Raw genomic sequence first — 110,868 nt, 5'->3', positions numbered from 1 at the left:
CCGGCGCGGATCACTACTGCGGGGACATCGCGAAGGCCGACATCGCGGGTTTCCCCCGCGCGGATCTGTTCTGGGCCTCGCCCGCGTGCCCGCCGTGGTCGGATGCCCGCGGCCAGAAGCGGGACTTCGACCAGGCCACGCAGAACACGCTGTTCGACCCGGTGGCCGGGCCGGGGGCGATCGACCCGAAGATCGCGCGGGCACGGGCACTGATGGAGGAGATCCCGCGCTACCTGCAGGCGATGCGCCGCAAGGGCAAGCCGGTGCTGGGCGGGGTCGTGGAGAACGTGGTGCAGGTGCGCAAGTGGGCCGAGTTCGGCCGGTGGCGCCGGGAGATCGAGGCCGAGGGCTACCGCACCCGTCTGGTGGCGATCAACTCGATGCACGTGGCCGGGCCGGTCACCGGGCGGGTCGCGCAGTCGCGCAACCGCTTCTACATGCCCTTCTGGCTGGCCGAGATCGGCCGGAACCCGGAGTGGGACAAGTGGCTGCGCCCGCGCGCCTACTGCCCGGGCTGCGACGAGGAGGTGAGCGCGATGCAGTCCTGGAAGAAGCCCGGCGTCGACATGGGCGTCTACGGGATCCGCACCGGCCAGTACGTCTACCGCTGCCCTCGGGCGTCGTGCCGTAACACCGTGATCGAACCGCCCGTACTCGGGGCCGAGACCGTCATCGACTGGACGCTGGATCCCGGCCAGCGGATCGGCGAACGCGTGGATGCCAAGGGCCGCCCGGATCCGCTGGAACCGGCGACGATTGCGCGGATCGAGGCCGGGCTGGCCAAGCACGTGCGGCCGTTGCTCGCCCCGGCCGGGGGCACCTGGCGCTCCGAGGCGACTCCACTGGACCGGCCGTTGCCGACGCGCGCCACGCGGGAGGCCGGCGGGCTGGTGGTGCCGGCGATGGTGGTGTCGGTCGCCAAACGCGCCGGGGACAGCGCGGTGACCCCGGTGGATCGGCCGCTGCGGACGCAGACGTGCCGACGGGAGAACGCGTTGGTGATCCTGCCGTTCATCTCCCTGCTGCGCGGCGGCGGCTCCCGCGAGGCGGCCTACCCGACCTCAGGGCCAATCCCGACTGTGTCCGCCCAGGGCAACCACCACGCCCTGATTGGCCCGCCGGCCGGGGATCGGGACACGGCGATGCTGCTGGCCTACTACTCCAACGGCGCCGCCACCCCCGTCGGCCAGCCGGTCGGGACGCTGCCCACCCGCGACCGCTACGCCCTTGTCGGTGGTGCCCTGCCGGTCGAGAAGTGCACGTTCCGGATGCTCGCCCCGGCGGAGATCGGCGCCGGGATGGCGTTCCGCCGCGACTACAAGGTCAAGGGCAGCAAACGACGTCAGGTCCGCGGCTACGGCAACGCCGTCACCCCGCCTGTCGCCGAAGTCCTGATCTCGGCACTGGTCGAAACCCTGTCCGGGGCGGCACTCACTCCGGCCGGCTGAGCACTGCGCCGCACCGTGCGACACGCCCGCCGCCGTGGCAGACCAATCGAGGACTGCCATGGCGGCCGTGGGTGCAGAACTGCGCCAACCGCCCTGTTAACCGCACTAAGACAAGCGTGTGCGCCGGTCGGTGAAGGGTCACGTGCTGCGCAGCAGCACCCGGCGGGTGGTGTCGAGGTGACGATCTACCACGAAGCGGGCGTTGGCACCGACAACGGGCGGGGTGCCCGTCCACTCAAGGATTGACCAGACGCCATCGAACCTGACGCCGTATTCACGGTTGGACGTGAAGACGTCGGTGATCTCGGCGATCACTTCAGAACCAACGGGATACGTGTGCTTCACCGACTGCCACTCGGGCTCACTTCTCCAGAAGTCGGCCGTGTCCGACCGGAATGCGTCGTCGAGCGGCCAAAGGCGGACCTGTTGGTGTTTGTGCTGGAGCACCTCGAACTCGGTAACAGTGCCGATGCCTGGCCACTGGTCGACGGATCGCGGGAGGTGAATTACATCAACGAATCCGGTTGGCGGCCGGCCCAAGTCAACGAACAGCCCTATGGCCCCGGGACGCGGGATCAGTGTGACCTTCCCGGTCACGTGATCACCAACCGGATATGTCTGGCGAGCAATGTCAAGTTCCAGGTCGAGGAGGTTAGGTTCGGTCATCGTTCGACCATCTCAACGACCGGCGGGCCTGGTTGTCAACCATCGGTGATCAGAACCCGATTGCTGTGGTCCAGGACAGCCGCAGGTAGTCCACATCCACCGGCGCACCCGAAGCGGCGACGAACACTTCCAGTGGGTGCCTCGGGCTGACATCCGTCCCTCGACCGGTCCCGAAAAGTAGAGCATCGTCCGCGAGACCTGACCAGGGTTACGTCGCCACCACTCGTCTACCGCAGCTCATCTATCGCCACGCCGTCCCGGACCATTCGGGACGGCGTGGCGGCGTTCTGACTGCTTGACCTCCACGATGGGAGAACCGTCATGCCCAGCACGCCTGACAACTCGCCCCCGCCGAAGCACCTGTGGTCGGTGGGGGCGGGCGGTCGCCCGCGGCTGCGCACCGGCGCCGCCCCGGAAACCATCCGGGTGCTCACCGCCGCGCTGGACGCCCGCATCATCCCCGACACCTACGTCAGCGACGGCGCCCCCGTTGTCGTGGAAGAGGTGTCGGGGGCGGCGGACCCGACCGCGGGTGACGACGACGTGGTGCTACCGCTGTCGTCCTCGACGCTGAAACCGGCACTGCTGGCCGGGCTGCTGGCCCAACACACCGACGTGGTCCAGTCCAAAGTCAACGAGAAGGGAGACACCTTCGACGTGGAGATCTCGCCCCCGGCCGCGGTGCTCGCGGCAGTGCTGGCCCGCCAGTCCTGGCCCGGGTTGCCGGTGCTGCGCCGCATCATCTCCACCCCGGTGCTGCGCCCGGACGGCACGCTGCTGCAAACCCCCGGCTACGACCCGGCGACCGGCTTCTACCTCACCGCCAACACCCACCTCGACCTCATCCCGGACCAGCCGAGCGCGGAGCAGGTCGCCGAGGCCCGCGCGTTCCTGCTGGACCGGTTCCTGCGGGACTTCCCCTGGCGGTCGCCGGCGGACCGGGCGAACTACCTGGCGCTGCTGGTGACGCCCCTGATCCGGCCATTCACCCGGGCGCTGTCCCCGTTCGGGATGATCGAAGCCAGCATGCCCGGCTCCGGCAAGACGATCTTGTCGGGATGTGTCGGGCTGTTGGTCGGGCAGCGGGTCCTGACCTGGACCGACTCGGACGAGGAACTGCGCAAGTCCATCACCACCGTGTTCGGCGACTCTGTCGGCGTGGTGGTGTGGGACAACCTCACCGAGGGCGAGATAGTCAACTCCTCGGTGCTGGCCCGGCTGGTAACCGAACGGACCTGGACCGATCGCAAGCTGGGCACCAACTCGGCCGCGAACATCACCAACGACCGGCTCTGGCTGGCCACCGGGAACAACCTGCGCACCGGCGGGGACATGGCCTCGCGCACGGTGTGGGTGCGGCTCGACCCGAACTGCCCCCGCCCCGAAGCCCGCACCGGCTTCACCATCCCGAACCTGGACAGCTGGATTCTCGACCCCCGCAACCGGGCCACCGTGCTGCGTCACGTGCTGACCCTCGTCCTGGACTGGACCGCGAAAGGAGCTCCCACCGCCAGTGACGTCCCGCAGATGCGCCAGTTCACCCGCTGGGCCCAGTACCTCGGCGGGTTCCTTCAGCATCACGGAATCGAGGGCTTCCTCGGCAACGCCGACGCCGGCCGCGGCTTGGACGACGACCACGCCGAGTGGTACGCGTTCCTCTCCACCTGGCACCACCTGCACGGCAAGGAACCCCTGACCGCCCAGCAACTGCGCGCCGGGGCCGAACCCGAGTACGGCGCACCCGACCTGTGGAAGGGAACGTTCCCGACGACCATCACCGGCAAGCCACTCTCGGCCAAGGCGCTGGGCAAGAGGCTGGCAGGGCAGGTGGACCGGTGGCGAGGGGATCTGGTGTTACGCAGCGAAGTCGACCAGCACACCAAAATCAAGGTCTACCAAGTCGAGCACCGGACCGATTCGAGCTGACCCCCCAAAACAAACCCCGCAAACCCCGCAAACCCCGCAGTCAACCATCGAAAAAGGGTCTGAACTGGGGAAACACCGCTATGGAGTCTGCGGGGTTTGCTCACCCCGCCGAGACCACCAAACCCCGCAAACCCCGCAACTTGCGGGGTTTGCGGGGTTTAGACCTCAGCCCTACCACTCCAAACCCCGCAGACAGATCCCCAGGTCAAGACACATTTTGCGGGGTTTGCGGGGTTGCGGGGTTTGGTTTCGCCCTCCCACACTCACCAGCCCTCCGCCTCCTGCCAGTCCACACCTGCACCCAACACCGTCAGTAACCGTCGAGACCACCCCTGCCACGACTAGAAGGAGCGCGCGCACCTGTGACGTACCGCCCGCACCGCACCGAAGGGTCACCACCGACATGCTCACGCCCCAGCACGCGAAGCCGGCCAACCGCCAGTTGCTCAGCATTGCCGCCGTCTGCGAAGAGCTGGACGTCGCACAGTCCACGTTCTACGAATGGCGCGCGACGAACCGAGCGCCTCGATGCATCAAGCTCCCGAACGGTGCGGTTCGAATTCGGCGCGCCGACCTTGACGCCTGGCTCGAAGAACGAGAGGTAGCAGCTTGATCAGCTCGTCATACAAGGTCAACATTTGGAAGTTGGAGACCCGGCGCAATGCGCAGGGGGAGGTCACGAGCTACCGGGTTTCGTGGCAGGTGGAGAAGAAGGTCTTCAAGCGGAGCTTCAAGCTCTACACCCAGGCTGATCGGCACCGCGGCTCGTTGATGTCAGCACAGCGTGCCGGTGAAGCGTTCGACCTGGTTACCGGGCTCCCGCCATCTATGGCCCAGCCCGAACGCGAAATGAGCTGGTACAAGTTGACGGTCGCCTACGTCGACATGAAATGGCCCGACGCGGCAGCGACCGCGCGACAGACGATAGCTGAGGCTCTGATCAGGGTCATGCCCGTGTTCATCAAGAAGGGCAAGAACGCGCCTGATCCGAAAGTTGTTCGCTCCGCCTTACGGCAGTGGGGCTACAACACCGGGCTCCGCAAGAACGGTGACGTTCCGGAGGATGTGCAAAGGGTGTTGACGTGGCTGGAGCGAAACACCATGCCGGTCTCAGTCGTGAGCGACCCCGGAATTCTGCGGGAGTTGCAGCGGGCGGTGACGCGTCGGCTCGATGGCGAGAAGTTCGCTCCGGCAGTGGCTCGCAAGACTCGCGGCGTGCTATTCAACGCGATCGACTACGCAATTGAGCTGAAACTGACTGACGTCAACCCGATTCGCAAGGTGAAGTGGACGGCGATGCCGAAAGGAAAGCGCAAGGTCGACAAGCGGGCTGTGCCCAATCCAATCCAGGCGAGGACCCTGCTGAATGCGGTCGGTGCGCTACCGCGTAGCGGGCCTCGGCTGGAAGCGTTCTTCGGTGTCATGTACTACGCCGGTCTACGCCCCGAAGAAGCGGCTTCGCTGAACAAGCGAAATGTGTCGTCGCTGCCGGAGGCGGTGTGGAACGAGGAGACCGAGGAGTACGACTACGGGTGGGGCGAGTTTCGCCTCGACAGAGCCGAACCACACGCCGGCGGACGGTGGACCAACAGCGGCAAGCCCCGCGACACCCGATCCCTGAAGTCCAGGGACGACGACGAGGAGCGTCTGGTCTCGTTCCCGCCAGACCTCACCCGGATGTTGTTGTGGCACATCACAAGGTTCGGGTACGGGACTGATGGCCGGCTGTTCCATGCCGAGCGAGGCGGCGAGATCCCGTTGATCACCTACACCCGCGCCTGGCGCGCGGCACGCAAGGCGGTGTTCACTGAGGAGGTCCAGGCCTCGCCGCTCGCCGCACGCCCGTACGACCTCCGCCACGCTGCTGTGAGCACCCAGCTGGCAGCAGGCGTGGATCCGGCGACCGTGGCGGATTGGGCGGGGCACTCGATCGGCGTGCTGTTGGAGGACTACGCCGCGTTCCTGGACGGCGGCCAGGCAGAGAACCGGGCTCGTATCGAGAGGATTCTTGGTCACAAGCCGCGGGGTGCTGCCGAGGCCTGATCGCTTGGGAAGGCATTGGGAAGAAACACCCGTGCCTGACTGGAACTGTCTGGAATCAACCGGAGAGCGGGGGAAACCGCCTCAGTTGGCGTACGCCCTGTTCAAGGGCGGTTTTTCCCGCTCCCGATGGGTGTTCAAAAAGTGCCCTTGGCAGGATTCGAACCTGCGACACCTGCCTCCGGAGGGCAGTGCTCTATCCCCTGAGCTACAAGGGCGCATCGCTGCGCGACCACGTCAGCTTAGCGCACCCCGGTTCGCCCGGTGTTCCGCAGGGGGTCACCTTCGGGGCCGACACTGCTAGCGTTGATCTTGCCGACGGAGGGAGCAGGGGTGGCAGCGGAACCGTTCGAGGCCCACGTGACCGAGGCCGACATCGCGGACCTGCGGGAACGGTTGCGGCGCACGCGGTGGCCCGAGGCCGAGACGGTGGCCGACTGGTCCCAGGGCCTGCCGCTGGCCTACGCGCAGGAGCTGTGCCGCACCTGGGCCGAGGACTACGACTTCGGCTTCGCCGACCGGCTCAACGCGTTCCCGCAGTTCCGCGACACCGTCGACGGGCTCGGCATCCACTTCGCGCACGCCCGCTCGCCCGAGCCCGACGCGTTCCCGCTGGTGATCACGCACGGGTGGCCCGGCTCGGTGCTCGAGTTCCTCGACGTGCTGGGCCCGCTCACCGATCCGCGCGCCCACGGGGGAGACCCGGCGGACGCGTTCCACGTCGTCGCGCCGTCGTTGCCCGGGTACGGGTGGAGCGACAAGCCGGCGAAGGCCGGGTGGGGTGTGGAGCGCACGGCGCGGGCCTGGGACAGCCTGATGGTCTCGCTGGGCTACGAGCGCTACGGCGCGCAGGGCGGCGACTGGGGCTCGGCCGTGACCGGCGCGCTCGGCGAGGCCGCGCCGGAGCGGGTGGCGGGCGTCCACGTGAACATGGCGGCCGCGCCGCTGGGGCAGTTCGACGACCCGACGCCCGAGGAGCAGGCCGCGCTCGCCGCGGCGCAGGAGTTCGGCCGCACCGGCCGCGGGTACTCCGGCCAGCAGTCCACGCGCCCGCAGACGCTCGGCTACGGCCTCACCGACTCGCCCGCCGGCCAGGCCGCCTGGATCGCCGAGAAGTTCTGGGCCTGGACCGACAACAACGGCCACCCGGAAGACGCGCTGACCCGCCGCCAGATCCTCGACGCGATCTCCGTGTACTGGTTCACGGCCTCGGCCACGTCGTCGGCGCGGCTGTACTGGGAGAGCTTCGGCACCGGGTTCCGGGGCAAGATCACCGCGCCGTCCGGGATCTCGTTGTACCCCAAGGAGATCACGCGGCCCTCGCGCCGCGAGGCCGAGTTGCGGTTCACCGACCTGCGCTGGTTCGAGGAGCTGCCGCACGGCGGTCACTTCGCGGCCATGGAGGAGCCGGAGTCGCTCGTCGAGCAGGTGCGCGGGTTCTTCCGTCTCGTGCGCTGATCCCGCCGGTTTCCCACCAGGCGAGAGTGCTCATCCGGGGGATGGGTATCCGCCTGTGTGCCCGATTACAGTGAACTTAGGCTTGCCTGTATTGCACATATGCGCATGCGACTATATATTGCGAAAGGAGCCTCGAAACAGGCTCTGCACTTGCGGTGACCTGCGGAAACGAGGGGAGGCGACGTCATGGGCCACGGACACGGCCATGGGCACACCGCCGCTCCGGCGAGTGCTTCCGGCCGCTACCTGCGCGCGTTGCTGATCGCCCTCGTCATCGGCGCGGGCTTCATGGTGCTGGAGTTCGTGGTGGGCTTCACCACGGGCTCGCTGGCCCTGATCTCCGACGCCGCCCACATGTTCACCGACGTCCTGGGCGTCGGCATGGCGCTCACCGCGATCGTCCTGGCGCGCCGCAGCGGGCCGACGCTCAGCCGCACGTTCGGCATGTACCGCGCCGAGGTGCTGGCCGCGCTGGGCAACGCGGTGCTGTTGTTCGGCGTCGCCGGGTACGTGCTGGTGGAGGCCATCGGCCGCATCACCGACCCGCCCGAGGTGGCCGGCCTGCCGGTGCTGCTGGCCGCCGGCGCGGGCCTGGTCGCCAACATCGTGTCGTTCTTCGTGCTGCGCTCGGGCGCGCGCGAAAGCCTCAACGTCCGCGGCGCGTACCTCGAGGTGCTCGCCGACCTGATCGGCTCCGTCGGTGTGCTGATCAGCGGCGCGATCACCCTGACCACGGGCTGGCGCTACGCCGACCCGATCATCGGTGTCGCCATCGGCCTGTTCGTGCTGCCCCGCACGTGGACGCTGGCCCGCCGCGCGCTGCGCATCCTCTTCCAGCACGCCCCGAACACCGTCGACGTCGGCGCGATCAGCACGGAGCTCGCGGCCCTGCCGGGCGTCTCCGACGTCCATGATCTCCACGTCTGGACGCTCACCTCGGGCATGGAGGTCGCGTCGGCGCACCTCACGATGAACGAGGAGGCCGAGCAGTCCACCGTGCTCACCAAGGCTCAGGACCTGCTGGCGGCCCGGTACTCAATCAACCACGCGACGTTGCAGGTCGAAGGACCGCAGTGCGCGCGCCGGTGCCAGGAACTGTCCTGGTAGCCGGGTTTCACCCGGGACGGGCGAACGCGCCGCGTGGAGTTGAGCCGAATCCGACGGGATCTGACCCGTTCACCGGTGGCCGGTACCCGCGGTTCGGGGCAATCTTCAAGCGGCGCAAAGGATAAGCAGACGGGCATGAGCGCGCCTGCGGAACAGACCACCAAGGGGAATGCTCGTGAGTGAGCGCATCAGTTCGCAGCGGCAGGAGTTCGGGATCGGCGTGATCGGGGGGGGCGACCACCGTCGTCGACATCGCGGGCCTGCGGTTCGTGGTGGACCCGACGTTCGACGAGCCGGGCCCGCACGCCTACCTGACCAAGCTCGAGGGCCCGGCCGTCGACGAGGCCGGGCTCGGCGACGTCGACGTCGTGCTCGTGAGCCACGCCGCCCACCCCGACAACCTGGACGTCAAGGGCAAGGAATACGCCCTCGCCGCCAAAACGGTCCTGACCGGCGCCAACTCCGCGAAGCTGCTCGGCGCCAACACCCGTGGCCTCGAAGCCTGGGACGACATCACCCTCCCCCGCGGCGACGGCGGCGGCGACCTGACCGTGCAGGCCGTTCCGGCCGAACACGGCCCCGCCGACGGCGACCGCGACGACACCGGCTACATCAACTCCCAGGTGATCGGCTTCGTGCTGTCCGGCACCGACCTGCCGACGGTGTACATCAGCGGCGACAACGCGTCCGTCCGCGTGGCAGCCGAGATCGCCGACAAGGTGGGGCCCATTGACGTCGCCGTCCTCTTCGCCGGCGCCGCCCGCGTCGCCGCGAAGTTCGACGGCCGCCCCCTCACGCTCACCTCCGAACGCGCCGCCGCCGTGGCCGCGGTGCTCGGCGCCAAGACCGTCCTGCCCGCCCACATCCAGGGCTGGGCCCACTTCTCCGAAGGCATCGACACCTTCAAGCCGGCGTTCGACGACGCCGGCCTGGCCCACGTGCTCGCCCTGGCCGAACCGGGCGAGTGGAACGTCGTGGGCAAGCAGTCCTGACGCCGCCTTTTGAGCAGCAGCCGGGGCGCGGTGGCCGAGGTGCGGACCTCGGCCACCGCGGCCACCTGGTAGACCAAGAGCCATGCGCAAGGACTTCGATCCCGCCGACGTCGCCCCGTTCGCTTTCTACCGGCTGCTGACCGCCACCGTGGTGCCGCGGCCGATCGCGTGGGTGTCGAGTACGTCGGGCAGCGGGGTGGACAACCTGGCGCCGCACTCGTTTTTCACAGTGGCCTCGGCCGCGCCGCCGGTGCTGCAGTTCACGTCGGTGGGGCGGAAGGACACGTTGCGCAACGTCGAGGCCACCGGGCAGTTCGTGGTGAACCTCGCGCCGGAGCAGCTGTTCGAGAAGATCAACGACACGGGCACCGACTTCCCGCCCGACCACAGCGAGTTCGACGCCGCGGGGCTCACGCGCGAGCCGAGCACGAAGGTGAAGCCGCCGCGGGTGGCGCAGTCGCCGGTGGCGTTCGAGTGCGAGCTGCACAGCACGGTCGGGTTCGGCACGTCGACGGTGGTGTTCGGCCGGGTCGTGCACGTCGCGGTGGCCGAGGAGGTGCTCGACGGCGACCACCCCGTGATCGGGCGGCTGCGGCCCCTGGCGCGCCTCGGCGGCGACGAGTGGGGCACCGTCGGCGACGTCAAGGAGATCCCGCGCATCCGGTTCGCCGACTGGAACCGCAAATAGACTGGAACCGCAAAGAGAAGAGGGGCCGCTCCCGACACGCGAGAGCGGCCCCCGGCAAGAAACTCAGGACGCCGGAAGCGGAGCCGCCCCGCGCGCCTGCAACATCAGCTTCATCTGGTTGATCTCCGCGCCCTGCGACACGAGGATGCTGCGGCACAACGCCTTCACCGCCGGCATGCTCGTGTGGTCCTGCGCGTACTCCGCCATCGCCGTGCCGCCCTGGTGGTGGCGCAGCATGAGCTGGAGGAAGTCGACGTCCATCGCGCGGCCGGTCAGCGAGCGCAGCTTGGCGATCTCCGCGTCGGTGGCCATGCCGGGCATCGGGGCGCCGTTGACCGGCGAGCTGGTGGGCATCTGCATGCCCGCGTGGCCCATCGGCTCGGTCATCCACGTCATGTACGCGCCGGGCGCCTGCTCGGGCTGGTCCCACAGCATGAGCCAGCCCTTCATGCGCCCGACCTGCTCGGTCTGCGACGACTCGATGTCGAACGCGAGCTGCCGCACCTCCGGGTCCGTGCTGTGGTCACGGGCCCAGTTGGCCATGGTCACGGCCTGCAGGTGGTGCGTCGACATGTCCTGGGCGAAGCCGACCTCGACCGAACCCGCGCCGGGGGTCGCCGGCGCGGCGTCACTGCCGTCGGTGAGCCGCGCGGCGAACACGCCGATCGCCACGCCGATGAGCAGCACGGCGAGCATCGACCCGCCGATGACGACCCAGCGCGACCACGCGGGGCGCTCGCCGGGCTCGTCGACGTCCGGTTCGAGGTCGGCTTCGGTGCTCACCGTGAGATCACTGTCCCGCCGGGGCCGACGGCGCCGAGACGGGCGCGCTGGGCTGGCCCGGGGCGCCCTGCTGCATGCCGCCCTCGGGCACGGCGCCGGAGCTGCCGCCGTAGTTCATCGGCTTCGCGTCGGGGCCGGGCTTGCTCGGGTCGAACGGCGGCGGGTTGCTCGGGTCGAACTGACCCGGGCCGAGCGCGTCGCACGAGGCGCCGATCTCGGGGTACACGCCGTTCGGGTTCGTCCGCAGCGCGGCGATGAACTCGTCGATGCGCGGGTCGTCGGCCTTGTCCAGCTTGAGCTGGTGGCCCCACGACTGCAGCGAGATCGGCTTGTCCAGGCCGGGGTAGGGCGACATCGAGATGTAGGTCTTGCCCTTGACGCGCGCGGCCAGCAGGTCCACCTGGTCACCCTTGACGAGGTCCGGGTTGTAGGCGATCCAGATGGCGCCGTGCTCCAGCGTGTGGACCATGTTCTCGGTGCGCACCGCGGTCGGGTAGACGACGCCGTTGCAGGCCGCCCAGTTGCCGTCGTGCGGGCCGCCGAAGGGCGGGCTGTGGTCGTACGCCACTCGCTCGGTGGGCAGCACGTGCACCGAACCGGTGTAGGTCGCGGTGATCACGCCCGGGATCTTCTTGGACGGGTCGGGGTCACTGGCCGTCGGCGCGAACGACGCGGCCGCCTCCTCGCGGGACTTCTGGTCGCGCTGCGGAGCGGATTTCACCATGTAGTAGGTGACGACGCTGGCCAGGAGGGCCACCACCACGACGACACCGACGATGGTGCCCCACGGAGTGCCCTTCTTGCTGACGACGGACTTGCCGCGCGCGGCCTTCACCGCGTTCGCGGACTTGCCGCGCGAGCCGCCGGCGGACGTCCCCTTCTTACTGGTTGTCCCTTTCGCCATGGTTTGCCGCGATCTCCTCGTGAGATGATGGAGGGATCCGGACGGACCCTGCCCGTCGGCCAGTGTAGAGACCGGACGTCTGATCACCGTGAACACCTCTCACGATCACTCCCGGGTGACGTGCGACAACTGCAGGTCGGACCGGCGTAAGCGTCCGACCTGGGCACACCTAGAATTCGGCGAGTGACTCCCGCCGCTCTCGCCGACCTGGTCCGCGCCTCCGCCGTGCAGGTGCTCGACGCCCGAGGCGTCGACGCCGCCGTGCTGCCGGAGCAGGTGACCATCGAACGCCCGCGCAACCCCGACCACGGCGACTACGCGACGAACCTCGCGCTCCAGGTGGCCAAGAAGGCCGGTCTCCAGAGTCGGGAGTTCGCCGAGGCGCTGGCCGAGGTCGTGGCGGCCGCCGACGGCGTGGCCGCGGCCGAGGTCGCCGGCCCGGGGTTCCTCAACTTCCGCCTCGCCGCCGACGCGCAGGGCGAGGTCGTGCGCCAGGTGCTCGCCGCGGGGGAGGCCTACGGCCGCGGCGACGCGCTCACCGGCCGCAAGATCAACCTCGAGTTCGTCTCGGCCAACCCGACCGGCCCGATCCACCTCGGCGGCACGCGCTGGGCCGCGGTCGGCGACGCGCTGGGCCGGGTGCTGGCCGCGCAGGGCGGCGACGTCACGCGCGAGTACTACTTCAACGACGCCGGCGCCCAGATCGACCGGTTCGTGCGGTCCCTGATCGCCGCCGCCAAGGGCGAGCCCGCTCCCGAGGACGGCTACGCCGGCGGCTACATCAACGACATCGCCGCCGAGGTCCTCAAGCAGGAGCCCAGCGCGCTGTCCCAGCCCGAGGCCGAGCGGCACGAGACGTTCCGCCGCGTCGGCATCGAGCTCATGTTCACCGAGATCCGCCAGAGCCTGCACGAGTTCGGCACCGACTTCGACGTGTACTTCCACGAGAACTCGCTGCACGAGTCGGGCGCCGTCGACGCCGCCGTGCAGCAGCTCAAGGACTCCGGCAACCTCTACTTCGCCGACGGCGCCTGGTGGCTCAAGTCCAGCGAATACGGCGACGACAAGGACCGCGTCGTCATCAAGAAGGACGGCAACCCGGCCTACATCGCCGGCGACCTCGCCTACTTCAAGGACAAGCGCAACCGCGGCTTCGACCTGTGCATCTACATGCTCGGCGCCGACCACCACGGCTACATCGCGCGCCTCAAGGCCGCCGCTGCCGCGTTCGGCGACGACCCGGACACCGTCGAGGTCCTCATCGGCCAGATGGTGAACCTCGTGAGCGACGGCAAGCCGGTGCGCATGTCCAAGCGCGCGGGCACCGTGATCACGATGGAGGACCTCGTGGAGGCGGTGGGCGTCGACCCGGCGCGCTACGAGCTCATTCGCTACTCCGTCGACTCCACTTTGGACGTCGACCTCGACCTGCTGCGCAAGCACAGCAACGACAACCCGGTCTACTACGTGCAGTACGCGCACGCCCGGCTGGCTTCCTTGCAGCGCAACGCTGCGGACCTCGGGCTGAAGTCCGAAAAGGACGCGGCGGAGGTCGATTTCGGACTCCTGACCCTGCCCGCCGAGGGCGACCTGATCCGCACCATCGGCGAGTTCCCCGCCACTGTCCGCCGCGCCGCCGAGATGCGGGAACCGCACCGCATCGCCCGCTACCTCGAGGAGCTGGCCGGCGCGTACCACAAGTTCTACACGGTGGGCCGCGTGCTGCCGCAGGGCGACGAAGAGGCCACCCCTCTCACGTTCGCCCGGCTCGCCCTGTGCGAGGCCGCCCGCCAGGTGCTGGCGAACGGCCTGTCCTTGCTCGGTGTCTCAGCTCCGGAACGGATGTAAGAAATGGCGCACCCCGCGGGCCCCCGCCACGCCGACGTCTACCCCCATGCCGACGCCTCCGGGTTCCCGCCCGCGAGCGCCGAAGAGCTCGACAAGCTGCCCGCGAAAGTGTGGCCGCGCAACACTTATCGCGCCGGCGACGGCATCGTGCGCATCGCCGGCATGGACGTGCGCGACCTCGCCGAGACCTACGGCACGCCGCTGTTCGTGGTCGACGAGGCCGACTTCAAGTCCCGGTGCGCCGACTACGCCGAGGCGTTCGACGACCCGGCGCTGGTGCACTACGCGTCGAAGGCGTTCCTGTCCATCGAGATCGCCCGCTGGGTGGCCGAGCAGGGCCTGAGCCTCGACGTGTGCAGCGGCGGCGAGCTCGCCGTGGCGCAGCGCGCGAACTTCCCGGCCGAGCGGATCACCTTCCACGGCAACAACAAGTCGCTCGCGGAGCTCGACGCGGCGGTCGAGGCCGGCGTCGGCACCGTGGTCGTCGACTCGTACTACGAGATCGCCCGCCTGGCCGAGATCGCCGCGCGCCGCGAGGTCGTGCAGGCGGTGCTGGTGCGCGTGACCGTCGGCGTCGAGGCCCACACGCACGAGTTCATCGCGACCGCGCACGAGGACCAGAAGTTCGGCTTCTCGCTGGCTTCCGGCGACGCGGCCGAAGCCGTGCGCCGCGTGCTCAACGCGCCGTCGCTCAAGCTCGTGGGCCTGCACAGCCACATCGGCTCGCAGATCTTCGACGCCGACGGCTTCGAGGTCGCCGCGCGCCGCGTGGTCGGGCTGCTCGCCGACCTGGCCAAGGAGCACGGCCGCGAGCTGCTGGAGCAGCTCAACCTCGTGGACCTCGGCGGTGGCTTCGGCATCGCCTACACCGAGAAGGACAACCCGCCGCCGCCCGCGCAGATGATCACGCAGATCCGCGAAATCGTGCGCAAGGAGTGCGCGTACGCCGACCTGCCCGTGCCGCGCATCGCGGGCGAGCCGGGCCGCGCGATCGCCGGCCCGGGCACCATCACGCTGTACGAGGTCGGCACCATCAAGGACGTCGCGCTGGGTGACAACAGCACCCGCCGCTACGTGAGCGTCGACGGCGGCATGAGCGACAACATCCGCACGGCGCTCTACGACGCGGTCTACGACTGCCGGGTCGTTTCGCGCTCCGCGAGCGAAGGCGAGGAGCCCGTTCTCGCCACTCTGTCCCGAGTCGTGGGAAAACACTGTGAATCCGGCGACATCGTCGTCCGAGACTGCTGGCTACCCGACACTCTTGCTCCCGGCGACCTGCTGGCCGTCGCGGCGACCGGTGCCTACTGCTACTCGATGGCGAGCGGGTACAACCGGCAGCCGCGCCCGGCGGTGGTGGCCGTGCGCAACGGCAGCGCCCGCGTGCTGCTGCGGCGGGAGACGACGGACGACATGCTGCGCCTGGAGGTTTGAGAAGTGTCCACAGTGTCTCCGAAAGGCGTGTCTCCGAAGGGCGTGTCTCCATCGGACCGACGGGCCATCAGGGTCGCCCTCCTCGGCTGCGGCACGGTCGGCAGCGAGGTCGTCCGGCTGCTCACCGAGCAGGCGGACGAGCTGGCGGCGCGCGCCGGGGCCGCGGTGGAGCTCGCGGGCATCGCCGTGCGCCGCCCCGACAAGCACCCCGAGCTGCCGCAGGAGCTGGTGACCGACGACGCGGCCGCGCTCGTCGTGCGCGAAGACGTCGACGTGATCGTGGAGCTGGTCGGCGGCATCGAGCCGGTGCGCGGCTGGCTGCTCGCGGCGCTGGGCGCCGGCAAGGCCGTGGTCACGGCCAACAAGGCGCTGCTCGCCGAGCACTCGGCCGACCTGTTCGAGGCCGCCGACGCCGCGGGCGTCGACCTGTACTTCGAGGCCGCCGTGGCCGGCGCCATCCCGCTGCTGCGCCCGCTGCGCGAATCGCTGGCCGGCGACCGCATCACGCGTGTGATGGGCATCGTCAACGGCACCACCAACTACATCCTCTCCGCCATGGACACCACGGGCGCGGGCTACGCCGAGACGCTCGACGAGGCCGGCCGCCTCGGGTACGCCGAGGCCGACCCGACCGCCGACGTCGACGGCTACGACGCCGCGTCCAAGGCCGCGATCCTCGCCTCGCTCGCGTTCCACACGCGCGTCACGGCGAAGGACGTGCACCGCGAGGGCATCGCCGACGTCACGGCGGCCGACCTGGTCGCCGCGCGCGTGCTGGGCCGCACGGTGAAGCTGCTGGCCATCTGCGAGCGCGTGACGGCCGACGACGGCGCCGAGTCCGTCTCGGCGCGCGTGCACCCGGTGATGATCCCGCGCAGTCACCAGCTCGCGGGTGTCAGCGGAGCGTTCAACGCCGTGTACGTGGAAGCCGACGCGGCGGGCCAGCTGATGTTCTACGGCCAGGGTGCCGGCGGAGCCCCCACGGCGAGCGCGGTGCTGGGCGACCTCGTCGCCGTGGCCCGCAACCGCGTGGTCGGCGGCCGCGGCCCGCGCGAGTCCGCGCACGCCGCGCTGCCCGTGCGCCCGATGGGCCAGACGCCCACGCGCTACCACGTGAGCCTCGACGTCGCCGACCGCGCGGGCGTGCTCGCGCAGGTGGCGCAAGCGTTCGCGGGCCACGGCGTGAGCATCGCCGCCGTGCGCCAGCGCGACGCCAACGACACGGCGAGCCTCGTGGTGGTCACCCACCTGGCGCCAGACGCGGCGTTGCAGTCCACTGTGGACGAAATCGCGAAGCTCGATGTGGTGCACCAAGTCGTGAGCGTGATGCGCGTGGAAGGCGAAGACCAATGAGTGCGTGGCCCGGGATCATCGAGGCGTACCGCGACCGCGTCCCCGTGCCGGACGGCGCGCAGGTGGTGACGCTCGGCGAGGGCAACACCCCGCTGCTGCCCGCCGCGCACCTGTCGGAGCTCACGGGCTGCACGGTGTACCTCAAGGTGGAGGGCGCCAACCCCACCGGCTCGTTCAAGGACCGCGGCATGACCGTGGCCATCACCCACGCGCTGGCGAGCGGGCTCAAGGCCGTGATCTGCGCGTCGACGGGCAACACGTCGGCGTCGGCGGCGGCCTACGCCGCGCGCGCCGGTCTCACCTGCGCGGTTCTCGTGCCGCAGGGCAAGATCGCGATGGGCAAGCTCGCGCAGGCCGTGCTGCACGGCGCGCGCATCCTGCAGGTCGACGGCAACTTCGACGACTGCCTCGAGCTCGCGCGCAAGACCGCGGCCGACTACCCGGTGACGCTGGTGAACTCCGTGAACCCGGTGCGCATCGCGGGCCAGAAGACCGCCGCGTTCGAGATCTGCGACGCGCTCGGCCAGGCGCCCGACATCCACTGCCTGCCGGTGGGCAACGCGGGCAACATCACCGCCTACTGGGCCGGGTATTCGGAGTACGCCGAAGACGGTGTGGTGAAGAACACCCCGCGGATGTTCGGCTTCCAGGCGGCCGGCGCCGCGCCGCTCGTGCTGGGTGAGCCCGTGTCCGATCCCGACACCATCGCCACGGCGATCCGCATCGGCAGCCCCGCTTCGTGGGCCAGTGCGGTGAAGGCGAAGGACGAGTCGGACGGCCTGTTCGAGGCGATCACCGACGCGAAGATCCTCGAGGCCTACCGCCTGCTGGCTCAGCGTGAGGGCGTGTTCGTGGAGCCCGCGTCGGCCACGAGCGTCGCCGGCCTGCTCGCCACCGCCGCCGACGGCCGGCTGCCGAAGGGCAGCACGGTCGTGTGCACGGTCACCGGTCACGGCCTCAAGGACCCCGCGACCGCGCTCGAGGGCAACGTCGAGGTCGAGCCGCTCGCCGTCGACCCCACGGCGGTCGCCGCCGCACTGGACCTGCGATGACGGGATCCTCGGGCCTGCCGGTGGGCGCGTCGTTCCGGGCCGTGGTGCCGGGTTCGACGGCCAACCTCGGCCCGGGATTCGACGCGCTGGGACTGGCCCTGGCGTGGCACGACGTCGTCGAGCTGCAGGTCACCGAGGACGGCCTCAAGATCGAGGTGGTCGACGCTGGCGCCGGCGGCGTCGCCGACGTCCCCACCGACGAGACGCACCTCGTGGTGCGGGCGATCCGCCGCACGTGCGCGCACTTCGACGTGCGCCCGCCGGGCCTGCAACTGCGCTGCTTCAACAAGATCCCGCACGCGCGCGGGCTCGGTTCCTCGGCCGCCGCGGTGGTGTCCGGCGTGGCGCTGGGTTACGCGCTGGCGGGCGTTCCGCTCGACGACGACGCCTTGCAACTCGCGGCCGAGTTCGAGGGCCACGCGGACAACGCGGCCGCCAGCCTGCTCGGCGGGCTCGTGGTGGCGTGGAGTGAAAACGGGCGCTTCCACGCCGAACGCGTGGAGCCCAGCACCGAGATCCGCCCGGTGGTGGCGATCCCCGCGCTGAAGTCGTCCACGGACGCCACGCGCGGCCTGCTGCCGCAGCACGTTCCGCACGCCGACGCGGCGCACAGCGCAGGCCGCACCGCGCTTTCGGTGCTCGCCATGACGACCAGGCCCGAGCTGCTGCTGGCCGCCACGGAAGACCGGCTGCACCAGGAATACCGGGCCGGCGCGTACCCCGCGAGCTCCGAATTGGTGCGCACGCTCCGTGCGCACGGGGTGGCGGCGACGATCTCCGGTGCCGGTCCCACGGTGCTCGCTCTCACCACGACGGGAATATTGCCGCCGGAATGCGACGTTGAGGGATTCGACGTCGCCGAGCTGGGCGTGGACCTGACGGGTGTTCAGGTTGCGGCTCAGTAAAGCCCCGGTCACGTGGCGGGCGGAACGTGCGCCACGCGGGGGGTGGTTGTTGCACCCGCCCACAGGGCGGTCTACCCTCGGGGGCGTTCGATCACCGTGCGTTTCCGCACCCGATGCCGGTCCTGTTCGCTCCTCGCGAGCCTCCGGTCCGCATCCTTCGTCGATCCGCCAGATCCGCTCCGCCTGGCAAGCGGGACGCGGAGGGACGCAGGCGGGTTTCCGGTTTCGGCGCGGTGCCGAATTCCGTTTCCTCCGTTTGGGGGAGGCAAACACCCCTGTGCTGGCGACGCTCTCGCTGTGTTCCGCACGGCTAGGCGCGACTCGCCCGCATCGGAAGCAAATGCCGTTTCGCGATCAGACGCGATCGGCGGCAGTCCGCTGATCCACCTGGAGGCGTGGATCGGTCAGGAAGGACATGTGTGAGCAACACCGATCTGTTGAGCGGCGACGTGGAGACCCCCGCCGCGGCCGCTGAGACGAATGGGGCCGCGGCCGCTCCGAAGCGCCGCACCGGGGGCCTGTCGGGGATGGTCATCGCCGAGCTCCGCCAGCTGGCGGGCGAACTGGGTGTGGGCGAGACCACGGGGATGCGCAAGGGTGACCTGATCGCCGCGATCCGCGAGCGGCAGGGCAAGACCAAGAAGCGCACCGCCACGGCGGAGACTCTCCCGCTCGACGGCGTCGGCGACGCTCCGGCTCCCAAGGCCTCGAAGGCCGCGAAGACCGAAGAGCCGGCCCGGGCCGAGAAGAAGCGCGAGGAGACCCCGGCTGCCGAGGCGGCGCCGGCTCCCCAGGCCGAGACCAACGGTTCGGCTCCCGTGGCCGAGGCGCCGGCCGAGAAGCCCGCGCAGAATGACCATGGCGGCCAGCAGAACTCCGACGGGCAGCAGGAGGAAGGCGGCCGCAGCCGTCGCCGCCGCGGCTCGAACCGGGCCGCGGGCGCGCCCGACGGCCAGCGTGAGCCGCGCGAGCAGCGTGACGGTGGCCAGCAGCGTGACGGTGGCCAGCAGCGTGACGGTGGCCAGCGGGGCGACCGCGAGCAGCGGGGCGACCGTGCCGACCGTGCCGACCGTGGTGACCGCGCCGAGCGTCAGGGTGGCCGCGACAACAACCGTGGTGGCTCGGACAACCGGGACAACCGCGACAACCGCCAGCGCAACAACCAGCAGGACGGCGGCAACCGCGGCCAGCAGGACAACCGTTCGCAGGGCCCGGAGGACGACGAAGAGGGCGGCCGTCGCGGCCGTCGCTTCCGCGACCGCCGTCGCCGGGGCAGCGGGGGCGGGCGCGCCGAAGGCGGTTCGCCGGACACCGAGATCCGCGAGGACGACGTCCTGCTGCCGGTCGCCGGCATCCTGGACGTGCTCGACAACTACGCGTTCGTGCGCACCTCGGGCTACCTCGCCGGGCCGAACGACGTGTACGTGTCGCTCTCGCTGGTCCGCAAGTACGGCCTGCGCCGCGGTGACGCCATCACCGGTGTCGTCCGCCAGCCGCGGGACGGCGAGCAGCAGCGGCAGAAGTTCAACCCGCTGGTGCGCGTCGACTCGATCAACGGCCTGGAGCCGGACGAGGCCAAGCGCCGCCCCGACTTCACCAAGCTGACGCCGCTCTACCCGAACGAGCGCCTGCGCCTCGAGACCGAGTCGCACAAGCTCACCACCCGCGTGATCGACCTGATCATGCCGGTCGGCAAGGGGCAGCGTGCCCTGATCGTGTCGCCGCCGAAGGCCGGTAAGACCACGATCATGCAGGACATCGCCAACGCGATCACCACGAACAACCCCGAGTGCCACCTCATGGTCGTGCTGGTCGACGAGCGGCCGGAAGAGGTCACGGACATGCAGCGGTCCGTGAAGGGCGAGGTCATCGCCTCGACCTTCGACCGCCCGCCGGCCGACCACACCTCGGTCGCGGAGCTCTCGATCGAGCGCGCCAAGCGCCTGGTCGAGATGGGCCACGACGTGGTGGTGCTGCTCGACTCGATCACCCGCCTCGGCCGCGCCTACAACCTGGCCGCGCCCGCGTCGGGCCGGATCCTGTCCGGTGGTGTCGACTCGACCGCGCTGTACCCGCCGAAGCGTTTCCTGGGTGCCGCGCGCAACATCGAGAACGGCGGCTCGCTCACCATCTTCGCCACGGCGATGGTGGAGACGGGCTCCACGATGGACACGGTGATCTTCGAAGAGTTCAAGGGCACCGGCAACGCGGAGCTCAAGCTCGACCGCAAGATCTCCGAGCGCCGCGTGTTCCCGGCGGTCGACGTCAACCCGTCCGGCACCCGCAAGGAAGAGCTGCTGCTCTCGCCGGACGAGCTCGCCGTCACGCACAAGCTGCACCGGGTGCTCCACGCGCTGGACTCGCAGCAGGCCATCGACCTGCTGATCTCGCGCCTGCGCAAGACGAAGACCAACATCGAGTTCCTCATGCAGGTCTCGAAGACGGCCCTCGGCGCGAACGACGAGGACTGAGCTCCACCGCTTCACCGTCCGTGAAGGGCACCTTCCGCGAATCCGTTCCCGGAAGGTGCCCTTCACGGCGTTGGGGGCCGACGGCTCCGGAGCCGAGGAATACCAGGCCAGGAGGGTTGGTTGAACTCACCGTCAGCCTGTCTGGCACAATGACCCGCTGAAGTCCGGCACCGGTTCACCCCGATCCTGGGGACCCGGGGCCAACGAGAGAGGACACCATGAAGAGCGGTATTCACCCTGAGTACGTGACGACTCAGGTCACCTGTAACTGCGGGAACAGCTTCACCACCCGCAGCACCAAGGACTCGGGCGCGATCCACGTCGAGATCTGCTCGAACTGCCACCCGTTCTACACCGGCAAGCAGAAGATCATGGACACCGGTGGCCGGGTTGCGCGCTTCGAGAAGCGCTACGGCAAGCGGCAGAAGAACGACGCCAAGTAGCTTCGCCCACGGCGCCCACTCGCACGTGCGAGTGGGCGCCGTTTGCTGTCCGTCGGTGAAATTCTGTCGTTGGTGGTACTAGGCCGGGAAGAAGGCGCGGAAGTGGATTCGACTTCGCTCAAGGGGTTGCTCGCGGAGCACGCCCAGCTGGAAGAGCAGCTGGCGGACCCGGCCGTGCACGCCGACCAGGCCAAGGCCCGCAAGCTGGGCCGCCGCTACGCGGAGCTGAGCCCCGTCGTGCGCGCAGTGCGGGAGCTCGACCAGACGCGCGACGACCTCGCCGCGGCCAGGGAGCTGGCGGCCGAGGACGCGGCGTTCGCGGAGGAGGCCGACGAGCTGGCCGCGAAGATCCCCGACCTCGAGTCCCGCCTCACGGAGCTGCTGCTGCCGCGCGACCCGTACGACGGCTCCGACGTGGTCATGGAGGTCAAGTCCGGCGAAGGCGGCGAGGAGTCCGCCCTGTTCGCGGGCGACCTGCTGCGCATGTACCTGCGCTACGCCGAGCGCCACGGCTGGAAGGCCGAGGTCCTCGACTCCACCGACTCCGACCTGGGCGGCTTCAAGGACGTCACGCTGTCGATCAAGAGCAAGACGGCCGACGTGGACGGCGTCTGGTCGCGCCTGAAGTTCGAGGGCGGTGTGCACCGCGTGCAGCGCGTGCCGGCGACCGAGTCGCAGGGCCGCATCCACACGTCCGCCGCCGGCGTGCTGATCTACCCCGAGCCCGAAGAGGTCGAGGTCGAGATCGACCCGAACGACCTGCGCATCGACGTCTTCCGCTCGTCGGGCCCCGGCGGCCAGAGCGTGAACACCACCGACTCGGCCGTGCGCATCACGCACCTGCCGACCGGCATCGTCGTCTCGTGCCAGAACGAGAAGTCCCAGATCCAGAACCGCGCCCGCGCGCTGCAGGTGCTGCAGGCCCGCCTGCAGGCCATTGCCGAGGAAGAGGCCGCCGCGAAGGCCTCGGACGCCCGTCGCTCGCAGGTCCGCACCGTGGACCGTTCCGAGCGCGTGCGCACGTACAACTTCCCCGAGAACCGCATCTCGGACCACCGGGTGAACTACAAGGCCTACAACCTCGACCAGGTCCTCGACGGCGACCTCGACGGCGTCCTGGACGCCCTGGCGACTGCCGACCGCGAGGAGCGCCTGGCCGCGCAGTCCGGCTGAGCCCGGCCGGCCGCCTCAGACGACGGCCGCGATCTCCTCGGTCAGCGGTTCGTCGTCTTCGCGCTCCATCTGCGGCTTCGGCGGCTCTTCGGCGCGCGGCAGCAGGCTGAGGATCGCGAACGCGAGCGCCAGCACGGTCGGGAACAGCGTGAGCAGCTGGTGCTTCACACCTTCCACGCCTTCACCGAGCGCGGACAGCCCGAGCTGCCCGACGGCGAAGAACGTCAGCATCAGCACCACGAGGCCGTACTCGCGCCGCCCGCGCCGGAAAGCGCGCACCGCCGCCCAGATCATCAGCAGCCACAGGGGAATCAGCACGAACAGCCCCGCGGGCGCGGCCAGCGCGGCGAGCCCGGAGAACACCGGCACGCGGTACTCCTTCGACAGCCGCGGCTGTCCGGAGAGCTCACCGAAGCTGCCGAGGTTGTCCGGACGCGCGGTGAGCGTGTTCACGCCGCCTTGCTGCAGGATCTGCGCGACGCGCACGGGGTGCGACTCGTAGTACGCGAGCACGTTGCGGCGGCTGATCTTGTCGCGGTACTGCGGGTAGAGCGGGTCGGTCCACGCGGCGCCGGGGCTCCACCACCCGGTGCCGATGTACTTCGCGAACGACTGCGGCAGCCCGAGCGCCGCCAGGTCGGCGTTCGTGTCGTGCTTGCCGTCCACAATGGAGTCGAAGATGGCGTTGTACATGTTGGCCTCGCGGTATTCCGCGTTGGCCGGGTCGCCGTGCGACTGCACGGCGAGCGTCCCGCCGCCCACGAGCACGAGCACCGCGAGCGGCAGCGCCCAGCGAGCCTTGCCGCGCGCGTCCTTGGGCTTCACGAGCAGTACCGCGAGCACGAAGACGGGGATGAGCAGCAGCGTCTGCGACTTCGCGTTGATGCCGATTAGTCCACCGAGGACGGTGATCACCGCGCCCGCGTAGCGCCAGTTGCGCTGCCGATGCATGAGCAGCAGCCCGCCGGCGATCAGCAGCATGCCGAGGAACGCGGCGCCTTCGCTGAGGCTGGAGGCGAAGTAGCCGAAGAACGCCGAGTCGCCCATCACGAGCAGCAGGAGCACCGTGGCGACGATCCGGCCGCGGCGGCCGAGGTCGAGCCCGAGCACCGTGGCGGTGATGGCGACGGCGACGAGCACGCACGTGACCACGCCGAGCACCAGCAGGTTGAGGATCGCGTCCGTGCCGAGCACGTGGCCGATCTTGTTCGCGAGCCAGTCGAGCCAGGTCTGGCTGGAGACGTAGTCGCTCGTGCACGGCACGCCGGTGCCGTAGCTGAACCGGACGAAGCCTTCGGAGGGGCGGTCGAGCTGCTTGCCGCCGAGCTTGCAGAGCAAGCGCCAGCCGTCGCCGTTGTCCGCCATGCCGATCGGCCGAGGGACCAGGAAACGGACCAGCAGGAGGGCCAGTGACGCGAGGAAGACTGCGAGACCGAAGCGGAGTTCCCTGGAACGCACCGGCTGAGTGTAGGTTGTGTCGTTCCGTGACGGTTCGGGGCTCCGCCCCGGCCGCCCGATGGGGGCCCACCGTTCGGTTCGGCCCGGCGCGGCCCCCGGCGGCCGCACTCTCGATACCCTGGACACCAGGCTCGACGACGTGAAGGACGACTAGTGAATCGGCAGCCGCTGCGCCTGGCCATCATGGAGGCCACCCGGATCCTCACCGAGGCGGGCGTGGAGTCACCGCGGACGGACGCGGACCTGATCGCCGCGCACGTGCTCGGGGTCGATCGCGGGCGCTTGCCGATGGTGCCGCTGGTCGACCCGCCGGTGATCGAGGCGATCGGGCAGCTGGTGGCGCAGCGCGCCAAGCGGATCCCGCTGCAGTACCTCACCGGGTGGGCCGCGCTGGGCAACATCACGGTGAACGTGGGCCCCGGCGTGTTCGTGCCGCGGCCGGAGACCGAGCTGCTGCTGGACTGGGGCCTGAAGTTCCTCCACGGGCGCGAGTTCCCCGTGGTGGTCGACCTGTGCACGGGGTCCGCCGCGCTGGCCCTGGCGCTGGCGCACGAGCGGCCGGACGCCGTCGTGTACGCCGTGGACGTCGACCCGCAGGCGCTCGCGTGGGCCCGGCACAACGCCGACGTGCACTCCGACGCCGGCGACACCCCCGTGCGCCTCTACTCGGGCGACATCGCCGACCCGACGATGTTCGCCGAGCTCGACGGCCTCGTCGACCTGGTGGTCTGCAACCCGCCCTACGTCCCCGAGGGCACGCCCGTGCCCCCGGAGGTCGCCGAGCACGACCCGGCGCGCGCGGTGTTCGCCGAGGAGAGCGGCCTCGCGGTGATCCGCCACGCCATCGCGGCCGGCGCCCGCCTGCTGCGTCCCGGCGGCGGCCTGGCCATCGAGCACGACGACACCCACGGGTCGGCCGTCCCGGCGCTCGTGCGGGCGCGCCGCGTGCTCACCGCGGTCGAGGACCACCCCGACTTCACGGGCCGGGCCCGCTACGTCACCGCCCGCCGTCTGGGCTGAAACCGGGCGGAACCGGCGCGGTTCGCCGTAGTCTCTCGCGCATGGCCTGCCGGATCACCGAACTCGTCATCGACTGCGCCGACCCCCAGCGCCTGGGGGACTTCTGGTGCGAGGTCCTCGGCTACGTCGAACTCGGCTGGGAGGACGACGGCGATCTGGAGATCGGCCCGCCCGGCGGCTTTGGGGGCCCGCAGCCGACGCTCGTGTTCAGTCGCACCGATGAGCCGAAGCACGGGAAACTGCCGCTGCACCTCGACGTCAACCCGACCGACCGCGACCAGGACGCGGAACTCGAGCGGTTGCTCGCCGCGGGCGCCCGTTTCGCCGACGTCGGCCAGACGGGCGAGGAGTCGTGGCACGTGCTGGCCGACCCGGAGGGCAACGAGTTCTGCCTGCTCCGCCGCCGGGTCGACGCAGTGGAGGCCCCAGGCTGAACCGGCCGGACCACGCCCGGCTCGTCCCCGTCTGCCGTTCGAACGACACGTTCGGCCGGTACGGCACCTCTGTCCGACTTTCGTCGTGAGGCAATGGGGCGGATTTCGTTCGCAACCCTAACGATTCGCGGTCGACTGAATACCGTCGATCTTCGGGCCCGCCCGCCCCGGGGCGGCCCGATCGTGAAGGGGAGTGTGGATGAGACCCTCCTGGATCCCTGCCCGGCGCACGACGAGGCGCGTCTCCAAGGTGGCCGCGGTGGTCGCGGCCGTCGCGTTGCTGCCCGGGCTGACCGCCGGCACGGCGAACGCCGACACGTTCACCCGCGGCTGGCCCGCGCCGCTCGACTCGGCGCACTGGGTCGACCAAGCGGCCATGACGTGGAACGACTACCGCAAGGTCCCCGGTACGAACTGGGCCGACCCGTCGCTCGAACCCACCGAGCGCACGTTCAAGGGCGCCGTCGTGCTCGCGGACTACCCGGACGAGGACTTCGTGGTCACGAAGCCGCCGCACTCGACCGTGTTCGGCAACCCCGGCCCGTCGGCCGGCAACCTCGCCCGCGAGGACGTGGCGCAGTACTACCAGGACTTCCTCAACAAGCCGGAAACCCTCAACCACGGCCACACCATCAACGAGTACTGGATGGAGGACTCCGGCGGCCGGTTCGGTGTGGACCTCACCGCGTTCGGGCCCTACCGCATGCCGGGCAAGTCCTTCGAGTACGGCATGGAGTTCCAGGACAACGCGTGCCCGCAGGGCTCGACGTGCGACCGCGACCTGCGAACCGACGCGCGCGCCGCGTGGAAGGCCGACGTCGGTGCGCTGGCCGACCAGTTCGACTTCGTCTTCTTCCTCTCCGCGGGCCAGGACGAGAGCTCGACGTGGCAGGAGTTCGGCGAGATGAAGTTCGGCACCCAGGACGCGGTGCCGGACGAGTTCGGCCCGCCCGGCGACGAGACCCTGCCCAACTGGGCCGACACGCGCTACGTCCCGTGGACGTCGTGGGCCTCGGCGTCGAGCATCTGGCCCAACGCGCAGAGCGGTTCGTCCACGCAGGCCGAATCGTCCGGTCAGGGCACCTACGCCCACGAGTTCAGCCACATCCTGGGCATCGGCGACAACTACAACAACCCGTTCAGCGTGCCGCGCCAGCGTGACTACAGCGGCCCGTGGGAAATGCTGTCGCGCGGCAGCTTCAACGGCCCTGGCGGCCCGCACACGCGCTGGCAGATCCCGGCGACCGACGGCGGCTCGATGGGCGCGCACCACATGCTGCGCAACAAGGTCAAGCTCGGCATCGTCGACCCGGCCGACGTGCTGCAACTCGACCGCGACCAGCTCGCCGAGACCGGCCCTGTCACGGCTCGGATCACCGCGCGGGAGTCAGCTCCGGAACCGGGTGCGTACACGGGGCTGAACATCGCGCTGCCGGGCGGCGACAAGTCGCCCAAGTGCGACCGCAACACCGACCCGCTGTGCGACGGCGGCGGCTACGACAACTACACGCTCGAGGTCGTCGACCGGATGGGCGCGGACTCGTTCCTGCCCGACTCCGGCGTGCTGCTGACCAAGACGAAGAACCGCGACGCGGCGCCGTTCGAGTGGGTCGTCGACGCGAACCCGCAGGACATCGGTCTCACCGACTACGTGAAGCCGGACGGCACGCCGGTGAAGATCACCGTCGGCGACTACCGGCAGCTCAACGACGCGGCGTTCAAGGCCGGCACGGGCGCCTCGGGCGCGTACGAGTACACCGACGAGGCCAACCGGCTGCACTTCCTGGTCACCGACCTCGCACGGGACCGCCGCGGTGTGCTGTCGTACACGGTCACCGTCGTCTCGCTCGACGGTTCGGGCCCGCAGGCGCGCGGTGCGCACCTGTGGCCGGCGCTGCCCGGCTTCACCGAGGGCGGGCTCGCCACGTGCGACTTCCGGTTGCTCAACACCGGCTCCGCGCGCGGGGCGAAGGCGCCGTACGACAGCGACACCTACCGGCTGAGCGCGAGTACCGACGCGAAGGGCTGGGAGGTCCGGCTGCCCAACGAGCTGGCGACGGCGAAGTTCGGGCAGACCGCCCAGATCGCCGCCTACGCGAAACGGGCACCTGGCGCGCCGTACACGGCGCGGGTCAAGCTCACGGCCACGTCGGTGAGCGATCCCGCGAAGACGAGCACCACCACCTGCACGGCCATCGGGTTCTGACCCCGCGTCCCCGGCACCTGACCACCGCATTCGGGTGCCGGGGACGAGGGCTAGGCTTCGCGGCATGAGTGCGGTGTACGACTGCAGCAAGCGCGAATCCCGGGCCGAAGGGCTGGCCGCCGCGGCGTCGGCGGTGAGGTCGAGCCGGCTGGTGGTCCTGCCGACCGACACCGTCTACGGCATCGGTGCCGACGCCTTCGACGCGGGCGCCGTGCAGGCGTTGCTGCGTGCGAAGAACCGCGGCCCGGACATGCCCGTGGGCGTGCTCGTCGGTTCGTGGTCCACAGTGGACGGTCTGGTGCTCGGCCTGCCGCCGCAGGCACGGGCGCTCGTGGAGGCGTTCTGGCCGGGCGACCTGTCGATCGTGCTCCCGCACGCGCCGAGCCTGCAGTGGGACCTCGGGCAGTCGCGCGGCACGGTGATGCTGCGGATGCCGCTGCACCCCGTGGCGCTGGAGCTGCTGCGCGACGTCGGCCCGATGGCGGTGTCGAGCGCCAACGTCTCCGGCCGCCCGCCGGCGTCCACCGCGGCCGAGGCGCAGGACCAGCTGGGCGACTCGGTGTCGGTGTACCTCGACGGCGGTTCGAGCGGCGAGGCTGTGGCGTCGTCGATCGTGGACCTCACGGGTGAGAATCCGGTGGTGCTGCGCGAAGGCGCGGTCACGCGCGCGGCGATCGCCGAGGTCATGGGCGTGCCCGTCGAGTCGCTCGCCTGAGCGGTCCACAGTGGCCCCGCGGACGGGAGGCTCCGTTGAACGGCGTGACACCCGGTCGCGGTAGCGTGACGCGGTGACTCGGACCCCCCGGCAGGCGTGACGCGGTCATGCCCCCTGTGCAAGGACTTCTCCCCATCCGGGAGTACCTCCTCGTCGCGCTGACCGCGACGGCGGTGACCTATCTGCTCACCGGCGTCGTCCGCCGCGTCGCGATCCGCATCGGCGCGATCGCCAACCCGCGCGCCCGCGACGTCCACGTGACACCGATTCCGCGCATGGGCGGTGTCGGCATCTACCTGGGCGTGGCCGCGGCGATGGGCCTGGCGCACCAGCTGCCCGCGCTGAGCCACGGGTTCGACGCCTCGCTCGACTCCGTCGGCGTGCTGCTTGCGGCCGGCGTCATCTCCCTCATCGGCGCACTGGACGACCGGTTCGAGCTCGACGCGTGGACGAAGCTCGCCGGCCAGGTGATGTGCGCCGGGATCCTCGTGCTGTTCGGCGTGCAGTGGGTGTCGTTCTGGGTGCCGTGGGGCGGCACCGGCGACTCGTTCGGCTCGGTTCTCGTGCTGGACAAGAACCAGGGCGCGCTGCTGACCGTCGTGATGGTCGTGGTGATGGTCAACGCGATGAACTTCGTCGACGGCCTCGACGGCCTCGCCGGCGGCCTCGGCTTCATCGCCGCGACGGCCACCTGCGCCTTCTCCCTCGGCCTGCTCGACAGCACCGGCGGCGACTTCGGCACCTACCCACCCGCCCTGATCGCCGCGACGCTGGCCGGCGCGTGTCTGGGCTTCCTGCCGTACAACTTCCAACCTGCCAAGATCTTCATGGGCGACTCCGGCTCCATGATGATCGGCCTCATGCTCGCCGGCGCGACCACGTCCGCGAGCGGCCGCGTCAGCTATACGCGCTTCTCGGCTTCCGACGCGCTCGCCCTGCTGTCGCCGTTGGTCGTGGTCGTGGCGGTGCTCTTCGTGCCCGTCCTGGACCTCGTGATGGCCGTCATCCGCCGCACCCGCCGCGGCGAAAGCCCCTTCGCGGCCGACAAGATGCACCTCCACCACCGCCTGCTCGAGATCGGCCACTCCCAGCGCCGCGCCGTCCTGCTCATCTACTTGTGGGCCGGCATCCTGGCCTTCGGCGCCGTGTCGGTGACGTTGTTCGACGACACGGCCGTGTTCTGGGTCATCGGGGCGGGTCTCGTGGTGGCCGTACTGGTGTCCCTGGTGCCCCGGTTGAGGGCGCGGCACCGTTCCGCGGGCTGAATTTCGCGAATTGGCTTCGCTTTTCAGGAATGACTCCTCGATCGGGTGAAAGCCCGCGAAGTGTTGACCATGATCACTTTCGGCGGCTAACCTTCGATGTGAGGGGTTAGAGGGGGACTGGGGAGTCCGCAGGCGTTTATTGGCGCCTTCGGCGTGTTTTGGTTCTGCTCTTTTCGCCTCATTTCGGTTGTCGAATGGGGAGGGGAAATCGAAATGAAGACGATGTCCAAGGCTGCGCTGGGTCTGCTTGCTGCCGGCGCGATGATGACGGCTGTTCCCGGCGTCAGCTCCGCCGCCACGTCGGAGCCGGCGGGTCCGGCCAGTCCGATGAACGGGTGGATCGGTTACGTGTCCTCGGATGGGCACGGCTGTGGAGCGACCTCGGCGGACTGGAGCCGGTACTACCACCACTGCACTAACGACGGTCAGTCCATTCAGGTTCTGGCCCGATTCGTGCTCGTCGGCAACACCATTGCGTGTGTCGGCCCAGGTCAGACCGTCAAGGTCGGCATCACCACGACGTACAGCATGGACTGGAATGGGCAGACGTGCACCAATCCGGGTCACACGTGGGCTGCGTGAGCCGCTCCCGATCAACGTGCGGCGGTAGTGGTCGAGCGAATTGTCGCGCTTCGATTCTGCTGCTGATAGCGCGGTCTGCGAAGTGAATTCCGCCGCCCCGGGTTTCGCGCCTCTGTGAACCCGGGGCGGCTGCGTGTGCGGCTAAGTCGCCTACCGGGGCCTCAAGAGTCCACTCACCAGGGTCTCTACACTCGATGCCGAACCGAGTAGGGAGCCCAGCTGTGAGCGAAACCGAAACCTCGACCGACGCGACGGAGAACCCGCACGCCAAGGTGGTGCTGCAGGCTGCTCGCGCGATGACGAAGGCTTCGCTGCTGGTCACGCCGCCGGCGGTGATCGTGTGCATTGTGGTGTTCAGCATCGTCTTCGGGCTGCACGGCTTCCTCGGGTCGCTGGTCGGCGCGGTGCTCGCGATCCTGGCGGCACTGTCGACGCTCGGTCTCATGCGCTTCAGCGCGGGCCAGGACCCGATGTTCGTCATGGTGATCGCGCTCGGTGGATACGTGATCAAGGTCGTGGTCCTGTTCCTCGCGCTCAAGCTGCTCAAGGGCGTGACCGAGCTGCACCCGTTGTCGCTCGGCATCACGATGATAGTGGCGATCATGGTGTCCGCCGCGGCCGAGTTCGTGGCCTTCCGCAAGACGAACATCCCGACGATCATCCCGTCCTGACGCGAATCCGGCACGCTCGGCTACCGACAGTGAGAGTGCGCTGCGGCATCCGTGTGTGACCTGAAACACACCAGCCGACTTTCGAGTGGGTGGCGCACGTTGCCGAGGCGCTCACCTGTGGTGTTGCGGAACCGGTCGCACGCGTCCCGGACTTGGGTCCTGGATGGACTCGGGACCTAAGTCCTGAGCTGATCGGTTGGTATGAAGTACGCGTGTACGGCACCGATTGACCTGCTGGTAGGGTCCGCGTCAAGGGTGGCGGCTTCGCCCGCGCACTCCCTCAAACGAACCGCGACCAGCAGTGTGGCGACCGGTGGTTCCGCCTCCTCAGCCCGCTGGTCCGAAGTGGATTGCAGGGCAGTGCTCTTGCGAGCCAACCTCTGTGCAGGGCATGAGAATCATTCACTGCGCGGTGGGGCTGGCCGCCTCCGGCGTGCTCGTGCGTATCGGGTACGTTAAGTCCAGATCGTGACGATTCCCCCGGCGGAGTGAACGCCGGCCGGGAGAACCGGGAGGAGCGCAGTGATCGCGCTGGTACTGACCGAGGGTGCGACTTTCACGCCCCCTGGTACTGATGCCTTCGAGCTGCCGCCGTTTTTGGGGTCTGGCGAGTGGGGCTTGAACAAGCCGAAGCTACTGGTGATCATCGCTTTGGTGATCGTCGCCGCATACTTCTTGGTGGCTTCGCGCAAGCTGAAGATCGTGCCCACCAAGGGCCAGTTCATCGCCGAGTCCCTCTACGACTTCAGCCGCAACAACATCACGCGGCAGCAGATCGGCTCGAAAGAGTTCAAGCCCTTCATCCCGTTGGTTCTCGGACTGTTCACCTTCATCTTGGTGAACAACCTCTTCGGGATCATTCCGTTCTTCCAGTTCCCGACCATGGCGCGGATCGGCTTTCCGCTGGCTCTGTCACTTCTCGTGGTCTACCCGGTGTACCACTACGTGGGCATCAAGAAGTACGGCCTGGGCGGTTACCTGAAGAACCAGCTGGCACCGGCGGGCATCCCGAAGTTCGTGATGCCCCTCTACAGCCTCATCGAGTTCGCGCAGAAGTTCTTCATCACGCCGATCACGCTGGCCATCCGTGTTTTCGCCGCGATGTTCGCCGGCCACTTGATCATCATCGTGTTCACCCTGGGCGGCACCTTCCTGCTCACGGAGACTTCGGGCTGGGCCCTCAAGCCGGTGTCGATCCTCGGCTGGGTCCTCGCCATCCTGATGACTTTCCTCGAGGCCTTCATCCAGGTGCTGCAGGCCTACATCTTCGCCCTGCTGTCAGCCGGGTACATCGGCGCCGCGCTGGCGTCGGAGCACTGAGAAACACACAAGCCCCCGATCCGCGCGAGTGCGCGGACCGAAGTGAAGGGAAACGCAAGTGAGCGCCAACATCGTTCTCGCCCAGGCCGCCGACGCCGCGACCAACATCAACCCCGGTCTGGCCGCCATCGGCTACGGCCTGGGCGCGATCGGCCCGGGTATCGGCATCGGCCTGATCTTCGCCGCGGTCATCAACGGCACCGCGCGTCAGCCGGAGGCCCAGGGCAAGCTGCAGGGCATCGGCTTCTCGACCTTCGTGCTCACCGAGGTCCTCGCGCTGATCGGTATCGTCATCTTCTTCATCGCCTCCTGAGTGAACCGCTCCTCTCTCATCCAAAGGAGACGTTGTGCTGATGACTGAAACGGTGCTGGCTGCCGAAGGGCAGAGCCCGATTCTCCCGGACATCCCGGAGCTGATCCTCGGCCTCGTCGCCTTCCTGATCCTGCTGTTCATCCTCAAGAAGTACGTCGTCCCGCGTTTCGAGACTGCGTACGAGGAGCGGGCGCAGAAGATCGAAGGCGGCATCGAGAAGGCCGAGAAGGCCCAGGCCGAAGCCGAAGAAGCGCTGGCCGAGTACAAGGCGCAGCTGGCCGAGGCCCGGTCCGAGGCCGCGAAGATCCGCGACGACGCGCGGCTCGAAGCCGAGCAGATCAAGGCGGAGCTGCGGGCCGAGGCCGAGTCGGAGTCCCAGCGGATCGTCGCGCAGGGGCAGGCCCAGCTGCAGGCCCAGAAGGCGCAGATCATCGCCGAGCTGCGGGCCGACATGGGCCGCAACGCGGTGGAGCTGGCGAGCCGCATCGTCGGCGAGTCGCTCGAGGACGAGGTGCGCCGCCGCGGCACCGTCGACCGGTTCCTGTCGGAACTGGAGACCGCCACCAACGGAGCGGGGAAGTAGACCAGAGATGACGCTGCATGCTGCGAGCCGTGAAGCGCTCGACCTCGCCGAGACCCGTCTCGGCGAGGTTCTGGCCGACGCGGGTACCGACCCCGCGACGGTCGGGGACGAGCTGCTCTCGGTCGTCGACCTCCTTGACCGCGAAATCGGCCTGCGCCGGGCGGTCAGCGACGCTTCGGCCAGCCCGGAGAGCCGCCAGGGCCTCGTCCGCCGGCTGTTCGACGGGAAGCTGAGCGAGCCGGCCCTGAAGGTGCTCGACGCCGTGGCGGGCAGCCGCTGGTCAAGCCCTCGCGAGCTGGTGGACGGGATCGAGTCCCTCGGCCGCTCGGCGCTGCTCACCTCCGCCGAGAAGACCGGGAACGTCGAGACCGTCGAGTCCCAGCTGTTCCAGGTCGCGCGGATCGTCTCGGGCTCCTCGGAGCTCGAGGCCGCGCTGTCCGACCTGGCCGCTCCCGCCGACGCCAAGCGGACCCTGGTCCGCGGGCTGTTCGCGGACAAGGTCGACGTGGTCACCGAGACCCTGGTCGAGCAGGTCGTGCGCCGCGCCAAGGGGCGCGGGGTCGGCAACGGGCTCGACAAGCTGGTCGCGCTGGCCGCGGAACGGCGTGAGCGCTCGGTCGCGTACGTGACCAGCGCCAACGCTCTCACCGAAGAGCAGCGGACCCAGCTCGGGTCGAAGCTCGACGGCATCTACGGGCGGACCCTCGCGCTGCACGTCGAGGTGGACCCCCGGCTGGGCGGCGGGCTCGTCGTCCGCGTCGGCGACGAGGTCATCGACGGCAGCACGGCCGGCCAGCTGGCGGCGGTCCGCCGCAGGCTGAGCCGCGCCTGACGGGTGCGCCCGCACCACAGACTTTGCACACTGGACAGAACAGAAGCGAGAGCGGGAACGAAATGGCGGAGCTGACGATCTCCTCGGACGAGATCCGCAGTGCGATCGAGAACTACGTCTCGAGTTACGCCCCGGATGTGAACCGGGAAGAGGTCGGCGTGGTCGCCGACGCCGGTGACGGTATCGCCCACGTCGAGGGCCTCCCCTCGGCCATGGCCAACGAGCTCCTCGAGTTCCCGGGCGGCGTCCTCGGTGTGGCGCTGAACCTGGACGCCCGTTCGATCGGTGCGGCCATCCTCGGCGACTTCGAGACGATCGAAGAGGGCCAGCAGGTCAAGCGGACCGGCCAGGTCCTGTCCGTGCCGGTCGGCGACGGCTACCTCGGCCGGGTCGTCGACCCGCTGGGCGCGCCCATCGACGGGCTCGGCGAGATCGAGACCACGACCCGGCGTCCGCTGGAGCTCAAGGCCGCCTCGGTGGTCGAGCGCCAGCCGGTGTCCGAGCCGCTGCAGACCGGCATCACCGCCATCGACGCGATGACGCCGATCGGCCGCGGCCAGCGCCAGCTGATCATCGGTGACCGCAAGACGGGCAAGACCGCCGTCGCCGTGGACACGATCATCAACCAGAAGGCCAACTGGGAGACCGGCGACCCGAAGCAGCAGGTCCGCTGCATCTACGTCGCGATCGGCCAGAAGGGCTCCACGATCGCGTCGGTCAAGAAGTCGCTCGAGGACGCGGGCGCGATGGAGTACACGACCATCGTCGCCGCTCCGGCTTCCGACTCGGCCGGCTTCAAGTGGATCGCCCCCTACACCGGCTCGGCCATCGGCCAGCACTGGATGTACGAGGGCAAGCACGTCCTGATCGTGTTCGACGACCTGACCAAGCAGGCCGACGCCTACCGCGCGATCTCGCTGCTGCTGCGCCGCCCGCCGGGCCGCGAGGCGTTCCCCGGCGACGTCTTCTACTTGCACTCCCGTCTCCTCGAGCGGTGCGCCAAGCTGTCGGACGAGCTGGGTGCCGGCTCGCTGACCGGCCTGCCGATCATCGAGACGAAGGCCAACGACGTGTCGGCCTACATCCCGACGAACGTCATCTCGATCACCGACGGTCAGTGCTTCTTCCAGTCGGACCTGTTCAACGCCGGTCAGCGCCCGGCCATCGACGTGGGTATCTCGGTGTCCCGCGTGGGTGGTGCCGCGCAGGTCAAGGCGATGAAGTCGGTCTCCGGCTCGCTCCGCATCGACCTGTCGCAGTACCGCGAGCTGGAGGCGTTCGCCGCCTTCGCCTCGGACCTCGACGACGCCTCGAAGGCGCAGCTCGAGCGTGGTGCGCGCCTGTACGAGGTGCTCAAGCAGCCGCAGTACTCGCCGATCCCGGTCGAGGAGCAGGTCTGCACCGTGTGGCTGGGCACCAACGGCCACTACGACTCGGTCCCGACCGAGGACGTGCGCCGCTTCAACCAGGAGTTCCTGGACTCGGCCCGCCGCAAGCACACCGAGGTCCTCGGTGCGATCCGCGACAGCGGCAAGTTCGAGGACGACACGCGTGACGCGCTCGTGGCCGCGGTGAACGAGTTCAAGAAGGAGTTCACCACCTCCGAGGGCAAGCCCCTGGAGTCGAACGCCGACGCGATGGACGCCGACAAGGTCGGGCAGGAGACCGTCAAGGTCAACAAGCCCGCCCCGAAGAAGTGAGCTGATAGCTCATGGCCGCACAACTCCGGGAACTTCGGTCGCGCATCAAGGCGACCAAGTCGATCGGCAAGATCACGAAGGCGATGGAGCTCATCGCCACCGCGCGCATCACGAAGGCGCGCGCGAAGGTCGCCGCTTCCCGGCCGTACGCGGACGAGATCACCAAGGTGCTCTCGGCGCTGGCCGGTGCGGCGGCGAACCTCGACCACCCGCTCCTGGTCGAGCGCCCCAACCCGAAGCGGGCCGCGGTCCTCGTCGTCACCAGCGACAAGGGCCAGTGCGGTGGGTACAACACCAACGTGCTGAAGGCGACCGAGGAACTCCTCGCCCTGCTCCGTGAGGAGGGCAAGGAGCCCGAGGTCTACGTCACCGGCAACAAGGGCCTGAACTACTACCGGTTCCGGGGCCGCGAGGTCGTCGACAGCTGGACGGGCTTCTCCGACCAGCCGGCGTACACCGACGCGGTCGCGGCGGCGGAGACGCTGGTGGAGTCGTTCCTCGCCGGCACCGAAGCGGGTGCGCCGGGCGCGCTCGCCGGGGTCGACGAGATCCACGTCGTCTACACCGAGTTCGTCTCGATGCTGACGCAGCGCCCGATCGCCAAGCGGGTCGCCCCGCTCGAGGTCGAGTACACCGAGGGTGAGGAGCAGAAGCCCGCCGGCGAGCTGCTCCCCAGCTACGAGTTCGAGCCGAGCGCCGACAAGCTGCTGGGCGCGTTGCTGCCGAAGTACATCAACACGCGCCTGTACTCGGCGCTGCTGGAGTCGGCCGCGTCCGAACTGGCAGCCCGCCGCACCGCGATGAAGGCCGCGTCGGACAATGCGAACGACCTGGTGAACACGCTGACGCGGGAGGCGAACCAGGCCCGCCAGGCGCAGATCACCCAGGAGATCTCCGAAATCGTCGGTGGCGCGAACGCGCTCACCGCAGCAGGAAGTGATGACTGATGACCAGTACTGAAGCCCCGCGCGCCAAGGGGCGCATCGTCTCGGTGACCGGGCCGGTCGTCGACGTCGAGTTCCCGCGCGGTTCCGTCCCCGACCAGTTCAACGCGCTCAAGGTCGACATCGAGTTCGAGCAGCTGCGCAAGACCGTGACCCTCGAGGTCGCCAGCCACCTCGGTGACAACCTCGTCCGCACGATTTCGCTGCAGCCGCAGGACGGTCTCGTCCGCGGTGCCGAGGTCACCAACACCGGTGGTCCCATCACGGTGCCGGTGGGCGACAAGGTCAAGGGTCACGTCTACAACGCCCTCGGCGAGTGCCTCGACGAGCCCGGCTACGGCGAGGACCTCGAGCGCTGGGGCATCCACCGCAACCCGCCGCCCTTCGACCAGCTCGAGGGCAAGACGGAGATGCTGGAGACCGGCCTCAAGGTCGTCGACCTGCTGACCCCGTACGTGCAGGGTGGCAAGATCGGCCTGTTCGGCGGTGCCGGCGTGGGCAAGACGGTGCTCATCAAGGAGATGATCACCCGCGTCGCCCGGAACTTCGGTGGTACCTCGGTGTTCGCCGGTGTCGGCGAGCGCACCCGTGAGGGCAACGACCTCTTCCTGGAGATGTCCGAGGACGGCGTCATCAACGACACCGCCCTCGTCTTCGGCCAGATGGACGAGCCGCCGGGCACGCGTATGCGCGTCGCCCTGTCCGCGCTGACGATGGCGGAGTACTTCCGCGACGTGCAGAACCAGGACGTGCTGCTGTTCATCGACAACATCTTCCGGTTCACCCAGGCCGGTTCCGAGGTGTCGACCCTGCTGGGCCGCATGCCTTCGGCCGTGGGTTACCAGCCGACGCTGGCCGACGAGATGGGTCAGCTGCAGGAGCGGATCACCTCGACGCGTGGTCGCTCGATCACCTCGATGCAGGCGATCTACGTCCCCGCGGACGACTACACCGACCCGGCCCCGGCGACGACGTTCGCCCACCTGGACGCCACCACCGAGCTTTCGCGGTCGGTGTTCCAGAAGGGCATCTTCCCGGCGGTGGACCCGCTGGCGTCGACGTCGACGATCCTCGACCCGGCCATCGTCGGCGAGGACCACTACCGCGTCGCCTCCGAGGTCATCCGGATCCTACAGAAGTACAAGGAACTGCAGGACATCATCGCGATCCTCGGTATGGACGAGCTCTCGGAAGAGGACAAGCTCACCGTTCAGCGCGCGCGCCGCATCGAGCGGTTCCTGTCGCAGAACATGCTGGTCGCCGAGGCGTTCACGCAGATCCCGGGCTCGACCGTGCCGCTGTCGGAGACGATCGAGTCGTTCGACCGCATCTCGAAGGGCGACTTCGACCACTACCCGGAGCAGGCGTTCCTGGGTATCGGTGGCCTCGAGGACCTCGAGAAGAAGTACAAGGAAATCACCAAGAAGTGATCTCCTGAGCGCGGCGGGGGCTGGGTCCACTGTGGACACCCGCCCCCGCCGTTCTCGTAACCGAAGCCGGACCTATTACACTCGGTGGTGACACCCCGAGCGAAGGAGTGCTACGTGGCTGAGATGTCCGTGGAGCTGGTGGCCGTGGAGCGCCGGCTCTGGTCGGGTACCGCCACCTTCGTGGTGGCGCAGACCACCGAGGGCGAGATCGGCATCATGCCCGGCCACGAGCCGGTGCTGGGCCAGCTCGTCGAGGGTGGTGTGGTCAAGGTGAACACGACCGATGGCGAGATCCTCACCGCCGCGGTGCACGGTGGTTTCCTGTCGGTCACGGCCACCGGGGTGAGCGTGCTCGCCGAGAGCGCCGAGCTTTCCGACGAGATCGACGTCGACGCGGCCAAGGCGGCGCTGACGGCGGACGACGAGGCGGAGCGCACGAGGGCAACAGCCCAGCTCCGCGCGGCCGGTCAGTCAGTCTGATCGAGCGACGAGCAGGAGCCGGGCCGTGAAGATCGCCATCGTGGTGCTGGGGCTCCTGATCGTGCTCGCCGTGCTGGCGGCCTGGTACGGCCAGCGGTGGATCCGGATGCGCCGCGGCGGTGGCGTGAGCGTCGCGCTGCGGTGGCGTCCGGACAACCCGCGTGCCAGCTGGCACCTCGGGCTCGGGCGCTACGAGGGTGACGAGTTCGTCTGGTACCGCGTCTGGAGCCTGCGCAGCGGCCCGGACCGCGTGTTCCAGCGCGAGAGCATGCAGATCGCCGACCGGCGGGACCCGTCCGGCACAGAGGCGTACGCGGTGCCCGAGGGATCCACGGTCCTGCGGTGTGAGTCGCCCACGCAGGAGGCGATCGAGATCGCGATGGGGCCCGGCGCGCTCACCGGGTTCCTGTCCTGGCTGGAGTCGGCTCCGCCGGGACGAATGCTGCCGCACGCGTCCTGATCAGCCGCCCGGCTTCCACAGCACGTCGCCGTCCGGGTTGGCGAGCCGGCCGAGGATGAACAGCAGGTCGGACAGCCGGTTGAGGTACTTCACGGCGATCGGGTTCGTGGTGTCCGGCTCAGCCTCGACGAGCGCCCACGCCGACCGCTCCGCGCGCCGCGTGACCGTGCGCGCCTGGTGCAGGTAGGCCGCGCCCGGCGTCCCGCCCGGCAGGATGAACGACGTGAGCTTCGGCAGCCGCTCGTTGAACTCGTCGCACCAGCCCTCCACGCGCTCGAGGTAGGCCTCGGTGATGCGCAGTGGCTCGTACGGGGGATTTTCCTGGATCGGCAGGCACAGGTCCGCGCCGACGTCGAACAGGTCGTTCTGCACGCGCCGCAGCACCGTGGCGATTTCGTCGCTCAGGGAACCCATCGCGATGGCCAGCCCGATGACGGAGTTGGCCTCGTCAGTGTCGGCGTAGGCGCCCAGGCGGGGCGAGGTTTTGGGGATCCGCGAGCCGTCGCCCAGCGCTGTGGTGCCGCTGTCGCCGACCTTCGTGTAGACGCGGTTGATGCGAACGACCATGGGCCCGACTCTACCGGCCCCGCGTGTGCCGAAACTGGGCGAGAGGGCATGATTGGCGGCCATGAGCGAGCACTTCGACGTGCACGGCGGGGCACGGCTGGTCGGCGAGGTCGACGTGGTCGGAGCCAAGAACAGCGTGCTGAAGCTGATGGCCGCGGCCCTGCTGGCCGAGGGCACCACCACCATCACGAACTGCCCGCAGATCCTCGACGTGCCCCTGATGGGCGACGTCCTGCGCAGCGTCGGCTGCGAGGTGGAGATCAACGGCGACACAGCGCGCATCACCACGCCGGCCGAGCTGTCGCACCGCGCGGACTCGGCGGCGATGGGCAAGCTGCGCGCGTCCGTCTGCGTGCTGGGACCGCTGGTCGGGCGGCTCAAGAAGGCCGTCGTCGCGCTGCCCGGCGGTGACGCGATCGGCTCGCGGCCGCTGGACATGCACCAGAACGGCCTGCGCAAGCTGGGCGCCACCAGCACCATCGAGCACGGCTGCGTGGTCGCGAACGCGGAATCCCTCGTCGGCGCCCAGATCTGGCTCGACTTCCCGAGCGTCGGCGCCACCGAGAACATCCTGATGGCCGCGGTGCTGGCCGAGGGCACGACGGTGATCGACAACGCGGCGCGCGAGCCGGAGATCGCCGACATCTGCACGATGCTCACCGAGATGGGCGCGAAGATCGAGGGCGCCGGCACGTCGACGCTGACCGTGCACGGGGTGGAGCAGCTGCGCCCGACCGAGCACCGCGTGATCGGCGACCGGATCGTCGGTGCCACCTGGGCGTTCGCCGCGGCGATGACGCGGGGCGACCTGACCGTGCGCGGCGTCAACCCGCACCACCTCGACCTGGTGCTGGACAAGCTGCGGCTCGCCGGCGCGGACGTGACCACGTTCGACGAGAAGGGCTTCCGCGTCGTGCAGCCCGAGCGGCCGAAGGCGGTCGACTGGGTGACGCTGCCGTACCCCGGTTTCGCCACGGACCTGCAGCCGTTCGCGGTCGCGCTGTCGGCCGTGTCCGAGGGCACGTCGATGATCACGGAGAACGTCTACGAGGCCCGGTTCCGCTTCATCGAAGAGATGATCCGGCTTTCCGGCGACGCCCGCACCGACGGCCACCACGCCGTGGTCCGCGGGGTCGAGCAGCTCTCCAGCGCGCCGGTCTGGGCCTCCGACATCCGCGCCGGCGCCGGGCTCGTGCTCGCCGGTCTGTGCGCTGAGGGCGTCACCGAGGTCTGGGACGTCTTCCACATCGACCGCGGTTACCCGCACTTCGTCGAGAACCTCAACCGCCTCGGCGCGCGCATCGAGCGCGTGACGGGGGAGCCTGAGCGCGCCTAGTCAGCTCACCGGTCAGTCAGTTCACGGGCCGGGCGTCGATCGCACGGAGCACGTGCTCGACGACCCGGTCCAGGAAATCCGGGCCCGGGGGCTCGCGGCGCACCACCAGGCGCCAGTAGATCGGCGCCGCGAGCAGGTCCATGGCCAGCTCGACGTCGATGTCGGCCGGGAGCTCACCGCGCTTGATCGCCCGCTCGAACAGCGGCCGCGCGGCGTCGCGGCGCGGGCCGCCGATGCGAGTGCGCAGGTCGTCGGCCGGTTCGGGGTCGCGGGCGCCCTCGGCGATGAGGTCCGGCAGGATCCGCGCGAACCTCGGGTGCGTGAGCCAGTCGTACACCGCCTGCATCGATTCGCGCAGGTCACCGCGCAGAGATCCCGTGTCCGGGGTCGGCGCCCGGCTCACGCTGAACTCCGAAACCACCGCCGAGATCATCTCTTGCTTCGAGCGCCAGCGGCGGTACAGCGCGCTCTTGCCCACGCCCGCGCGCTTGGCCACGGCCTCCATCGACAGCCGGCCGTAACCCACCTCCGCGAGCTCGTCGAGCACCGCTTCCGTGATCGCCTGCGTGACGTCGGGCTGCAGCACAGCCGCCCCAGTGGGCGTACGGCGAGTTGTCATGGTCCGCATCCTAGCGGGTGGACGAGACGGTACCGTCCCGTGTAACTTCACGACGGGACGGTACCGTATCGTCCTGAAGTGAGGAGGGCCCGATGAAGCAGCTGCTGTTCGAGGACGACCCCCAGTTCTGGTTCGAGACGCTCCGTGTGTTCGGCCACGCGAGCTACGGCGGCTCGGACTTCGGCGAGGTCGTCGCCACCGCTTCGCGCATCAAGCCCGGCGACTACGACAGCTGGCACGACGAGTGGCTCGCCGCGGCCGAGCGTCTGGCGGCTGAGGCGGAAAAGGCGCACCCGATCAGCGCCCGTGACGCGTACCTGCGCGCGTCCACCTACTACCGCTCGGCGGAGTTCTTCTTGCACGGCAACCCCGCCGACCCGCGCATCGCGTACGCCTACGACCGCAGCGTCGAGTGCTTCCACCGCGCCATCGAAGGGTTCGCGGGCGTCGAACGCGTCGAGGTCCCGTACGAGGGGCACGTGCTGCGTGGCTACTTCTACCGCGCGCCCGGCACCGGCCGTCGCCCGATTCTCTTGGCGCACAACGGTTTCGACGGCAGCGCGGAGGAGGTGCACTTCTTCGGCGGCGCCGGCGGCCAGGAGCGCGGCTACCACGTGCTGGCGTTCGACGGCCCCGGCCAGCCGAGTGCGATCCACCGCGACGGGCTCGTCTTCCGGCCCGACTGGGAGCACGTGGTGGGCCCGGTGCTCGACTTCGCGCTGGCCGACCCGGGGGTCGACCCGGACAAGGTCGCGCTGCTCGGCCTCAGCCTCGGCGGCATGCTCGCGCCCCGCGCGGCGGCGTTCGACTCGCGGATCAAGGCCGTCGTCGCCGTGGACGGGGTGTTCGACGCCGGCTCGGCGGTGACGGCGTTCCTGCCGTGGGACCGCGCGGAGATCGAACGCCGGGCCAACGCGCCGGAGGACGAGGAGCTCGACCGGCTGCTGGCCGCCGGCCGCGCCGCGAGCCCCACGCTGCGCTGGGCCACCGACCACGGCCGGTACGTGATGGGCGCGGCGACCAACCGTGAGTTCCTCGCGAAGTACCTCACCTACACGCTCGACGGCGGCGTCGCCGAACGCATCCAGTGCCCGACACTCGTCTGCGAGGCCACCGACGACCTGGTCTTCAACGGACACGGCGAAACCCAGTCCGAACCCCGCCGCCTCTACGAACGGCTCACCGGCCCCAAGACGTTGCTCTCGTTCACCGCCGAGGAAGGCGCGGACGCCCACTGCCACGTCGGCGCGCAGCGGCTCGCGACGGCCCGCGTCTACGACTGGCTGGACGAGACCCTTTAGGCCTCCAGCGCCAGCCCCACGCCGAAGCCGATGAGGACCGTGCCGGTCACGCCGTCGAGGGTGCGGCGCACACGGCGGCGTTCGAGCCAGCCGCGTACGCGGTGCACGAGCAGGAGCAGCAGGACCTGCCAGACCGCGCCCACGGCGGCGACGGTGTAGGCGAGCAGGAGGGCGTCGCCGGTGGTCGTGACGCCGGGCGTGAGGAACTGCGGCAGCACCGACAGGTAGAGGACCAGGACCTTGGGGTTGGTCACGTTGGAGAGGAATCCTTCGCGCCAGCGGCGGAACGCGCTCTGGCGGGCGCGTTTCGCCTCGGCGAGCGACTGGTAGTCACCGCGCCACGCGCCGCGCAGCGCCTGGAAACCGAGGTAGCAGAGGTAGGCGACACCGAGCCACTTCACGGTTTCGAAGATCGGCCGCGAGTTGGTGATCACGGCCCCGAGCCCGAGCGCGGCGAGCGTGCCCTGCAGGAAGTTCGCCACGGCGATGCCGGCGCACGCCCACGCCCCGCCGCGGGCGCCGCCCGACAGGGCGTTCTTGAGGACCACCATGCTGTCGGGCCCGGGCGCCACGGCGAGCACCACCATCATGGCGAGGAACCCGCCGTACACACCCCACGTCATGCGGCGAACTTAGCCCGGGTCAGGACTCCAGGGCCAGGGCCGCCCCGAACCCGACCAGCGCGGTGCCGGTCACGCCGTCGAGCGCGCGCCGCACCTTCCGCTGCTTGAGCCACGCGCGCACGCGGTGCACGAAGAACAGCAGCACCAGCAGCCACACCGCGCCCAGCACCGCCACGGTGTAGGCGAGCACGAGCGCGTCCCACGTGGTGGTGCGCACGGGGTCGAGGAACTGCGGCAGCACCGACAGGTAGAGGACGAGGACCTTCGGGTTCGTCACGTTGGACAGGAACCCCTCGCGCCAGCGCCGGAAGCTGCTCGTGCGCTTGCGCTGCGTTTCCTCGACGGTGGCGTAGTCACCGCGCCACGCGCCGCGCAGCGCCTGGAACCCGAGGAACACCAGGTAGGCCGCGCCGAGCCACTTGAGCGTGACGAACACCGGCTGCGACCGCGCGATGACCACCCCGAGCCCGAGCGCCGCGGCCGTGCCCTGCAGCGCATTGCCGGCGAAGATCCCGGCCGTCGCCAGCAGCCCACCCCGGGCACCCCCGGACAACGCGTTCTTCAGCATCACCATCGTGTCCGGCCCCGGCGCCAGGACGATGAGGACCACGATGACGAGATAACTGCCGTACCCACTCCAAGTCACGTTGTTCCAGGGTAATCGGCGCTTTCGGCGGAGTCTCGCGGATTTCGGTCACAGCCCTTCGCCGCGCGGGGCAACCCCGGCGAACCGGGCAGCGTGCTCAGTGCGGGGACTGGGGGAGGCCACGATGAATCCGATCGACGACGGCGAAACGGTGTTGTGGACCGGCGGGCCGCAGCGTCGGCACCGGCGCTTGGGCGACTACCTGCCGTGGGTGCCGGTCGTGGTCCTGGTGGCGGGCTTGAGCCTGCTGGTCGCGTTCTACCCGGACCACGAACTGTGGATCAGCTGGTACTTCTCGATCGTCCCGGCGATCGGCTTCGCGGCCAACGTCGGCTCGGTGCGGTCCAAGCGGTTCGCCGCGCTCTCGTACATCGTGACCGACCGGCGGCTGATCCTCGTGCTGCACTGGTCGCACCGCGACGATTTCCGCTGGGTCCCGATCGCCCTGCTCGGCTCGCCGCGGGTGCACGAGCTGGGCGACGGGGTCGGCACCGTCGCCTTCGGCCGGTCGGTGACGCGGTGGATGCGCCGGCGGCACCCGTGGCGGTCCCCGGGTCTGGCCCCGATCCATCCGGAACTGGTGGCCATCCGCGACGCACAGCAGGTCGCCGAGCTCATCTCGCGCACCGCGGGGCAGTCCTCGATCCACGGGTGAGTTCGCCGCGCGGGGCAACCCGGGCGAACCGGGCAGCGTGCTCATTCCGGAAGAGGGAGGGCGCGATGTTTCCGATCGAAGAGGGCGAGACCGTGTTGTGGTCCGGCCGCCCGCAGCGGTACCACCGGCGGTTCCGCGACTTCTACTGGTGGGTCGTGCTCGCGGTCCTCGTGGTGGGCGGGAGCTTCGTGATCGCCTGGTTCGACGTGCTGAACGTGGCCTTCTACCCGTGGGTCATCGTGATCGCGCTCGTGGCCGGGTTCGCGGTCGAGCGGCCGAAGGAGCGCCGCGCGCTGTTGGCCGTCACGACCTACGTCGTCACCGATCGGCGGCTGGTGTTCGTCGCGCACGGCGGGGCGGGGTCGGAGTTCCGCTGGGTGCCGCTGGCGGCGCTCGGGGTGCCGCGGGTGCACGACCTCGGCGACGGTCTCGGCACGATCGACTTCAGCCCCGGCTGGTGGGACTGGGTCAAGGACCAGGAGCACCGGCCGCGGCCCGCGTGGCACCCGATGCTGCCCGAGCTGGTCGCCGTCCGTGACGCCGCGCAGCTCGCCGGCCTGATCGCGCGGAACGCGGCCCGCCCTTCGCGCGTTGGGTGAGACGTGCAGGTCATCATGTCGATCGCCTTGCCCGCCGCGACGCTGCTGCTGGTGATCGTGGGCGCGTGGGAAGTGCGGCCGGGCCGCAAGCCGTCGCGGCTCAAGCGGAGGCTGTCCTCGACGTACCTCGACGAGGTCACCTCGTTCCTCTACGGCACCAAGCGCAACGAGCTCGAGCACCGCGACTCCGTGGAGATGACCCTCGACCAGGACGCCCAGGGTGCGCCACCGCTGGGAATGATCGACCTGGACCGCGGCGTGGCGATCGTGCGTCCCGTGAACCAGGACAAACGGGCCACGGACTGAAAGCTTTCGAACACGCATTGTTCCAACCGGTCAATTTACGGTAACGGCTGGCGCGTATTGGCTGCTCTTGGCGTGCCACGTTCCCGGTGGACACCTACGTTCGACGCACGGAAATGTGATCGAAACGAGGTGCTGTGATGAAGCACGACGAATGGTCGCGAAGGCAGTTTTTCCGGGGATCCGTACTGGTGGGAGCAGCTGTACTGGGTGGTCCGATGGTGCTGTCGGCATGTACGTCGACGTCGTCCGGTGACACGTTGCAGGCGGCTCAGTCCGCGAAGAAGATCAAAATCGGAATCGCCAACGAATCCCCCTATGGATTCACCGATCAAAGCGGAAAAGTCACGGGCGAGGCCCCTGAAGTTGCGCGAGTCGTATTCCGGAACATGGGGATCGACACCGTCGAGGCGAGCGCGGTCTCCTTCGACCAGCTGATCCCGGCGCTCAACGCGAAGCAGTACGACGTGGTGGCGGCGGGCATGAACATCACGGCGAAACGCTGCGGCCAGGCCGCGTTCTCGATCCCGGACTACTCGGCGCTGACCGCGCTGCTGGTACCGGCGGGCAACCCGCAGCAGGTGCTGAAGTTCGAGGACATCGCGGCCAAGAAGGTGAAGGTCGCGGTGCTCTCCGCCGCGGTGGAGAAGGGCTACGCCACCAGCGCCGGCGTGCCCGAGAGCCAGATCGAGACCCTGGACTCCCAGGACAACATGCTGCGGGCCGTCGTCGACGGCCGCGTCTACGCCGCGGCGCTCACCGACATCTCGCTGAAGGACGTGCTGAAGAAGAACCCCGGCGCGGCCGCCGAGGTGACCCCGGGGTTCGACCCGGTCGAGAACGGCAAGCCGGTGATCTCCGCGGGCGGGTTCGTCTTCCGCACGGCCGACAAGTCGCTGCTCGACGCGTTCAACGCGGAGCTGAAGAAGCTGCACGACAGCGGGGAGTGGACGAGGATCGTCACGCCCTTCGGCTTCACGCAGGCGAACCTGCCGAAGCCGGACGTGACGACCGAGCGGCTCTGCGCCGCGTGACGGGCGGCGCGCCGTGTCGAACGTGCCGCACATCGTCTCGGCGATCCTCGCCGGCCTGACCACGACGATCGAGGCCGCGGTCGGCGGGATCATCCTCACCATCGTCCTCTCGCTCGTCGCCGGGCTCGCGCTGCTCTCACCGAGCCGGTCGGTCCGCGGGGTGGCCCGGGTGTACGTGGAGGTCTTCCGCGGGACGTCCGAGGCCGTGCAGCTGTTCTGGCTGTTCTTCGTGCTGCCGGTGCTGGTCGGGTTCCAGCTGGTGCCGTTGTTCGCCGGCATCCTGGTGCTGGGTCTGAACCACGGGGCGTACGGCGCCGAGGTCGTGCGCGGCGCCGTGCGGTCCGTGCCGAGGGCGCAGTACGAAGGGGCGGTCGCGCTCAACCTGTCACCGGCGCAGCGGATGGTGCGGGTGCTCCTGCCGCAGGCGTTCGCCGAGATGCTGCCGCCGTTCAACAACCTGTTCATCCAGCTGCTCAAGAGCACCGCGCTGCTGTCGTTCATCTCCGCGGGCGAGATCACCGAACGCGGTGAGCTGCTGCGGCCGGTGTTCGGCGCGGACATCGGCTGGATCTACGGCACCGAACTGGTGCTCTACCTCCTGCTCGCCGTCGTGATCACGACCGGAATGCGGGCGCTGGAGCGCTGGGCGGCGCGCCGGCTCGGCCGGGCGCCGGTGCGGCGCACGGAGCTGGACCTCACCGTGGGCGGCGGGGGTGCCGGGTGAACTGGGACTGGCAGGCCGCCGCCGACGCGATCCCCTTGCTGCTGGAGGGGTTGCTGGTCACGGTCGAGCTCACGCTGCTGGGGTCGGCCCTTGCGTACGCGCTCGGCCTGGTTCTGGCGTTGCTGCGCCGGGCCCGGATCCCGGTGCTGTCGCGGCTGGTGTGGCTGTTCATCGAGTTCGTCCGCAGCACCCCGTTGCTGATCCAGGTCTTCGTGCTGTACTGGCTGGTGCCGCCGTTGACCGGGTTCAAGATGTCGGCGTTCGTCACGGGGGTCGTGGCCCTCGGGGTCCACTACGCGACCTACACCGCCGAGGTGTACCGGGCCGGGATCGAAGCCGTCCCGAAAGGACAGTGGGAGGCGGCGACCGCCTTGAACCTGCCGCGGTCGCGGGTGTGGACGGCCGTCGTGCTGCCCCAGGCGATCCCGCGGGTGTTGCCCGCACTGGGCAACTACACCATCTCGATGTTCAAGGAAACGCCGCTGCTGCTGGCGATCGGCGTGCTGGACGTGCTCAACCGCGCCAAGGAGGTCGGCGCGGAGACCTTCCGCGTCGTCGAGCCCTACACCCTGGCCGGGGTGCTGTTCCTGCTGGTGAGCCTGCCGGCCTCCGTGCTGGTCCGACGATGGGAACGCCGTGCCGAACGAGTCTGACGCGATGATCCGGTTCTCGGGTGTGGTCAAGAAGTTCGGGGACCACGTGGTGCTCGACGAGCTCGATTTCACCGTGGCGCCGGGGGAGTTCGTCTCGCTGATCGGCCCGAGCGGATCCGGCAAGACGACGATCCTGCGGCTGCTGATGACCCTGGAGCGGGTGAACGGCGGCACCATCGACGTCGGCGGCGAGTGCCTGAGCCACGTGCGCCGCGGCGACCGGCTGGTGCCGGCCGACGAGAAGCACCTGCGGGTGATGCGGCGCCGGATCGGGATGGTGTTCCAGCAGTTCAACCTGTTCCCCAACATGAACGTGCTGCGCAACATCACCGAGGCGCCCGTCCGATCGCTCGGCGTGGCGCCGGCCGAAGCCGAGCAGCGGGCCCGTGAGCTGCTCGGCCTCGTCGGGCTCGAGGACAAGGCGGACGCGCACCCGACGCGGCTCTCCGGCGGGCAGCAGCAGCGGGTCGCGATCGCCCGGGCGCTCGCGATGCGACCCGACGTGCTGCTGCTCGACGAGGTCACGTCTGCGCTCGACCCGGAGCTCGTCGCCGACGTCCTGCGGGTGCTGCGGAACATCGCGTCGACCACGGACATCACCATCCTGTGCGTGACGCACGAAATGCAGTTCGCCCAGGACGTCTCGGACCGGGTGATGATGTTCGACCACGGCCGGGTGCTGGAGGAGGCGCCACCGGAGAAGCTGTTCACCGCGCCCGAACACGAACGCACGAAGGAGTTCCTCCGTGCCGTGATCGACCGGCGCTAGCCCAGGATTTCTTTGGTGGACTTCACCGTGGCGAACTGGTTGTGCAGGTTCGCCGCGGTGACGCGGGTGAGCTCGTCGGCCGTCACGGTGGTGCCGTCGAGGGCGGGCAGGTCGAACGTGAAGGTCGCGTCGAGCGCGAAGGTCACGTCGTAGCCGAGGTTGCCGCCCATGCGGGCCGTGGTCTCGCAGCAGAAGTTGGTCTGGATCCCGGCGAGGACGAAGCTCGTGATGCCGTGGGTCTTGAGCCAGGCGTCGAGGTCGACGTCGCCGAGGAAGGCCGAGTTCACCTTCTTGCCGAAGACCAGGTCGGGGCGGGCGCCGTCGAGCTCGGGCAGGAAGTCGTTGCCCGGCTGGCCGGGCCGCAGCGGCGAATCGGCGTGCACGGAGTCGTGGTGCACGAGGACCACGGGCAGGCGGCGCTCCTGCCACGCGTCGAGCAGGGCCTTGATGTTGGCCTCCGCGCGGGGGTTGTTGCGCGGGCCCCAGTACTGCTCGTCGGAGAACCCGCGCTGGACGTCGATGAGGATGAGTGCGGTCATGCCGTCGAGTCTTGCCGGGCCGCCGGCGTCGAGGGAGTGGCAGAAGGCGCGCGATCCGGTACTTTTCTGCCATGCGGACGATCGGGGCGCTGCTCCTGCCGGGGACACGCGCGTTCGACCTCGGGGTGATCGCCGAGGTCTGGGCCCAGGATCGCAGCGCGAGCGGGATCGGCCCGTTCACGGTGCGGCTGTGCGGGGCGGGCCGGCGGCGCATCCCGTTGTCCCCCTTCGGCGAGGTCACGCCGACAAACGGACTGTCCGGCCTGGACAGCTGCGACCTCGTCGTTGCGCCGGGCCGCGACGATCCGCACGCCCCGGTGGCGCCCGCCGCGTCGGCCGCGTTGCGCCGAGCCCACAGCTCGGGCGCGACGGTGGCGGGCCTGTGCTCCGGCGCGTTCACGCTCGCGGCCGCGGGCCTGCTCGACGGCCGCCCCGCGACGACGCACTGGTGGGACCTCGACGCGCTCGCCGTCGCGGCGCCGAGGGCCGAGCTGCAGCGCGATGTGCTGTACACCGATTCCGACGGCGTGCTCACCTCGGCGGGCGTGGCCGGCGGTCTCGACCTCTGCCTGTACCTCGTGCGCCGCGACCACGGCGCGGACGTGGCGGCGAAACTCGCGCGGCGCCTGGTGATGCCGCCCGCGCGGGAAGGCGGCCAGCGTCAGTACGTCGAGAATCCGTTGCCCACGGATCCGTCCCGGCCGGGTCTTTCGTCCACTATGGACTGTGCGCTGGCCCGGCTGGCCGACGAGATCGGCGTGGCCGACCTGTGCGGCCACGCCGGGATGAGCGAGTGGACGTTCCACCGCGAGTTCGCCGCGGCCACGGGCGTCACGCCGGGCCGGTGGCTGCGCGGGCAACGGGTGCGGCTGGCGCAGCGCCTGCTGGAGACCACCGAGCTGCCGGTGGAGCGCGTCGCGCAGCGGTCGGGGCTGGGCACGGCGTCCAACCTGCGCCGCCGGCTGCGCGCGGAGATCGGCGTCGGGCCCGATTCGTACCGGCGCACGTTCCGTTCCGCGCCCGGCGGCGTTACGGTCGGGGTATGGCCGAGTACGAGCACCTCCTCGTGAAGCGCGACGGCGACACGATCACCATCACGATGAACCGCGCCGCGCGGCGCAATTCGCTGTCCGCCGACCACCTGACCGAGCTGCTCGCGGCGTTCCGCGAAGCCGGCACCACCGACGCGACGGGCATCGTCCTCGCCGGGGCCGGCCCGGTCTTCTCCGCGGGCCACGACTTCGGCGACGTCGCCGCGCGCGACCTCATGGGCGTGCGCGAGCTGCTGACGCTGTGCACCGAGCTGATGCGCACGATGCAGTCGCTGCCGCAGGTGGTGGTCGCTCGCGTGCACGGCCTGGCCACCGCGGCGGGCTGCCAGCTCGTGGCCTCGTGCGACCTCGCCGTCGCCGCGTCGTCCGCGGGGTTCGCCCTGCCCGGCGGCAAGGGCGGCTGGTTCTGCCACACCCCGGCCGTCCCGGTGGCGCGCTCGATCGGCCGCAAGCGCCTGATGGAGCTGGCTTTGACCGGCGACGTCGTCGACGCCGCCACCGCGCTCGACTGGGGTCTGGTCAACTCCGTCGTCCCGGACGAGGAGCTGGACGACGCCGTCGCCGCCCTGCTTGCACGGGCCACGCGCGGCAGCCGGGCGAGCAAGGCCATGGGCAAGCAGACGCTGTACGCCCAGCTCGACCGCCCGGAAGCCGACGCCTACGCCATCGCGCTGGAGGTCATGGCCTCGGCGTCGCAGCTGCCGGGCGCGCGGGAAGGCATGGCGGCGTTCCTGGAGAAGCGCAAGGCGGAGTGGCCCGACTGAGAGGGCTCAGCGACGCTCGTGCAGCAGCAAGAGCGTGTACGCGGCGATCGACTGCGCGTCGGTGATACCGCCCGTCGAGATCATCTTCTCCACGTCGGCGCGGGTGAACCACGCCGTGGCCATGTCCTGTTCCTCGAGCTCGCGTTCCGGCTCGCCCTCGGTCAGGTCCGTGGCGAGGTAGACGTGGCCGCGCTGGCTCGACATGCCGGGCGCGACTTCCAGCAGGCCGATCTCCGTCACGGTCTCGGCGCGCAGGCCCGTTTCCTCGCGCAGCTCACGGCGGGCGAGTTCGGCGGGCGGTGTCTCGGCGAGGTCGGGGGCCGTGCCCTGGCAGAACTCCCAGCGGCGCTCACCGACGGGGTAGCGGAACTGGTCGACGAGCAGCACGCGGTCGCCGTCCATCGGGATGATCAGGGCGTAGGTCGGTTTGTCGACCACGCCGTAGATGCCTTCACTGCCGTCGGCGCGGCGGATGGCGTCCTCGCGCACCGTCATCCAGTTGTTCCGGTACACCTCACGGGTCGCGACACGCTGAATGGGGTCCACTCGCCCAGTATCGCCGAGCCTGTCCTACCCTCGGCGGGTGCGTCTCGTGATCGCTCGCTGCCAGGTCGACTACGCCGGCCGCCTCACCGCCCACCTGCCGATGGCCACGCGCCTGCTCCTCGTCAAGTCGGACGGTTCGGTGTCCGTGCACTCGGACGACCGCGCGTACAAGCCCCTGAACTGGATGAGCCCGCCCTGCTGGCTCATCGAGGACGGCAAGCTGTGGATCGTCGAGAACAAGCAGGGCGAGAAGCTCGTGATCTCGATCGACGAGATCTACCACGACCACGAGCAGGAGCTCGGCGCCGAACCGGGCCTGCAGAAGGACGGCGTGGAAGCGCACCTGCAAGAACTGCTCGCCGAGCACATCAAGACCCTCGGCGACGGCTACACCCTCGTGCGCCGCGAGTTCCCCACCGCCATCGGCCCGGTCGACATCATGGCCCGTGACGCCGACGGCAAGTCGGTGGCCGTGGAGATCAAGCGCCGCGGCGAGATCGACGGCGTCGAGCAGCTCACGCGCTACCTCGAGCTCCTCAACCGCGACCCGCTGCTGGCCCCTGTGCAGGGCGTCTTCGCCGCGCAGATCATCAAGCCCCAGGCCCGTACCCTCGCGGAAGACCGCGGCATCCGCTGCCTGACCCTGGACTACGACGCGCTGCGCGGCATCGAATCGGACGAGTTCCGCCTGTTCTGAGCCACCGGGGCCACGGCCGGCGACCGTCCTCAGTGGACGCGCTCGCCGGCTGGTGATCGCCCCTGCGCGTTCGTGAGGTGCCGGTCAGCGGCGCGCGAGCCGTCAAGATCACACTCGCCGGGTGTCCGCGTTTGCCCAGGTCACCGCCGTGAGCCGAAGGGCTTCTCGCTGATCTCCCGTGTCGGGGTGCCGCCTCGGAATCCATGCAGTACTGTCCGGATCTAACAGGACGCTGGTGTTTCCTGTGGGAAATTGTTTGATTCGGAGGTGGCTCGCGTGGAGGTCCTTGCCGACGCGAACCTGCGGCTCGACGCGAGTGCGATCGACTACATCGAGCTGGCGTTCTATTTCGTGCTGGTGCTGGGCATCGGCTATCTCGCCCGCAGGCAGGTGTCGAGCAGTCTCGACTTCTTCCTGTCCGGGCGCTCGCTCCCGGCGTGGGTGACCGGCCTGGCGTTCATCTCGGCCAACCTCGGCGCGATCGAGGTCATGGGCATGTCCGCCAACGGCGCCGAGTACGGCCTGCCGACGGCGCACTACTTCTGGATCGGCGCGATCCCCGCGATGCTGTTCCTCGGCGTCGTGATGATGCCGTTCTACTACGGCTCCAAGGTGCGCAGCGTTCCCGAGTTCATGCTCCGCCGCTTCGGCCCGGCGGCCCACTGGGTCAACGGCGCCAGCTTCGCGCTCGCGCAGATCCTCATCGCCGGCGCGAACCTGTACCTGCTGGCCAGCGTCGTGAACCTGCTGCTGGGCTGGCCGATCTGGGTCTCGATCATCATCGCGGCCGTCATCGTGCTCACCTACACCGCGCTCGGTGGCCTCTCGGCGGCCATCTACAACGAGGTGCTGCAGTTCTTCGTCATCCTCGCGGCGCTGATCCCGCTCACGATCGTCGGCCTGTACAAGGTCGGCGGCTGGAACGGCCTCATCGAGAAGGTGACGAACAGCCCTGGCGGCGTCGCGCAGACGCACTCGTGGCCCGGCAACCAGCTGACCGGCTTCGGCAGCAACTTCCTGTCGGTGCTGGGTCTCGTGTTCGGCCTCGGGTTCGTGCTCTCGTTCGGTTACTGGACCACGAACTTCGTCGAGGTCCAGCGCGCGATGGCGTCGAAGAGCATGTCGGCCGCGCGGCGGACGCCGATCATCGGCTCGTTCCCGAAGATGTTCATCCCGTTCGTGGTGATCATCCCGGGCATGGTCGCCGCGATCACCGTGACCGAGCTGCAGGGCGCGAACAAGCAGGCGCTGCTCGACGGCAAGCCGGCGCCCAGCGGCGCGACGTTCAACGACGCGCTCCTGCTGCTGATGCGCGACGTGCTGCCGAACGGCATCCTCGGCGTGGCGATCGCGGGCCTGCTCGCGTCCTTCATGGCCGGCATGGCGGCGAACCTGAGCTCGTTCAACACGGTGTTCACCTACGACGTCTTCCAGACCTACATCGTGAAGAACCGGCCGGACAAGTTCTACCTGAACACCGGCCGCGTGGTGACCATGGTCGCGACGGTCCTGGCGATCGGCACGGCGTTCATCGCGTCGACGTACTCGAACCTGATGGACTACCTGCAGACCCTGTTCTCGTTCTTCAACGCGCCGCTGTTCGCCACGTTCATCCTCGGCATGTTCTGGAAGCGGATGTCGAAGGCGGCCGGCTGGTCGGGCCTGGTGCTCGGCACACTCGCGGCCATCGCGATCTTCGTGATGAGCAAGCTCGAGGTGTTCACGCTGCCGGGGCAGGGTGTGAGCTTCGTGGCCGCGATCGCGGCGTTCGTCGTCGACATCGTGGTGAGCGTGGGTGTCACCTACTTGACGCCGCCCAAGCCGGAGTCGGAGCTGGTGGGCCTGGTCTACTCGCTCACGCCGCGCGATTCGCTCAAGCACGAGACCACCGGCGAAGACGCGGGCTGGTACCGCAAGCCGGTGCTGCTGGCCGGGATCGCAGCGGTGATCACCATCATCCTGAACTTCGCCTTCTAGGGAGGATGACGTCATGGCAACGGAATCCACGCCGCGCTCGCGCAAGGCCGGCGCGTTCGACATCCGCCTGATCATCGCGCTGCTGACCGGCGTGTACGGCATCATCCTCACGGTCATGGGCGCCGCGTTCGACACCGAGGCCGACCGGGTGAAGGCGGCCGGGGTGAACATCAACCTGTGGGCCGGCATCGCCCTGCTGATTTTCACGGCGCTGTTCGTCCTGTGGGCGCGGCTGCGGCCGATCGTCGTGCCCGTGCAAACGGACCAGCCGGACGAGGACGAGACCACCGAACCGCCGTCCGCCGGATAGGCGGGTTGTCCGGACAGCCGGGGCCGGCTGCCGCTACCGTGCTCCGCGTGGCGCACGCTCTCAAACTCGGCCGGTTGTTTGCCCTGGTGGCGGCCGGTGTTCTCGTCCTGACGGCCTGCGGTGGCCCGCAGCTGGGCAAGGAGAACTTCCCCCGCACCACCGTCCCCGCCGCGAGCGGGGACGGTGGCAGTGGCCCGATCACCGACGCGGCGGTCACCACCGGCGCGCTGCGTCCGGTGCTGCCGTGCCAGTTCCTCGACACCGCGTCGCTCTCCGCACTCGGCACACCCGAGGGTGAGCCGGCGGCGTCGAGCGTGCGGTTCGACGAGTGCAGCACCAAGGTGCGCGACGCAGGCGGCAAGGAGCTTTCGGTCGACGTGCAGCTCGGTGCGATCGTGCTGTTCGCCTCGGACAAGACCACCGGCCAGGTCGGCGGACTGCCGCAGGTCGAGGTGCCCGACACCACCGGCGGTTCGTGCGAGGTCAGCGCCCTCACCTCGCGTGACCCGAGCCTCGGCGTCGCGTTCGAGATCGATTACCCGGGTGGCGATCCGTGTCGTGCGGGACGAACCTTGCTCGCGCCCGCCGTGGACAAGCTGCACAACTCGCCACAGAAATACCCGGACGTCAAGGGATCCGTGCTCACGGCCGACGCGTGCGCGGTGCTGGACCAGTCCGCCGTGGACACCGTGCTCAAGGGCACGAAGGGCGGCGCGACCGGGCTGCACAGCTGCCAGTGGGGCAACAGCCCGAACATCACGGTGATGTTCTTCCCGGCCCTTCCGCCGCTGGAGGGTGACGGCTGGCTGAAGGCCGATGTCGGTGGCGCGAACCAGGCGTACGCGAAGAAGGGCACGGCCGGCACGGACTGCAAGGTCGAGTGGCAGCACCGGCCGTGGCAGGGCGACCACGTGGAAGTCGTCCAGGTGGGATTCACCGACTACGACCTCAAGCCGGGCATGGGTGACCCGTGTGCGACGGCGACCACGCTGGCCAAAAGCGTCGCCGGGAACCTGCCGCGGCCCTGAACCTTGGCGGCGGGCCGGGTTCGGCGGCTAGGTTGGGGGCATCCACCACGCCGATGTGTCGGAGGCCCGCCATGAAGAAGATCATCAACGATCCGGCGACCGTGGTCGCGGAGTCCTTGAAAGGCCTCGCCGTCGCCCACGCCGACATCCTTCGTGTCCGGGACGACCCGGCCGTCGTGGTGCGGGCCGACGCGCCGGTGCCGCGCAAGGTCGCCGTCATCTCGGGTGGCGGCTCCGGCCACGAGCCGCTGCACGGCGGGTTCGTCGGCCGCGGCATGCTCGACGCGGCCGTCCCCGGCGCGGTGTTCACGTCGCCGACTCCAGACGGGGTGCAGGCCGCGGTAGCCGCGACGACCGGGCCGTCCGGTGCGTTGCTGATCGTCAAGAACTACACGGGTGACGTGCTGAACTTCGAGACCGCCGCCGAGCTGGCCGCGGCCGAGGATCTCGACGTGCGCAGCGTCGTGATCGACGACGACGTCGCGGTCAAGGACTCCACGTACACCGCCGGCCGCCGCGGCGTCGGCGGGACCGTGCTGCTGGAGAAGATCGTGGGCGCGGCCGCGGAGCGGGGCGACTCGCTCGACACGGTGGAGGCGCTGGCGCGCAAGGTCATCGGGCAGGTGCGGTCGATCGGGGTGGCGTTGAGCGCGCCGATCGTGCCGCACGTCGGCGAGCCGAGCTTCGACCTGGGGCCGGACGAGATCGAGTTCGGCATCGGCATCCACGGCGAGCCGGGCCGTGAGCGCATCCCGGCCGAGCCCGCCGACGCGCTGGTGGCGCGGATGGTCGAGGCCGTCGTCTCGGACCTGCCGTACGAGTCGGGCGACAAGGTGCTGCTGTTCACGAACTCCATGGGCGCCACGCCGTTGGTGGAGCTCTACCTCGCGCACGGCATCGCCGAGCGGCTGCTGGCCGAGCGTGGGATCGTGGTCGAGCGCAGGCTGGTCGGCCCGTACATCACGAGTCTCGAGATGCAGGGGATGAGCCTGACGCTGCTGAAGCTGGACGACGAGCTGACCGAGCTGTGGGACGCGCCCGTGTGGACGCCCGCGCTGCGGTGGGGGATCTGATGGGTTGTTCTTCCGAAGGAGTCGCGGCCGCGCTGCGAGCCGCGGCCGAAGTCGTGGCCGAGCACCGCTCCGAGCTGGTGGAGCTCGACCGCGCCATCGGCGACGGCGACCACGGCGAGAACATGACCCGCGGGTTCACCGCGATCGTGTCCGCACTGGAGACGGAGGTGCCCGCCACCCCGGCGGGCGTCGCGAAGCTGGCGGCCACCACGTTGATCTCGAAGGTCGGCGGCGCGGCGGGACCCTTGTACGGCACGGCTTTCCTGCGTGCGTCGACCCGCCTCGGGGACGCGGCTTCGGTCGACGTGCCGCTGCTGGTGGCCGCGCTGCAGGCCGCTTTGGACGGTGTGCAGGCCCGCGGCAAGGCGGTGGGCGGCGACGCGACGATGGTCGACGCCCTGATCCCGGCCGTCTCCGCGGCCGCCGCCTGCCCCGCGGACGCCTCGATCGCGGACGTGCTGACCGCGGCGGCCGACGCGGCCGACCGCGGCGCCGAGTCCACAGTGGACCTGGTGCCCCGCAAGGGCCGCGCTTCGTACCTGGGCGAACGCGCCGTCGGCCACATGGACCCCGGCGCCCGCTCCACGGCGCTGCTGCTGCGCGCGTTCGCGGAGGCCGCCCGGTGACCGTGGGGATCGTGCTCGTCTCGCACAGCGCCAAACTGGCCGAGGGCCTGGCCGACCTGGCCGCCCAGATGGCCCCCGACGTCCGCATCATCCCCGCCGGCGGCCTCCCCGACGGCGGCGGCATCGGCACCGACTACGACGAAGTCGTGGCCGCCACCCAGCGCGCCGACTCCGGCGACGGCGTGGTGCTGCTCTACGACCTGGGCAGCGCGCAGATGACGGCGGAGCTCGCGGTGGAGTCCCTGTCGGGCGGCCCCGCCGCCGTCGTCGCCGACGGCCCCCTGGTGGAAGGCGCCATCGCCGCCGCCGTCGCCGCCCAGTCCGGCGCCGACCGCAAGGCGGTGGCCTCGGCCGCCGCCGGCGCCGGCCTGTCCCCGGACCTCGCCGCAGTGGACGCTCCGGGTGATTCCCAGGAGAAGGAACTCACCCTGACGAACGAGGTCGGCCTCCACGCCCGCCCCGCGGCCGTCCTGGTCCGCAGCCTGGCCTCCGTGGACGCCGAGGTCACCATCCGCCTGGGCGACCAGGAAGCCGACGCCCACAGCGTCCTGGCCCTCATGTCCCTCGGCGCCCGCCAGGGCGACCGCATCCTGGTGCGCGCCCGGGGCCCCCAGGCCTCGGACGCACTCGACGCCGTGACGGGTTTGGTGGAGTCGAACTTCGGGGAGTAGCGGGTGCACGAGCGGGCTGAGCTGTGGAGCATCACGGCCCCGGCAGAAACACCCCCGCCCTCCCAAAGCGTTGTCCCGTAAATGATCTGCGACGTACTCATTGACCTGCTTGTTTCGTCGTCACCCAGCGAGGATGAGGTTGTGCAGGCGGGCGATGCCGAGCATCGCGTGGTGGACGCCGTCGCCCTTGAGGCGGCAGTCGCGGAGGATCTTCCAGGTCTTCATCCGGGCGAAGGCGTGCTCAACGCGGGCGCGGACCCTGCGGTGGGAGGTGTTGTGTTCCTCTTTCCAAGCCTCCAGCTCACTCTGGCCGGGTTCGCGGCGGTGCGGGATGACCAGGCCGGTGCCCCGGTAGCCGCCGTCCGCGATGACCGTGGTCTTGCCGACGGCGTCCTTCGCTCCGGACAGACTCCACGCCTTGCAGTCGTTGCGGTTGCCGGGTCGCGGTCGGCCGACCGCGACGACCAGCCGAGTGTCTGCGTCGATGACGACCTGGTGGTTGGTCGAATACCGGTAGTTCTTCGACTGCTCGGCGATGCTGTGGTCACGCGTGGGAACCAGGGTGCCGTCCACGATCAGCACGGTGTCCTTGCGGAACTGCTTGCGTAGCTGGAGCGCGAGCGCGGGTCCGAGGTGGTCGATGATGCGGTCGGCTGCGGACTTGGATACTCCGGATAGAGGAGCCAGTTGGCGCAGGGTCAGGTTCGTCCGCCAGTACGCGGCGACCAGCAGGACACGGTCCTCCAACGGCAGACCCCATGGCCGGCCCTTGCGCACCGGATCTGCACCCTCGCGCCGGAGCGCGGTGATCAGCCTGCCGAACTGCCCGGGCTCAGCCCGCTGAAGGGGGCTATCCAGGAGGGCTCCGACACCGTGATCACACCAGTCACTGCGTGATCATTCCACTGCTTCGGCTTGTCCCTGTTCGAAGGCGATGCGGCAGCGTTCAACCTGCGAGGCCACGCGGTCCATGAACCAGCGCATGATCTCGTAGGGGATGGCGTGCTCATCGTGGCTGTGGATGTGGACGGTCGGCTCCAGGTCCGGATCCTCGTCAGGTACCACTGCCACAAGGAAGGCAGCGCCAGGCAAGTGCGTCGCGGCGTTGGGGATCTCAGACCACGCCTCTGGCGCTGGGACGGCCTCGCTCAGCTCCACACACCAGGCATCGTCCGGCAAGGCGTAGTGGAACTGGATGGCGTAGTGACGACCGGCATGAACACGCACCTCTGGCATGTCCGCAGACTGTCACAGCCCCGCGTCGGAGTCCCGCGAGTATCCCGCTCAGCACCTGGCGCGGGCCAGCCAGCCTTTTGCGGGACAGCCCTAAAGGGGCGTGCCCATGTCCATTCTATCGGCCCACCCCGACGAAATCGGTGGCCGAGCGCCGGATCGCCTCAGTTGTCCACAACTCGGCATTCCTGTGGACAACCGAGGCAATCCCGCCGCCGCGAGGCGCAAACCACGCGCGCGGCTGGTCAGGAGCCAGGAGCCCCGTGGTTCGGACCCTGGTGCCCGGCCGCCCGGGACGGTCGTACCGGCAGCCTGGCGTCTGCATGGTGAAGACCCAGGTCAGAGCGAGAGCGCCGCGCTGTGGTGCCGAAGCCCCGGTGCCCGGAGCCGGGGAGCAACGAACGCGGCCGCAGCCCAGAACGAGGCGCCTTGGCCCCCGGAAGCCTGCCATCTGCAGCGTGACACCCGAGGCCGAAGCACTTCTGGCTTCAGCGAGCGAACCTTGCCGCCGGGCGTCGGAAACTGTCCACCATGGACGCAAAGCAGCCCCACCACGCCAATTAACTTCCCCCTGTCAGCCTGATGGACGGCGGCGGATCACCGTTCTCCGCCACCGCCCACTAGCGCATTCCGGCAATTCACAAACCGGAACACCCCTCACGCCGCCAGCGCGATCCCCAGCCAGATCGCCCCGATCACGGCCGCCCCGCACAGCGCGGCGAGCAGCAGCATCACCGTGCTGATCTGGCCCCGTTGGCGCGGCAGTCGCATCGGTTCCGTCGGTGGGCCCCAGTAATCCCGGGAATTGTGTGCGGCCGGTCCGGTCGTGCTCGTCATGGCGCTACCTCCGTCCCTCGACCGGCAAATCCTTTGTGGTCCGGACGTCGGGCCGGCCGCGTGCTCCGTTACCGGAATCGGTGGCCGGGTTTTTGACCGATTTCCGATCGAAAGGAATCGTCGCGGTCGGTATTCGCGCTGTTCTCCGGAGTTGCCGGGACAGCGATTCGCGCCAACCCCGTCAAGACGCGGACGGAGCAGGCGGCAACAACGGCCCCCCACTCCAGTGCTGGAACACCAGGTTCGTGTGCACGCGCGCGACCTCGTCGCGGGCCGTGAGTTCGTCCAGCACCAGCCGCTGGAGTTCGGCGGCGGAGCTGGTGGCCACGTGGGCCAGGAAGTCGTCCGGGCCGGTGAGGTGGTAGACGGCGCGCACCTCGGGCAGGGCGAGCAGGTCGGCGACGAAGGGGTCCACCAGCTGGCGCCGGTGGGGGCGGACCTGCACGAACAGGAACGCCTCCAGCGGCCGCCCGAGTTTCGCGGCGTCGACCTGCGCGTGCTGGCCCGTGATCACGCCCGTCGAGCGCAAGCGCGCTACGCGGTCCAGGCACGTGGACGGCGCGATGCCGACTGCGGCGGCGAGGTCCTTGTTCGACGTCCGGGCATCGTTCTGCAGCACCCGCAGAATCTCGAGGTCCACCGCGCTCAGTTCGACGGATCCAGCCATAAAGCGAATGATATCCGAAACTATTGCGCCGAATCCGCACGATGACCGAACCTTCGGGCCATGACGAACGCGCTGCGCACCCGAGCCGTCCACGCCGGCCGCGACGACCTGACCGACCTGGGCCTGCACGCCGTACCCCTCGACTTCTCGACGACGTACCCGTCCCGCGACAGCGCGGCCGAAGCCCGGCGGATCGACGAGTTCTCGGCCGGCGGTGAGGTTTCCGGCATCTACGGCCGCGTCGGCAATCCGACCGTCGAGCGGTTCGAGCGCGCGCTGGCCGAGCTGGAGGGGTTCGAGCACGCGGTGGCGTTCGCGAGCGGGATGGCGGCGGTGTCCGCGTGCCTGCTTTCCGCCGCGGCGCAAGGAAAGCGGCACGTCGTCGGCGTCCGGCCGCTGTACGGGTCGACCGACCACCTGCTGACGTCCGGGCTGCTCGGCACCGAGGTCACGTGGGCGGCGCCCGGCGAGGTGGCGGCGGCGCTGAGGCCGGACACCGGCCTCGTCTTCGTCGAAACGCCCGCCAACCCGACGCTCACCGAGCTCGATGTCAAAGCCCTCGTCGACGCGTGCGGCGACGTGCCCGTGCTCGTCGACAACACCTTCGCCACGCCGGTCTTGCAACGCCCTGGCCGCCACGGCGCACGCCTCGTGCTGCACAGCGCGACGAAGTTCCTCGGCGGCCACGGCGACGTGATGGGGGGCGTCGTCGCGTGCGACGCGGAGGAAGCGGCGCGGCTGCGCGGAATCCGCTTCGCGACGGGCGCCGTGCTGCACCCGCTGGCGGGATACCTGTTGCTGCGCGGGCTTTCGACGCTCCCGTTGCGCGTCACGGCCGCGTCGGCGACCGCGGCCGTGCTGGCCGAGCGGCTCGCGCAGCACGAAGCGGTGACCGCCGTGCACTACCCGAAGCTGGGTGGCCCGCTCGTCGCGTTCGAGGTGGCGGGCGATCCGCACGCGCTGATCGCCGCCGTCCGGCTGATCACGCCGGCGGTGAGCCTCGGCAGCGTCGACACGCTCATCCAGCACCCGGCTTCGCTCACGCACCGGGTCGTCGCCGAGACCGACCGCGAGGAGAACGGCATCACCCACGGGCTGATCCGGCTTTCGGCCGGGCTCGAGGACGTCGAGGACCTGTGGCACGACCTCGACCAGGCGCTGAAGGCCTGCTGACCGTCAGCCGCCGCAGCACCCGCCGCCGCAGCAGCCACCCGACGGCGCGGGGCTCGCGGCAGCGCCGGTGAGCGCGACGGTGGTCAGCAGCTTCACGGTGTCGGTGTGCCCCTCGGGACACGGCGCCGGCGCGCCGGACTCGCTCATCGGCCGTTGCAGCTCGAACGTGTCGGTGCAGTCGCGGCAACGGTAGGCGTAAGTGGGCATGCGTCGATTATCGCTGCCGCGCGAGCGGGTGGGAAGCTGTCTTCGTGGACGTTCCCCAGATCACGGACCTCCCGCACCTCGGCCAGGTCGTCCCCGCGGTGCTGGGCGCGCTCGGCGTGCCGGGCGAGACGGGTTCGCTGGCGCTGCCGGAGGCGCGCAGCGCGTGCGTGCTGCTCATCGACGGTCTCGGCTGGCAGCTCCTCGCCGAGCACGCGGCCGACGCGCCGGTGCTCACGGAGCTCGCGAAGAGCCCGCTGCGCGTCGGCTTCCCGTCGACCACGGCGGCCGGCGTCGCCGCGATCGGCACCGGCCTGGCGTCGGGGGAGCACGGGATGGTCGGGTACACGTTCGAGGTGCCGGGCGCGGGCGTGCTCAACGCCCTGCGCTGGCGCTCCCACGAAGACGGCAGCGACCTGCGCGGTGCGCTCCCGCCGCGCTCGGTGCAGCCCTTGCCGACGACCTTCGAACGCGCGGTCGCCGCCGGCCTCGACGCCGCCGTCGTGTCGTCGGCCCAGTTCTCCGACACCGCCCTCACCCGCGCCACCCAGAGCGGCGCGCGCTACGCCGGCGTCCACGCCCTCGGCGACCTCGCCGCGCGGACGCTGGAGGTGCTCGCGTCGCGGTCGTTCTGCTACGCCTACCACAGCGAACTCGACCTGCTCGGCCACCTCTACGGCCCCGGCTCCACCGCCTGGCGCATGCAGCTGCGGCAGGTCGACCGACTCGTGGAGTCCATTGTGGACGGCCTCCCCGCGGGCGCGCTGCTGGCGGTCGTCGCCGACCACGGCATGGTGACCGTGGACGACAAACTCGACCTCGAGGACACCCCGTCGCTGCTCGCGGGCGTCCGCGCCTTCGGCGGGGAGGTCCGCGCCCGCCACGTCTACACCGAGCCGGGCGCGGCCGCCGACGTCCTGGCGGCCTGGCAGTCCGTCCTCGGCCCGCGCGCCTGGGTGCTGCCCCGCGACGAGGCCATCGCCGCCGGCTGGTTCGGCACCGTGAGCGACCGCGTGCGCCCCCGCATCGGCGACGTCGTCGCCGCGGCCCAGGGCACGTTCGGCATGGTCCGCGGCCTGGCCGAAGCGGTCGAGACGTCGCTCATCGGCCAGCACGGCTCGCTGACGGAAGCCGAGCAACTGGTGCCGCTGGCCCTCGCACAGGGCTGACGCGGTTCGCAGCCTTCGCGCGCGGGCCGGGCGATCGGCTGGTGGCCGTGGTCCGTGCGCGGCTGAGCCGGCGCGGTCCGGGTTGCCGCCGGCGGCGCAATCCTGAACCGACCCGGTCCTGCAACCTGACCCGAGCGCCGAAGCTCGCCGCCGGACCTCGATCGGGGAATCCGGCGATGTGGATCGGACCCAGCTTCTCTTGCCGGCCCGGCCGGCAATTCGCTTGTCGCGCGGATCGAATCCAGCCTCGGTCGGTGGCCGAGTTCGGCGAATGCCGTTCGACCGGCACATGCCAAGCCGGCGAGATCGACCGGATCTGACCCGCAGCGGACCCGAGGCGACCAGATCCGGCGGGCGCGGATCGCATCGAGTCGCCGCTTGGTTGCGACCCGTGCCACAGCGGCAAGGCGGACCACTCTCTGCGGCCCACCGATCCCTCCGGTTAACGTGTTTCCCGTGCCCCGACACAATCGCCCCGGCCGAGACCGGCACGGTCGTGCCGAGCAGCCCGACCTCGGCGCAGCCAGCGGCTGGGCACACTCCGAGTCCGGCCCCGACGGTGACTGGCTGGTGCGCACCGTCCCCGGCTCCCACGCGACCAAGACCTACCGCTGCCCCGGCTGCGACCACGAGATCCGCCCCGGCACGCCCCATGTGGTCGTCTGGCCCGCCGACGAAACCGGTTCTGTCGCCGACCGCCGCCACTGGCACCGCCCCTGCTGGGACGCCCGCACCCGCCGGCGCCCGAACCGCCGCTGGTAGCCCGAGGACGGGACGCGGCCAAAGGTGGGTGCGCTGTGCTCTGACGCCGCCAACGGAAACCCGCCTGCCTGACCTGCTGCGACGTGTGCGGCCGAACCGCCCCTGGTGGCCCGGGAGGGCTGCGGCCAGCGGGCGGTGCGTTGGCGCGCGAAATCAGCCTGCGTGACTTGCTTCGACAGGTGTCGTCGAATCGCCGCTGACAGCTCGCGAGGGCTGCGGCCAGCTGGCGGGTGAGCTGTTCCCCGGCATGTGCCAAGCCGCACCCACGAATTCGTGTCGGCATCGACAAAGCCCGGAGCGCGCGAGCCTGATGCGAGCCGTGGGCCAAGCCAGCGCTGAATCGGCCGAGCGCCGGTGCCCGCACCCCGCCCGCAGAGCGCGAATCGGCGCGCCGCCCCAAGCTCAGCGGCGGAAATGTCGCGAAACCGCCCCCTCGTACACCTCCTCCTCGAACCGCGTGAATCCCAGCCGTTCCACCACCCGGAGTGACGGTGCGTTCGTCGCGTTCACGCTGATCAGCACTGGCAGCGACGGCAGTTCCCGCTCGGCCCACTCCACGGCGGCGCCCGCCGCCTCCGCGGCGTACCCCCGGCCCCACGCCGAGGGGGCGAAGCGGTACGCCAGGTTCAGCACCCGTTCGCCGCGGAACAGGCGCAGGCGCACGCCCGTCAGCCCGAGCACCTCGGGGCTGCCGTGCGACCGGACGGCGCAGTAGCCGAAACCGTGCTCGGCCCAGTGGGCGAGCCACGAGTCGAACAGCAGGTCGCCGGCCGGGGTGCCGGGTGGGTCGGGGTTGAAGCGGTTCGTCGCCGGGTCGGTCTGGATGGCGACGACGGCGGCGCGGTCCTCCTCGGTGAACGGGTACAGCACCAGCCGCGAAGTCACGATCTCCCTCAGCACACCCCGCACGCTAGCCGCGAGGTCCGACAGAATCGCCCCCATGACCGAACTGCCGCTCCTCCTGCTGCATGCCTTCCCCCTCGACGCCCGCATGTGGGACCCCGTCCGCGCGCCCCTGGCCGAGCGCCTGCGGCTGATCACGCCGGACCAGCGCGGCCTGGGCCGCAGCCTGCTGCCGGAGACGGACCGCGAGCCGAGCCTCGACGACGCCGCGCGGGACGTCGTCGCGCTGCTCGACCGGCTGGAGATCGACGAAGTGGTGCTGGGCGGCTGTTCCATGGGCGGCTACCTCGCCCTCGCCCTCCTGAAAGCAGCCCCCGAACGCGTCGCCGGGCTCGTGCTCATCGACACCAAGGCCACCGCCGACACGCCCGAAGCGGCCCAGAACCGCCTCAAGGTGGCCGAACGCGCCGAGGCCGAGGGCGTCCAGGGCTGGCTGGCCGACGCGAACCTCCCGAACCTCCTGCACAACCAGGAACCCGCCGAACGCGTGCGCGAGCTCATCGACGCCCAGCCGCCCGCCGGGGTCGCCTGGGCGGCGCGCGCCATGCGCAACCGGCCGGATTCGCTCGACGTGCTGCGGAAGTCCGACGTGCCCGCGCTGGTCATCGTCGGCGCGGAGGACAAGCTCACCCCCGTCGAGGAGGCCGGCAAGATGGTCGACGCCCTCGACGAGGCCACGCTCGTCGTCCTGCCCGGCGCCGGGCACCTCACGCCGCTCGAAGACCCGGCGGGCGTCGTCGAAGCGATCCTCGGGTGGCTGGCCTAGAAGTAGTCCGCCAGCGCCGCCCGCGCCTCGCCAAGCCGCGCGGGCCAGCGCAGCGCGAGCAAATACCGCCACACCACCACGAACAGCTCACGCAACCGCAGGCACGCCTCGACCGAAGCCGAATCCACCACGTCCGGATACGCCGCCAGAAAATCGGGTCCGCCCTGTTTCGCCAGGATCGCGAGGTCCCAGGCGAGCGGTCCGCGCCAGGTGTCCTCGAAATCCAGCCAGCACGGGCCTTCCGCGGTCGCGATGACGTTGCCCGGGTGCGCATCGCCGTGCAGGGCCTGGATCCGGTCCTCCGGCAGCGCGGCCGCGAGCCGCAAGGCCTCCGCGCGCAAGGAAGGAGCGGCACCGTCCATCGTGGCCCCGTGCCGGTCGAGCGCGCCGAGCAGCTCGTCGACGGGCCCGTGCACGGGAAGTTCACCCGGATAGGCAAGCAGTGCCGCGTGGACGGTCGCGAGTGAACTCGCGACTTCGCCCGGCGTGTGCCGATGGTCCGGATCGTGCGGCGTCCAGTGCCAGAGCGTCACCGGCAGCCCGTTCGCGAAATGGGGCCCGGCCGGGGGATCCGTGGTGGGTGAGACGACGAGCACACCACTCTGCGTGAGGTGCCGGGAAACGGCGAGGTCGCGCTCGAGCCAGGCCGTCGCGTCGGGCCGCAGCAGGCGGGTCGTCCCGGGCACCCGCGCGACGACGGAACCCATTCTCACCAGCACGTTCGAGCGTTCGTGGAGGACCTCGGCCGACCCCGTCGCGAGGCCGAGGCGGCGGGCCACCGAGAGGGCCGCGTCGAGCGCGGAAGCCGTGTACGGGTCGGCCATGCGGTGATCTAACCAGCCGGTGCGAGCGACGGTGGGTAGCGAGGGCTACGATCCCTCTAGCCGTCGGATCGGGCCCGTCCCGACCCCCGGCGACCCGGACGATGACCACCACAAGGTTTCAGTGTTGGAGGCAGGAGTGACGGCCGTAGCCCCCAAGCCGATCGCAACGCGCCCATATCCCGCGCGCGAGACGGTTAAGGGTTCGTACCTGCTGCGGTTGTTCCGCACGACGGACCACAAGCAGATCGGCATCATGTACCTGGTCACCTCGTTCGCCTTCTTCATGGCGGGCGGAGCGATGGCCATGCTGATCCGCACGGAGCTGGCCCGCCCGGGCCAGCAGTTCCTGTCGCAGGAGCAGTACAACCAGCTGTTCACCATGCACGGCACGGTGATGCTGCTGCTGTACGCGACCCCGATCCTCTTCGGGTTCGCCAACTTCGTGCTGCCGCTGCAGATCGGTTCGCCCGACGTCGCGTTCCCGCGGCTCAACGCGTTCTCGTACTGGCTCTACCTCTTCGGTGGGCTGATCGTCCTTTCCGGATTCCTGACGCCGGGTGGCGCCGCCGACTTCGGCTGGTTCGCCTACACCCCGCTGTCGGACGCGATCCACTCGCCGGGCGTCGGCGCCGACCTCTGGATCTCGGGCCTGATCGTCTCCGGTCTGGGCACGATCCTCGGTGCGGTCAACATGGTCACCACCGTGGTCTGCCTCCGCGCGCCGGGCATGACGATGTACCGGATGCCGATCTTCACCTGGAACATCCTGGTCACGAGCATCCTGATCCTGCTCGCGTTCCCGATCCTGACCGCGGCCCTGTTCGGCCTGCTGGCGGACCGGCATCTCGGGGCACACGTCTTCGACCCGGCCAACGGCGGGGTGATCCTCTGGCAACACCTGTTCTGGTTCTTCGGTCACCCAGAGGTGTACATCGTCGCCCTACCGTTCTTCGGGATCGTGTCGGAGATCTTCCCGGTCTTCAGCCGCAAGCCGGTGTTCGGTTACAAGGGCCTGGTCTTCGCGACGCTGGCGATCGCGGCCCTGTCCGTGGCGGTGTGGGCGCACCACATGTACGCCACCGGTGCCGTGCTGCTGCCGTTCTTCTCCTTCATGACGTTCCTGATCGCGGTTCCGACCGGCGTGAAGTTCTTCAACTGGATCGGCACGATGTGGAAGGGCCAGCTGTCCTTCGAGACGCCGATGATCTTCTCGATGGGCTTCATCGTCACGTTCCTCTTCGGCGGTCTGACCGGCATCCTGCTGGCCGCGCCGGCCATCGACTTCCACGTGTCGGACAGCTACTTCGTGGTGGCGCACTTCCACTACGTCCTCTACGGCACGATCGTGTTCGCGACCTTCGCCGGCATCTACTTCTGGTTCCCGAAGATCACGGGCCGGATGATGGACGAGAAGCTCGGCAAGTGGCACTTCTGGACCACGTTCATCGGCTTCCACGGCACGTTCCTCGTGCAGCACTGGCTCGGCGCCGAGGGCATGCCCCGCCGCTACGCCGATTACCTGTCATCGGACGGGTTCACCGTGTTGAACACGATCTCCACGATCGGCGCGTACATCCTGGGCGCGTCCACGCTTCCGTTCATCTGGAACGTGTTCAAGAGCTACCGCTACGGCGAGATCGTCACGGTCGACGACCCGTGGGGCTACGGCAACTCCCTCGAATGGGCCACGTCGTGCCCGCCGCCGCGGCACAACTTCACCGAGCTGCCGCGGATTCGCTCCGAGCGCCCCGCGTTCGAGCTGCACTACCCGCACATGGTGGAGCGCATGCACACCGAAGGTGAGATCGGCTTCTTCGGCAAGCCGCGCCACCAGGCCGCGCCCTCGCAGAAACTGGTCGACGCGACCATGCCGGGCGACCACAGCAACGACAACTCGGGCGAGCAGTAAAGCCCGTTCGACCACCAGGGGCGCGTGCCCGGCTCGTCTGAAGCCGGGCACGCGCCCTTTTTGCTGGTCATGGGGTCGAGCTACTCGCCGGCCCCAGCCAACGCCGCGCGGGCCTGATCGCGCAGCGCAGCGGGGAGCACCTCCGTCTCCGCCGCCAGTTTCAGCAGGTCGGAGACAAGGCGGGCGTCGAAGTGCGGCAGCGACGCCATCCGGACCAACCAAGCCACGGCCAGCGCCATCCAATACGGCCGACGGCGCTTGCACGCGGAGGCCACAGTCAGCTCGACCAACCGCTGCGGACTGGAGACTCCATGCCCGCCCAGAAGGTGCCAGGAGCGCGAGAATTCGTCGAGACATGCCTCGAGACTCGTCTCCAGGAACGGCCACATAGCCACGTAGCCAGACCTCTCCAGCGTGGCCCTGGCTTCGTCCGCCGTGCCGATGCCGAGCGTTCCCTCCGGCATGACGCCCAGCCATGCGCCACAGCACCTGCTCAGGACTGGTTTCCACTCAATCCCGGCAACCCGGGGATCGGTACACGAATCGGACTCTACGCTCGGGGTCCAATGCAATTTCGGTCTTCGGCCTCGGTGAAGCGGACAGGTCCTCCACACCGGCGGAACCCACGTCCCTCGTTCGGGCCTGGTTGTGTGAAGCCGGGCACGCGCCCTTTTTGCGCCCGGACTTCCGGGCCAGACTGATCGTGCTCGCACAGCGCCGAACGAGGGATAGAGCCCAGTGACCCAGACGCCCGTCCTGATCACCACGACCGGTCCCGACAAGCCCGGTGTGTCCTCCGTGCTGTTCGCCGTGCTCACCCGCCACGACGTCGACGTGCTCGACGTCGAGCAGGTCGTGATCCGCGGACAGCTCGTGCTGGGGGTCCTCGCCGGCGTCTACCGCGACCCGGAGGGCCTGCAGGAGTCCGTGGAGCAGGCGATGGCGACCGTCGGCATGCAGGTGGAGGTGAAGATCGGCGACGCCATCGGCGCCGACCCGTTCGCCCTCGGCAAGCAGGACTCGTCGCACGTGCTGGTGATGCTGGGCCGTCCGGTGACGGCGCGGTCGTTCTCCGAGGTCGCGGCGCGGCTGGCCGCGCTCGGCGCGAACATCGACTCGATCCGCAGCGTCGCCGACTACCCGGTGACCGGGCTTGAGCTCTACGTCTCGGTCCGCGAGGACACCGAGGCCGCCGACGCCGAGCTGCGGTCGGTGCTGGCCGACGCCGCGTCGACCGCCAACGTGGACGTCGCGGTAGAGCGCGCGGGCATCAGCCGGCGCGCGAAGCGGCTGGTGGTGTTCGACGTCGACTCCACGCTGGTGCAGGGCGAGGTCATCGAGATGCTCGGCGCGCACGCCGGCGTCGAGCCGCAGGTCCGCGAGATCACCGAGGCCGCGATGCGTGGCGAGCTGAACTTCACCGAATCGCTCGAACGGCGCGTCTCGCTGCTGGCCGGGCTGCCCGCGACGGTGCTCGACGAGGTCGCGGCCTCGATCGAGCTCACGCCGGGTGCGCGCACGACCGTGCGCACGCTCAAGCGCATGGGCTTCCGCTGCGGCGTCGTCTCGGGCGGGTTCACGCAGGTCATCGACCACCTCGTGGACGAGCTCGGTCTCGACTTCGCGGCGGCCAACGAGCTGGAGATCGTCGACGGCAAGCTCACCGGCCGGGTCGTCGGCGAGGTCGTGGACCGCGCGGGCAAGGCGACGGCACTTCGCCGCTTCGCCGACGACTACGGCATCCCGCTGGGCCAGTGCGTTGCCGTCGGCGACGGGGCCAACGACATCGACATGCTCTCGGCCGCCGGCATGGGCGTGGCGTTCAACGCGAAGCCCGCCCTGCGCGAGGTCGCGGACACCGCGCTTTCGCACCCCTACCTCGACGCCGTGCTGTTCGTCCTGGGCGTCACGCGCGCCGAGGTCGAGGCGGCCGACGCCGCCGACGGACTGGAGCTGGTCAGGCCGTGAGCCACGTGCTGGAGCCGCTGGGCAGCCGCTACGCCTACTGGCTGGGGCTGCCCGCGGCGGACACGTCCGACACCTCGGACGAAGACCCGGCCCAGGTGCGCGCGATGCCGGTCATCCTGCGCATCGAACGCGCCGAGCCGCCCGGCCGCACGCCCCTGCTCGAAGCGGCGGCCGCCGCGGCGCTGGCCGTGTGCCTCGACGAACGCTCCGAGCCCGGCGGCGAATGGGCCGAGCCGATGCACGCGTGGCTGGACAACCGCATCCGCAAGGTCGCGCGGCGGGCCCGGGGCACGCACTGGCAGGCCGTGCTGGACCTGCCGGGCATCACCGTCGAGGTCGACGGCGCCGAAGCCAGGGCGCTCGTGCCCGGGCTGGTCAGCGAGACACCGAAAGAGGTCTCGCGCCTGCAGATCTCCGGCAGCGAGCTGCCGCCCGACACCCCGGGCCCGGCGCCCGAGGGCGTGCCGCTGCTGCTGCTCAACCCCGAGGTGCCGATGACCGTCGGCAAGGCCTCCGCGCAGGTCGGGCACGGCACGATGATCCTGGCCTCGCTGCTGTCGGACGCCGAGCTGGCGGCGTGGGCGGCGCAGGACTACCGCGTGGCCGTGCGCACGCCGTCGCCCGCGCGGTGGAAGGAACTCTGCCCGGTGGACGACCCCGAGGCCGGCTGGCGCGAGGACCGCGTGATCGCCGTCCGGGACGCGGGCTTCACCGAGGTCGATCCCGGCACGATCACGGTACTGGCCCAATACCCGGCGTGAGTGTGGTGCGTCTCGGCGCGGAACACCGGTGTGCCGCTTGCGGTTTTGCTCAGTAGACGACATCGGGAGGAGCGGGCGATGACCCTGGAAGTGCAGCGCGAAGGCGAGCACCAGTTCGTGGGACGCAACGAGCGCGGCGCGGAGGTGCGAATCGGGCGCACAGGCGCGGAAGGTGCGTTCTCGCCGTCCGAGCTGCTGCAGATCGCGACGGCGGGCTGCTCCGCCGTGACCGCGGAGAACCTGATCACCCGCCGCATCGGCGAGGACTCGAAGTTCCGCGTCGGCGTCATTGCCGACCGCCGCGAAGGCGCTTCGGAGCTGGACGGTGTGCACGTGACCTTCGACGTCGACGTGTCTTCGCTCGACGCTCAGCAGCGCGAGGACCTCGCCGCGGCCGTGGATCGCGCGATCGACCGCCTGTGCACCGTGAGCCGGACGCTCAAGAAGGCCATCCCCGTCACGGAGTCCTTCCCGACGGCCTGACGCAGCAAGAGCCGAGGCCCCACGCGGGGGCCTCGGCTCTGCTCTGTGCGCGGAAAGTCAGCTCTGCCAGACCACGTACGCCTGGTCGGCGTCGGTGGTCATGGCCTCGATGAACTTCTCGTTGTCGAATCCCGGCAGCGACTGCAGGCGCTCGATGAGGGCGTCGGCGGCCGGGTCTCCACTCGGGACGGCCGTGCCCTTGCCGTCGTGGCCGACGAGCATGAAGAACACGTCCTCGTTCCACGGGCCGTCCGGGATCACTCTGACCATCACGGACGAGAGCTCCGCCCACTGGACGGCCTCTTCGCTGCCATCGGCGAGGCGGCGCCGCACCCCGGTGTCGTCGACACTGACGGTCCGGGATCGTGCGCTGGACGAATCCTGGGTCAACCGGTGCTCCCTGTCGTGTTCGTTCTCTTCACCGTACCCGCCCGGGTTGTGCGCGCCGTCACGCGGGCGCCGCCGCGTCGAGCCGCTTGAGCGCGTCGCGTGCGACCTGCGGATCCGTGGTGGGCCAGAAGGGCGGCAGCGACGAGCGCAGGAATCCGCCGTACCGTGCGGTGGCCAGGCGGGAGTCCAGCACGGCGACCACGCCACGGTCGGAGATCGAGCGGTGCAGCCGGCCCGTGCCCTGTGCGAGCAGCAGTGCCGCGTGAGTGGCCGCGACGGTGAGGAACCCGTTGCCACCACGGGCTTCCACGGCCCGCTGGCGGGCCGACAGCACCGGGTCGTCGGGGCGCGGGAACGGGATCCGGTCCACCACCACGAGCTGCAGCGACGGCCCCGGCACGTCGACGCCCTGCCACAGCGTGAGCGTGCCGAACAAGCACGTGCGCGGCTCGTCGGTGAACTGGCGTACCAGCGTGGGCATCGAGTCGTCGCCCTGGCACAGGATCGGGTAGTCGAGCCGCTCGCGCATCGCCTCCGCGGCCTGCTTGGCCGCGCGCATCGACGAGAACAGCCCCAGCGTACGGCCGCCCGCGGCCTCGACCAATCCGGCGAGTTCGTCCATTGTGGACTCCGCCAGCCCGTCGCGGCCCGGCGGCGGCAGGTGCTTGGCCAGGTAGAGGATCCCGTTGCGCCGGTGGTCGAAGGGCGAGCCGACGTCGAGGCCCGTCCACTTCGGTCCCTTGTCCTCGTCGGCCGGCGCTTCCTTGTCCGTGGCCGCACCGGGCGCCTTGGTGACGCGCGCGCCGCCCGGCGGCAGGCCCCACTGGCGCGCCATGGTGTCGAACTCGCCGCCCAGCGTCAGCGTCGCCGAGGTGAGTACGGTGGTGTTGAGGTTGAACACGCGCTCGCGCAGCAGGCCCGCGACGCCCAGCGGCGCCACCTTCAGCGCCGGCGGCCGCGGGTTGGCCGAGTAGCGGTCGCCCGTGAGCCATACGACGTCGCGCTGGTGGGCCAGATCCTCGTCGTACGCGTCGAGCAGGCGTGCGGCGGTGTCGTGCACCTCTTCGAGCAGCGAGCGCGCCAGCTTGCGTGCGGTGGCCCCGTCGACGTCTTCCTTGCGGTCGGAACCCAGCGCCGTCAGGCAGGCCTTCGCGGCGTCGCGCACCGCGGGAATCGCGCCCTTCAGCGCCTGCGGCAGCGAATCCAGCCGTCCGGCCGGGAGGTCGTCGAGGATCAGCGCGAGGCCGTCGCCGGCTTCCAGCAGGCGGTCGGCGATGTCGGCGTCGATCAGCCGCCCGCAGCGGCGCGCGGCGGCGGAGACCATGGCGCTGGTCAGCTCGCCCGTGGCGACGGACGTGACGCGGTCGACCAGGTCGTGAGCCTCGTCGATGATCACGAGGTCGTGGTCGGGCAGCACCTGGTAGCCCTGCAACGCGTCGATCGCCAGCAGCGCGTGGTTGGTCACGACCACGTCCGCGCGCCCGGCCTCGGCCCGCGCGCGTTCGGCGAAGCAGTCGGTGCCGATCGGGCAGCGCGCCGCGCCGAGGCATTCCCTGGCGGTGACGGAAACCTGGCGCCACGCCTGGTCCGAAACACCGGGCACGAGCTCGTCGCGGTCGCCGGTCTCGGTGTCCGAAGACCACTCGTGCAGCCGCGTGACCTCCTTGCCCAGCCGGGAAACGGCGAACGGGTCGAACAGCTGCGCGTCCTCCGGCTCGTCGGGCGCGCCCGTGTCGAGCCGGTGCAGGCACAGGTAGTTGCGGCGGCCCTTGAGGATCGCAAAGGTCGGTTCGCGGCCCAGCGGCTTCTTCAGCGCCTTCGCCAGGCGCGGCAGGTCGCGGTCCACGAGCTGGCGCTGCAGCGCGATCGTGGCCGTGGAGACGACGACGGTGGCTTCCTTCTCCACCGCGTGGCGGATCGCGGGCACCAGGTACGCCAGCGACTTCCCGGTTCCCGTACCCGCCTGCACGGCGAGGTGTTCACCGGTGCGGATGGCGTGGCCGACGGCGTCGGCCATCTTCACCTGGCCCGGCCGCTCGGCTCCGCCCACGGACTCCACAGCGTGGGTGAGGAGTTCGAGGACGCCGGGGAAATCAGTTCGAGCGGGCACAGCGATACACGATAGCCGCCGGGGCCGACAGGATCGGCGTTCCGGCACGAACGGGCCGCTCGTGCCGGAACGCCGGGTGCTCAGTCTTCCTTGCGCACGCGAGCCACCGCGGCCCACGCGAGCGGCAGGACCCCCGCCGCCACCACGATCTTCAGCGCGTCACCGATCAGGAACGGCACCACGCCCTTGGCGAACGCCGTCGAGAAGTCGAAGCCGGCGGCGGCCATCAGCCACGGCACGCCGAACGCGTAGATCACGACGTTGCCGAGCACCATGGTCCCCACGGTGCGCAGCGGAGTGCGGTCACCGCCGCGGCGGGCGAGCGCGCCCACGAGCGCACCGGCGAACACGAACCCGACGATGTACCCGGCCGAAGCGCCGGACAGCCCCGACGTCGCACCCTGGAACCACGGCACGCCGGCCGCGCCGACGAGCAGGTACAGCAGCATCGAAGCGGCGCCGCGGCGCATGCCGAGCGAGGCGCCCACGAGCAGCGCGGCGAACGTCTGGCCGGTCATCGGCACCGGGCTGCCCGGGACGGGGATGACCAGCTGCGCGGCCGCGCCGGTGAGCAGGGCGCCGCCGGCGACCAGCGTCAGGTCGCGCACCAGGGCGCCGGGCACGAGGTCGGCCAGCACCTGGCGGCGGCCGGTGAGGGACAGCGACGACACGGAGACCTCCCACGATCGAAAACGGACGTCCGAGGAGGTTAACGCTCGTTACCCCCGGTTTCCCCGACAAGTTGCGTTCCTCACCACACCACTCGTCCGGGTGGTGTAGGGGTTGTGACGTTTCGCGGGGGTGCCTCGCTGCCGAGGATGCAACCACAGGTCGAAGGGAGCACGGGTGATGCGCGGACGGGTCTTGGTCACGGCGACGGCACTGCTGGGCGCGGCCGCGGCGGGACTACCGGCCCCGGCGCTCGCCGACGGCCCCACCTCCACGGGCTGGGGCTCCTCGGGCAGCGTCGACGTGCTGGTCGACAACCAGCACGTGGTCACCGGCGACCTCGCCCGCTGCGACGCCGATGGTCCCACCACCGCGCGCACCACGGGCGGCGACACCGGCGACGTCGCGGTGTTCGGCCTCGGCGCCACCACGTGCGGCCGCAACGGCACCACGGCCACCGTGGCGGCGGGCGGCCAGCGGTTCGAGGCCGACGTGCTCAAGCGCTTCGGCGGCCCGGCGATCACCGTGCGCACGTACTCCGCGGGCTGCTCGACCACGAAGAACGGCAGCAGCGGCACGGTCTCGATCGGCGAGGTCGGCGGGTTCACCGTGCCGTCGTCGATCCCCGCGAACTACCGCGTGCTGATCCCCGGCGGCGAAGCAGGCACGGCGCTGGCGGCGATCACGATCAACGAAACCGTGACCCCGCAGCCCGCCGACGGCAGCCTCGTCACGCACGCCGTGCACATCCAGCTGTTCCCTCAGGGCGGCCCGGCCGGCGGCGACATCTACCTCGGCACCGCCGCCTGCAACCCGTTCGGCAAAGGCGGCGCGCCGCAGCCGCCGGCCTGAACGCACCCGACGCCGCGTTGGGATGGTCTATTGAGGACGGTCAGGACGCGGCGGGCTGCGGCACCACGGCGGTGCCGGTGTAGGTGACCCCGGCCTTGTCGAAGTCGGCCAGCGTCGCGTCCACCGTCGGCTGCGAGCCGCCGACGGTGAGGTCCAGCAGCACCTTCACGCCGAAGCCGGCCTGCGCGGCGTCGAGCGCCGTGGCGCGCACGCAGAAGTCCGTGGCGATGCCCACGACCTCGACGTCGGTCACGTCGTGGGCGCGCAGCCACTCTTCCAGCGACCGGCCGTCGCCCGACTTGCCCTCGAAGCCGGAGTACGCCGCGGTGTACTCGCCCTTCGAGAACACGGCCGTGATCGGCACGACGTCGAGCGACGGGTGGAACGACGCGCCCGCGGTGCCCGCGACGCAGTGGCGCGGCCAGCTCGTGGAGAAGTTCGGCGTGTCGCTGAAGTGGTCACCCGGGTCGACGTGGTGGTCGCGCGTGGCGACCACGTGGTCGTAGCCCCCTTCGGCGGTGTGGCGCGAGATGGCCTCCGCCGCGGCGGCGCCGCCGGGCAGGCCCAGCGAGCCGCCCTCGCAGAAGTCGTTCTGCACGTCCACCACGATCAGCGCGGTTCCCATGTCTCGGCTCCCTCTACAGAAACGTCGTCGGTATCGCGGGCTCGCCGTGCGAGAGCTTGAGCCCTTCCCACGGCAGGCTGACCTGGGCACGCCGCAACCGGGCGCGCGCGTCGTCCAGCGTGGGCAGATCATCCACCACGCGGCCGCCGCGCACCAGGGGGATCTGCAGGTCGAGATCGTGCTCCTCGGGCTTCGGCCGGCCCGACGCCTCCGTCCACACGAGCTCCTCCACGGCCGTGCCGGTGGAGCGGTGCCGCCGCAGCGAGTGCTTGCGCCCGCCGCGGGATTCCTTGTGGGCACTGCGTTTCGCGACGGGCCGGCCGTCGACCTCCACCAGCTTGTAGACCATGCCGGCGGTCGGCGCGCCCGAGCCGGTGACCACGGACGTGCCCACGCCGTACGCGTCCACGGGCTCCGCGCGCAGCGCAGCGATGGCGTGCTCGTCGAGGTCGCCCGAGACGACGATGCGCGTGTCCTTCGCGCCGAGGGAGTCGAGCTGGTCCCGCGCCTTGCGGGCGAGCGGGCCGACGTCGCCCGAGTCGATGCGGATCGCGCCGAGCTCGGAGCCGGCCACGCGCACGGCGGTCTCGATGCCGGCGGTGATGTCGTAGGTGTCCACGAGCAGAGTCGTGTCCGGGCCCATCTTGTCCACCTGGGCGCGGAACGCCTGCTCCTCGCTGTCGTGCAGCAGCATGAAGGCGTGCGCGACCGTGCCGCGCGTGGGAATGCCGTAGCGGCGTCCGGCCTCGAGGTTCGACGTGGTCGCGAAGCCGGCGATGTACGCGGCGCGCGCGGCGGCGACGGCGGCGTACTCGTGGGTGCGCCGCCCGCCCATCTCGATGATCGGCCGCCCGTGGGCCGCGCCGGCCATGCGGGCGGCGGCCGACGCGATGGCGCTGTCGTGGTTGAGGATCGACAGCACCAGCGTCTCCAGCACCACGGCCTCGGCAAACGTGCCGCTCACGGTGAGGATCGGCGAGCCGGGGAAGTACAGCTCGCCCTCGGGGTAGCCCTCGATGTCGCCGGAGAACTCGTAGCCGGCCAGCCACGACAGCGTGGCGTCGTCGACCACGGCCGTCTGCTCCAGCACGGTCAGCTCGGCGTCGGTGAACCGGAAGTCGGCGATCGCGTCGAGGACGCGCGCGGTTCCGGCGACGACGCCGTAGCGCCGCCCGTCGGGCAGCCGGCGCGCGAAGACCTCGAACACGCAGGGCCGCTCGGCGGTCCCGTCGGCCAGCGCGCTGCCCAGCATGGTCAGCTCGTAGTGGTCGGTGAGCAGCGCCGTGCTGGCGCTGGTGACCGGCTCGGGTGCACCCATGGGGCCAGCCTATTCACCCACATGGCCGGACCTGGCGCGGCGTACCCCGTGACCCCCGTGACACCATGGGGTGCATGTCCACGCCTGTCGCATCCGAACAGACGCAGGTTGATCCACTCGGGGCAGAGGTCGCCGAGGAGGACAAGCCCTGGCGGACCGTCGTGTGGAACGATCCGGTCAACCTGATGTCGTACGTGACGTATGTGTTCCAGAAGCTGTTCGGCTACAGCCGGGACCACGCCACGAAACTGATGCTCGACGTGCACCACAAGGGCAAGGCGATCGTGTCGTCGGGGTCCAAGGAGAAGGTGGAGACGGACGTGGCGAAGCTGCACGCCGCCGGCCTGTGGGCGACGATGGAACAGCCCTCGTGAAGGCGTGGCGGCGCAAGGGCGACGTGATCCTCGCGGGGTTCGAGCAGCAGGAAGCTGCCGTGCTGCGCGGCCTGGTCAGCCAGCTCGAGGACATGCTGCGCGCGCGGGCCGAGGAGGCTCCGCAGGACGAGCTGGCCGAGCTCACCGGCATCCGCACCGGCCCGTCGGAGTCGCCGGACGACCCGGTGCTCTCGCGGCTGCTGCCCGATTTTCACAAGCTCGACCCCGACAACCCCTCCCGCGAGGACCTCGACTCCGCGGCGGCCATGCGCTCGCTGCACGAGCCCGAGCTGCTGGAGACGAAGGTCGGCGTGGCCAAGGTCGTGCTCGACACGCTGCCGCGCGACGGCGGCGACGTGCACCTGGACGTCGAGCAGGCCGACGCGTGGCTGGGCGCGCTCAACGACGTGCGCCTCGCGCTGGGCACGGCGCTGGACGTCACCGAGGACATGCCCGACGAGCTGCCGGACGACGACCCGCGCGCCCCGCACCTGGGCGTGTACCACTGGCTGACCTGGGTGCAGGAGACGCTGATCCAGGCGCTGACCGCGTGATCACCGACGTTCCGGGTGTCCTCGTCGGGCACCACCACCGCCTCGGCGACGGCTGGGCCACCGGCACCACCGTGGTCCTCGTGCCGGACGGCGCGACGGGCGCGGTCGACCAGCGCGGCGGCGCGCCCGGCACGCGCGAGACGAACCTGCTGGAGCCGGAGAACCTGGTGCAGCGCGTGAACGCCGTGTGCCTCTCCGGCGGCAGCGCGTACGGGCTGGCCGCGGCCGACGGTGTGATGCGCTGGCTTTCGGAGCGCAACCTGGGTTTCCCCGTCGGGCCCGAGCCGCACCAGGTCGTGCCGATCGTGCCCGGCGCGGTCCTGTTCGATCTTCCCCGCAGCGAGTGGGGCAACCGGCCGGACGCGGCTTTCGGTTACGCCGCTTGCGAAGCAGCGTCGAAGACGTTCGCGTCGGGCACGGTCGGCGCCGGCACCGGGGCCGTGGTCGGGTCGCTCAAGGGCGGCATCGGCTCGGCGAGCGAGGTCGTCGACGGCGTGACCGTCGGGGCGCTGGCGGCCGTGAACGCCGGGGGTGAGGCCGTGGACTTCGCGACCGGGCGGGCGTTCGCCGCGGACCACGAGGTGGCGGGCGAGTTCGGTGTCCGCTGGCCTTCGCGGCCGGGTGAGGTGCCGCCGGCGCGGACGGACTTGAACACCACGATCGGCGTGGTCGCGTGCGACGCGGCGCTGTCGAAGGCCGAGGCGCGCCGGCTCGCGGTCGCCGCGCAGGACGGCCTGGCCCGCGCCGTGCGCCCGGCCCACACGATGTTCGACGGCGACACCGTCTTCGCGCTGGCCACGGGCGCGCACGAGCTGCCCGCCGGCATCGGCACGTTCGCCGACGGCCAGCGGGCCGCCGCGCTCGACGCGTTGTGCTCGGCCGCCGCGCGGGTGTTCGCCCGCGCGATGGTCCACGGGCTGCTCACAGCCACCGCGGCCGGCGGGGTGGCGGCGTACCGGGACGTGTGGCCCGAGGCGTTCGAGGGTTAGAGGTCCGGCAGCGGGTCCTGCGGGGCCCACGCGCCGTCGCGTTCGAGGTCGGCGGCGCGGATCGCGACGATGTCGGCCTCGTCGATCTCCAGCACGAGGTCCGCGAACGAGATGGTCGGACCCAGCGACGGGTGCTCCTCCACCGGTCCCAGCTCGGTCGAGCGCGGCAGGACCTCCCACACCGCCTTCGGCCGCAGCCGCCGGAAGCGGCCGCAGGCGAGCACGACCACGCGCCGGTCGGTGACCACCACCAGGAAGCCGTAGAGCGCCGCCATCCCGTTGAGGTAGAGCGAGTTGCCGGCGAACACGTACTGGATCCGGTCGCCGTCGGGCAGGAACGGCAGGCAGCGGTCGCGGACCTTAGTCGGCACAGGCACGCCCGAAATTGTCCCCGACCAGGTGCCTGAGCGGAAGGTCTCACAGTCTGGACAGGGTGGGTCCACCACCTAAGATGTCGGGTGTGCTCCGGATCCGCCGTGAATTCGTCGACGAGATCGTCGCCCACGCCCGCCGTGACCACCCCGACGAGGCGTGTGGGGTGATCGCGGGTCCCGTGGGCTCCGACAGCCCCGAACGGTTCATCCCGATGCTGAACGCGGCGCGGTCACCGACGTTCTACGAGTTCGACTCGGGTGACCTGCTCAAGCTCTACCGCGAGATGGACGCGAACGACGAGGTGCCCGTGGTGATCTACCACTCGCACACCGCGACGGAGGCCTACCCGTCGCGCACCGACGCGAACATCGCCGCCGAACCCGACGCGCACTACGTGCTCGTCTCCACGAAGGACCCCGATTCGCACGAGTTCCGCTCGTACCGGATCGTGGACGCCGAGATCACCGAGGAGCCGGTCGAGATCGTCGACTGAGCTGCCGGAATAAGGGCTGCGTCCCGCGCGTCAGCTTCTCAGAACCCACTTCGGAGGTAGAAAACCATGGCCGTGACCGTCTCCATCCCGACCATCCTGCGCACGCACACCGGCGGCGAGAAGTCCGTCGAGGCGGCGGGCAAGACCGTCCTCGAGGTGATCGACGACGTCGAGTCGCGCCACTCCGGGCTGAAGGCGCGCCTGGTCAAGGAGGAGAAGCTGCACCGCTTCATCAACGTCTACGTCAACGACGAGGACGTGCGCTTCGCCGGTGGCCTCGCGGCCGAGGTGAAGGACGGCGACACGCTCACCATCCTGCCCGCCGTCGCCGGCGGCGCGCGCTAAACCGATGGCCCGCTACGAGTCCCTGCTCGACGCGCTCGGCGGCACGCCGCTCGTGGGGCTGCCCCGGCTCTCGCCCACCCACGACGTGCGGTTGTGGGCGAAGCTCGAGGACCGCAACCCGACCGGTTCGATCAAGGACCGGCCGGCGCTGGCCATGATCGAGGCCGCCGAGCGTGAGGGCCGCCTGCGGCGCGGCTCGACGATCCTCGAGCCGACCTCGGGCAACACCGGCATCTCGCTCGCCATGGCCGCGAAGCTCAAGGGCTACGGCCTGGTGTGCGTGATGCCGGAGAACACCTCCACCGAGCGCAAGCAGCTGCTGCAGGCCTACGGCGCGCGGATCGTGTTCTCGCCCGCGGCGGGCGGTTCGAACGAAGCCGTGCGGCGGGCCAAGGAGCTGGCCGAGCAGAACCCCGACTGGGTGATGCTCTACCAGTACGGCAACCCGGCCAACGCGGACGCGCACTACCGCGGCACCGGTCCCGAGCTGCTGAAGGACCTGCCGACGATCACCCACTTCGTCGGCGGCCTCGGCACGACGGGGACTCTGGTGGGCGTCGGGCGGTACCTGCACGAGGCGAAGCCCGGCGTGCAGATCATCGCGGCCGAGCCGCGGTACGGCGAGCTGGTGTACGGCCTGCGCAACCTCGACGAGGGGTTCGTGCCGGAGCTGTACGACCCCAGCGTGCTCAACGGCCGGTACTCCGTCGGCGCGTACGACGCGCTTCGCCGGACGCGGGAACTGCTGGAGAACGAAGGCATTTTCGCGGGTATCTCGACGGGCGCGGTGCTGCACGCCGCGCTGGCCGTCGCCGAGAAGGCCGCCGCTCGCGGGGAGACCGCGGACGTGGCCTTCGTCGTCGCGGACGCCGGCTGGAAGTACCTGTCCACGGGCGCGTACGCAGGTTCGCTCGACGAAGCGGCCGCGCGGCTGGACGGGCAGCTCTGGGCGTGAGGACGATCGGGCTCCTGGGCGGCATGAGCTGGGAGTCTTCGGCGGAGTACTACCGCCTGGTGAACTCGCGGGTGCGAGACGCCCTGGGCGGCTACCACTCCGCGCGGGTGGTGCTGTACTCCGTGGACTTCGCGGAGATCGAGGCGCTGCAGGCTTCGGGTGACTGGGCGGCGGCGGGCGAGGTGCTGGCCGCCGCCGCTTCGGCCTTGGAAGCGGCGGGCGCGGACGTGATCGTGTTGTGCACCAACACGATGCACAAGGTGGCTTCGGCGTTGCGGCTGCGGGTGCCGTTCCTGCACCTGGGGGACACGACGGCCGCGGCGGTGCGGTCGGCCGGAGTTTCTTCGGTGGGCCTGCTGGGGACGGCGTTCACGATGAGCCAGCCGTTCTACCGCGAACGCCTTGCGGCGCACGGGCTTTCGGTGCTGGTTCCGTCCGAAGTGGACCAGGAGCTGGTGCACCGGGTGATCTACGACGAGCTGGTGCACGGTGTGGTCCGGCCGGCTTCGCGGGCGGCCTATCGCGAGGTGATCGCGCGGCTGGTTCTTGCGGGAGCCGAGGGCGTGATCTACGGGTGCACGGAGATCGAGCTGCTCGTCGATCAGTCCGACAGCTCGGTCCCGGTGTTCCCGACCACGCGGCTCCACGCAGAGGCCGCGGTGGACTGGGCGCTGGGGCTGCGGGAGCTGCCGCCGGCTCCGGCCTGAGCTTCTGGCAGCGGGCTGGCAGGCCGTGCCAGGCAGGTGGCAGCGCGGTGTGCGCGCCGTGCCAGCGGATCACGGCAACCTTCGGTCCGAGAGCGGCTCACCGGGCCGCTCCGAACCCGAAGGAGCCACCATGAACACCGTCACGATCATCGGCGCCGGCCTCGGCGGCCTCACCCTCGCCCGTGTCCTGCACGTCCACGGCATTCCCGCCACCGTCTACGAAGCCGAGGCGTCCGCGGGTGCGCGGGCGCAAGGCGGGATGCTCGACATCCACGACTACAACGGCCAGATCGCCGTCGAAGCCGCACAGCTCATGGCCGAATTCTCCGGTCTGATCCTCGAAGGCCGCCAGCAGACGCGGTTCCTGGACCGCGAGGGCACCGTGCTGTTCGACAAGGCCGACGACGGCACCGGAGGCCGACCCGAAGTCCAACGCGGGGAGCTGCGGCAGCTGCTGCTCGACTCGCTCCCCGCCGGCACGGTTCGCTGGGGCCACAAGGTTCTCGAGGCCCGCTCCGTGGGCGCCGGCCGCCACGAGGTGACCTTCGCCGACGGCAGCGTGGTCGTGACCGACCTGCTGGTCGGCGCCGACGGCGCCTGGTCGCGCGTGCGGCCGCTGCTGTCGGGCGCGGTTCCCTCGTACGCCGGCACGGCCATGGTCGAGACCTACCTGTACGACGTCGACACCCGCCACCCCGCCACCGCCAAGGCCGTCGGCGGCGGCTCGATGGGCGCGGTCGGATCGGACAAGGGCATCATGGCCCACCGCGAAAGCGGGGACACGATTCACACGTACGTTTCGCTGACGCGGCCGCTGGACTGGTTCGCGGCCATCGACTTCACCGACCCGGCCGGCGCTGCCGCCCGCGTCGCGCAGGAATTCACCGGCTGGGCCCCGGAACTCACGGCCCTCATCACCGACGCCGACACCGCACCCGTGCTGCGCCCGCACTACGTCCTGCCACTCGAGCACCGCTGGGACCGCGTCCCCGGCGCGACCCTCGTCGGCGACGCGGCCCACCTCATGCCCCCGAACGGCGAAGGCGCCAACCTCGCCATGCTCGACGCCGCCGAACTCGGCCAGGCCCTCGCCGCCCACCCGGACGACGTCGAGGCCGCGCTGTCCGAGTACGAGCACGCGATGTTCCCGCGCAGCGCCCACATCGCGATCACCAGCGCCGAGTTCGAGGCCGCCACGGCCGGCCAGAGCGACGAGGCCACGGCGGAGCACCTCATCAAGATCTTCTCGGAACTCACGGCGGGACAGGGCCCGTTCGACGCCGGCCACTAGCCTCGATCCCGTGGCCGACACCTTCGACACCGCCCTGGGGATGATGCGGCGCGCTGACAGGCAAACCCGGGAAGACGGCTTTCAGCTGCTGCTCGCCTCCGCCGCCGAGCACGTCGGCGAGCTCATCGCGGAGTTCGAGCGGGAAACCGAGGACCACGGCCTGCGCTGCTGGCTGCTGGAACTGATCGGCGCGGCGGCGTCCCCGGAGGCGCTGCCCGTCCTCGCCGCCCAGCTCGACAGCCCCGACGAAGCCTTGCGCTCGTGGGCAATCCGCGGCCTGGAACGCCTGAACACCCCCGAGGCCCGGACGGCTTTGTGGCGAGCCAGGGCCAACGGGACCATCACGTAGGTCTCGGCTTCGAGCCGACGGCGCGGGCGTGGCTCGGGTCGGACAGTGGACCGCTTTGCCTGGCACCCGTGCCTCCGCGCGGCGCAGCGGGGCCGGGTTATCGGCGGTCGGCGATCGAGGTTGCGACTGGCCGCGGCCGGCCGTGCCCGTGCGCGGTTTGGCCGGGGCCGGCCTGAGCAGCGGTCGGATGGTTGGGCTGCCGCGGATGGCGGCCGTGCCTGTGCGCGGTGCGGCGGCCAGGGGCGGTCGCAACGTCTGCCGCTGGGCCGGGGCCGCGCCGCCGGGTGCGTGCGTGGCGTGGGGCAGTGCGGCTGCGCGAGCCGCCCCCGGCACCGTCGCGACCGGTCGTCGGGAGCGGCCCTGAACTCGAACATCAGGGAATTCACCCGAGGCCACCCGCACCGGACGGACGTAGCCTGGAACACGTGAGCACACTCCCACCGCAGCCCATGCCGTTCGGGGACCAGCCGGCGGACAAGGCGAAGGCCACCGGCACGTCGAACCCGGCGAAGCGCATCCTGCCGCCCAATCCCAAGGCCGCGGCGATCGTCGCGGTGGGGTTCACGCTCGTGCTCTACCTGGTGGAGCTGCTGGACGTGATCCTGCCGGCGGACCTCGACCACGGGGGCATCGTGTCGAGGCAGCTGTCGGGGCTCGACGGGATCCTGTGGGCGCCGCTGCTGCACGCCGGCTGGGGGCACCTGTTCTCGAACACCGTGCCGGTGCTCGTGCTGTCGTTCCTGGCGATGGCGGCGGGGATCGGGCGCTGGGCGGTGGTCACGGCGATCATCTGGATCGTGTCGGGCGTGGGGGTGTGGCTGGTCGGGCCGTCGAACGCGTACACGGTGGGCGCGTCCGGGCTGGCGTTCGGGTGGCTGGCGTTCCTGCTGGTCCGCGGCATCTTCAACCGGGCGTTCGGGCAGATCGTGGTCGCCGTGGTGCTGCTGGGTGTGTGGAGCGGGATGCTGTGGGGCCTGCTGCCGGGCAACCCCGGCATCTCCTGGCAGGGCCACCTGTTCGGCGCGCTGGCCGGTGTCCTCGCGGCCTGGCTGACGGCGCGGGGCGACCGTCCCAAGAAGAAGGCGGCCGGTAGCCTCGAGGTGTGAGCACCCCGACCGCCGACGCGCCCATCGGGGTTTTCGATTCCGGCGTCGGCGGTCTCACCGTCGCCCGGTCGATCCTCGAGCTGCTGCCGGCCGAGCAGCTCCGCTACGTCGGCGACACCGCGCGCAACCCCTACGGCCCCCTCGCCATCGCGACGGCCCGCCAGTACGCCCTCGAAGCCCTCGACGAACTCGTCGAAGGCGGCGTGAAAGCCCTGGTCATCGCCTGCAACACGGCCTCGGCCGCCTGCTTGCGCGACGCCCGTGAGCGCTACGACGTCCCCGTCATCGAGGTCGTCCTGCCCGCTGCACGCCGCGCCGCCTCGGTCACGCACAGTGGCCGGGTGGGCGTGATCGGGACCGAGGGGACCGTTCGTTCCCGGGCCTACGACGACGCTTTCGCCGCGGCGCCCGACGTCCAGCTCACGAGCGTCGCGTGCCACCGGTTCGTCGACTTCGTGGAGCGCGGCATCACGTCCGGGCGCCAGATCCTGGGTCTCGCACAGGGTTATCTGCAGCCGCTGCTCGAAGCCGAGGTCGACACGCTCGTGCTCGGCTGTACGCACTACCCGTTGCTTTCCGGCGTGCTGCAGATCGTGATGGGCCAGGACGTCACGCTCGTCTCCAGCGCCGACGAGACGGCCAAGGACCTCTACCGCGTGCTCACCGAGCTCGACCTGCTGGCCGAACGCGACACGCCGCCGCGGCACGAGTTCCTGGCCACGGGCTCGCCGGAGCCGTTCACGCGGCTGGCGGCGCGGTTCATGGGGTTCGCGCCGGGTGTCCTCGCTCCCACGAGCGCGTAAGACCGCCCCGGCACACTTAGGGTGATGGGGTGCGACTGACGATCCTCGGGTGCTCGGGCAGCGTCCCCGGGCCGAACTCCGCCGCGTCCGGGTACCTGCTGGAGGCGGAGGGGTTCCGGCTGGGCCTCGAGCTCGGCAACGGCGCGTTCGCCCAGCTCCAGACGGTGTGCGACCCGTTCGACCTCGACGCGCTCGTGTTGTCGCACCTGCACTCGGACCACTGCGCCGACGTCAACTCGCTCACGGTGCTGCGCCGCTACCACCCGGCGCCGCCGTACCCGGCCCGGCCGCGGCAGCTGCCGCTCTACGCCCCGGCCGACGCGCCGACGCGGCTGGCCCACGCGTACGCCGCCGACGCCGACGAGCGCGCAGCCGTGGACCTGTCCGACGTCTACGCCTTCCACACGCTGCGTGAGGAAACCGTGCGGATCGGGCCGTTCGACGTGACGGCCGCCGTGGTGCGGCACCCGACGCCGGCGTTCGGCCTGCGGATCTCCTACGGCGGCGCCCTCCTCGCCTACACCGGCGACACCGGCCCGTGCCCCGCACTGGGCGAGCTGGCCGACGGCGTCGACGTGCTCCTGTCGGAGGCCTCGTGGACGGACGCGGCCGACCGGCCCGACGGCGTGCACCTGTCCGGAAAACAGGCCGGTGAGCTGGCGAAGGACGCCGACGTCGGGCGGCTGCTGCTCACCCACATCGCGCCGTGGACCGACAGCCGCGCGGTGCTCGCGGAGGCCGCGGCGGTGTTCCCGGACAGTGAGCTCGTGACGCAGGGCGCCGTCTACGAGATCTGAGCGGCGGACTGTCGGGGCGAGGCCTTAAACTCCGCCTTCCTCCCCTCCACCGCCCTCAACTGAGTGGCAGGCCACGCAGTATCTTCTCAGGCGTGACGAGGAAAGATGGCAGGAACGACGACCAGCTCCGCGACATCAAGATCACCCGCGGGTTCCAGAAGTGGCCTGCCGGTTCGGTGCTCATCGAGTTCGGCAACACGCGCGTGCTGTGCGCGGCCAGCGTCACCGAGGGTGTGCCGCGCTGGCGGGCGGGCTCCGGGCTCGGGTGGGTCACGGCCGAGTACGCGATGCTCCCGTCGGCCACCAACACCCGCGGCGACCGCGAAGCCGTGAAGGGCCGCATCGGCGGCCGCACCCACGAGATCTCCCGGCTGATCGGCCGGTCGCTGCGCGCGTGCATCGACCTCGCGGCGCTGGGCGAGAACACGATCGTGATCGACTGCGACGTGATCCAGGCCGACGGCGGCACCCGCACCGCCGCGGTCACCGGCGGCTACGTCGCCCTGCGCGACGCCATCACGTGGCTCGGCGCGGCCAACCGGCTCAACGACCCGCAGCCGCTGTCGTCCTCGGTCGCCGCGGTGAGCGTCGGCGTGGTCGACGGGCGCGTACGCCTGGACCTGCCGTACGAGGAGGACTCGCGCGCGGAGGTCGACATGAACGTGGTCGCCACCGACGCCGGCACACTCATCGAGGTGCAGGGCACGGGCGAGGGCGCCACGTTCGCGCGGTCCACTTTGGACACCATGCTCGACCTGGCGCTCGCCGGCTGCGCGACGCTCACGCAGCTGCAGAACGAGGCACTGGCGCTGCCGTACCCGGGTGAGCTGCCGCAGCCGCGCCCGGACAAGAAGAAGGGCGCCAAGTGACAAAGCTGCTGCTGGCCACGCGCAACCAGAAGAAGCTCGGCGAGCTGCGCCGCATCCTCGAGGCCGAGGGTATCGCCGGCATCGAGGTGCTGGGCCTCGCCGACGTCGACGAGTTCCCCGAAGCACCGGAAACCGCGCCGGACTTCGAGGGCAACGCCGTCGCCAAGGCCCGCGACGCCGTGGCGGCCACGGGTTTGCCCGCCGTCGCCGACGACTCCGGCCTGGCGGTCGACGCGCTGAACGGCATGCCCGGCATCCTGTCCGCCCGCTGGTCCGGTCGCCACGGCGACGACGACGCCAACCTCGACCTGGTGCTCGCCCAGCTCACCGACACCCCCGACGACCGCCGCGGCGCGGCCTTCGTCTGCGCCGCCGCCCTCGTTCTCCCGTCCGGCGAGGAAACCATCGTCCGCGGCGAATGGCGCGGCACGCTGCTCCGCGAACGCCGCGGCACCCACGGCTTCGGCTACGACCCGATCTTCGTGCCCGACGGCGAGACGCGCTCGTCCGCGGAGCTGGAACCGTCCGAAAAGGACGCGGCTTCCCACCGCGGCCGCGCCTTGCGCGCGCTCCTCCCGGCCCTGCGCGACCTCGCCAACGCCTGACACGGCTCGGTCCCCGGCACCCCCATCTGGCGTTCGGTGCACTGAGCGCACCGAACGCCGCATGGGGTGCGTCGAACGCAACCAACGCCGCATGGGGGCGGGGGCGGCTACTTGTCGCTCGGGCCCATCACCTGGACTTCGCACCCCTGCTCGATCTTGTCCGAGTTCGGCGGCTGGTTGTTGCTCGTGTAGTGCCACGGGGACTCGTCGTCGTCCGGGTCTTCGGCGACGTGCATGCCTTGCGACGTCATGCAAGAGACCCAGCGGTGCAGGTTGTCCTTGTACGCCGGGTTCGCCGGGTCCTCGCCCCACGGCAGCAGGGGCAGCTTGGACCGGCACGCGTCGCCGGCGGCCTGGTGGTCCTTGGACCACTGTTCGGCGCCCGCGATGCTGTGGGGCTGCTGGTCGACGTCCGCGTCGTGGTCCTTCATGCAGGTGCGCCACGGTTCGATGAGCCGCTGGGAGTCCTCCGGCGACTCGTCGACGCGGTGGCGGGGGCGGCCGCCGTCGGCGTCCGTCGAAGCAGGCGCCGAGGAGGGCGCCGAAACCGAAGGCGTACCCAGCGAAGCGACCTGAGGGCTGGGATCAGCCGGCGACGAACACGCCGCCAGCACCAGCACCAACCCCGCGAGCCAGACCACTTTGGACATTCGAAGCCCCCTCATGTCGTTGCCAGCGCCTGCGTCGGCGTGAGCCGCGACGCGCGGATCGACGGGTGGATCCCCGCCAGCGCCCCCACCACCAGCGCGCCCGCCACGCCGCCGGCCACGGACAGCGGCGGGATGACCGGCGGCCACCCTTGGTACGTCGTGTAAAGCAGCGTCACGACGATCCCCAGCACCGTCCCCGCCAAACCGCCGAGACCCGACAGCGCCACGGCCTCCGTGAGGAACTGCCCGCGGATCTGCCCCCGCGTCGCCCCCAACGCGCGGCGCAGGCCGATTTCGCGGCGGCGTTCCAGCACCGAGATGAACATCGTGTTGGCCACCCCGAACCCACCGACCAGCAGCGCGACACCCGCCAGCCCGAGGAACAACGCGGAGAACGTCGTCTGGCTCGCCTGCTTCGCCGCCAACGCATCCGACGGCCGGCTCACCGACACCAGCCCTGGCAGCTGCGGGTACAACGTCGCGGGCAAAACCGCGCGTACGTCGGGAATCGCGTCCTCGCGGGCCTTCACGTAGATCACCGTCGGGTGACCGTCGAAGCCGAGGAACTGCTTCGCCGAGCCCCAGCCCACGAGCACCGCACGCTCGATGTCCGGTGCGAGCGGCATCGGCGCCAGCACCCCCGTCACGGTGTACCACTGCTTGCCGATCATCACGATCGGCGCGGGCCGCCCGGGCGTCACCGCGGGGATTCCGAGCCGCGAAGCCGCGACGTAGCCGAGCACGACCGCGGGCAGGTTTTGCGTTGCTGCGTCGAGGAACTTGCCGCTCTGCACGGTGCCGTTGAGCGCGGACAGCAGGTCCGGGCTGCTCGCCAACACGGCGAGACCCGAGCCGTCCAGCGGGTCGGTCAGATCGGAGCGCCGCACGGTCTGGTGCGTGTTCGCGACGGCCGCCGCCGTCGTCACCGGGCCGATCCGGGCGACGCTGCCGACGGACGACTCCGGCAGCAGCACCGGCGGCGTCTGGTTCGGCTGCGGTTCGGCGCGCAGCATGTTCGTGCCCAGCGCCGTCAGCTTGTCCAGCAACGCGGCCTGACTGGAGGCGGGAATGCCGGTGACCACGATCATCGTGGCGATGCCGAGTGAAATCCCGAGCGCCGACAGGGTCGCGCGCAGCCGCCGGGTGCTGATGCCGAGCAGGCCGAGCCGCAGGACGTCGCGCAGGCCCAGGCGGACCGGGCGGGTGTCGAGTGCGGTGCTCACGCGGCACTCACCACGAGGTCCTGCACGATCCGGCCGTCACGGAACTCGATGCGCCGCGGCAGGCTCGCCGCGATGTCGCGGTCGTGCGTGATGATCGCGATGGTCGTTCCTTCGGCGTTGAGGCCGTGGAGCAGCTCCAGCACGGCGCGGCCGTTGGCGGTGTCGAGCGCGCCCGTCGGCTCGTCGGCGAGCACGAGCGCGGGGTCGTTCACCACGGCCCGCGCGATGGCGACCCGCTGGCGTTCACCACCGGAGAGCTCGTGCGGCCGGTGGTCCACGCGGTGCGCGAGCCCGACCCGCCCGAGCGCCTCCAAAGCCAGCGGGCGACGTTGCCTGCGCGGCACCCCCGCGTACAGCAGGCCGGTGGCCACGTTCTCCGCCGCGCTGAGGCCGTCGGTGAGGTGGAACTGCTGGAACACGAACCCGAGCCACCGCCCGCGCAGCGCGGACAGCCGCCGGTCGCTCAGCTGCGTCACGTCCTGGCCGCCGAGCTCGACGGTGCCGGAAGTCGGCAGGTCGAGCGTGCCGACGATGTTCAGCAGCGTCGACTTGCCCGAACCGGACGGTCCCACGATCGCCAGCAGCTCACCCTCGGCGACGGCGAGCGACACGTCGTCGAGCGCCTTCACGCCCCCGGGGTAGTGCTTGCTCACCCCGCGCAGGGCCAGCACCGGCGTCACGAGGTCGTCACCACCCGCAGGCCCTCGGTGATGCCCGGGCCGCTGATCTCCACCTGGTCGCGGGCGAACATGCCCGTCTTCACCGGCACGAGCTTCCCGCCCTGCAGCTGCACGGCGTACCCGCCTTCGCGCAACGCGACCAGCGCGCCGAGCGGAACGGCCAGCACCCCGGCGTGGGTCTCCGTGGCCACCTCGACCTGCACCGAAGCCGAGTCGAGGTCGGCGACGTCGGACGCGTTCACGGGCACCACGGTCACGTTGATCTTCGGCGGCCCCTGGGTCGGGTCGCCGCCCGACGCGTCGCCACCGGTCACGGCGGTGCTGACCGAGGACACCTTCGCCGGGATCTTCTTGCCGTCGGGGCGCACCATCGTCACGGCCATGCCGGTCTTGACCGAGCCGACCTCCGCCGCGTCGACGGGCGCGACCACGACCTTGGTCGTCGGCGTCGTGGTGAGCAGCGGGCCCGCGGCGGGATCGCCGAGCTGGGCCGTCACGCTGTTCACGCGCGCCTCGCCGGGCAGCACCACGACCTGGCCGACGTCGAGCGTGCCCGTGTCCGGCAGGCCGGCTTTCTTCTCCCACTTCTTCAACGCGTCGGCGAACGTGAACTTCGCCTTCTGCGGGTCCTTCGCGCGAGCGCCGACGGAGTAGCCGAGGCGGGCGAGGTTGTCGGCCACCGTGGCGACGTCGGGGCCGGTCAAGTCGGGGTTGTCGAGCTTGCGGAACAGCGGGGTGTCGCCGAAGAACACCGGCACACCCACGCCGTTCACGGAGTACAGCGGCTTCCCGCGCTGGGCCACGGTGCCGACGTCCGGCAGCTGCGTGACCACGCCGGCACCCGCGCCCTTGAGCGGCTCCGGCGTGCCGAAGCCAAGGGTGCCGGTGAACGTCCGCGTGTTCGACAGATCGGTCTTGGCCACCGCCACGGTGGTCACGGCCGGCGGGGGAGCCGCGGCTTCCGCCGTGCCGCGGCCGTGGTCGATGGCCACGTACGCGGCGACGCCGAGCAGCACCCCCACGGCGGCCGAGGCTGAGACGGCGATCGCGCGCCGCCGGGACTTACCGGCCACTGACGGCCTCCATCATCGCTTCTCCGCTTTCGCTCACCCGGCGCGTCCGAAGTGGACTGAGCCGGCGGGTCCGGAGGCCACTATCGCGGCGAATTGTCAGGAAGCCGTCAGGAAGCGGTGCAGATCCGGTGTTCCCGCGGCGCTGGGTCGCCCGCGCCGGCGGAGATCCTTATGCTCGCAGCATGTGCGCAGACATCGTGCTCGCGGAGGACGACCCGAAGCAAGCGGAGCTCGTCCGCCGCTACCTCGAGCGGGAACGCCACTCGGTGGTGGTCGTGCCCGACGGCCGCGAGACGCTCGACCTCGTCCGCCGCCGCCCGCCGGACCTGCTCGTGCTCGACGTCATGCTGCCCGGCATGGACGGGCTCGAAGTGTGCCGGATCCTGCGCGCGGAGTCCGACGTGCCCGTGCTGATGCTGACCGCACGGTCCACAGAGGACGATCTGCTGCGTGGCCTGGATCTCGGGGCGGACGACTACATCACCAAGCCGTACAGCCCGCGCGAACTGATGGCCCGCGTGCGGACTTTGTTGCGCCGCACCAAAAGCGTCGTACCCTCGGGTGGTCCGCTGTGCGTCGGCGCGCTGACGGTGGACGTCGGCCGGCACGAGGTGGCGGTGTCGGGGCAGCTGGTCGAGACCACGCCCGGCGAGTTCCGGCTGCTCGAGGTGATGGCCGCGCACCCGGACCAGGTCTTCACGCGCGGGCAGCTGCTGGAGCACCTGCACGGCTTCGACCGCTACATCACCCAGCGCGCGATCGACGTCCACGTGATGAACCTGCGCAAGAAGATCGAGGCGGCGCCGCGCAAGCCCAAGCGGCTGCTGACCGTGTACGGCGTCGGCTACAAGCTCACGGCGGGACCGCCTGATGCGGCGTAGCCTGCTCGTCCGGCTGATCGCGGTGTCGGCGCTGGTCGCGGTGTGCGCGATCGCGGCCACGGCGTGGCTGGCCGCGCGCACCACGACGGGAGCGATCCGTCAGGAGCAGGGCCAGGTCTTCGCCGACGACGGCACCATCTACCAGGGCCTGCTCGGCTACGCGGCCACGCACCCGAACTGGGACGGCGTCGGCAAGGTCGTGCGCAGCTACGCGGAAGTCACCGGCCGGCGCGTGGTGCTGGCGACGCCCAAGGGCCAGGTGATCGCGAGCTCCGACGCCGATCCGGGCCGGTTGCCGCCGCAGCCGTCGGTGGTGATCGACCCGTTGTCGGTCGACCCAGGGCTGGGCGTGCAGTCCACCCCGGACCGGATCGATCCCGAGGCGGTGGGCCCGTATACCTTGCCGCAGAACGAAAAAACGGATCTTTCGGCCATCGCACAGCGGGTGCTCCGGTGTGTGCAGGAGCGCGGGAGCCTCGGCAGCATCGAGAGATCGCCCGCTGGGCACCCGCGCGTGGTGGCCCAGGACCCGTTCGCGCTGTCGCGGTGCAACGGCGCGACCCTGGAGCAGCCCACCGACACCGAGCAGGCGGCGCTCGACAAGCTGTCGGATCTCGTGAACGCCTGCCTCGGCCGCAGCGACCAGAGCGCGCCGGCGGCGCAACTGTCGCTGTCGTGGACGTTCATCGGGCCCGAGACCGGCGCGACGGACACCGTCACACAGAACTGCGTGACCTCCGCGCGTCGCGAGCAGCTGACGCCCTACGTCGCGCCCGCGGCGTGGCTCTACATCACCGAAAAGGGCAGTGACCAGCCGCCGAGTGGATTCACGCTGTCGGCGGACAACCAGGTGCGCTTGGCCGAGGTGGCGGGCGCGATCCTCGTGCTCACGGTCGTGGCCACCGGGCTGGCGTCGATCCGGCTCATCCGGCCGCTGCACGCGCTCACGGGCGCGGCCCAGCGCATGGAGGCGGGCCAGGCCGGTGCGCGCGTGAAGGTGAAGGGCAAGGACGAGATCGCGCGGCTGGCGCGGGCCTTCAACGACATGTCGGAGGCGCGCGAGAAGCTGGAGACCGCGCGCAAGGCCATGGTCAGCGACATCGCGCACGAGCTGCGCACGCCGCTGTCCAACATCCGCGGCTGGCTGGAGGCCACGCAGGACGGCGTGAGCCGCCTCGACGACGAGCTCGTCGCGTCGCTGCTCGAAGAGGCGCTGCACCTGCAGCACATCGTCGACGACCTGCAGGACCTCGCCCTCGCCGACGCCGGAGCCCTGCGCGTGCACCCCGAGCCCATCGACGCCAACTCCCTGCTCACCCAGCTCGCCGCGGCCCACACCGCCCGCGCCGACGCGGCGGGCGTCCGGCTGGTCGTGCAGCCGATGGCCGACCCGGCCGTCACGGCGGACCCGGTGCGCCTGCGGCAGGCCATCGACAACTTTGTGTCCAACGCCGTCCGCCACACCCCTCGCGGCGGCACTGTCACGGTCAGCGCTGCCCGCGTCGACGCGGACGTCGTGTTTTCCGTCGCCGACACCGGCATCGGCATCGCCGCCGACGACCTGCCGCACGTCTTCGACCGCTTCTGGCGCGCCGACAAGGCCCGCACCCGCGGCGCGAGCGGCGGCAGCGGCCTGGGGCTCGCCATCGTCCGCAACCTGGCGGCAGCCCACGGCGGGACGGTCTCTGTGGAGAGCACGCTGGGTGAGGGGTCGACGTTCACGCTGCGCTTCCCCGCGGCCGGCCCGCCAGAGTGAACCCCTCGCCCGGGCGGCTGGTGCGCGTCAGGCAGCTCAGGCAGCGATGCCGAGGTCTCGGATCAGCTTCGCGACGTGACCGGTCGCGCGGACGTTGTAGAAGGCGTGCGCGATCTTGCCGTCCGCGTCGACGATGAAGGTGGAGCGGATGACGCCCTGGTAGACGCGGCCGTAGTTCTTCTTCTCACCGAAGGCGCCCCACGCGGTGAGGACGTGCTTGTCCTCGTCGGAGAGCAGGGGGAAGGTCAGCTGCTCGTTCTCGACGAACTTCGCGAGTTTCGCCGGCTTGTCCGGGGAGATGCCGAGGACCTGGTAGCCGGCGTTGTTGAGCTGGGCGAGGCTGTCGCGGAAGTCGCAGGCCTGCTTGGTGCAGCCGGGCGTGCCGGCGTTCGGGTAGAAGTACACGACGACGGACTGGCCGCGGAAGTCACTGAGGGAGACGCTCTTGCCCGTGCTGTCGGGCAGGGTGAAGTCGGGGGCGGCGTCGCCGGGGGAGAGTCGCTGCTCGGTCATGAACGCAGCGTACTGTGCCGATCGTTGCCAATCCGACCACAGCCACGGCCGAATGGCCTCGTGGCAACGGTTACGTGCCACGTGGGAGCCAGGCGGCTTTTGGCCGGGTTGGTGATCAGACGGCGCCGCAGTACGTGGCCACGGCGGGCTCGCTCGCGCTGGGTCGCAGCTGCACCGTGAGCTGCGTGGTGCGGTCGGGCACGGCGAACGCGAGCGTCAGCTGCGCCGAGCGGCCCTGCTGCAGGTCTTTGCCCGCGTCGGTGATGCCGCCGAGGCCCTGGGTGGCGTCGACGACCTGTTTGGTCGGGCGTCCGTCGATCATGGCGACGACCGTGAGGCCGGACAAGCGGTAGGAATCCGCGCCGTTGTTGGTGATCTCGATGCCGAACGACGCCGCGCGCGAGCTGCGCGGGTACGCCGCGGGGCTGGGCTGGAACGACTGCGGGGCGGACACCGAGATCGTGAGGCCGCTGGCGAACCGGTGTTCCGCGCCGAACTGCAGGTCACGCGGAGTCTGCGCGGCCGCGGCCTTCGCGGGGGCGCCGCCACCGCCGAGCGCCGCCGTGCCTTCCTGCGCGTCGACCCCGCAGGCCGCCACCGCCATCAGCAAACAGGCGGAGAGCAACAGCTGGGGGGTGCGCGCGGGCGCCATCTCGGTTTACTCCAGTCGGGGCGGGGTCTCGGGCCGTTCGGCGTAGTGACCGAAGTCGACCCGCTCCACTGTCCCTGCATGTGCACGTGCGCGCGCACGAAGACGCGGACCTGGTGTACAGCCGTGGCCGATCCGTGACCGAAAGGGCACTCCGGGTGACAGTCGTCACCGATGTGCCACTTAAACGGCGAAGGCGAACAAGAGGATGAAGATCGCCACGCCGGCGCCCCACGCGACCATGAGCCACCCGAAGTCACGCACCGGGTCGACCGCGCGGCTCTCCTCGCCCGGGATGTACACGCCGCGGTTTTCGAACCAGTCCGTCCACTTGCGCAGCAGGCGCAGCGGATTGAGTGACGGCACGACTCACCTCCCGGATCGGCTTCGCTCCTGCCAGCCTACGGGGGACCCGTCCACCCGGTGAAGGAGCGTTCGAGCGTGCGGAAAAGCGTGATCCTGCTGGCACTCACGACCGTGTTCGGCCTCGCGGCCGCCGTCCCGGCCACCGCCGCACCACCGCCGGGCACGGCGCCGCTCGACCACCCGGTGTGGGTGTGCCTGCCGGGGATGGCCGCGAACCCGTGCAACCAGAACCTGGCGGGTGACCCGCAGATCGCGACGCCCGGCGGCAGCTTCACGGCCGGCTACCCCGCGTCGCCCGGCCGGGTGACGTTCGACACCACTCGGGTGGAGTCCGGCGCGAGTGTGGTGGAACCGTTCGAGCCGCCGGCGGCCCCTCCGGTGGACTGTTTTTACGTCTACCCGACCGTCGACTTGCTCTCGAACCCGGCGCTGCAGATCGGCTCGCTGCCACCCGGCCCGGACAACGCCGCGGCCGCCGTCACCTACGCCCAGGTGGGTCCGCTGCTCAGCTACTGCCGCATGTTCGTGCCCGAGTACCGGCAGGCCCCGCTGGCCGCGCACATCGTCGGCGTGCTCACCGGCACGGCCCCCGACTACGCGCTGGGCCTCGAAGACGTCGAACAGGCGTGGGACACGTACTGGCGCGACTACAACATCGACCCCGTCACGCACCGTCGCCGCGGGGTGGTCGTGATCGGCCACTCGCAGGGAGCCGCCGACGCGGCCTCGCTCCTGCGCGACCGCGTGGACGGCCACCCCGACGTACAGCCTTCGTTGGTGAGCGCGCTGCTTCTCGGCGGCAACGTCCAGGTCCCCACCGACCGCCCCTCCGGCGGCGGCTCCGACCCGGACGCGGCTTTCCAGCACCTGCCGGTGTGCTCGCGCGCGTCGGCTGCCGTGCCGGTGCCGGTCGGCTGCGTGGCCGGTTACTCGTCGTACAAGCAACCCGCGGGAACGGTCCCGCCGCCCGGCTCCACCTTCGGCCTCTCCTCGACGCCCGGCCACCGCATCCTCTGCACCAACCCCGCCGCCCTGCTCGCCGGCACCGCTCCCGACGCGACCACCCCACTCGACACCCGGCTCCCGACCCGGACTTTGGTGCAGGGCAACGCTCTTCTCCCCAACGGCCACCTCACCGCCGTCCTCCTCGGCACCTCTCTGCCGACGTTCCCCACCGGCTTCGCCCGCTACCCCGGCGAGTTCACCGGCGCCTGCACCTTCCGCCCCGTCCCCGGCGGCACCGCCTCCTGGCTCCAGCTCACCGGCGGCGACGCCCTGGTCGGCCCCCCGTCCAGCGGCGGCCTCGGCCTCCACGTCGACGACTTCTCCCTGACGTTGGGCAACTTGACGGCTTTGGTCGACGCGCAGACGGCACAGTGGGAGGCCGGCGCTCGGTGAGACTTCGCCCGGGCCCACGGCAGGTTGCGTCCGGCCACGAGAGGTTCGGTCTCTCTCGGTGGAGTTCCTGCCTTCGAGCTGATGGGCGACGTCGGTGAGACGTTGCCGGGCGGCTAGGCGAAGTCGGCCAGGCGGGACGCGATGCGGGGCAGGTCGAGGTGGCCCTGGACGACGTCGTGGACGAAGGGTTCGGCGGCGTCCTCGTCGAGGGGCGTGCGGAGGGGTTTGTCGTTAAGACCGAGGAAGAACCAGGTGGCGGTCCAGGCGAGGCGTTTGTTGCCGTCGATGAGGGGGTGGCCGCGGCCGAGCGACTCCATGAGGGCGGCCGCCTTCTCCCAGACGCCGGGGTAGGCGTCCTCGCCGAAGACCGACGTGCGCGGACGCGCTGCGGCGGCCGCCAGGATGCCCGTGTCGCGCACCGCGAGCTCGCCGCGGACCACCCGCCGCGCGACGACCATCAGGTCGTGGATCGTCAGGTACTCGGTCATCGCGCCAGCCGCTCGTTGAGGCCCGCGCTCGCGTCCAGCACGTGGTCGAGCACCGTCGCACGCTGCTGTGCGCGCGACGTCACGGCGGCCATCAGCGTCTCCCGCACGTACTCCTGCAGGCTCCGCCCCTCGGCGGCCGCCTGCCGCTCGATCTCGCGCACCTCGCCGTCACTGAACTCGACCGGCAACACCTGACCCATGCCTGGAACCTTAAGGCCTCACCCCGCCCGGCGAACCCCGGTTTTTCCGCCCCCGCCCGGACGTCGCTCAGCGCGACGCCGGGGGATACGGCCCGGGCGGCGGGTACTGTTGCTGCGGTGCCCCTGGCGCCCCGGACCCCGGCACCTGCGGTCCTGGCTGCGCCGAGCCGGACCACTCCGGACCGGGTGGCACCAACCCCTGTGATGCCGGCCCGGCCGGCATTGCGCCGCCCGGCCAGGCTTGCCCACCTCCACCGGCGCCGGGCCATTGCTGTCCTGGAACGGAGCCCGGCACTGCGCCTTCAGGGACCTGCCCCGGTATCGCGCTGCCCGGCCACGCTTGCCCCGCATCGCCGGGGCCGGGCCATTGCTGTCCAGGAGCGGAGCCCGGCATTGCGGCTCCGGGAATCTGTCCCGGGACCGCGCTCGGCCACGCATACCCGGCACCAGCGGCGCCCGGCCACTGTTGCCCAGGAACCGGCCCGGCCATCGCCTGCCCGGGAACCCCTTGCCACTGTTGCCCAACAACCGGCCCGGCCATCGGCTGCCCCGGAACCCCTTGCCACTGCTGGCCAGGAACCGCCCCCGGCATCCCCGCGCCCGGCCAACCTGCCGGACCGCCGCCGTACCCCGGCTGCCAGCCCGGCCCGCCGGCGAAGCGTGGCATGACCTCCGGCAGAGTCACCGCCACGGCGGGCACCCACAGCAGCACCGCGATCACCGCGGCCAACCCGGCCGGCAGGAACACGTCGTCGAAAGCGCTTGCCCGCCGGATCCCCAGGATCCGCATCGAGCCGGGTACCGCGAGGACCACCTGCACGACCGCGCCCAGCATCAACACGCGCGCCACCCGTGGCCGGCGCGCGGCCAGTAGCGCCGCGCCCAGGAGCACGCCGAGGCCGAGCAAAGCGATCACCAGGTGGAAGTACGGCCCGGGGTCCAGATTGAAGTGCCGGCTCAGCTCCGCGATCTCGTTCCACACCAGCAGCACTTCGCACACACCGGCAACACCCGCGAGCACGAAAGCCAGCACGCGCCCCTGCGGCGCCGGTGACTCAACCACGCCCGATCCCCCTCCGTCATCAACCGGACACACACAGCATAGAGGTCGCCCCCGACAATCCAGTGTGATCACGAAGCGGTCGCGGCGACCTCATCGCCGACGTAGCGAAATCCCGGAGAACCACCGAGCCAAAGGACCACCAGCGGCTGATCACCGCCGTCAACCGACACCGGCACCTCCACGGCGACGGCCGACCCGGCCTCACAGTCCGAAAAGGACCCGCGGTCCGCACTCACGCCGGCGTCGGCCGCGTCACCCGCTTGCTCTCCTCCAACAGCAGGTCCAGCAGTGGGTTCGAGTTCTCCCGCAGCCAGATCAGCGCCAGCCCCAACGGCGCCGCGTCCTCCAGAGGCAGCCACACCAGCCGCGGGTACGGGAAGTACGCGGCAGTCGACGCCGGTGCGATCCACGAGCCGCGCCCGGCCGCCACGTGGTGCAGGCACTCCTCCGGCGTGCGGCCCTGCGGCCCGTAGACCGCGCGGGTGCCGTCCGGCCGCGGGTCGATGAACCAGAACTTCACCACCGCCTCGGGCATCCCGTCGCGCGGTCCGACGATCGGTTCGCACACCAGATCCGCCACCTTCAGCGACGTCCGCGTGGCCAGCGGGTGCCCGGGCGGCAGCGCGACCCAGCGCGGCTCGTCGAGCAGCCAGTGCGTGACGAACCGGCGGTCGTCGCCGATGGGGAGCCACAGGAACGCGGCGTCGGCGGTGCCCGCGGCCAGCGCGTCGAGCTCGTCGGGCAGCGTGTGGACGGCGAGGGCGTCGACCTGCACGTCGGGCGCGACGCGGCGCAGCGACGACTCGACGTCGGGCAGGAAGTGTGCGGTGCTCTGCGCCTTGAACGCGATCCGCAGCCGCCCGGACAGGCCCGAACCGACGAGCCGCGCCTCCGAGACCATCGCCGAGCACGCGCTGAGCAGTTCGCGCCCCTGCTTCAGGAACACTTGCCCCGCCGCGGTGAGCTCGACGCCGGAGGACCGGCGCCGGACGAGCGGGGTGCCGGCCACGCGCTCGAGCTGCCGGATCTGCCCGCTGACCGCCTGCTGAGTCATCATGAGCCGCCCGGCCGCGCGGGTCATGCTGCCCTCGTCGGCCACGGCTTCGAGGGCTTTGAGCAGGCGCAGATTCAGGTCCACCGCCCGATCCTCGCCACAACGGTTCGTTGTGGCAACCACAAGGATCCGGTGTTTCCCTTTCCCGCATCCCGGCCGGACCATAGCTGTATTGACACAGGGGAGCACCTATGAGTCTGAGCGGTAAAGTGGCCCTCGTCACGGGATCGTCGAAAGGCCTGGGCAGGGCCATCGTGCTCCGGCTGGCGGAGCAGGGCGCCGACGTGGTCATCAACTACTCCCGCGACGCAACCGCCGCGGAAGAGGTGAAAAAGGCGGCCGAAGCGCACGGTGTGAAGGCGCTGGTGCACGCGGCCGATGTGTCTCAGGTGGACGGCATCGTCGACCTGTACGACGCGGCCGTGGCCGAGTTCGGCAAGATCGACATCGTCGTGGCCAACGCGGGAATGGAAAAGGTCAACATCCCCGTCACGGACGTCACGGAAGAAGACTTCGATCTCCTCTTCCGGGTGAACACCAAGGGCCCGTACTTCGTGCTGCGCGAGGCCGCCCGCCGCATCGCCGACGGTGGCCGCATCATCACCATCTCCTCGAACACCACCACGGTTCCGCAGCTGGGCGTCGGCCTCTACGGCACCAGCAAGGTCGCCACCGGATACCTGGTGAAGGTGCTCGCGATGGAGCTCGGCCCGCGCCGCGTCACCGTGAACACGGTGGTGCCCGGCCCGATCGACGGCGCCGGGATTTTCACCGACCCGGCCAACGACGAATACAAGCGCAGTTTGATCGAAATGGTCCCGATCGGGCGATTGGGCACCACGGAAGACGTCGCGGGTGTGACGGCATTTCTCGCCGGAGACGAAGCCGCGTTGATCACCGGACAGCAGCTCGTCTGCGACGGCGGAATGCACTGACCACCGAAAGGAATTGTGGGAAAATGACAGGGACAATGCGCGCGGCTCAGGTTCAGCAACCGGGTGGCCCGTTCGTGCAGGTCGAACTGCCGGTCCCCGAGCCGAAGCCCAACCAGGTGCGGGTGAAGGTGCACACGTGCGGCGTGTGCGGCGGTGAGATCATCCCCCGCATGGCGCTGTTCGGCACCAAGTTGCCGCGCGTGCCCGGGCACGAGATCGCGGGTGTCGTCGACGCGGTCGGCGACGCCGTGACCCTGTGGAAGGTCGGCGACAAGGTCGGGGTGGGCTGGTCCGGCGGGGTCGACTTCACGTGTGAGTACTGCCGCCGCGGTGACTTCGTCAACTGCGACAGCCGCACGATCACGGGCACGTCCTTCGACGGCGGTTATGCCGAGTACATGGTCGCTCCCGAGGACGCGGTCGCCCGGATTCCCGAAGCCCTGACGTTCGCCGAGGCCTCGCCGCTGATGTGTGCCGGCATCACCGCCTTCAATGCGCTGCGCCACGCCAAGGCCGGCCCCGGTGATCTCGTCGCCGTGCAGGGTGTGGGCGGCGTCGGCCACCTCGCCGTGCAGTTCGCCAACAAGATGGGCTTCCGCACCGTCGCGATCAACCGCGGCCGCGCCAAGGAGGAGCTGGCCCGCAATCTCGGCGCGGACGAGTACATCGACAGCAACGAAGGCAGCGTCGGCGAGTCCCTGAAGAAGATGGGCGGCGCCTCGGTGATCCTCGGCACGGTCGACCGCGCCGAGATGCAGTCCGAGCTGATCAACGGCATCCGCCCCAACGGCCAGGTGATCGTGCTCGAAGGCCAGAACCCGATCCAGGTCACCGGCCACACGCTGGCGGACTACCGGCTGAACCTCTCCGGCTGGTACAGCGGCGTGGCCCGCGACAGCGAGGACACGCTGAACTTCGCCGTGCTGCGTGGCATCCGGCCCGTGTACGAGGTGTTCCCCCTGGAGAAGGCCGAGGAGGCCTACCAGCACATGCCGAAGGCCAACATCCGCGTGGTGCTCCAGATCGCGGACTGACGCCTCGGTCCGGGAAAACGCGCCCACCTACCCCGAGGTGGGCGCGTTTTCCCACGCCAGCCGCAGCGAGACGCCGTCGAGCAGCGAGCGCAGCCCGAGCTCGAAAAGCTCGTCGAGATCCAGGTCGTAACCGTCCTCTTCCAGCGTCGTGAGCATCCGCGTGAAGACGGGATGGCGCCCGCCGGCCATGATCGCCGTGTGGCCGGGCGCCTGCGTGGCCAGCCATTCGTCCTCGGTCAGCCCCGACGTGCCGGCCGCGTGCCGCTCGCGTTCGAGATGGACGGCCACGCCCTGGATGTAGCTGAAGAACAGCACGTGCAGGTCGCACAGCTGCTTGGCGGACAGACCGAAGCCGTCGAGCGCCGACAGCGCCTGCTCCGCGTGCGTGGCCAGGTTGGCCAGCGGCAGCGGGCGCGTGATCGGCGACAGCTGCGCGAGCCACGGGTGCCGCCGGTACAGCGACCACAGGGTGCGACCGGTCAGTTCGAGCCGCGTCCGCCAGTCGCCCGACGGCCGCGCGGGGTAGCCGCGTTCGCCGAAGGCCGCGTCGGCCATGAGCAGTACCAGCTCGTCGCGGCCGCCGACGTAGCGGTACGGCGCCATCGCCGCCACGCCCAGCCGCGCCGCCACTCCCCGCATGGACAACGCGGCGAGGCCCTCTTCGTCGGCGATCGTGATGGCCGTCCGCACGATCCGCTCGCGCGACAGGCCCGGTGGCCGCGGGCGCGCCCTCGGCTCGGCTTTCCGGCCCGCGACGACAGTGCCGGACCGCGGTTCGGCCCGCACCAGCCCTTCCTGGCCGAGTGTGGCGAGCGCCTTGGCCGCGGTGGCCGTCGCGACGCCCCATTCGACGGCGATCCGGCGCGTCGAGGGCACCTTCGCACCCGGCACGAGCTCCCCGTCGGCGATCCGGCGGCGCAGCTCCGCGGCGATCTCCAGGTAACGCTGCTCGGCCATCCCTCGGCTCCGATCTGTACCAGTACAGCTGACCATCTGTACTAGGTCAGTTTTGGCATGGTTCGCTGGCCGAAGCCAGTGTGTGGTCCGTAAGGATACGACGAACACCTGGAGGAAACCATGCGTAACGTCCTCGTCTCCGGCGCCGGTATCGGCGGCCCGACGCTGGCCTACTGGCTCCGCCGGGCCGGGTTCTCGGTGACCGTCGTCGAGCGCTCGCCCGGCCTGCGGGAGGGCGGCCAGGCGGTCGACGTGCGCGGGGTGGCGCTCGACGTGGTCGACCGGATGGGGCTCGGCGAGCAGGTGCGCGCGGTGCGGACGCGGATGCGCGGAATGTCCGTGGTGGACGGTTCCGGCGCCGAGCTGTTCCGGTCGGAGGAGCAGACCTACAGCAGCGGCCGCCTGGACAGCCCCGACGTGGAACTGGTCCGCGACGACCTGGTTTCCCTGCTGTACAAGGCAACCGCGGCCGACGTCGAGTACGTCTTCGACGATTCCGTCACCGCCTTGCAGCAGGACGAACACGGCGTCCGGGTGGAGTTCGAGCGGGGTGGCTTCCGCACGTTCGACCTCGTCGTCGGTGCCGATGGCCTGCACTCCGCCGTCCGGCGGCTGGCGTTCGGCCCGGAGGAGCGGTTCGCGCAGCACCTCGGGCAGTACCTGGCGATCTTCCCGGCGCCCAACCTCCTCGGTCTGGACAACTGGCAGGTCTGGTTCCGCGACGGCGAAACCGGCGGCGCCGTGTACCCGGTGCACGACAACACCGAGCTGCGGGTGACGCTCGGGTTCGCGTCCGCGCCGCTGTCGTACGACTACCGCGATGTCGTGGCACAGAAGGAAATCGTGGCGAAGAAGCTGGCGGGCACGGGCTGGGAGATGCCGCGCCTGCTGTCCGAAATGGCCGGTGCGCCCCACTTCTACTTCGACGCCATGCAACAGATCCACCTCGACTCCTGGAGCGCCGGGCGCGTGACGCTGCTCGGGGACGCGGGCTACTGCGCGTCGCCGCTCTCGGGCCAGGGCACCAGCCTCGCCCTCGTCGGCGCGTACGTGCTCGCCGACGAGCTCGCCCGCCACGACGACCACACCGCCGCGTTCGCCGCCTACGAGAGCCGGTTGCGCCCGTTCGTCGCCGCGAACCAGGCGCTGGCGACCGAGAACCCCGGCGGTCCGGCGGCCGAGGAGTCGGTGGACCGCGCGAAAAACGCGATCAGTCTCACGTAACGCCGCACGGCCCGGCAGAGCTTGGTCCGTCGTTCAGCCTCCCCACGGCGGTGCGTCAGTTCGGCGTTACCCAATCGGGTGAAGGTTGGCAGGTTCAGCTTCACGAATGGAGGAACCTGATGGTCGACGAGCCCTGCCGCCACGACGGACTGCACCGAAGGGCGTTCTTCGGGCTTGCCGCGGGGGCGGTGGCGGCCCCGGCGCTGGCCACGCTGCTCGGCGCCGCACCGGCGGACGCCACGCCGGGCCGGCCCGGAAGCCGCCTGAAGTTCGCCGCAGTTTCCGACACGCACGTGAACACCACGAGCCCGCAGTCGACCACGTGGCTGACCCAGGTGTACGCATCGATCGCGCGCCGCGACCCGGACCTCGTGCTGCACTGCGGCGACATCACCGACACCGGCCTGCCCGACGAGTACGAGCAGTACGGCAAGGTGCTGCCCGCCGCGCTGCGCGGCAAGATCCACTACTCGCCGGGCAACCACGAGACGCGGTGGGACCCGTCGGCCAAGGAGGAGTTCCACAGCCACTTCGGGCCGACGCCGTACTCGTTCGACGCCGGCGGCGTCCACTTCGTCGGTTTCGACCCGACGCAGGTGCTGCAGGAGCCCGGGCACTACGGGCCCGCCGGCCTCGACTGGCTCGAGCGCGACCTGCGCCGCGTGCACCGGGACACGCCCGTGGTGCTGTTCCAGCACTTCCCGTTCGGCAACCAGTTCTACTACGTCGACGACCAGCCGGCGGTGCTCGACGTGCTGGCGGAGCACAACCTGCGCGGGGTCATCGCCGGTCACGTCCACCGCGAGGACGTCACCCGCTTCAACGGCCTCACCCAGGTGACGCTGAACGCCGTGCGCAACGGCCCGTTCTACTACTGGGCCGAGAAGACGACGGCCGCCGACGGCACCGCGGTGCTGGACGTCAAGCGGGTCACTGTGGCCGCGGACGGGACCGACACCGAGGCGCCGTTCGCGACCGTGCCGCTGACCGGGGGCGGGCAGGGGCGCGAGCAGCGGCCGCGATACGTCCACGTGGGCAAGGTTTCCGGTGGCTCGCTGCCGGTCGAGGTGCGGGCGTCGGCCACGCAGCAGGTCGGCGTGCAGCCGTATCCGCAGGCCGTGTTCGGCGGCACGAGCCCTGGCGCGTGGTTGCCGCTCACGGGTTCGGGGGACCGCTGGACCGGCAGCGTCGACGTCTCGGCGCTGGCTCCGGGCCGGCAGCGCCTTCAGGTGCGCGTGAACGCGGCCGACGGCAGCTGGTGGGAGCAGGTCGCGCTGTTCGCCGTGCCCGCGGTGGCCGGCGACCCCGTCGACCGGTGGCAGGAGCAGCTTCCGGGTTCGGTGCAGGGCGGCGTGACCCTCGCTGCGGACGGCTTGGTGCTCGCCGCTTCTTCGGCCGGTGAGGTGATGGCGTTGCGCCGCGGCGGGAAGCGGGCGTGGCGCACGCAGCTCGGCCCGGTCTACCGGCGCCCGGCAGTCCACGGCACGCTGGCCTTCGTCCCGTCGGCCGACCACCACCTGTACGCGCTGGACGTGCACAGTGGACGTCGGGTGTGGACGTTCGACGCGAACGCCCCGGTCCTGAGCGCACCGCTGGTCTCCACTGTGGACGGCCACGAGCAGGTCGTGTTCTCGGCGGGGCAGGCGCTGTTCGCGGTCGGTACCGACGGCCGGCGCCGCTGGTCCGTGCCGGCGCGCGGATTCTCGTCCGGGCAGGCCGCGAGCGATGGCGAGCGCGTGTACACCTCGGCGGCCGACGGTTACGCGCGGGCGCACGACGCCCGTACGGGCAAGGAACTGTGGGCCTACCAGATGGTGTCCGGTGTCGAGAACCACATCGCGCTGTACAGCGGCTGGGACACCGTGGCGGCGCTCGGCGGTGACGTGGTCGTCTTCGCCACCGTGTCGAGCGCGATCGCGCTGGACCGCGCCACCGCTGCCCTGCGCTGGACCGTCGCCGGTAGCGCGATGTACGCGCCCGCGCTGGTCGTCGGCTCCAGCGTGCTGCTGACCACCGAGTGGGGTGTGCTGACGCTGGTCGACCTCGCCACCGGGAAACCGTTGTGGACGACCAATCTCGCTCTGCGCGTGTTCAACGCGGGCGTGGCGATCAGCGACGGCACGGCGTGGGTGCTGACCGTCGACGGCAAGGTGATCGGCGTGCGGCTCTCCGACGGCGCCCGGCTGGGCTGGCTGCAGCAGAGCCTCGTCTACACGTTCGGCCGGCCGGTGATCGACGGCCGCACGCTCGTGGTCGGCGACCAGAACGGTGTCGTCCACGGGATTTCCCTCCCCTGAGTCCCACCTGAGTTCCCCTTGAGTTCCACCGTGCCGAACCACCGGCGCCGGTGCCCGGAAGAAGGACAGAGATGGGCCTCACTCGAAGACAGTTCATGGTGGCCGGCGGCGCGATCGCGGCGTCCGGCCTCGTGGCCACGCCGGCCGTCGCTGCGACCCAGGGACTCCCGCTCGGCGGCTTTCCCTTCGGTGGCAGCCGCGAACCCCAGGGCCAGTGGCTCGTCGGCGACACACACGTGCACGACGACCACTCGTCCGACGGCAGCCTGCCGCGCCAGACGTCGAAGCAGACGCTGCCGGGCAACCTGCCCGTCGGCGACCAGATCGGCCAGGCCGAGAAGACCGGGCTGGACTTCCTGCCGCTGACCGACCACCGCACGTACGACCAGCACTGGGATCCACAGTGGACGTCCGACCGGCTGCTGCTGATCCCCGGCGAAGAGGCCAACGGCTCGCCGCACGCGATCGTGCTCGGCGCGGTGGACAACGTCGTCGACGGCGCGAACCCGCCCGGCTCGGCGGCGTTCCGGCACGTGCAGCAGTCCATTTGGGACGCGCGGTCGCAGGACGCGGTGTGGCACGTGGCCCATCCCGACGACGGTGAGTACAGCGCCGCGGGCGGACCCAACGACAACGCCAGCGTGCAGGGCGTGCACAACATCGAGGTGCTCAACATCGCCTCGGACCCCGACCTGGAGATCGAGTACGCCGAGAACCGCTGGAACCGCGGCTTCGTCACCGGCGTCAGCGCCGCCAGCGACTGCCACTTCCGCGAGCTGTGGGACATCGCCGGTCCCGGCCAGCCGGCCACCCGCGTGTTCGCCGCCGACCGCAGCGTTCGCGCGATCCTCGACGGCCTGAAGGCCGGCCGCACCTCGGTGTCCTCCGGCGTTTCCGGCCCGTTCGTCACGATCGAGGCCGACCTCGACGGCGACGGCCGCTTCGAGGCGATGGGTGGCGACGAGACCGTGGTCGGCTCCCGGAAGCTGCCGAAGCGCGCTTCGCTGCGGGTGCGGGTCCGCCAGGGCGCCGGCACGCGGCTGCTCGTGTACGGCTGCCCGGGCCGCTCGGCGCAGGCTCTGCTCGACACCACCGTGCGCGGCACCGACGACACGCGCACGCTGCCGTTGAGCCTGTCCGGTGACCACGTGTGGTTCCGCGCCGAGGTGCGCTCGCCCGGCGGCGTGTCCGGCCAGAACGCCGACCCGACCCTGCCCGACCAGTTGCGCGCGGCGACTTCGCCGGTCTTCGTCTCCGTCGGCCGCGCGGCCACGCCCACGCCGGAGATCCCGTTGCCCGCCATGCAGTCCGGGCACGACAACGCGATGGCGGTGCTCGGCGGGACCGGTGAGTTCACGGGGTTCGCCGACGTCGCGGTCACCGGCAACGACGTGCACGTGGTGGCGCAGCGCCACTCCGACGGCCGCAGCCGGATCGTCTACAAGCGAGTGGACCGTCGCGGCTTCGGGCTCTTCGAGGTCGAGCTCTCCGGCGGCTCGGGCACGGCCACGGCGCCGCGCGTCGCCGCTTCCGGGCGCGACGTGTGGGTGGTCTGGCAGGACGAGCGCGGCCACGAACAGCCGCACCGCCCCGCGATCTACCTGCGCCACAGCAGCACGGGCGGACTGCTCTTCGGCCCCGCCGTGCGTCTGGACGCGGGCACCGGCCGGGCCATACATCCGGCGATCGCGCTGCTTTCCGGCGGACAGCCCGTCGTCACCTGGGCCGACAACACCGGCGGTGCGTTCGACGTCTACGCGCAGGTCGTCGGTGTCGACCGGAAGCCGGTCAACCTGTCGGCCGCGGGCAAGACGGTCAGCGCCGGCAACCGGGCCGTCGACGCCCGCTCGCCGCGCTACCCGGCCTCGGTGTTCACGACCGTCGCGGTGGGCCACGGCGACCGCATTCTCGTTGCGTGGCAAGACGACCGGCACGACCCGGATCCACTGTGGACGGGCCACACCCCGCCCGCCGGCCAGGCCGCGTCGGGCGGCACGGACCCGGACAACTGGCAGATCCTGGCCACCACCCGCGCGGGCACCCGCGGCGGCTGGGGCGCGTCGGCGCAGGTCAGCGCCGCCACCGACCGCGCCGACCGCCACCCGAGCGCGGCCGTCGACCACTCGGGCGCCTTCGTCGTCGCCTGGGACAGCGGCGCCCTCCAGAGCTCGGGCGCGAACCTGTCCCTGCGCTCGGCCCGCTCGACCGACGGCCGCACCTGGTCGGCCGCCACGCCGTTCGCGGTCGAGCCGGCCGCGATGAGCCAGCGGCCCCGCCTGAGCCACGACCCGGACGGCACCGTCCGCGCCGTCTGGTACGACTCCCGCGCCGCGGACTGGCGCTGGAAGGTCTTCACGTCGCGCCTCACGCCGGCCGGCTGGTCGGCCCCGGCCCAGCTCACGAAACCGGGCAACGCCACGTACCCCGCGGTCTCCGCCGGCGTCGTGGCCTTCGTCACGGACCGTAACGCCACCCGGGGCCAACGCGACACCACGCAACAGATCTACCTCGTGGACACGGGCGGCCGCTGACGTGGCCCCCGGCCCGGCCGCCGGTGCTCGGCGGCCGGGCCCGCCACGTCGTCCTCGCCGAGCGAGGGGAGGGGTTCACTTGTGGCTCTGACGAGACGTAGTCACTCAGCGTGACGTGATTCCCGGCGGCCGGGCTCAGTGCCGCACGCGAGTCCGCCAGTGGCGCCCGCGCCGCCGGGTTCGCGAGTGCCGCCCCGTCCACGGGCCCGCGTCGACGTCCCGGTGCCGGGCGGCGAACGCGTCGGCGCTGAGGCCCATCAGCACCGGGTACGTGATCTGCCCGTGGTGCGCCTCGGTGTCGCGCACCCGGCCCTCTTCCCGGAACCCGAGCCGGGCGTGCAGGGCGAGCGACGCGAAGTTGCGGCCGTGCACGCTCACCTCGCACTTGCGGTAGCCGGCCCGCCCGAACATCGCGGCGAGCAGCGTCGTCACGGCGTCTTCGGCGTACCCGCACCGCCGGTGCTGCGCGCCGATCCCGACGCCGTAGCTGAACCGGCCCGCCGCGGGGTCCGTTCGGACCCAGATCGACCCGACGAGCGTCCGGCCGTGCAGCGTCTCGATCGCGAGGTGGCGGTCCCCGCCGGACCCGGCCACCTCCGCCCGGTGCGTCGCCCAGTGCCGGTAACCACCGCCACCGTCGCGGTCGAACCCGACCAGGGCCCGCCGGTCGTCGGGCCGGATTTCGCGCAACCGCACCTGCCGGCCCACCCAGGCCTCCCGCACAACGGCACGGCTGCCGGACAGCACCGGCCGGGCGAGGTTCGCGGTCATCGGTACGGCACGGTACCGGGTTGCTGATCGGCGGGTTGACGGGCCGGCACCGGCGGAACCCCAGGGAGGCGATCGCCGCCGAGAGCGTGGTCCTCGGGCTCGGCACGCACTGACCGCCTGCGACGATGGTCCGGATGACCGAATACGGCCGCGATCGGGAACGCCGGCGCCGGACCCGCGCGCTGCTCGGCGCCGGGTACGCGGCCGGGTTGTCAGCCTTGCTGGGGTTCAAGGTGGGCTGGGTCCTCGCGGCGAGTGTGCTGCTCGGGTTGCTCGTCTTGGTCTACGCGGTGTTGACGGTCGTCGTGCGGGGAGAACTGCGGCGGGAACGACGACGGCGCGACGCGGGGGCCGAGCCGTCGTGGCCGGCCCAGTTGCCCGTGGCGGCGGCGCGGCTCCTGGGGGCCGCGGCGCCCGGGCGGCATGCGCGAAGGGTCGACGAGGTCGGCGAGCTGCTCGGGCGGTTGTCGTTGTCGAGCGAGGGGTTGAGGTGGGATCCCAGGGAAGGCGACCGCGGACGTGGCGTCGGCTCGCTGGTGTTCGACCGATCCTGGGCCGCGGCGGTGGTGCCGCTGTGGGGTCCGGGTCGCCAGGGTTGCTTGACGCTCACGCATCCCGAAGCAACCGCGATCGACATCTGGATCCGGCATCCCGCCGACCTCCGGCAGGCGTTG

Annotated in this window: 117 protein-coding genes, 1 tRNA gene and 1 pseudogene (2 of these 119 cut by a window edge); 82 read left to right on the top strand and 37 right to left on the bottom strand. The window is 70.5% G+C overall.

Going from position 1 to position 110,868, the window contains the following annotated elements:
- Positions 1-1,448, top strand: partial view of a DNA cytosine methyltransferase gene (locus ACQPXB_RS40680; protein ID WP_432847104.1) — the 3' portion only. 133 nt of this gene lie to the left of the window's left edge; the window shows 1,448 of its 1,581 coding nt (coding positions 134-1,581); its start codon lies beyond the left edge, outside the window; its stop codon occupies positions 1,446-1,448.
- A 138-nt stretch (positions 1,449-1,586) separates the two neighbouring features.
- On the opposite strand, the gene ACQPXB_RS40675 is transcribed toward ACQPXB_RS40680, so the two are convergent.
- The gene (locus tag ACQPXB_RS40675) at positions 1,587-2,114 is read right to left on the bottom strand and encodes a hypothetical protein (RefSeq protein WP_432847102.1); all 528 of its coding nucleotides are present in this window, start codon (positions 2,112-2,114) and stop codon (positions 1,587-1,589) included.
- A 321-nt stretch (positions 2,115-2,435) separates the two neighbouring features.
- On the opposite strand from ACQPXB_RS40675, the gene ACQPXB_RS40670 reads away from it, so the two are divergent.
- From ACQPXB_RS40670 to ACQPXB_RS40660, 3 genes are all read left to right on the top strand, one after another.
- Positions 2,436-4,040 (top strand): hypothetical protein, encoded by a 1,605-nt coding sequence (locus ACQPXB_RS40670; RefSeq protein ID WP_432847100.1) that lies wholly within the window; start codon positions 2,436-2,438, stop codon positions 4,038-4,040.
- 403 nt (positions 4,041-4,443) lie between these two features.
- Entirely contained in the window at positions 4,444-4,653 is a 210-nt protein-coding gene (locus ACQPXB_RS40665) for a helix-turn-helix transcriptional regulator (RefSeq protein ID WP_432847098.1), read from the top strand.
- On the top strand, positions 4,650-6,083 hold the full coding sequence (locus ACQPXB_RS40660) for a tyrosine-type recombinase/integrase (protein WP_432847096.1): 1,434 nt from the start codon (positions 4,650-4,652) through the stop codon (positions 6,081-6,083). The genes ACQPXB_RS40665 and ACQPXB_RS40660 overlap by 4 nt, the downstream gene beginning before the upstream one ends.
- 142 nt (positions 6,084-6,225) lie before the next feature.
- Here the strand turns inward: ACQPXB_RS40660 and ACQPXB_RS40655 are convergent.
- A tRNA-Arg gene (locus tag ACQPXB_RS40655) sits at positions 6,226-6,298 on the bottom strand.
- A 115-nt stretch (positions 6,299-6,413) separates the two neighbouring features.
- Here ACQPXB_RS40655 and ACQPXB_RS40650 point away from each other — a divergent pair.
- The 4 genes from ACQPXB_RS40650 (at position 6,414) to ACQPXB_RS40635 (ending at position 10,325) form a co-directional block, all read left to right on the top strand.
- The gene (locus tag ACQPXB_RS40650) at positions 6,414-7,538 is read left to right on the top strand and encodes an epoxide hydrolase family protein (protein ID WP_432847094.1); all 1,125 of its coding nucleotides are present in this window, start codon (positions 6,414-6,416) and stop codon (positions 7,536-7,538) included.
- Positions 7,539-7,724: 186 nt separating this feature from the next.
- Positions 7,725-8,645, top strand: a complete 921-nt coding sequence (locus tag ACQPXB_RS40645) for a cation diffusion facilitator family transporter (protein ID WP_366587512.1) — start codon at positions 7,725-7,727, stop codon at positions 8,643-8,645.
- A 269-nt stretch (positions 8,646-8,914) separates the two neighbouring features.
- Positions 8,915-9,637 (top strand): MBL fold metallo-hydrolase, encoded by a 723-nt coding sequence (locus ACQPXB_RS40640; protein WP_432847091.1) that lies wholly within the window; start codon positions 8,915-8,917, stop codon positions 9,635-9,637.
- A gap of 82 nt (positions 9,638-9,719) precedes the next feature.
- On the top strand, positions 9,720-10,325 hold the full coding sequence (locus ACQPXB_RS40635) for a flavin reductase family protein (protein ID WP_386956643.1): 606 nt from the start codon (positions 9,720-9,722) through the stop codon (positions 10,323-10,325).
- Positions 10,326-10,388: 63 nt separating this feature from the next.
- Here the strand turns inward: ACQPXB_RS40635 and ACQPXB_RS40630 are convergent, their stop codons facing one another.
- Positions 10,389-11,108: a DUF305 domain-containing protein gene (locus ACQPXB_RS40630; RefSeq protein ID WP_432847089.1), complete on the bottom strand. Its 720-nt coding sequence runs from the start codon at positions 11,106-11,108 to the stop codon at positions 10,389-10,391.
- Positions 11,109-11,115: 7 nt separating this feature from the next.
- Positions 11,116-11,943 carry a DUF3105 domain-containing protein gene (locus ACQPXB_RS40625; protein WP_366587671.1) on the bottom strand — a complete coding sequence of 276 codons (828 nt, stop codon included), beginning with the start codon at positions 11,941-11,943 and terminating at the stop codon, positions 11,116-11,118.
- A gap of 252 nt (positions 11,944-12,195) precedes the next feature.
- Here ACQPXB_RS40625 and argS point away from each other — a divergent pair, with 252 nt between their 5' ends.
- From argS to prfA, 8 genes are all read left to right on the top strand, one after another.
- Complete coding sequence (gene argS, locus ACQPXB_RS40620; RefSeq protein ID WP_432847087.1) at positions 12,196-13,860, top strand: arginine--tRNA ligase; 1,665 nt, start codon at positions 12,196-12,198, stop codon at positions 13,858-13,860.
- Positions 13,861-13,863: 3 nt separating this feature from the next.
- On the top strand, positions 13,864-15,294 hold the full coding sequence (lysA, locus tag ACQPXB_RS40615; protein ID WP_386956641.1) for a diaminopimelate decarboxylase: 1,431 nt from the start codon (positions 13,864-13,866) through the stop codon (positions 15,292-15,294).
- A gap of 42 nt (positions 15,295-15,336) precedes the next feature.
- Positions 15,337-16,647 carry a homoserine dehydrogenase gene (locus tag ACQPXB_RS40610; RefSeq protein WP_366587525.1) on the top strand — a complete coding sequence of 437 codons (1,311 nt, stop codon included), beginning with the start codon at positions 15,337-15,339 and terminating at the stop codon, positions 16,645-16,647.
- Positions 16,644-17,699 carry a threonine synthase gene (gene thrC / locus ACQPXB_RS40605; protein WP_366587527.1) on the top strand — a complete coding sequence of 352 codons (1,056 nt, stop codon included), beginning with the start codon at positions 16,644-16,646 and terminating at the stop codon, positions 17,697-17,699. The genes ACQPXB_RS40610 and thrC overlap by 4 nt, the downstream gene beginning before the upstream one ends.
- Positions 17,696-18,604 carry a homoserine kinase gene (gene thrB / locus ACQPXB_RS40600; RefSeq protein WP_386956639.1) on the top strand — a complete coding sequence of 303 codons (909 nt, stop codon included), beginning with the start codon at positions 17,696-17,698 and terminating at the stop codon, positions 18,602-18,604. Before thrC ends, thrB begins: the two co-directional genes overlap by 4 nt.
- Before the next feature lie 419 nt (positions 18,605-19,023).
- Positions 19,024-21,075, top strand: coding sequence for a transcription termination factor Rho (rho, locus tag ACQPXB_RS40595; protein ID WP_432847084.1), 2,052 nt, complete (start codon positions 19,024-19,026; stop codon positions 21,073-21,075).
- A 218-nt stretch (positions 21,076-21,293) separates the two neighbouring features.
- Positions 21,294-21,518, top strand: a complete 225-nt coding sequence (gene rpmE / locus ACQPXB_RS40590) for a 50S ribosomal protein L31 (RefSeq protein ID WP_220243829.1) — start codon at positions 21,294-21,296, stop codon at positions 21,516-21,518.
- Between the two features lie 102 nt (positions 21,519-21,620).
- A complete protein-coding gene (gene prfA, locus ACQPXB_RS40585; protein WP_366587533.1) occupies positions 21,621-22,691 on the top strand; it encodes a peptide chain release factor 1 in 1,071 nt (356 codons plus the stop codon).
- A 15-nt stretch (positions 22,692-22,706) separates the two neighbouring features.
- Here prfA and ACQPXB_RS40580 read toward each other — a convergent pair whose 3' ends face one another.
- A complete protein-coding gene (locus tag ACQPXB_RS40580) occupies positions 22,707-24,149 on the bottom strand; it encodes a hypothetical protein (protein WP_432847082.1) in 1,443 nt (480 codons plus the stop codon).
- A 153-nt stretch (positions 24,150-24,302) separates the two neighbouring features.
- Here ACQPXB_RS40580 and prmC point away from each other — a divergent pair, with 153 nt between their 5' ends.
- The 16 genes from prmC to ACQPXB_RS40500 all read left to right on the top strand — a co-directional run bounded on the left by prmC (position 24,303) and on the right by ACQPXB_RS40500 (position 39,104).
- The gene (gene prmC, locus ACQPXB_RS40575) at positions 24,303-25,169 is read left to right on the top strand and encodes a peptide chain release factor N(5)-glutamine methyltransferase (RefSeq protein WP_366587538.1); all 867 of its coding nucleotides are present in this window, start codon (positions 24,303-24,305) and stop codon (positions 25,167-25,169) included.
- Between the two features lie 41 nt (positions 25,170-25,210).
- Positions 25,211-25,603 carry a VOC family protein gene (locus tag ACQPXB_RS40570; protein ID WP_432847080.1) on the top strand — a complete coding sequence of 131 codons (393 nt, stop codon included), beginning with the start codon at positions 25,211-25,213 and terminating at the stop codon, positions 25,601-25,603.
- Positions 25,604-25,802: 199 nt separating this feature from the next.
- The gene (locus tag ACQPXB_RS40565; RefSeq protein WP_432847079.1) at positions 25,803-27,809 is read left to right on the top strand and encodes a M6 family metalloprotease domain-containing protein; all 2,007 of its coding nucleotides are present in this window, start codon (positions 25,803-25,805) and stop codon (positions 27,807-27,809) included.
- A gap of 64 nt (positions 27,810-27,873) precedes the next feature.
- Positions 27,874-28,524 carry an L-threonylcarbamoyladenylate synthase gene (locus ACQPXB_RS40560; RefSeq protein ID WP_366587546.1) on the top strand — a complete coding sequence of 217 codons (651 nt, stop codon included), beginning with the start codon at positions 27,874-27,876 and terminating at the stop codon, positions 28,522-28,524.
- A 107-nt stretch (positions 28,525-28,631) separates the two neighbouring features.
- On the top strand, positions 28,632-29,789 hold the full coding sequence (locus ACQPXB_RS40555) for a glycosyltransferase family 4 protein (protein ID WP_364056465.1): 1,158 nt from the start codon (positions 28,632-28,634) through the stop codon (positions 29,787-29,789).
- Between the two features lie 213 nt (positions 29,790-30,002).
- The gene (locus tag ACQPXB_RS40550) at positions 30,003-30,371 is read left to right on the top strand and encodes a hypothetical protein (RefSeq protein ID WP_432847076.1); all 369 of its coding nucleotides are present in this window, start codon (positions 30,003-30,005) and stop codon (positions 30,369-30,371) included.
- A 194-nt stretch (positions 30,372-30,565) separates the two neighbouring features.
- A complete protein-coding gene (locus ACQPXB_RS40545; protein WP_432847075.1) occupies positions 30,566-31,042 on the top strand; it encodes a hypothetical protein in 477 nt (158 codons plus the stop codon).
- A gap of 522 nt (positions 31,043-31,564) precedes the next feature.
- Entirely contained in the window at positions 31,565-32,362 is a 798-nt protein-coding gene (gene atpB / locus ACQPXB_RS40540; protein WP_432847073.1) for a F0F1 ATP synthase subunit A, read from the top strand.
- Positions 32,363-32,420: 58 nt separating this feature from the next.
- Complete coding sequence (locus tag ACQPXB_RS40535; protein WP_304504310.1) at positions 32,421-32,675, top strand: ATP F0F1 synthase subunit C; 255 nt, start codon at positions 32,421-32,423, stop codon at positions 32,673-32,675.
- A 34-nt stretch (positions 32,676-32,709) separates the two neighbouring features.
- Positions 32,710-33,258, top strand: a complete 549-nt coding sequence (locus ACQPXB_RS40530; protein WP_432847071.1) for a F0F1 ATP synthase subunit B — start codon at positions 32,710-32,712, stop codon at positions 33,256-33,258.
- Positions 33,259-33,265: 7 nt separating this feature from the next.
- Positions 33,266-34,090 (top strand): F0F1 ATP synthase subunit delta, encoded by an 825-nt coding sequence (locus ACQPXB_RS40525; protein ID WP_432847069.1) that lies wholly within the window; start codon positions 33,266-33,268, stop codon positions 34,088-34,090.
- Between the two features lie 62 nt (positions 34,091-34,152).
- Entirely contained in the window at positions 34,153-35,790 is a 1,638-nt protein-coding gene (atpA, locus tag ACQPXB_RS40520; protein ID WP_366587561.1) for a F0F1 ATP synthase subunit alpha, read from the top strand.
- An 11-nt stretch (positions 35,791-35,801) separates the two neighbouring features.
- Positions 35,802-36,737, top strand: coding sequence for a F0F1 ATP synthase subunit gamma (locus ACQPXB_RS40515; protein WP_366587564.1), 936 nt, complete (start codon positions 35,802-35,804; stop codon positions 36,735-36,737).
- On the top strand, positions 36,737-38,164 hold the full coding sequence (atpD, locus tag ACQPXB_RS40510) for a F0F1 ATP synthase subunit beta (protein ID WP_360594667.1): 1,428 nt from the start codon (positions 36,737-36,739) through the stop codon (positions 38,162-38,164). The genes ACQPXB_RS40515 and atpD overlap by 1 nt, the downstream gene beginning before the upstream one ends.
- 114 nt (positions 38,165-38,278) lie before the next feature.
- The gene (locus ACQPXB_RS40505) at positions 38,279-38,644 is read left to right on the top strand and encodes a F0F1 ATP synthase subunit epsilon (protein WP_366587566.1); all 366 of its coding nucleotides are present in this window, start codon (positions 38,279-38,281) and stop codon (positions 38,642-38,644) included.
- A gap of 25 nt (positions 38,645-38,669) precedes the next feature.
- On the top strand, positions 38,670-39,104 hold the full coding sequence (locus ACQPXB_RS40500; RefSeq protein WP_220243810.1) for a DUF2550 domain-containing protein: 435 nt from the start codon (positions 38,670-38,672) through the stop codon (positions 39,102-39,104).
- Here the strand turns inward: ACQPXB_RS40500 and ACQPXB_RS40495 are convergent, their stop codons facing one another.
- Complete coding sequence (locus ACQPXB_RS40495) at positions 39,105-39,671, bottom strand: cob(I)yrinic acid a,c-diamide adenosyltransferase (RefSeq protein WP_360594672.1); 567 nt, start codon at positions 39,669-39,671, stop codon at positions 39,105-39,107. It lies immediately after the preceding gene.
- A gap of 61 nt (positions 39,672-39,732) precedes the next feature.
- Between ACQPXB_RS40495 and murA the strand changes: the two genes are divergently transcribed.
- The gene (gene murA / locus ACQPXB_RS40490) at positions 39,733-41,007 is read left to right on the top strand and encodes a UDP-N-acetylglucosamine 1-carboxyvinyltransferase (RefSeq protein ID WP_366587569.1); all 1,275 of its coding nucleotides are present in this window, start codon (positions 39,733-39,735) and stop codon (positions 41,005-41,007) included.
- A gap of 16 nt (positions 41,008-41,023) precedes the next feature.
- Here the strand turns inward: murA and ACQPXB_RS40485 are convergent, their stop codons facing one another.
- The gene (locus ACQPXB_RS40485) at positions 41,024-41,626 is read right to left on the bottom strand and encodes a TetR/AcrR family transcriptional regulator (protein ID WP_432847065.1); all 603 of its coding nucleotides are present in this window, start codon (positions 41,624-41,626) and stop codon (positions 41,024-41,026) included.
- A 92-nt stretch (positions 41,627-41,718) separates the two neighbouring features.
- On the opposite strand from ACQPXB_RS40485, the gene ACQPXB_RS40480 reads away from it, so the two are divergent.
- On the top strand, positions 41,719-42,927 hold the full coding sequence (locus ACQPXB_RS40480) for an alpha/beta hydrolase family protein (RefSeq protein ID WP_432847063.1): 1,209 nt from the start codon (positions 41,719-41,721) through the stop codon (positions 42,925-42,927).
- Here ACQPXB_RS40480 and ACQPXB_RS40475 read toward each other — a convergent pair.
- Positions 42,924-43,550, bottom strand: coding sequence for a LysE family translocator (locus ACQPXB_RS40475; RefSeq protein ID WP_220243804.1), 627 nt, complete (start codon positions 43,548-43,550; stop codon positions 42,924-42,926). The two genes, ACQPXB_RS40480 and ACQPXB_RS40475, sit on opposite strands and share 4 nt — an antisense overlap.
- A gap of 19 nt (positions 43,551-43,569) precedes the next feature.
- Positions 43,570-44,196, bottom strand: a complete 627-nt coding sequence (locus ACQPXB_RS40470) for a LysE family translocator (protein ID WP_432847061.1) — start codon at positions 44,194-44,196, stop codon at positions 43,570-43,572.
- 124 nt (positions 44,197-44,320) lie between these two features.
- On the opposite strand from ACQPXB_RS40470, the gene ACQPXB_RS40465 reads away from it, so the two are divergent.
- From ACQPXB_RS40465 to ehuA, 7 genes are all read left to right on the top strand, one after another.
- Positions 44,321-44,851, top strand: coding sequence for a hypothetical protein (locus tag ACQPXB_RS40465; protein WP_432847060.1), 531 nt, complete (start codon positions 44,321-44,323; stop codon positions 44,849-44,851).
- A 65-nt stretch (positions 44,852-44,916) separates the two neighbouring features.
- Positions 44,917-45,450, top strand: a complete 534-nt coding sequence (locus tag ACQPXB_RS40460; RefSeq protein ID WP_432847058.1) for a hypothetical protein — start codon at positions 44,917-44,919, stop codon at positions 45,448-45,450.
- Between the two features lie 15 nt (positions 45,451-45,465).
- The gene (locus ACQPXB_RS40455) at positions 45,466-45,756 is read left to right on the top strand and encodes a DUF6191 domain-containing protein (RefSeq protein ID WP_354883461.1); all 291 of its coding nucleotides are present in this window, start codon (positions 45,466-45,468) and stop codon (positions 45,754-45,756) included.
- Positions 45,757-45,893: 137 nt separating this feature from the next.
- Positions 45,894-46,787 carry an ectoine/hydroxyectoine ABC transporter substrate-binding protein EhuB gene (gene ehuB, locus ACQPXB_RS40450; protein ID WP_366587582.1) on the top strand — a complete coding sequence of 298 codons (894 nt, stop codon included), beginning with the start codon at positions 45,894-45,896 and terminating at the stop codon, positions 46,785-46,787.
- Between the two features lie 13 nt (positions 46,788-46,800).
- Complete coding sequence (gene ehuC / locus ACQPXB_RS40445; RefSeq protein WP_366587584.1) at positions 46,801-47,511, top strand: ectoine/hydroxyectoine ABC transporter permease subunit EhuC; 711 nt, start codon at positions 46,801-46,803, stop codon at positions 47,509-47,511.
- Complete coding sequence (ehuD, locus tag ACQPXB_RS40440; protein WP_366587586.1) at positions 47,508-48,164, top strand: ectoine/hydroxyectoine ABC transporter permease subunit EhuD; 657 nt, start codon at positions 47,508-47,510, stop codon at positions 48,162-48,164. The genes ehuC and ehuD overlap by 4 nt, the downstream gene beginning before the upstream one ends.
- Positions 48,165-48,168: 4 nt before the next feature.
- On the top strand, positions 48,169-48,933 hold the full coding sequence (ehuA, locus tag ACQPXB_RS40435) for an ectoine/hydroxyectoine ABC transporter ATP-binding protein EhuA (RefSeq protein WP_366587674.1): 765 nt from the start codon (positions 48,169-48,171) through the stop codon (positions 48,931-48,933).
- Here the strand turns inward: ehuA and ACQPXB_RS40430 are convergent.
- A complete protein-coding gene (locus ACQPXB_RS40430; RefSeq protein WP_386956628.1) occupies positions 48,930-49,472 on the bottom strand; it encodes a cysteine hydrolase family protein in 543 nt (180 codons plus the stop codon). The genes ehuA and ACQPXB_RS40430 overlap by 4 nt on opposite strands.
- A 71-nt stretch (positions 49,473-49,543) precedes the next feature.
- Between ACQPXB_RS40430 and ACQPXB_RS40425 the strand changes: the two genes are divergently transcribed.
- Positions 49,544-50,542, top strand: coding sequence for a GlxA family transcriptional regulator (locus tag ACQPXB_RS40425; RefSeq protein WP_432847055.1), 999 nt, complete (start codon positions 49,544-49,546; stop codon positions 50,540-50,542).
- Complete coding sequence (locus ACQPXB_RS40420) at positions 50,515-51,288, top strand: enoyl-CoA hydratase-related protein (protein ID WP_432847053.1); 774 nt, start codon at positions 50,515-50,517, stop codon at positions 51,286-51,288. Before ACQPXB_RS40425 ends, ACQPXB_RS40420 begins: the two co-directional genes overlap by 28 nt.
- A 6-nt stretch (positions 51,289-51,294) precedes the next feature.
- Here the strand turns inward: ACQPXB_RS40420 and ACQPXB_RS40415 are convergent, their stop codons facing one another.
- Complete coding sequence (locus ACQPXB_RS40415) at positions 51,295-51,834, bottom strand: NUDIX domain-containing protein (protein ID WP_432847051.1); 540 nt, start codon at positions 51,832-51,834, stop codon at positions 51,295-51,297.
- Positions 51,835-51,871: 37 nt separating this feature from the next.
- On the opposite strand from ACQPXB_RS40415, the gene nucS reads away from it, so the two are divergent.
- The 7 genes from nucS to dhaM all read left to right on the top strand — a co-directional run bounded on the left by nucS (position 51,872) and on the right by dhaM (position 58,216).
- Positions 51,872-52,531, top strand: coding sequence for an endonuclease NucS (gene nucS / locus ACQPXB_RS40410; protein WP_360594697.1), 660 nt, complete (start codon positions 51,872-51,874; stop codon positions 52,529-52,531).
- 276 nt (positions 52,532-52,807) lie between these two features.
- On the top strand, positions 52,808-54,508 hold the full coding sequence (locus ACQPXB_RS40405) for a sodium:solute symporter family protein (RefSeq protein ID WP_366587596.1): 1,701 nt from the start codon (positions 52,808-52,810) through the stop codon (positions 54,506-54,508).
- Between the two features lie 13 nt (positions 54,509-54,521).
- Positions 54,522-54,818, top strand: coding sequence for a hypothetical protein (locus ACQPXB_RS40400; RefSeq protein WP_386956625.1), 297 nt, complete (start codon positions 54,522-54,524; stop codon positions 54,816-54,818).
- 47 nt (positions 54,819-54,865) lie between these two features.
- Positions 54,866-55,846, top strand: coding sequence for a hypothetical protein (locus tag ACQPXB_RS40395; protein WP_432847048.1), 981 nt, complete (start codon positions 54,866-54,868; stop codon positions 55,844-55,846).
- Positions 55,847-55,917: 71 nt separating this feature from the next.
- On the top strand, positions 55,918-56,919 hold the full coding sequence (gene dhaK / locus ACQPXB_RS40390; protein ID WP_432847046.1) for a dihydroxyacetone kinase subunit DhaK: 1,002 nt from the start codon (positions 55,918-55,920) through the stop codon (positions 56,917-56,919).
- A complete protein-coding gene (dhaL, locus tag ACQPXB_RS40385) occupies positions 56,919-57,545 on the top strand; it encodes a dihydroxyacetone kinase subunit DhaL (protein ID WP_366587604.1) in 627 nt (208 codons plus the stop codon). The genes dhaK and dhaL overlap by 1 nt, the downstream gene beginning before the upstream one ends.
- Positions 57,542-58,216 (top strand): dihydroxyacetone kinase phosphoryl donor subunit DhaM, encoded by a 675-nt coding sequence (gene dhaM / locus ACQPXB_RS40380; RefSeq protein WP_366587606.1) that lies wholly within the window; start codon positions 57,542-57,544, stop codon positions 58,214-58,216. Before dhaL ends, dhaM begins: the two co-directional genes overlap by 4 nt.
- Positions 58,217-58,336: 120 nt before the next feature.
- Here dhaM and ACQPXB_RS40375 read toward each other — a convergent pair.
- The 3 genes and pseudogenes from ACQPXB_RS40375 to ACQPXB_RS40365 form a co-directional block, all read right to left on the bottom strand.
- Positions 58,337-59,106, bottom strand: a pseudogene (locus tag ACQPXB_RS40375) (transposase).
- A 7-nt stretch (positions 59,107-59,113) separates the two neighbouring features.
- On the bottom strand, positions 59,114-59,452 hold the full coding sequence (locus tag ACQPXB_RS40370; protein ID WP_432847044.1) for a hypothetical protein: 339 nt from the start codon (positions 59,450-59,452) through the stop codon (positions 59,114-59,116).
- Between the two features lie 1,015 nt (positions 59,453-60,467).
- On the bottom strand, positions 60,468-60,953 hold the full coding sequence (locus ACQPXB_RS40365) for an Lrp/AsnC family transcriptional regulator (RefSeq protein WP_432847042.1): 486 nt from the start codon (positions 60,951-60,953) through the stop codon (positions 60,468-60,470).
- 60 nt (positions 60,954-61,013) lie between these two features.
- On the opposite strand from ACQPXB_RS40365, the gene ACQPXB_RS40360 reads away from it, so the two are divergent.
- Positions 61,014-62,126 carry a trans-sulfuration enzyme family protein gene (locus ACQPXB_RS40360; protein WP_432847040.1) on the top strand — a complete coding sequence of 371 codons (1,113 nt, stop codon included), beginning with the start codon at positions 61,014-61,016 and terminating at the stop codon, positions 62,124-62,126.
- Between the two features lie 3 nt (positions 62,127-62,129).
- Here the strand turns inward: ACQPXB_RS40360 and ACQPXB_RS40355 are convergent, their stop codons facing one another.
- Entirely contained in the window at positions 62,130-62,333 is a 204-nt protein-coding gene (locus ACQPXB_RS40355) for an FmdB family zinc ribbon protein (protein ID WP_285972878.1), read from the bottom strand.
- Positions 62,334-62,377: 44 nt separating this feature from the next.
- On the opposite strand from ACQPXB_RS40355, the gene ACQPXB_RS40350 reads away from it, so the two are divergent.
- Both ACQPXB_RS40350 and ACQPXB_RS40345 read left to right on the top strand, forming a co-directional pair.
- A complete protein-coding gene (locus tag ACQPXB_RS40350) occupies positions 62,378-63,499 on the top strand; it encodes an alkaline phosphatase family protein (RefSeq protein ID WP_432847038.1) in 1,122 nt (373 codons plus the stop codon).
- Positions 63,500-63,955: 456 nt separating this feature from the next.
- The gene (locus ACQPXB_RS40345) at positions 63,956-64,261 is read left to right on the top strand and encodes a hypothetical protein (protein WP_366587616.1); all 306 of its coding nucleotides are present in this window, start codon (positions 63,956-63,958) and stop codon (positions 64,259-64,261) included.
- A gap of 402 nt (positions 64,262-64,663) precedes the next feature.
- Here the strand turns inward: ACQPXB_RS40345 and ACQPXB_RS40340 are convergent, their stop codons facing one another.
- A complete protein-coding gene (locus tag ACQPXB_RS40340) occupies positions 64,664-65,203 on the bottom strand; it encodes a GNAT family N-acetyltransferase (protein WP_432847037.1) in 540 nt (179 codons plus the stop codon).
- Here ACQPXB_RS40340 and ACQPXB_RS40335 point away from each other — a divergent pair.
- On the top strand, positions 65,202-65,930 hold the full coding sequence (locus ACQPXB_RS40335; RefSeq protein WP_432847035.1) for an alpha/beta fold hydrolase: 729 nt from the start codon (positions 65,202-65,204) through the stop codon (positions 65,928-65,930). The two genes, ACQPXB_RS40340 and ACQPXB_RS40335, sit on opposite strands and share 2 nt — an antisense overlap.
- Here the strand turns inward: ACQPXB_RS40335 and ACQPXB_RS40330 are convergent.
- Positions 65,927-66,754 (bottom strand): phosphotransferase, encoded by an 828-nt coding sequence (locus tag ACQPXB_RS40330; protein WP_432847033.1) that lies wholly within the window; start codon positions 66,752-66,754, stop codon positions 65,927-65,929. The genes ACQPXB_RS40335 and ACQPXB_RS40330 overlap by 4 nt on opposite strands.
- Positions 66,755-66,890: 136 nt before the next feature.
- On the opposite strand from ACQPXB_RS40330, the gene ctaD reads away from it, so the two are divergent.
- On the top strand, positions 66,891-68,663 hold the full coding sequence (gene ctaD, locus ACQPXB_RS40325) for an aa3-type cytochrome oxidase subunit I (RefSeq protein WP_432847031.1): 1,773 nt from the start codon (positions 66,891-66,893) through the stop codon (positions 68,661-68,663).
- 80 nt (positions 68,664-68,743) lie between these two features.
- Here ctaD and ACQPXB_RS40320 read toward each other — a convergent pair whose 3' ends face one another.
- Positions 68,744-69,127 (bottom strand): hypothetical protein, encoded by a 384-nt coding sequence (locus tag ACQPXB_RS40320; protein ID WP_366587624.1) that lies wholly within the window; start codon positions 69,125-69,127, stop codon positions 68,744-68,746.
- A 274-nt stretch (positions 69,128-69,401) separates the two neighbouring features.
- On the opposite strand from ACQPXB_RS40320, the gene serB reads away from it, so the two are divergent.
- The 3 genes from serB to ACQPXB_RS40305 all read left to right on the top strand — a co-directional run bounded on the left by serB (position 69,402) and on the right by ACQPXB_RS40305 (position 71,875).
- Positions 69,402-70,631 (top strand): phosphoserine phosphatase SerB, encoded by a 1,230-nt coding sequence (serB, locus tag ACQPXB_RS40315; protein ID WP_366587626.1) that lies wholly within the window; start codon positions 69,402-69,404, stop codon positions 70,629-70,631.
- Positions 70,628-71,392 carry a peptidyl-tRNA hydrolase gene (locus ACQPXB_RS40310; RefSeq protein ID WP_432847029.1) on the top strand — a complete coding sequence of 255 codons (765 nt, stop codon included), beginning with the start codon at positions 70,628-70,630 and terminating at the stop codon, positions 71,390-71,392. Before serB ends, ACQPXB_RS40310 begins: the two co-directional genes overlap by 4 nt.
- A gap of 78 nt (positions 71,393-71,470) precedes the next feature.
- Positions 71,471-71,875: an OsmC family protein gene (locus ACQPXB_RS40305; protein ID WP_432847027.1), complete on the top strand. Its 405-nt coding sequence runs from the start codon at positions 71,471-71,473 to the stop codon at positions 71,873-71,875.
- Between the two features lie 57 nt (positions 71,876-71,932).
- Here the strand turns inward: ACQPXB_RS40305 and ACQPXB_RS40300 are convergent, their stop codons facing one another.
- The 3 genes from ACQPXB_RS40300 to ACQPXB_RS40290 form a co-directional block, all read right to left on the bottom strand.
- Positions 71,933-72,265, bottom strand: a complete 333-nt coding sequence (locus ACQPXB_RS40300) for a hypothetical protein (RefSeq protein WP_285972889.1) — start codon at positions 72,263-72,265, stop codon at positions 71,933-71,935.
- A 58-nt stretch (positions 72,266-72,323) separates the two neighbouring features.
- Complete coding sequence (locus ACQPXB_RS40295) at positions 72,324-74,375, bottom strand: ATP-dependent DNA helicase (protein WP_386946921.1); 2,052 nt, start codon at positions 74,373-74,375, stop codon at positions 72,324-72,326.
- 80 nt (positions 74,376-74,455) lie between these two features.
- The gene (locus ACQPXB_RS40290; RefSeq protein ID WP_432847026.1) at positions 74,456-75,046 is read right to left on the bottom strand and encodes a biotin transporter BioY; all 591 of its coding nucleotides are present in this window, start codon (positions 75,044-75,046) and stop codon (positions 74,456-74,458) included.
- Between the two features lie 178 nt (positions 75,047-75,224).
- On the opposite strand from ACQPXB_RS40290, the gene ACQPXB_RS40285 reads away from it, so the two are divergent.
- Positions 75,225-75,896, top strand: a complete 672-nt coding sequence (locus ACQPXB_RS40285) for a hypothetical protein (protein WP_432847024.1) — start codon at positions 75,225-75,227, stop codon at positions 75,894-75,896.
- A gap of 40 nt (positions 75,897-75,936) precedes the next feature.
- Here the strand turns inward: ACQPXB_RS40285 and ACQPXB_RS40280 are convergent, their stop codons facing one another.
- A complete protein-coding gene (locus ACQPXB_RS40280; protein ID WP_432847022.1) occupies positions 75,937-76,521 on the bottom strand; it encodes an isochorismatase family protein in 585 nt (194 codons plus the stop codon).
- Between the two features lie 13 nt (positions 76,522-76,534).
- Entirely contained in the window at positions 76,535-77,839 is a 1,305-nt protein-coding gene (locus ACQPXB_RS40275; protein WP_432847021.1) for a nicotinate phosphoribosyltransferase, read from the bottom strand.
- A gap of 74 nt (positions 77,840-77,913) precedes the next feature.
- On the opposite strand from ACQPXB_RS40275, the gene clpS reads away from it, so the two are divergent.
- Genes clpS through ACQPXB_RS40260 form a run of 3 tightly spaced genes read left to right on the top strand, consistent with a single transcriptional unit; the run spans position 77,914 to position 79,756 of the window.
- The gene (clpS, locus tag ACQPXB_RS40270; RefSeq protein WP_220243765.1) at positions 77,914-78,213 is read left to right on the top strand and encodes an ATP-dependent Clp protease adapter ClpS; all 300 of its coding nucleotides are present in this window, start codon (positions 77,914-77,916) and stop codon (positions 78,211-78,213) included.
- On the top strand, positions 78,210-78,767 hold the full coding sequence (locus ACQPXB_RS40265) for a DUF2017 domain-containing protein (protein ID WP_285972895.1): 558 nt from the start codon (positions 78,210-78,212) through the stop codon (positions 78,765-78,767). Before clpS ends, ACQPXB_RS40265 begins: the two co-directional genes overlap by 4 nt.
- Positions 78,764-79,756 carry a P1 family peptidase gene (locus ACQPXB_RS40260; protein WP_366587644.1) on the top strand — a complete coding sequence of 331 codons (993 nt, stop codon included), beginning with the start codon at positions 78,764-78,766 and terminating at the stop codon, positions 79,754-79,756. The genes ACQPXB_RS40265 and ACQPXB_RS40260 overlap by 4 nt, the downstream gene beginning before the upstream one ends.
- On the opposite strand, the gene ACQPXB_RS40255 is transcribed toward ACQPXB_RS40260, so the two are convergent.
- The gene (locus tag ACQPXB_RS40255) at positions 79,753-80,133 is read right to left on the bottom strand and encodes a hypothetical protein (RefSeq protein WP_366587647.1); all 381 of its coding nucleotides are present in this window, start codon (positions 80,131-80,133) and stop codon (positions 79,753-79,755) included. The genes ACQPXB_RS40260 and ACQPXB_RS40255 overlap by 4 nt on opposite strands.
- A gap of 74 nt (positions 80,134-80,207) precedes the next feature.
- Here ACQPXB_RS40255 and ACQPXB_RS40250 point away from each other — a divergent pair, with 74 nt between their 5' ends.
- The 11 genes from ACQPXB_RS40250 (at position 80,208) to rdgB (ending at position 88,451) form a co-directional block, all read left to right on the top strand.
- The gene (locus ACQPXB_RS40250) at positions 80,208-80,624 is read left to right on the top strand and encodes a Mov34/MPN/PAD-1 family protein (RefSeq protein ID WP_432847018.1); all 417 of its coding nucleotides are present in this window, start codon (positions 80,208-80,210) and stop codon (positions 80,622-80,624) included.
- Between the two features lie 66 nt (positions 80,625-80,690).
- Complete coding sequence (locus tag ACQPXB_RS40245) at positions 80,691-80,969, top strand: MoaD/ThiS family protein (protein WP_220243760.1); 279 nt, start codon at positions 80,691-80,693, stop codon at positions 80,967-80,969.
- Between the two features lie 4 nt (positions 80,970-80,973).
- Entirely contained in the window at positions 80,974-81,924 is a 951-nt protein-coding gene (locus ACQPXB_RS40240; protein ID WP_366587654.1) for a PLP-dependent cysteine synthase family protein, read from the top strand.
- Positions 81,921-82,631: an aspartate/glutamate racemase family protein gene (locus tag ACQPXB_RS40235; RefSeq protein WP_432847015.1), complete on the top strand. Its 711-nt coding sequence runs from the start codon at positions 81,921-81,923 to the stop codon at positions 82,629-82,631. Before ACQPXB_RS40240 ends, ACQPXB_RS40235 begins: the two co-directional genes overlap by 4 nt.
- A gap of 130 nt (positions 82,632-82,761) precedes the next feature.
- Positions 82,762-83,922 (top strand): FAD-dependent oxidoreductase, encoded by a 1,161-nt coding sequence (locus tag ACQPXB_RS40230; RefSeq protein WP_432847013.1) that lies wholly within the window; start codon positions 82,762-82,764, stop codon positions 83,920-83,922.
- 10 nt (positions 83,923-83,932) lie between these two features.
- Positions 83,933-84,271 carry a HEAT repeat domain-containing protein gene (locus ACQPXB_RS40225; protein ID WP_432847011.1) on the top strand — a complete coding sequence of 113 codons (339 nt, stop codon included), beginning with the start codon at positions 83,933-83,935 and terminating at the stop codon, positions 84,269-84,271.
- Between the two features lie 449 nt (positions 84,272-84,720).
- The gene (locus ACQPXB_RS40220) at positions 84,721-85,377 is read left to right on the top strand and encodes a rhomboid family intramembrane serine protease (protein WP_386947900.1); all 657 of its coding nucleotides are present in this window, start codon (positions 84,721-84,723) and stop codon (positions 85,375-85,377) included.
- Positions 85,374-86,180: a glutamate racemase gene (gene murI, locus ACQPXB_RS40215; RefSeq protein WP_432847009.1), complete on the top strand. Its 807-nt coding sequence runs from the start codon at positions 85,374-85,376 to the stop codon at positions 86,178-86,180. Before ACQPXB_RS40220 ends, murI begins: the two co-directional genes overlap by 4 nt.
- 29 nt (positions 86,181-86,209) lie before the next feature.
- On the top strand, positions 86,210-86,977 hold the full coding sequence (locus ACQPXB_RS40210; protein WP_386946942.1) for an MBL fold metallo-hydrolase: 768 nt from the start codon (positions 86,210-86,212) through the stop codon (positions 86,975-86,977).
- A gap of 92 nt (positions 86,978-87,069) precedes the next feature.
- Complete coding sequence (gene rph / locus ACQPXB_RS40205) at positions 87,070-87,846, top strand: ribonuclease PH (RefSeq protein ID WP_285972903.1); 777 nt, start codon at positions 87,070-87,072, stop codon at positions 87,844-87,846.
- The gene (rdgB, locus tag ACQPXB_RS40200) at positions 87,843-88,451 is read left to right on the top strand and encodes an RdgB/HAM1 family non-canonical purine NTP pyrophosphatase (RefSeq protein WP_386946944.1); all 609 of its coding nucleotides are present in this window, start codon (positions 87,843-87,845) and stop codon (positions 88,449-88,451) included. The genes rph and rdgB overlap by 4 nt, the downstream gene beginning before the upstream one ends.
- Before the next feature lie 107 nt (positions 88,452-88,558).
- Here rdgB and ACQPXB_RS40195 read toward each other — a convergent pair whose 3' ends face one another.
- Genes ACQPXB_RS40195 through ACQPXB_RS40180 form a run of 4 tightly spaced genes read right to left on the bottom strand, consistent with a single transcriptional unit; the run spans position 88,559 to position 92,077 of the window.
- On the bottom strand, positions 88,559-89,101 hold the full coding sequence (locus tag ACQPXB_RS40195; protein ID WP_432847006.1) for a hypothetical protein: 543 nt from the start codon (positions 89,099-89,101) through the stop codon (positions 88,559-88,561).
- An 11-nt stretch (positions 89,102-89,112) separates the two neighbouring features.
- On the bottom strand, positions 89,113-90,324 hold the full coding sequence (locus ACQPXB_RS40190) for an ABC transporter permease (protein WP_432847005.1): 1,212 nt from the start codon (positions 90,322-90,324) through the stop codon (positions 89,113-89,115).
- Entirely contained in the window at positions 90,321-91,004 is a 684-nt protein-coding gene (locus ACQPXB_RS40185) for an ABC transporter ATP-binding protein (protein WP_366588150.1), read from the bottom strand. Before ACQPXB_RS40185 ends, ACQPXB_RS40190 begins: the two co-directional genes overlap by 4 nt.
- Positions 91,001-92,077, bottom strand: coding sequence for a peptidoglycan-binding protein (locus ACQPXB_RS40180; protein ID WP_432847003.1), 1,077 nt, complete (start codon positions 92,075-92,077; stop codon positions 91,001-91,003). The genes ACQPXB_RS40185 and ACQPXB_RS40180 overlap by 4 nt, the downstream gene beginning before the upstream one ends.
- Before the next feature lie 182 nt (positions 92,078-92,259).
- Here ACQPXB_RS40180 and ACQPXB_RS40175 point away from each other — a divergent pair, with 182 nt between their 5' ends.
- A complete protein-coding gene (locus ACQPXB_RS40175; protein WP_386946950.1) occupies positions 92,260-92,958 on the top strand; it encodes a response regulator transcription factor in 699 nt (232 codons plus the stop codon).
- On the top strand, positions 92,948-94,714 hold the full coding sequence (locus ACQPXB_RS40170) for a sensor histidine kinase (protein ID WP_432847001.1): 1,767 nt from the start codon (positions 92,948-92,950) through the stop codon (positions 94,712-94,714). The genes ACQPXB_RS40175 and ACQPXB_RS40170 overlap by 11 nt, the downstream gene beginning before the upstream one ends.
- A gap of 36 nt (positions 94,715-94,750) precedes the next feature.
- Here ACQPXB_RS40170 and bcp read toward each other — a convergent pair whose 3' ends face one another.
- From bcp to ACQPXB_RS40155, 3 genes are all read right to left on the bottom strand, one after another.
- A complete protein-coding gene (bcp, locus tag ACQPXB_RS40165) occupies positions 94,751-95,227 on the bottom strand; it encodes a thioredoxin-dependent thiol peroxidase (protein ID WP_432846999.1) in 477 nt (158 codons plus the stop codon).
- 115 nt (positions 95,228-95,342) lie between these two features.
- Positions 95,343-95,879 carry a hypothetical protein gene (locus tag ACQPXB_RS40160; protein ID WP_432846997.1) on the bottom strand — a complete coding sequence of 179 codons (537 nt, stop codon included), beginning with the start codon at positions 95,877-95,879 and terminating at the stop codon, positions 95,343-95,345.
- Positions 95,880-96,059: 180 nt separating this feature from the next.
- Positions 96,060-96,242 (bottom strand): hypothetical protein, encoded by a 183-nt coding sequence (locus ACQPXB_RS40155; RefSeq protein ID WP_285972913.1) that lies wholly within the window; start codon positions 96,240-96,242, stop codon positions 96,060-96,062.
- Positions 96,243-96,317: 75 nt separating this feature from the next.
- Here ACQPXB_RS40155 and ACQPXB_RS40150 point away from each other — a divergent pair, with 75 nt between their 5' ends.
- Positions 96,318-97,640, top strand: a complete 1,323-nt coding sequence (locus ACQPXB_RS40150; RefSeq protein ID WP_432846995.1) for a DUF3089 domain-containing protein — start codon at positions 96,318-96,320, stop codon at positions 97,638-97,640.
- Between the two features lie 113 nt (positions 97,641-97,753).
- Here ACQPXB_RS40150 and ACQPXB_RS40145 read toward each other — a convergent pair whose 3' ends face one another.
- The 4 genes from ACQPXB_RS40145 to ACQPXB_RS40130 form a co-directional block, all read right to left on the bottom strand.
- Positions 97,754-98,128 (bottom strand): type II toxin-antitoxin system death-on-curing family toxin, encoded by a 375-nt coding sequence (locus ACQPXB_RS40145; protein ID WP_432846993.1) that lies wholly within the window; start codon positions 98,126-98,128, stop codon positions 97,754-97,756.
- Positions 98,125-98,328, bottom strand: a complete 204-nt coding sequence (locus tag ACQPXB_RS40140; protein WP_366588172.1) for a hypothetical protein — start codon at positions 98,326-98,328, stop codon at positions 98,125-98,127. The genes ACQPXB_RS40145 and ACQPXB_RS40140 overlap by 4 nt, the downstream gene beginning before the upstream one ends.
- A 67-nt stretch (positions 98,329-98,395) precedes the next feature.
- Positions 98,396-99,391, bottom strand: coding sequence for a hypothetical protein (locus ACQPXB_RS40135; RefSeq protein ID WP_432846992.1), 996 nt, complete (start codon positions 99,389-99,391; stop codon positions 98,396-98,398).
- A 232-nt stretch (positions 99,392-99,623) separates the two neighbouring features.
- Complete coding sequence (locus ACQPXB_RS40130) at positions 99,624-100,529, bottom strand: LysR family transcriptional regulator (RefSeq protein ID WP_432846990.1); 906 nt, start codon at positions 100,527-100,529, stop codon at positions 99,624-99,626.
- Positions 100,530-100,636: 107 nt separating this feature from the next.
- On the opposite strand from ACQPXB_RS40130, the gene ACQPXB_RS40125 reads away from it, so the two are divergent.
- Positions 100,637-101,380 (top strand): SDR family NAD(P)-dependent oxidoreductase, encoded by a 744-nt coding sequence (locus ACQPXB_RS40125; RefSeq protein ID WP_366588180.1) that lies wholly within the window; start codon positions 100,637-100,639, stop codon positions 101,378-101,380.
- 23 nt (positions 101,381-101,403) lie between these two features.
- A complete protein-coding gene (locus ACQPXB_RS40120; protein WP_432846988.1) occupies positions 101,404-102,414 on the top strand; it encodes an alcohol dehydrogenase catalytic domain-containing protein in 1,011 nt (336 codons plus the stop codon).
- 27 nt (positions 102,415-102,441) lie between these two features.
- Here the strand turns inward: ACQPXB_RS40120 and ACQPXB_RS40115 are convergent, their stop codons facing one another.
- Positions 102,442-103,371, bottom strand: coding sequence for a TetR/AcrR family transcriptional regulator C-terminal domain-containing protein (locus ACQPXB_RS40115; protein WP_432846987.1), 930 nt, complete (start codon positions 103,369-103,371; stop codon positions 102,442-102,444).
- 120 nt (positions 103,372-103,491) lie between these two features.
- On the opposite strand from ACQPXB_RS40115, the gene ACQPXB_RS40110 reads away from it, so the two are divergent.
- From ACQPXB_RS40110 to ACQPXB_RS40100, 3 genes are all read left to right on the top strand, one after another.
- On the top strand, positions 103,492-104,595 hold the full coding sequence (locus ACQPXB_RS40110) for an FAD-dependent monooxygenase (protein ID WP_432846985.1): 1,104 nt from the start codon (positions 103,492-103,494) through the stop codon (positions 104,593-104,595).
- Between the two features lie 119 nt (positions 104,596-104,714).
- Complete coding sequence (locus tag ACQPXB_RS40105; protein WP_432846983.1) at positions 104,715-106,892, top strand: PQQ-binding-like beta-propeller repeat protein; 2,178 nt, start codon at positions 104,715-104,717, stop codon at positions 106,890-106,892.
- Positions 106,893-106,963: 71 nt separating this feature from the next.
- A complete protein-coding gene (locus ACQPXB_RS40100; protein ID WP_432846981.1) occupies positions 106,964-109,423 on the top strand; it encodes a CehA/McbA family metallohydrolase in 2,460 nt (819 codons plus the stop codon).
- Between the two features lie 135 nt (positions 109,424-109,558).
- Here the strand turns inward: ACQPXB_RS40100 and ACQPXB_RS40095 are convergent, their stop codons facing one another.
- Positions 109,559-110,119 carry a GNAT family N-acetyltransferase gene (locus ACQPXB_RS40095; RefSeq protein ID WP_432856981.1) on the bottom strand — a complete coding sequence of 187 codons (561 nt, stop codon included), beginning with the start codon at positions 110,117-110,119 and terminating at the stop codon, positions 109,559-109,561.
- Positions 110,120-110,328: 209 nt separating this feature from the next.
- Between ACQPXB_RS40095 and ACQPXB_RS40090 the strand changes: the two genes are divergently transcribed.
- Positions 110,329-110,868, top strand: the 5' portion of a protein-coding gene (locus ACQPXB_RS40090) for a hypothetical protein (RefSeq protein ID WP_432846979.1). The gene runs 18 nt beyond the window's last position; 540 of the gene's 558 nt are visible here — the first part of the coding sequence; its start codon is at positions 110,329-110,331; its stop codon lies off the right edge, out of view.

The organism is Amycolatopsis sp. CA-161197, assembly GCF_050942255.1.
Taxonomy (GTDB): Bacteria; Actinomycetota; Actinomycetes; order Mycobacteriales; family Pseudonocardiaceae; genus Amycolatopsis.
Note: the sequence above shows the minus strand (reverse complement) of the source record. Positions and strands in the feature narration are given on the sequence as shown.

Bases quoted from the DNA above. Each gene is read 5' to 3' on its own strand.
- ACQPXB_RS40245 (WP_220243760.1), top strand. From the start codon at position 80,691: ATGGCCGTGACCGTCTCCATCCCGACCATCCTGCGCACGCACACCGGC.
- dhaK (WP_432847046.1), top strand. From the start codon at position 55,918: ATGAAGAAGATCATCAACGATCCGGCGACCGTGGTCGCGGAGTCCTTG.
- ACQPXB_RS40545 (WP_432847075.1), top strand. From the start codon at position 30,566: ATGCCGAACCGAGTAGGGAGCCCAGCTGTGAGCGAAACCGAAACCTCG.
- atpA (WP_366587561.1), top strand. From the start codon at position 34,153: ATGGCGGAGCTGACGATCTCCTCGGACGAGATCCGCAGTGCGATCGAG.
- ACQPXB_RS40465 (WP_432847060.1), top strand. From the start codon at position 44,321: ATGAATCCGATCGACGACGGCGAAACGGTGTTGTGGACCGGCGGGCCG.
- clpS (WP_220243765.1), top strand. From the start codon at position 77,914: ATGTCCACGCCTGTCGCATCCGAACAGACGCAGGTTGATCCACTCGGG.
- ACQPXB_RS40335 (WP_432847035.1), top strand. From the start codon at position 65,202: ATGACCGAACTGCCGCTCCTCCTGCTGCATGCCTTCCCCCTCGACGCC.
- ACQPXB_RS40145 (WP_432846993.1), bottom strand. From the start codon at position 98,128: ATGACCGAGTACCTGACGATCCACGACCTGATGGTCGTCGCGCGGCGG.
- ACQPXB_RS40105 (WP_432846983.1), top strand. From the start codon at position 104,715: ATGGTCGACGAGCCCTGCCGCCACGACGGACTGCACCGAAGGGCGTTC.
- ACQPXB_RS40320 (WP_366587624.1), bottom strand. From the start codon at position 69,127: ATGCCGGAGGGAACGCTCGGCATCGGCACGGCGGACGAAGCCAGGGCC.
- ACQPXB_RS40555 (WP_364056465.1), top strand. From the start codon at position 28,632: ATGCCCCCTGTGCAAGGACTTCTCCCCATCCGGGAGTACCTCCTCGTC.
- ACQPXB_RS40285 (WP_432847024.1), top strand. From the start codon at position 75,225: ATGCGCGGACGGGTCTTGGTCACGGCGACGGCACTGCTGGGCGCGGCC.
- ACQPXB_RS40250 (WP_432847018.1), top strand. From the start codon at position 80,208: ATGTCGGGTGTGCTCCGGATCCGCCGTGAATTCGTCGACGAGATCGTC.
- ACQPXB_RS40495 (WP_360594672.1), bottom strand. From the start codon at position 39,671: ATGGTCGTTCGCATCAACCGCGTCTACACGAAGGTCGGCGACAGCGGC.
- ACQPXB_RS40170 (WP_432847001.1), top strand. From the start codon at position 92,948: ATGCGGCGTAGCCTGCTCGTCCGGCTGATCGCGGTGTCGGCGCTGGTC.
- ACQPXB_RS40550 (WP_432847076.1), top strand. From the start codon at position 30,003: ATGAAGACGATGTCCAAGGCTGCGCTGGGTCTGCTTGCTGCCGGCGCG.
- ACQPXB_RS40340 (WP_432847037.1), bottom strand. From the start codon at position 65,203: ATGGGGGCGATTCTGTCGGACCTCGCGGCTAGCGTGCGGGGTGTGCTG.
- ACQPXB_RS40330 (WP_432847033.1), bottom strand. From the start codon at position 66,754: ATGGCCGACCCGTACACGGCTTCCGCGCTCGACGCGGCCCTCTCGGTG.
- ACQPXB_RS40140 (WP_366588172.1), bottom strand. From the start codon at position 98,328: ATGGGTCAGGTGTTGCCGGTCGAGTTCAGTGACGGCGAGGTGCGCGAG.
- ACQPXB_RS40355 (WP_285972878.1), bottom strand. From the start codon at position 62,333: ATGCCCACTTACGCCTACCGTTGCCGCGACTGCACCGACACGTTCGAG.
- ACQPXB_RS40670 (WP_432847100.1), top strand. From the start codon at position 2,436: ATGCCCAGCACGCCTGACAACTCGCCCCCGCCGAAGCACCTGTGGTCG.
- thrC (WP_366587527.1), top strand. From the start codon at position 16,644: ATGAGTGCGTGGCCCGGGATCATCGAGGCGTACCGCGACCGCGTCCCC.
- ACQPXB_RS40570 (WP_432847080.1), top strand. From the start codon at position 25,211: ATGGCCTGCCGGATCACCGAACTCGTCATCGACTGCGCCGACCCCCAG.
- atpD (WP_360594667.1), top strand. From the start codon at position 36,737: ATGACCAGTACTGAAGCCCCGCGCGCCAAGGGGCGCATCGTCTCGGTG.
- rpmE (WP_220243829.1), top strand. From the start codon at position 21,294: ATGAAGAGCGGTATTCACCCTGAGTACGTGACGACTCAGGTCACCTGT.
- ACQPXB_RS40195 (WP_432847006.1), bottom strand. From the start codon at position 89,101: ATGTCCAAAGTGGTCTGGCTCGCGGGGTTGGTGCTGGTGCTGGCGGCG.
- ehuA (WP_366587674.1), top strand. From the start codon at position 48,169: ATGATCCGGTTCTCGGGTGTGGTCAAGAAGTTCGGGGACCACGTGGTG.
- ACQPXB_RS40240 (WP_366587654.1), top strand. From the start codon at position 80,974: ATGGCCCGCTACGAGTCCCTGCTCGACGCGCTCGGCGGCACGCCGCTC.
- ACQPXB_RS40455 (WP_354883461.1), top strand. From the start codon at position 45,466: ATGTCGATCGCCTTGCCCGCCGCGACGCTGCTGCTGGTGATCGTGGGC.
- ACQPXB_RS40230 (WP_432847013.1), top strand. From the start codon at position 82,762: ATGAACACCGTCACGATCATCGGCGCCGGCCTCGGCGGCCTCACCCTC.
- ACQPXB_RS40475 (WP_220243804.1), bottom strand. From the start codon at position 43,550: ATGACGTGGGGTGTGTACGGCGGGTTCCTCGCCATGATGGTGGTGCTC.
- murA (WP_366587569.1), top strand. From the start codon at position 39,733: ATGAGCGAGCACTTCGACGTGCACGGCGGGGCACGGCTGGTCGGCGAG.
- ACQPXB_RS40280 (WP_432847022.1), bottom strand. From the start codon at position 76,521: ATGGGAACCGCGCTGATCGTGGTGGACGTGCAGAACGACTTCTGCGAG.
- ACQPXB_RS40665 (WP_432847098.1), top strand. From the start codon at position 4,444: ATGCTCACGCCCCAGCACGCGAAGCCGGCCAACCGCCAGTTGCTCAGC.
- ACQPXB_RS40525 (WP_432847069.1), top strand. From the start codon at position 33,266: ATGACGCTGCATGCTGCGAGCCGTGAAGCGCTCGACCTCGCCGAGACC.
- ACQPXB_RS40365 (WP_432847042.1), bottom strand. From the start codon at position 60,953: ATGGCTGGATCCGTCGAACTGAGCGCGGTGGACCTCGAGATTCTGCGG.
- ACQPXB_RS40160 (WP_432846997.1), bottom strand. From the start codon at position 95,879: ATGGCGCCCGCGCGCACCCCCCAGCTGTTGCTCTCCGCCTGTTTGCTG.
- ACQPXB_RS40430 (WP_386956628.1), bottom strand. From the start codon at position 49,472: ATGACCGCACTCATCCTCATCGACGTCCAGCGCGGGTTCTCCGACGAG.
- ACQPXB_RS40120 (WP_432846988.1), top strand. From the start codon at position 101,404: ATGACAGGGACAATGCGCGCGGCTCAGGTTCAGCAACCGGGTGGCCCG.
- ACQPXB_RS40645 (WP_366587512.1), top strand. From the start codon at position 7,725: ATGGGCCACGGACACGGCCATGGGCACACCGCCGCTCCGGCGAGTGCT.
- ACQPXB_RS40420 (WP_432847053.1), top strand. From the start codon at position 50,515: ATGGCCGAGTACGAGCACCTCCTCGTGAAGCGCGACGGCGACACGATC.
- ACQPXB_RS40400 (WP_386956625.1), top strand. From the start codon at position 54,522: ATGGCAACGGAATCCACGCCGCGCTCGCGCAAGGCCGGCGCGTTCGAC.
- lysA (WP_386956641.1), top strand. From the start codon at position 13,864: ATGGCGCACCCCGCGGGCCCCCGCCACGCCGACGTCTACCCCCATGCC.
- ACQPXB_RS40360 (WP_432847040.1), top strand. From the start codon at position 61,014: ATGACGAACGCGCTGCGCACCCGAGCCGTCCACGCCGGCCGCGACGAC.
- ACQPXB_RS40110 (WP_432846985.1), top strand. From the start codon at position 103,492: ATGCGTAACGTCCTCGTCTCCGGCGCCGGTATCGGCGGCCCGACGCTG.
- ACQPXB_RS40515 (WP_366587564.1), top strand. From the start codon at position 35,802: ATGGCCGCACAACTCCGGGAACTTCGGTCGCGCATCAAGGCGACCAAG.
- bcp (WP_432846999.1), bottom strand. From the start codon at position 95,227: ATGACCGAGCAGCGACTCTCCCCCGGCGACGCCGCCCCCGACTTCACC.
- ACQPXB_RS40370 (WP_432847044.1), bottom strand. From the start codon at position 59,452: ATGCCAGAGGTGCGTGTTCATGCCGGTCGTCACTACGCCATCCAGTTC.
- dhaL (WP_366587604.1), top strand. From the start codon at position 56,919: ATGGGTTGTTCTTCCGAAGGAGTCGCGGCCGCGCTGCGAGCCGCGGCC.
- ACQPXB_RS40275 (WP_432847021.1), bottom strand. From the start codon at position 77,839: ATGGGTGCACCCGAGCCGGTCACCAGCGCCAGCACGGCGCTGCTCACC.
- ACQPXB_RS40635 (WP_386956643.1), top strand. From the start codon at position 9,720: ATGCGCAAGGACTTCGATCCCGCCGACGTCGCCCCGTTCGCTTTCTAC.
- ehuB (WP_366587582.1), top strand. From the start codon at position 45,894: ATGAAGCACGACGAATGGTCGCGAAGGCAGTTTTTCCGGGGATCCGTA.
- ACQPXB_RS40480 (WP_432847063.1), top strand. From the start codon at position 41,719: ATGAAGCAGCTGCTGTTCGAGGACGACCCCCAGTTCTGGTTCGAGACG.
- ACQPXB_RS40100 (WP_432846981.1), top strand. From the start codon at position 106,964: ATGGGCCTCACTCGAAGACAGTTCATGGTGGCCGGCGGCGCGATCGCG.
- ACQPXB_RS40560 (WP_366587546.1), top strand. From the start codon at position 27,874: ATGAGTGCGGTGTACGACTGCAGCAAGCGCGAATCCCGGGCCGAAGGG.
- ACQPXB_RS40425 (WP_432847055.1), top strand. From the start codon at position 49,544: ATGCGGACGATCGGGGCGCTGCTCCTGCCGGGGACACGCGCGTTCGAC.
- thrB (WP_386956639.1), top strand. From the start codon at position 17,696: ATGACGGGATCCTCGGGCCTGCCGGTGGGCGCGTCGTTCCGGGCCGTG.
- ACQPXB_RS40125 (WP_366588180.1), top strand. From the start codon at position 100,637: ATGAGTCTGAGCGGTAAAGTGGCCCTCGTCACGGGATCGTCGAAAGGC.
- ACQPXB_RS40460 (WP_432847058.1), top strand. From the start codon at position 44,917: ATGTTTCCGATCGAAGAGGGCGAGACCGTGTTGTGGTCCGGCCGCCCG.
- ACQPXB_RS40485 (WP_432847065.1), bottom strand. From the start codon at position 41,626: ATGACAACTCGCCGTACGCCCACTGGGGCGGCTGTGCTGCAGCCCGAC.
- ACQPXB_RS40220 (WP_386947900.1), top strand. From the start codon at position 84,721: ATGCCGTTCGGGGACCAGCCGGCGGACAAGGCGAAGGCCACCGGCACG.
- ACQPXB_RS40175 (WP_386946950.1), top strand. From the start codon at position 92,260: ATGTGCGCAGACATCGTGCTCGCGGAGGACGACCCGAAGCAAGCGGAG.
- ACQPXB_RS40115 (WP_432846987.1), bottom strand. From the start codon at position 103,371: ATGGCCGAGCAGCGTTACCTGGAGATCGCCGCGGAGCTGCGCCGCCGG.
- ACQPXB_RS40565 (WP_432847079.1), top strand. From the start codon at position 25,803: ATGAGACCCTCCTGGATCCCTGCCCGGCGCACGACGAGGCGCGTCTCC.
- ACQPXB_RS40675 (WP_432847102.1), bottom strand. From the start codon at position 2,114: ATGACCGAACCTAACCTCCTCGACCTGGAACTTGACATTGCTCGCCAG.
- ACQPXB_RS40305 (WP_432847027.1), top strand. From the start codon at position 71,471: ATGACCCTGGAAGTGCAGCGCGAAGGCGAGCACCAGTTCGTGGGACGC.